This is a genomic window from Mesorhizobium sp. BR1-1-15, from assembly GCF_020165475.1.
In the GTDB taxonomy this organism is placed as follows: Bacteria; Pseudomonadota; Alphaproteobacteria; order Rhizobiales; family Rhizobiaceae; genus Mesorhizobium.
The window spans coordinates 1-81,775 of sequence record NZ_JAIUIF010000021.1; the positions used below are offsets into that span (position 1 = coordinate 1).

Here is an 81,775-nt window from a genome sequence, read left to right on the forward strand (position 1 = left end):
CCCCCCCCCCCCCCCCCCCCCACGCCGAAACGCTGATGACCGCCTTGCCTTCGCCATGGGCCTACATCGCCACGGCGCAACCTTATGACGACGAGATGCGGCAGCGCATCGCGTTGCACCGGTCGCGGCGCGGCGAGGGCTGGACGACCATCGATGCACCGCTAGACCTTGTCGGTGCACTCGAGGCCCTACCGGAGGACCAGCCGGTGCTTGTCGACTGCCTGACGCTGTGGCTGACCAACCACATGCTGGCCGAACATGATGTAGAGGGCGTATGCCGGCGGCTGGCTGACATGCTGTCGCGGCCGCGCGGACCCTGGTTCGTGGTATCCAACGAGGTCGGGCAAGGCATCGTGCCCGACAATGCGCTGGGGCGCCGGTTCCGCGACGCCGCCGGCCGGCTCAACCAGCAGGTCGCGGCGATTGCCGAGACCGTGCTTTTGATGGTGGCGGGGCTGCCGCTCAAGGTGAAGTGACATGACCGACATCGACGAAAAGGACGAAGAGCGCCACCGCGCCAAGATGGCCAAGCGCAAGGCGGTCCAAGACGCCGAGGTGGCGAGCAAGACGGTCGAAAAGGGGCTGCTGATCGTCAACACCGGTCCCGGCAAAGGCAAGACCACGGCTGCCTTTGGCCTGGCGTTGCGCATGCTCGGCTATGGCAAGCGCGTCGGCGTCGTCCAGTTCATCAAGGGCAAATGGCATACGGGTGAGAAGGAGGCCTTCGCCGCCTTCGGCGACCGCGTCGTCTGGCACGCGATGGGCGAGGGGTTCACCTGGGAGACACAGGATCTGAAGCGCGACATCGCGGCGGCCGAGGCCGCCTGGGCCAAGGCGCTGGAGCTGATGGCCGATCCGTCGATCAGTCTCGTCGTGCTCGACGAACTCAACATCGCGCTGCGCTACGAGTATCTCGATCTGGACAAGGTGGTTGCCGCGCTGAAAGCGCGCCGCGAGGGCCTGCATGTCGTCGTCACCGGTCGCAACGCCAAGCCGGCGCTGGTCGAGGCGGCCGATCTGGTGACCGAGATGGGGCTGACCAAGCACCACTTCGCGGCGGGCGTGAAGGCGCAACAAGGGATCGAGTTTTGAGAGCTGTTGTCCCCTTTTGTGGATGAGCATTCAAGTCTGGTCGCCAAACGCTTCCAGCAGGGCTCACTTCCTTTCCCTCCGGAGGGGGGAAAGGTGGCGCTGCGAAGCAGCGACGGATTGGGGGAAGGCGGTTATCGAACGCGCGGTCCGCAGACAGGCAGGCGCAACCCGGCGGGTGCGAGAAACGCGACTGCCGAACTCGTCGACCCCCACTCCGTCTCGGCTTCGCCGAGCCACCTCTCCCCGATCGACGGGGGAGAGGAAAGGCGCGAACCTGTTGCAGCCCGGCTCCCTTCCTCCCCTTCGGGAGAGAACTCACGGGGGGGTGAGATCATGCCAGAATGACGATCGCCGAAACCACGCCGAACAGCGCGATCAACAGGCAGTCGGCGACGCGGTAGAGTTTCAGCGCCCGCCTTATGTCGATGCTATCGGCTTCGCGCCGGCCGCCTTCGCCCATGAACGCGTCGTCGACCGTTACGCCGCCATAGCTGCGCGGCCCGGCGAGCGCCAGGCCAAGTGCGCCGGCCATCGCCGCCTCCGGCCAGCCGGCATTGGGCGAGCGGTGCTTTTTCGCGTCGCGCCGCACCGCCTGCCATGCGGCTTTCGCGTCGGCGCCTTTCACCAGGAAAGCCGCCAAGGTGATGAGCAACGCCGTCAGCCGCGACGCCGGCAGGTTGATCCAATCGTCGAAGCGTGCGGCTGCCCTGCCGAATGCTTCGTGGCGCGGCGTGCGATGGCCGATCATCGAATCGGCGGTGTTGGCGGCCTTGTAGGCGGCGCCGCCGGCGAGGCCGCCGACGCCCGTCCAGAAGGCGGGGGCAACGATGCCGTCGGAAAAATTCTCGGCCAGGCTCTCGATCGCCGCGCGGCAGACGCCGGCCCTGTCGAGGGTTTCGGGATCGCGGCCGACGATGCGCGAGACGGCGGCGCGGCCCATGTCGAGGCCGCCCGAGTCGAGCGCATCGGCGACGGCCTCGACATGCTCATAAAGGCTCCGCTGCGACAGGAACGATGTTGCCAGAAGGGCGGTGATGAACAGTCCCAGGGGAATGAACCAGAGCAGGATCTGCACGCACAGGCCAATTAGCGCCGGCACCAGCACGATGACCAGAAGCGCCTGGACACCACGTTGGCGACGCAGTGCGTCGGGATCAGTGGCGCGGTTGAGCCTGCGATCGAGAAAGGATATCAGCCTGCCAAACCACGTCACGGGATGGCCGATGGCGCGAAACAGCCAGTCGGGGTAGCCCAGCGCGGATTCGATGGCCAATGACAGGAAAGCGATCAGGACTGACATGAAGCTTCTTGAAGGAGCGGTGGACCATGGTGGAAGTCTCGGCCGGGCAAGGGCGCTTTTCCCCAACGCCCCCCAGCCTTTCGTCGACCTCTCGACCGGAATCAATCCGCACTCCTACCCGCTTTTCGAGCTGCCCGCCACCTCGCTGTCGCGATTGCCGGAAGCGGGGCGGGCGCGTGAGCTGACGGCGATCGCGGCCATTAGCTATGGTGCGCCCTCGCCAGCCAATGTCGTCGCTGCGCCCGGTACGCAGATCCTGCTGCCACGCGTGGCTTCGCTCATCGCACCGGGCAGGGCGCTCGTGCTGGGGCCGACTTATGCCGAACATGCCCGCGCGGCGGCAATCACGGGGCACGAGGTGACCGAAGTCAGCGATTTCGCTGATCTGGCGGATGCCGACCTGGCCATCGTGGTCAATCCGAACAACCCGGATGGGCGCATCGTCGAGCGCGACCGGCTGCTGGCGCTGGCCGCCGGTTTGCGCGCCAAGGGCGGGCTGCTGGTCGTCGACGAGGCGTTCATGGATGTCGGCCCGCGCGAACACAGCCTTGCCGGCTATGTCGGCCAGGGCGGCATCGTCGTGCTGCGCTCTTTCGGCAAGTTTTTCGGGCTGGCCGGCCTGCGGCTTGGATTTGCGCTTGCCGATGCGCCGACGGCCCAGCGGCTGGAAACGCAATTCGGACCTTGGACTGTCGCCGGCCCGGCGCTGGAATATGGCATTCGCGCACTTGCCGATATCGGCTGGCAGGACGCGATGCGCGCGTCGCTGACGGAGGTATCGGCTCGGCTCGACGGGCTGTTCGGTCGTTTCGGCGTGCCTGCCGCGGGCGGCACCACATTGTTCCGCTATCTCAGCCTGCCGGATGCCGCCGGCTTGTTTGCAGCGCTTGGCGAGCGCGGCATCCTGCTTCGCCATTTCACCGACCGCCCGCACGTCCTGCGGGCAGGCATGCCGGGGAACGAGGAGGAGTGGCTGCGGCTTGAATCCGCCCTTGCCGAATGGGCGGCGCGGCGCGAGGATCGAGCGGAAGGTATCAAACCATGATCCATGTCTGCTCGCTGGCAAAGGTCGAGGAAACGGTGGCGAGGACCGGCGCCGAGCGGCTGCTGTCGCTGTTGGCCGCCGGCACCGATGTGCTCCGCCCGGCCTCGATCATGAGGGAAAACCATCTGCACCTGGTCATGCACGACATCGCGGCGGCGCAGGATGGCATGACCATGCCGGGCGAGGAGCATGTGCGCAATCTGCTCGATTTCGCGCGCCGCTGGGACCGCGCAAGGCCGATGGTCGTTCACTGTTATGCCGGCATCAGCCGCTCGACAGCCTCCGCCTATATCATCGCTGCCGCGCTGGCGCCGAAACGCGACGAGGCCGAGCTGGCCCGGACGTTGCGGAGGTTGTCGCCTTCGGCGACGCCCAATCCGCGGCTGATCGCGGTGGCCGACGCGCTGCTTGGTCGAGGCGGCCGCATGATCGCGGCAATCGAAGCGATCGGGCGCGGCGCCGATGCCCTTGAAGGCACACCGTTCGAACTGAAGATCGATATGTAGGGCTACTTCAGCCAATCGGCGAGCTTCGCCTTGCGTACATCCCTAAGCAGGCTGACAAAACCATCAGCCTGATGTTCCGCTGTCAGCCGACCTTTTTCAGCCGTGGCAATGCTGGCGTCGCCGACCACGCCGTTCGGGTTGAGATCGCTGGCGATCCAGGCGAAGGCGTGGGTGCCGGTGTGGCGCAGGAGCGAAAATTCCTGCTCCGCGTTGGCGACGTTGGAGACGAAATTGTCGGCCTTGGTCATGTCGACGAGATCCGGCCGGAAATGCAGCATCAGCGAGGTCTCGACGTCGCCGCCATGGATGCCGTGGCGGTCCTCGAGTTCGGTGTACATGCCGGCCGGGCGGCCGAAGCGTTGCCAACTGGTCTTCACCGCCAGCATCTTTTCGCGCACCCGCAATTCGCGCGTGACGATGCCCATGATCTCCTCGTTGCCGCCATGCGAGTTGACGACGACCAGCTTGCGCACGCCTGCCCGCGCAATCGACACGCCAAGCTCGGTCCAGGCGTCCGCCAGCGTCGTTGCCGGCAAAGTAAGCGTGCCCGGCGCGTGAAGATGCTCGTTCGATTTGCCCACCGCCTGGACCGGAAGGATGCGGATGTCGAGATCGTCGGGCAGGCGGGCGATCACCGTGTCGAGCATGCCGTTCATGATCGAGGTGTCGGTCGAGACAGGCAGATGCGGTCCATGCTGCTCGATCGCCGCCACCGGCAGTACGGCGATCGTCGCTTCGGGATCGATCGAGGCATATTCGGTGGTCCGATAGTCACCCCACCACACGCGTCTTTTTGCTACGGTCATGTCATGCCTCTTCGATGAACGGTGAGACCTACCGCGAGATAGGCGGTGTGTCGATCACCCGGCCGCGATGGCCTCGACCTCCACCTTGAATTCAGGCCGGGCAAACCCGCTGACGATCATCAGGGTCGAGGCCGGCGCTGGGTTCGAAAAAAGCCGGTCGCGGACATCCATATAGGGTCGCAGATGCGCGCGGTCGGTGACATAGGCGTTGATGCGAACGATATCGCCGAGCCCCAGCCCCGCCTCGCCGAGGATCGCGGCGATGTTCTTGAAGCAAAGCTCGGCCTGGGCGCCGGCGTCTTCGGGAACCTGGTCGTCCGCCGTGATCGCGACCTGGCCTGAACACAACACCAGCCGCTTGCCCGGGGGCACTTCGACGCCGTGACTGTAGCGAGCAAAAGGCGGCTTGATCGACTTCGGGGTGAGAAACTTGAACATGGCAATCTCCTGGATACCGCCAGCCTAAGACTGGATTCGTCACAGCTTCAAGATGGCGGTGCATGTCGCCGGTGCGATTGTGGACAGGCGTTTAAAAAATAGGCACGATGCCTCCGGTGCAGCACGACCTTTCCGGCGTTCGCAGATGGCTGTGGTGCAGGCGGGCGGGTCCCGGCGCGAGATGCCGGTGGCATGTGTCTTGCTTCTTGAATCTCTGGTGTCGAGCCTGGCGCGTGGCGCGCCGGAGCAAACAAAGGGTGGTGGTGTCGATGTACGGAAAACTGAAGATGTCGGTAGCGGCGGTGGCCGTGCTTGCAGCGAGCACGCTTGGTGCCGCGGCAAATGAAAAAGTCACCTTCGGCACCAACTGGCTGGCCGAGCCGGAACATGGCGGCTACTACCAGGCCGTGGCCGACGGCACCTATGCCGCCTGCGGCCTCGACGTCACCATCATGCAGGGTGGCCCGCAGGTCAGCGGCCGGCCGATGCTCCTGGCCGGCAAGATCGATTTCTACATGGGCGGCAACCTGCTGTCGGCCTTCGACGCCGTCCAGCAAGGCATTCCGATGCGCGTGGTGGCGGCGGACTTCCAGAAGGATCCGCAGGTCATCATGTCCCATCCCGGCGAGGGGCTGGACAAATGGGAGGACCTGAAGAACGCCGAGCAGTACATTCTGGGCGACGAGGGCGCGCAGACCTTCTTCCAGTGGATGATTATCGAACTCGGCTTCGACGCGGCCAAGCGCGTGCCCTACACCTACAACACTGCTCCCTTCCTCGCCAACAAGAAGTCGATCCAGCAAGGCTATGTTACCTCCGAGCCGTTTGCGGTCAAAAAGGAAGGCGGCTTCGTGCCCAACCAGTTCCTGCTCGCCGACTATGGCTGGGACACCTATTCGACGACGATCGAGGTGATGCAGGACACGATCGACAAGAAGCCGGAGGTGGTCCAGTGCTTCGTCGATGGCTCGGCCAAGGGCTGGTACAAATATCTCTACGGCGACAACAAGGCCGCCAACGACATGATCAAGAAAGACAATCCTGACATGACGGATGAGCAGATCGCTTTCTCGATCGAGCAGATGAAGAAGTTCGGCCTGGCCGATTCCGGCGACACCGAGAAGCTCGGCATCGGCGCCATGAACGAGGCGCGGATCAAGAGTTTTTACGACAAGATGGTCAAGGCCAAGGTCACGCCCGCCGGCATCGACATCACGAAAGCCTACACGCTGGCCTTCGTCAACAAGGGCGTCGGGCTCGAGCTGAAGAAATAGGCCGTCCCAGCATGATGCGGGAACAGGTAGCGCAGGCGCCGGCGAACGGGTCCGACACGGCTCCGGCATTGTTGGCGCTGCGGGGCGTCGGCAAGGTCTTTTCCAATGGCGTGACGGCGCTCGCCGACGTCGACCTGACGATCCGGGAAGGGGATTTCCTCAGCCTGCTCGGGCCGTCCGGCTGCGGCAAGTCGACGGCGCTCCGGCTGATCGCCGGCCTGTCGACGCCGACCTCCGGCATGCTCGACTGGCGTGCGGGCGGTTCGCTCGACCGCTCGAACATCGGCTTCGTGTTCCAGGAGCCGACATTGCTGCCCTGGGCCAGCGTCTTCGACAATGTCTGGCTGCCGCTCAGGCTGAAGGGCGTCAGCCGCGCCAAGGCGGCACCGGTGGTGACCGAGATGCTGGCAAGGGTTCATCTCACCGGCTTCGAGAACGCCGTGCCGCGCGAATTGTCGGGCGGCATGAAGATGCGCGTCTCGATCGCACGGGCCCTGGTGACCAAACCGCGCGTGCTTTTGATGGATGAGCCGTTCGCGGCCCTCGACGAAATCACCCGCTTCAAGCTCAACAACGATCTGCTGGAGTTGTGGCAGGACGAGCGCTTCACCGTCGTCTTCGTCACGCATAGCGTCTTCGAAAGCGTGTTTTTGTCCAACAGGGTTGTCGTGATGGCGGCGCGGCCAGGCAGGATCTTCGACGAGCTTGCCATTGATGCGGCCTATCCGCGCGACGAGGCCTTTCGCACCTCACCCGATTATGCGGCGCTGTGCCGGCAGACGTCCGACGTGCTGGTCAAGGCCATCAACTCAATTGCAGGCTCGCATCATGACGGCCATTGACGGTGCATTGAAACTCGACCCCGAGGAAGCACGCCGCGCGCGCCAGGAGCGGCTCGAGCGGATCGGCCGCTGGGTTCTGCCGCTGGCGATCATGATCCTGGCGATTTGGCTGTGGGACCGCATCTGTGTGTGGAATGAAATTCCGCAATACATCCTGCCGCGTCCCGGTGTGGTGCTGGCAACGCTCTACAACGACGCCGGCCTGCTGTTCTCCGCACTGCTGGTCACCTTGCGCATCACCTTCCTCAGTCTGCTCCTTGCCGTCATCGGCGGCGTCGGGCTGGCGGTGCTGTTCGCGCAGTCGAAATGGGTGGAGATGTCGTTCTTTCCCTTCGCCATCGTGCTGCAGGTGACGCCGATCGTGGCCATCTTCCCGCTGATCAACATCTATGTCGACAACCAGACGACCAAGCTTCTGCTCTGCGCCTGGATCGTCGCCTTCTTTCCGATCCTCTCCAACTCCACCCTCGGCCTGAACTCGGTCGACCGCAATCTGCGCGACCTGTTCAAGCTCAACGGCGCAACGCGCTGGCAGCAATTGCGCTATCTCAGGCTGCCGGCGGCGATGCCGTATTTCCTCGGCGGGCTGAAGATCGCCGGCGGCCTGTCGCTGATCGGCGCGGTGGTGGCCGAGTTCGTCGCCGGCGCCACCGGCCAGTCTTCGGGCCTCGCCTCGCGCATCATCGAGGCCGGCTACCGGCTGAACGCGCCCAGGCTCTTCGCGGCGCTGTTCCTGATCTCGCTGACCGGCATCCTGATCTTCCTCGTGCTGTCGTTGATTTCGCATCTCATCTTACGGCGCTGGCACGAGAGCGCGCTGAAGCAGGAGCGGTAGCGCCTTGATTCCAAACACAGGTTCATACCGGCTCGCCAACGCACGCGTTCATCGGTCCGTCACGCCTGGCCTTGCCGCGCCCGTCGACGGCGACGGTTTCGCACTTGCCGACATCGCGGTGGGCGACGGCAAGATTTCCAGCATTGCTGTTCCTGGCAGATCGAACGCACCTGCCGATGCGATCGACCTCGGCGGGCGGATTCTGCTGCCGTGCTTCATCGATTGCCACACCCATATCGACAAGGGCCATATTTGGCCGCGAAAACCCAATCCTGACGGCACTTTCATCGGGGCGCTGAATGCCACAGGTGCCGACCGCACTGACCGCTGGAGTGCCGAGGACGTGGCGCGGCGCATGGATTTCTCGCTGCGCTGCGCCTACGCGCATGGCACCAAAGCACTGCGCACGCATCTGGACAGTGTCCCGCCGCAGGAGGAAATCTCCTGGCCGGTGTTCGAGACGATGCGCGAGAGGTGGCGCGGCCGCATCGAGTTGCAGGGCGCCTGCCTGATTGGCGTCGAGGGCGTGCGCGACAAGAATTGGTTCGACAGGCTGGCCAAAAGGGTGGCCGCCGCCAAGGGCGTGCTTGGCGTCGTCACCTACATGGTGCCGGATCTGGAAGAACTGCTCGACCATGTCTTCTCCCAAGCCGTCAAGCATGGCCTCGACCTCGATTTCCATGCCGACGAGACCGACGACGTCGCGGCGATCTCGCTGAAGAAGATCGCCGAGGCGTCGCTGTGGAACGGCTTCGAGGGCAAGATCCTCGTCGGCCACTGCTGTTCGCTGGCGCGCCAGCCGGACCTCGAGGTGCTGGACACTCTGGATAAGGTGGCGAAAGCTGGGCTGGCGATCGTCTCGCTGCCGATGTGCAATCTCTATCTGCAGGACCGGCGGCGCGATCAAACCACGCCGCGCTGGCGCGGGGTAACGCTGCTGCACGAGATGAAGGCGAGGGGCATTCCGATCGCGGTCGCTTCCGACAACACGCGCGATCCCTTCTATGCCTATGGCGACCTCGACATGCTGGAGGTCTACCGCATGGCGACGCGCATCCTGCATTTCGATCATCCGGTCGCCGATTGGCCGCAGGCCGTCACGGCAACGCCGGCTGATGTGATGCGGCTCGATGGTTTCGGCACGCTTGCCGCCGGCGGCGATGCCGATTTCATTGTCTTCAAGGGCCGCAGCTGGACGGAATTGCTGTCGCGGCCCGAATCGGATCGCATCGTCGTGCGCGCCGGGCGCGCGATCGACCGCCAATTGCCCGACTATGCCGAACTCGACGAGCTGATGGTGGACTGATGGATATCGCCGCGCTGAAACGCGATCTCGACGGGATAAAGCTCGACGACAATCCGGCCATCGTCCAGCAGAAGAGCCGCGATTTCTACTGGTACAGCCCGGTGCTGAAGCAGCAGCTCGATCACGTCACCGGCGACCTGGTCGTGACGCCCAAGAACGAGGCCGAGCTGATCCGCGTGCTCGCCGCCTGCCACCGGCATGGCGTGCCAGTGACGCCGCGCGGCAGCGGCACAGGCAATTACGGCCAGGCGATGCCGCTCTCGGGCGGCGTCGTGCTCAATCTCGCCGAGATGAACGAGATCAAGTCGATCGCGCCGGGGCGTGTGGTGACCGGGCCGGGCGCTGTGCTGGCCGACATCGACAAGGCAACGCGGGCGCATTCCGGCCAGGAACTGCGGCTCTCACCCTCCACCTACAACACCGCCTCGATCGGCGGCTTCATCGCCGGCGGTTCGGGCGGCGTCGGTTCGATCAATTTCGGCGGCTTGCGTGATTTCGGCAATGTGCTGCGCCTGCGCGTGGTAACCATGGAGGCCGAGCCGAGGGCGCTCGAACTCACCGGCGAGGATCTGCACAAGGTGACGCATGCATACGGCACAAACGGTATCATCACCGAAGTCGAGATGCCGCTGACCGCGGCCTATGAGTGGATCGACATCATTGTCGGCTTCGACGCCTTCATGAATGCGGCGCGCTACGGCAACGCGCTGGCCTGCCAGGACGGCATCCTGACCAAGCTGATCACGCCGATCGCGGCACCGGTGCCGCAGCTCTATTTCAAACGGCACCAGAAATTCCTGAAGGATGGGCAGAGCATCTGCGTCGTCATGGTGGCGCGGCATGGGCTGGACGCCTTTCTCGCTTTCACGCGGCGGGCTGGAGGCGAGGTGGTCTTCAATGCCGCGACGGCGACGCCGGAGGAGAAAAAGGGTCTGCCGCCGGCCTATGAGCTGGCCTGGAACCACACAACGCTCAGAGCGCTGCGGGTCGACCCCGACATCACCTATCTGCAGTCGCTCTATCCCTTTCCCAACCAGCTGGCGCTGGTCGAGAAAATGGACGCGATGTTTCCGGGCGAAGTGTTCTCGCATCTGGAGTTCGTGCGGCTGGATGGCAACGTCACCTGCTTCGGCCTGCCGCTGATCAAATTCACCACCGAGGCGCGGCTCGACGAGATCATCCGCTTGCATGAGGAGAATGGCTGCCCGATCTTCAACCCGCATCGTTACACGCTGGAAGAGGGCGGCATGAAGCAGACCGATGCGGTGCAACTCGCCTTCAAGCGCGAGACCGATCCGCAAGGACTGCTCAATCCCGGCAAGATGATCGCCTGGGAAAATCCGGATTATGACTACCGTTCGGGACGAACTTTTCTGTTCAAGGGGCTGCAGAGGACGGGATGAGGAGAGGTTCGCGCTTGAACACCCCCCTCTGGCCTGCCGGCCCGGGCCCTTCGCTGTCGCTTCGGGCGTTCGTCGCTCGGAAAGCCAAGAAATTGGCTTCCCGTCCGCTGCGCGGACCACTCCTCACCCCCCGCATGGGGGGAGATCGGCAGCTTAAGCGCTGCCGCCAACCTGCCGCGCTGACAATTGGCGAAAGCAAGGAGATAGTCCGATCTCCCCCCTTGCGGGGGAGATGCCCGGCAGGGCAGAGGGGGGTGCCTCGCGCTGACCCAGGCAATGCCTCGCCATGAACATCCTCGTCCTCCACGCCCATCCGGTCGAAACCAGCTTCAATGCCGGCCTGCACCGGACGATCGTCGAGCGACTGACGGCTGCCGGTCATGCGATTGACGACTGCGACCTCTATGCCGAGGACTTCGACCCGCGGCTCTCTCGCCAGGAACGGCTGGACTATCACAATCCGCGCGGCTCCGCCGACCCTGCGGCGCCGTATGTCGAACGCCTGCTGCGCGCCGATGCGCTGGTGCTTTCCTATCCAGTGTGGAATTACGGCTTTCCGGCAATTCTGAAAGGGTTCTTCGACCGCGTCTTCCTGCCCGGCGTGTCGTTCAAGCTGGTCGACGGCAAGGCGCAGCCGTCGCTGCACAACATCAGGAAGATCGCGGCGGTCACCACCTATGGCGGCAGCCGGTTCCGCGCCATGCTGATGGGTGACCCGCCGCGCAAACTGGTCAAGCGCGTACTGCGCGCCACGGTAAAGCCGGGCGCTTCGGTTTCCTATCTGGCGCATTATTCGATGAACATTTCGAGCGACGAGACGCGCAAGGCGTTCTTGGCCAAGGTCACGGCCAGCATGGACAGATTCTGATGCGCGCGCTGGTGGTTTATTGCCATCCGGTGCCGGAGAGTTTTTGCGCCGCTATCCGCGACACCGCCGTGGAGGTGCTGACGCGAAAGGGCTGGGAGGTGCGGCTGCTCGACCTCTACGCCGAGAAGTTCGATCCGGTGATGAGCTGCGAGGAACGGCGTTTCTACAACAACCAGGCGCCGCAGGACCTTGCGCTGAAGCCGCATTTCGAGCTGCTCAACTGGGCCGAGGCGATCCTCTTCGTCTATCCGACCTGGTGGTACGGGCTGCCGGCGATGCTGAAGGGTTGGCTCGACCGGGTGTGGGCGACGGACGTCGCCTTCAAGCTGCCGGCCGGCAAGGGGCGGATCAAGTCGCTGATGCGGCATGTGACCAAAGTCGGCGTCATCACCACCTGCGGCGCGCCGACATGGTGGAGCGTCGTCGTCGGCCAGCCCGGGCGCAAGACCTTGCTGCGCGGCATGCGCGCGCTGTGCGCCACGCGCTGCCGGACCTTCTTCCTGGCGCACTATCTGATGGACGCCTCGACGCCGAAGACGAGAGCAGCGTTTCTGGCGAAGGTGCGGGCGAAGCTGGAGCGGTTTTGAGGGGGCGAACTGCCCTTCTCCCCTTGTGGGAGAAGGGAAAACCGCGCTACGTCTTCACCCGTTCCGATTTCGGATCATACATCGGCTTCAGCGATGCCTCTGCCGCAAACCGCTCGCCGGCGATCTCGATCTCATAGGACGAGGCCAGCACATCCGCCTCGGTCTCGCCCTGGCAGGGCACATAGCCCAGCCCGATCGCGCCGCCGAGATGGTGGCCGTAATTGCCTGAGGTGATCGGACCGACGATCTTGCCGTCGCGCAGGATCGCCTCGTTGTGGAAGAGCAGCGGTTGCGGGTCCTTCAGCCGGAACTGGACCAGCCGGCGGCTCAATCCGGCTTCCTTCTTCTTCAACACCGCGTCGCGGCCGATGAAATCGCCCTTGGCCGTCTTCACCGCGAAGCCGAGGCCGGCTTCCAGCACATTGTCTTCGTCGGTGATGTCGTGACCGAAATGGCGGAAAGCCTTTTCGATACGGCAGGAGTCGAGCGCATGCAGCCCGCACAGCTTGAGGCCGACATCGGCGCCGGCCGCTTCGATGGCTTCAAAGACGTGGGCCGCCTGGTCGGTCGAGACATAGAGCTCCCAGCCGAGTTCGCCGACATAGGTGACACGGTGGGCGCGGGCGAGGCCCATGCCGATCTCGATCTCCTGGAACGTGCCGAATGGGTTGTTCTCGTTGGAGAAGTCGTTGGGGCTGACCTTCTGGATCAGTTTTCGCGCATCCGGGCCCATCAGGCAGAGTACGCTTTCGGCAGCGGTTACATCGGTGATGACGACGAACTCATCTGTCAGGTGCTTGCGCAGCCAGGCGAGGTCGCGCTGCAGCGCGGCGCCGGGCACGACGAGGAAATAGGCGGTGTCCGACAGGCGCGACACTGTGAGATCGCTCTCGATGCCGCCGCGCCGGTTGAGCATCTGCGTGTAGACGATCTTGCCCGGCGCTACGTCCATGTCATTGGCGCAGAGTTTTTGCAGGAAGGCGCAGGCGTCGCGGCCTTCGACGCGGATCTTGCCGAACGAGGTCATGTCGAACAGGCCGACCTTGTTGCGGACGGCGAGGTGCTCCTCGCGCTGGTTGTCGAACCAGTTCTGCCGCTTCCAGGAATAGCGGTACTCGCGCTCCTGTCCCTCGCGCGCGAACCAGTTGGCGCGCTCCCAGCCGGCGACCTCGCCGAACACGGCGCCGCGCGCCTTCAGATGCTCATGCAGGGGTGAACGGCGCACGCCGCGCGATGTCGCCATCTGGCGATAGGGGAAATGGTCGGCATAGAGCAGGCCGAGCGTTTCGGAGACGCGCTCCTTGAGGTAACGGCGGTTCTTCTGGAAAGGCTGGGCGCGGCGGATGTCGACTTCCCACAGGTCGAACGGTGCCTCGCCGTCGTTGATCCACTGTGCCAGCGCCATGCCGGCGCCGCCTGACGAGACGATGCCGATCGAATTGTAGCCAGTCGCCATCCAGTAGCCACGCAGTTCCGGCGCCTCGCCGAGATAGTAGCGGTCGTCGGGCGTAAAACTTTCGGGGCCGTTGAAGAAAGTATGGATGCCGGCGGTGGCCAGCATCGGCATGCGGTTGACGCCCATTTCGAGGATGGGCTCGAAATGGTCCATGTCCTCGGGCAACTGGTCGAAGCAGAAATCCTCACGGATGCCATCCATGCCCCACGGCTTGGCCACTGGCTCGAAGGCGCCGAGCATCATCTTGCCGGCATCTTCCTTGTAATAGGCGCACTCGTCGGGCACGCGCAGCACCGGCAGGCGGCTCAGCCCCGGGATCGGCTCGGTAACGAGGTAAAAATGCTCGCAGGCGTGCAGCGGGATGGTGACGCCGTTCTGGGCGCCCAGTTCGCGCGCCCACATGCCGGCGCAGTTGACGACGATGTCGGCCTCGATCGTGCCTTGCTCCTCGCCCTGCGCCCAGGACACGCCGGTGACGCGGCCGTCCCTGGTGTGGACCTTGGTGACCTTCACATTCTCCACGATGGTGGCGCCGCGTTGGCGCGCGCCCTTCGCCAGCGCCATGGCGATGTTGGCGGGGTCGCACTGGCCATCAAGCGGCAAATGCACGGCGCCGACGACGTCGGACACGTTGAGATGCGGGTACATCTCCTTGACTTCCCTGGGCGAAATCTCGCGCACGTCGACATCGAAGGCGCGGGCGAGTGACGCCTGACGGTAGATCTCGTGCTTGCGCTCCTCGGTCAGCGCGACGGTGATCGAGCCGACTTGGCGCATGCCGGTGCCGACCTCGGTCTCGGCTTCCAGCTTGACGTAGAGGTCGGCCGAATATTTCGCCAGCCGCGTCATGTTCTGCGAGCCGCGCAACTGGCCGATCAGGCCGGCGGCATGCCATGTCGTGCCCGAGGTCAGCTGCTTGCGCTCCAGAAGGACGATGTCGGTCCAGCCGAGCTTGGCCAGGTGATAGGCGACCGAGCAGCCCGAAACGCCGCCGCCGATGATGACGGCCCTTGCCTTGGCGGGAATGGTTCTGGGGGAAGGGATGTTCATGCGGCCTCGCGGCGGTAGCTGGAGACAAAGCGGCGCAGCCGGAGTGCTGCTTCCCGCAAGACGGGTTCCGGCTGGCACAGGCTGACGCGGATATGGCCTGCCGCGGCCTCGCCGAAGCTGGAGCCGGGCATGACGCCGACCTTCTCCTTGTCGAGGAAGGCGAAAGCGAATTTCTCGTCGTCGGATTCGACGGCCGATATGTCGAGCATGACATACATGCCGCCTTCGGAGCCGCGCACGCCGACATCGTTCATGCCGCGCACGGCGTCGAGCAGGACGGCGCGTCGCGCCGCATAGCGTTCGGCGATTTCCTTCACGCCATAACCCTTCTCCAGCGCCTCGGTGCAGGCGATCGAGATGAAGGCCGGCAGGCCGTAGGTCGTCACCAGATTGAGGTTGGTCAGCAGCGAGATCATCTCGCTCGGGCCGGTCAGCCAGCCCATGCGCCAGCCGGTCATGCCGTGGCTCTTGGACATGGAATTGATGACCAGCGTGCGCTCGGCCATGCCGGGCAGGGAACGCGGCGAGATGTGCTCGCCACCGCCGAGCGTCCAATAGACTTCGTCGGACAGCAGCCACAAATCGTGCTCGCGGCAGACCTCGGCCAGCTGTTCCAGCCGTTCGCGCGAATAGACGGCTCCGGTCGGGTTGTTCGGCGTGTTGATCAGGATGGCGCGCGTGTTCGGCCGAAGTGCCGCGCGGATCATGTCGGCGCGGGGCTGGAAACCGTCCTCGGCCGGCGTCTCGACAACCGTGAAGGTCGCGCCCGCGGCGCTGAAGGTGTTGGGGTAGGTCGCGTAGTATGGCGCGACCACGATGGCGTGGTCGCCCGGGTCGAGCACGGCCTGCACGGCGGCGTAGAGCGCCGCCTGGCCGCCCGGCGTGGCGATGACCTGGTCCGGCGTCGTCCCGACGCCCGTGCAGGCGACCGAGGCCGCCGCCATCGCCTTGCGCAGGCGCGGCAGGCCGGGCAAAGGGGTATAGTGGTGATTGCTGCCGCGAACCGCGGTCACGCAAGCCTCGATCGTTTCGGAAGGTGTGTCGAAATCGTGATCGCCGACCGACAGCATGATGATGTCCTCGCCGGCTTCCTTGCGGGCCCATGCGGCGAAGTGGACTTCCCAGCCATCCTTGCCCGACGGCACGATGCCTGAAATGCGCGATGATGGTTTTGGCATCAGGCTCTCAACCTTTCGTTCTTCGGATCCCACAAGGGCTCATCGTTCTGCACGACCGCCTTGAAACGGTCGCCGAAGATCTCGATCTCCACGGCGGTGCCGGGCTCCGCCAGATCGGCACGCAGCATGCCGAGCGCGATCGACTTGCCGACGCGATGGCCCCAGCCGCCCGACGTCGTCTCGCCGACGATCTGGCCGTCATGCCACAGCGTCGACATGTAGGGGGCGTCGCAATCGCCGGGGTTTTCGACCACCAGCGTGACGAAGCGCTTCTTGACGCCCTGCTGCTTCTCGTTCTGGAGCGCCGCCTTGCCGCGGAACTCGGGCTTGTCCCATTTGACGAACCGCTCGAGCCCGCCTTGCAGGATCGAGTAGTCGGTCGAGAGGTCGCCTTTCCAGGTGCGATAGCCCTTTTCAAGCCGCAACGAATCCAGCGCGTACATGCCGAATGGTTTCAGGCCGTGCGGCTGTCCCGCCGCGCAGATGGTGTCGAAAACGGCGGCGGTGTCGTCGACCCTGGTGTGGATTTCCCAGCCGAGTTCGCCGGCGAAGGAGACGCGGACCAGCTTCGCCCAGCGCCCGGCGATCTTGGTTTCCTGATGCGTGAGCCAGGGCAAGGTCAGGTCGGCCTCACAGACGGCGGCGAGGATTTCCCGCGACTTGGGTCCGGCCAGGATTTGGGTGGAGAATTCCTCGGTCCGGTCGATCAGCTTGAAAGTCGCATCGACGGGCATGTGCGATTTCAGCCATTCGAAATCATGCCATTGCGCCACCGCCGCGGTGATCAGCGTCATGGATTCCTCGCCGTGGCGCACCACCGACATTTCGGTGACGATGCGGCCCTTGTCGTCGGAGAAATAGACGAGACCGATGCGGCCGGGCTTCGGCACGAGGCCGGTCACTTGCCGGCTAAGCCATTCGGCGGCGCCCGGACCTTCGAGGTTGAAGCGCGAAAAACCCGGCAGGTCGAGGATGCCGGCGGCGTCGCGGACGGCCAGGCATTCCTCGCGCACGCGGTGCTGCCACGGCCCGTCGCGACGGAAGGTGAGCGTTGCTTCCTCCGAGACGTCGTCGCCATCCTGCGCATACCAGGTGGCGCGCTCCCAGCCATTATAGGCGTCGAAGCGCGCGCCGAACGCCTTCATGCGATCATGGATCGGCGACAATTTCCTGTCGCGTCCCGCCGGCCAGGCATGGCGCGGAAACTGGATGGCGTATTCGTTGCCGTAGATCTCCATGCCTTTGGCAACGCAGTAATCCGGAGCCGAAGCGAAGGACGTGAAGCGGCGCGGGTCGCAAGACCACATGTCCCATTCGGTCTGGCCTTGCGTGACCCATTCGGCCAACACCTTGCCTGCACCGCCGCCTTGCGCGATGCCGAAGGTGAAGACGCAGGCCTCGAACGCATTGGGGACGCCCGGCATCGGCCCGATCAGCGGATTGCCGTCCGGCGCATAGGGGATCGGGCCGTTGATGACCTTGGACAGGCCGGCGGTACCCAGGATCGGCACGCGGGCGACGGCGTCTGCCAGATAGTGTTCCAGCCGGTCGAGATCGTCGGGGAAAAGCTGGAAGGAAAAATGCTCCGGCATCGGGTCGTTGTGACCAGCCCAATGCGCGCGGCAATTGCGCTCATAGGGACCGAGATTCATGCCGTTCTTTTCCTGGCGCAGATAATAGGAGGTATCGACGTCGCGCAGCAGCGGCAACTTTCTGTCCTGTTCCTTCGACCATGCCGCGAGTTCGGGGATCTCCTCGAACAGGATATACTGATGGCTCATCACCATCATCGGCACCTCGCGGCCGAACATTTTTCCGACTTCGGCGGCACGGTAGCCGGCGGCGTTGACGACGATCTCGCAGCGGATCTCGCCTTGCGGCGTCACGACCACCCATTCGTCCCTTTCGCGGCGCACGCCTGTCACCGGGCAGAAGCGTATGATCCGGGCACCCATGTCGCGCGCGCCCTTGGCCAGCGCCTGGGTCAGCTGCGCCGGATCTATGTCGCCGTCGCTCGGGTCGTAGAGGGCGCCTTCCAGCTCATGCGTCTCGATGAAGGGATAGCGGCGCTTGATCTCGTCCGTGCCGACGATATCGATGTCCATGCCCTGGTAGCGGCCCATGCCCTTGGCGCGCTGGAACTCCTGCATGCGCTCTTGCGTGTGGGCAAGCCGCAGGGAGCCGGTGACATGGTAGTTCATGGGATAGTCGACGGCCTCGGCCAGCCCGCGATAGAGCTCGGTCGAATAGCGCTGCATGTTCATCAGCGACCAGGACGAGGAGAAGGTCGGCACGTTACCGGCGGCATGCCAGGTCGAGCCGGAGGTGAGTTCATTCTTTTCCAGGAGAACGCAGTCGGTCCAGCCCGCCTTGGCGAGATGGTAGAGCGAGGAGGCGCCGACGACACCGCCTCCGATGATCACCACGCGTGCCGTGCTCGGCAAACCGGCCATGTTCTTCTCCAACCCTTGGTCCAATTTCATTCAATAAACTGGCGGCGAAACCACCCAGATGACGACCGCCGGCTCCATTCCCGGATTGCGCCAGCGGAATGGCTTGCCCTCGAAGCGAAAGGAATCGCCTTCGCCGAGCCGATGCCATGTCCCCGATATTTCGATGTCGAACGTCCCCGACACGACATATCCAGCCTCTTCGGTCGGCCGGCGCGCCTCGCTCTTGAGCTCGGCGCCCGGCGCGAAGACGGAACGCAGCATCTCGAAGCTACCGCCGAGATCGGGCGACAGAAGCTCCTCCATGAGGCCGGATTCGCTTGTGCCAAGGGTGCGGCGGCTGCCGGCCCGCACGACCGCGCCGCGCTCGCTTTCGACAGGCACGTCGTGGCCGAAGAACAGGCTGACCGGCACGCCGAACAGTTCGCCGAAAGCCCGGAGATCACTGAGCGACGGTGTCGACAGGCCGCGTTCGACCTGGCTGACCCAGCCGACCGACCGGCCGAGTTTCAGGGCGATCTCGGCGAGCGTCAACCCTCGCGCCTTGCGCAGCGCCCTGATGTCGCTGGCCAGCAATCGCTCGTAATTTCCCTGCAATGCTTTCGCTGTAGTTGGAGGCAAATCGCGCTCTCGTGAAAAAATCCCATCAAATTTCATGAGATGCCGGAGCGGTGAAAAAATCAAGCGGATTTTCACGGGTGCACAAGATTTGCTTGCGCGATTTTGGCGGTTCATGCAAAGGCTCGGCCGCGAGCGGCGAGTGGGGACGTCCGATCGGGACACAGGGTAAGGACGGCCCATGCTTGGAAAGAAGGCTCGAATCACGGTTGATGCCGAGATCGTCGACGACGCGATCGTATCGCGCCGGTCGGTGCGCGCTTTTCTGCCCGACATGGTCGACGACAACACGATCCGCGACATACTGGCGGTCGCGGCACGCGCCCCTTCCGGCACCAATATGCAGCCATGGCGGGTCTATGTCACCAAGGGTGACACCAAGCAGCGGATATCGGATGCCATCCTGAATTCCGGCATCCGTGCTGAAAAGGCCGATTGGGACGAATATCGCTATTATCCCACGCAGTTCTTCGAACCCTACCTGACCCGCCGCCGCGCCAACGGTTTCGGGCTCTACGGCGCGCTCGGCATCGGTCGCCGCGAGGTCGACAAGATGCGTGCCCAGCACGACCGCAACTTCGTCTTCTTCGACGCGCCGGTCGGCATGATCTTCACCATCGACCGCCGGCTTAACCAGGGTTCCTGGATCGACTACGGCATGTTCCTGCAGAACATCATGGTTGCCGCGCGGGGCAGGGGCTTGCACACCTGTCCGCAGGCGGCGTTCGCGCCCTATCACCGGCAGATCAGGCCGGTGCTCGGCATTCCCGACGAGGAGATCGTCGTCTGCGGCATGGCGCTCGGTTATGAAGATACGTCGAAGCCCGAAAACGCCTTCCGAACCGACCGCGTGCCGCTGGAGGAATGGGTGACGTTCAGCGAGTAGGCCGCTGCTGCGCTGCGACATCCGCTATTCCGTGTTCATCTGGGCGCCATGGCCGCTGACATGGGCGCCATCCTGCGGCGTCAGCTTGAGATAGGCTGATAGCGCGCACAGCGTGATGACACCCTCGATCACGAACAGTATCCGGAAGTCATTGGCGACGGCCGGGCCGCCGCCGGCCAGAAACGATAGTGCCGCGGCGGCCAGGCCGACGCTGATCGCCACCGCCAGTTGCCACAATATGTAATAGAGCGCGCTGAAGCGGGCGAGCTGATCGGGCGCGATGTCGGAATAGGCAAGGTTGCCGGTCGACGCCCATTGCGCGGAACGGAAGACGCCGAAGATGAAGATGTAGGCAAGCACGATCCACACCGGTGTGGTCGCCTGCATCAGGGCAAAGCCCGCAACCATGGCCGCGACGACGGGCGTGTTGAAAACCAGCACGCGGCGGAAACCGAAGCGGTTGAGCAGGCGAGGCATGAAGACACGCATGACCACCGACCCGACCGCGGCGACGAAGGTCAGCGATCCCGCCTGTACCGCGCTCATGCCGAAGCCGAGCTGGAACATCAGCGGCAGCAGGAAGACGACGGAGCTGAGGCCGATCGTGTCCAGACCGCCGCCGGTGAGGAAGGAGATGCGGAAGGTGCGGATGCGCAGGAGCTTGAGGTCGAGCAAGGGATTGCGCACGCGCAGGCAATAGAACGAGGCGACCGTCAGGATGACCAGCGCCAGGGCAAGCTCGGCCGCGATCACGCCGGCGGCCGCATCTTTCGCCGCCAGCGAATCCATGCCGAAGACAAGCAGGACCATGCCGCTGCCGACCAGCAGGAAGCCCGGGAAATCGAACGGTGTGCGCACGGGTTTGGTCACCGTCGGAAACAGCGAGGCGGCAAGGACAGCCGCGGCCAGCGCGAAGGGCACGTTGATGAAGAAGATCCAGCGCCAGGAAATGTAAGTGGTCAGCGCGCCGCCGACGAGCGGACCGACGAGCGGGCCGGACTGGCCGGCCAGCGAGATATACATGTTGATCTTCAGCGTCCGGCTTCTAGGGAAGGTCGACAGGATGACGACCTGACCGAGCGTGCCCATCAGCGCGCCGCCGAAGCCCTGCAGCGCGCGGGCGCCGACCAGCGTCCAGATGTTGTCGGACAGGCCGCACAGCGCCGACGAGGCGGCGAATACCAGCAGCGCAAAGCAGTAGACGTTGCGCAGGCCGAAGCGGTCGGCAGCCCAACCGCCGAGCGGCATCGAGATGATCAGGCTGGCGACGTAGACCGTGATCAGCAGGCCAAGCTGGCTCGGTGGACGGCCAAGGCTTTCGCTGATGCCGGGCAGTGCCGTCACCACGACATTCTGGTCGAGACTGGTCATGAACACGCCGCAGGCGACCGTCAGCGGCAGCAGGAGCAGGGCTCTGGCTGGCACATCGGCGCGATCGGTGACGCCGGCGGATATTTCTGCGGTCATGGAGATATTCGAACCAAACGGATGCGCGGATTCTGGACGGGTTTTGTTACCCTTCGGACCGGCTTGACGGCCATATCACGCCATTATGGCGGCCGCCGGCGCATTGCTGTAGCGTCAGAGCCGGCCGGCCTTGATGCCAGAATTCGTCGACCCCGAGCCTACTGTACCTCGTAGCCGACTTCCTCGCTGGCGTGACACAGCGCCTTCCAGAAGGAGCGCGCGAAAGAACGGAAGACGTAGATGTCGAACTGGTCGCCGCCGGTGCGTTGGATCTGGGCGAAGACATCGTGATGGGTGGTCGAGCGGCCGGCGCCGAGCGGGAAGGCCGGCAGCGCGAAATCGATGGCGAAGAACTTCGCCAGCACCCATTCGGCCTTCGGTCCGGCGATGCGGATCACGCTGCGGCCATGCGAAAGATCGGTCACCGTGCCGATGGCGGGGGTCACCACGCCCGCGAAAGCCGCGGCCAGCCCCTCGGCTTCGTCGGCTACGGTGAACTTTCCCGGTGCGAAACCGAATGCCGATTTGGCGCCATTGGTGGCGCCACCGCCGGCACCGTCGGGCAACGTAAGCCCGGTGACGGCGCGGATGCCTGATATCAGTTTCTTCTCTTCGCCCGGCCAGGCGGCGAGCTGCACGATCGAACCCGGTCTCGTCTCGGTCAGGATGACCTCGACACCATGTTCGAAATTGCCGTGCGAGCCGACATGGAATTCCGGTTCCAGCGGTGAAAGGCGCTCAACCATGCATGCGGCTCCCGTCCGGATCGTAGAAGTGGTTGGAAACGATCTCGACCGGTCCGAACCGGTTGCGCAGCGGATCGGAGACATGGGCGCGCGAGCCGTGCCTGGCCTTGCCGCCTTTGATCAGCGCCAGCGCGATGTGCTTGCCGAGCGCCGGCGAATAGCAGCAGGCCGTGATGTGGCCGATGGAGCCGTGCGGGTTGGACTCGTCAAGCTCCTCGACGAGATGCGCGCCGCCGTTGAGCGGCCTGTTGTCGAGCGAGACCAGGCCGACAAGTTCCAGCCGGTCGGGCGAGATGAGGCCCTCGCGGTCCATCATCGCCGAGCCGATAAACGGCTTCTTCTTCGACAGCATCCAGTCGAGATGCAGGTCGCGCGCCGTGGTGCGGCCGTCGATCTCGGCGCCCGTCACATGGCCTTTCTCGATGCGCATGGTGCCCAGCGCTTCCAGTCCGTAGGTTACCAGTCCGAACGGCTTGCCGGCCTCGATAAGCGCTTCCCAGACATGCGTGCCATGGTCGGCGCCGCAATAGACCTCGAACGCCATTTCGCCGGAAAAGGACAGCCGGCAGATCATCACCGGCACGCCAGCGATCTGGCCATGCACGATGCCCATGAACGGCAGCGCCGCATTGTCGACAGCGGTGCCGGCGACGCAGCCGGCCAGGATCTGCCTGGCTTTCGGCCCGCCGATCGCGGCACCCGCCCACTGGTCGGTCACGGAGGTGACATGAACCTTGAGCTCCGGCCAGACCACATCGAGGAAATATTCCAGATGCTGCATAACCTTGCCGGCATTGGCCGTGGTGGTGGTCATCAGGAAATCCTGTTCGCCGAGCCGCCATGTGGTACCGTCGTCGAAGGCCAGTCCGTCCTCGCGCAGCATCAGCCCGTAGCGCGCCTTGCCAACGGCCAGCGTGGAAAACATGTTGGTGTAGACACGGTCGAGGAATTCGGCCGCGTCCGGACCTTGCACCGCGATCTTGCCCAGCGTCGAAACATCGACGATGCCGGCGCTTTCGCGCGTCGCCCTGGCCTCGCGCACATAGGCCTGCTCGACCGTTTCGCCGGCAAGGCCGTAGATCATCGGCCGGTACCACAGGCCGGCGGAATACATGGTTGCGCCATTGGCGACATGCCAGTCATGCATCGGCGTCAGCCGTTCGGGCTTGAGGTCGCCGAAGCGCTCCGCCGCCAGTGATCCGATCGAAACCGGTGCAAAAGGCGCCCGGAAGCGTGTCGTGCCGACTTCCGGGATCGGCTTGCCCAGCGCCTCGGCCATGATGGCCAGGCCGGGGACGTTGGAATTCTTGCCCTGGTCGGTCGCCATGCCGAGCGTGGTGTAGCGTTTCAGATGCTCGACCGAGACGAAGCCTTCGCGGTGCGCCAGCCGCACGTCCTCCGACGTCACGTCGTGCTGGAAGTCGACGAAGCTCTTGCCGCTGGCCCTGATCTCGAACACCGGCGCCGGATCGGGATCGCAAGCTACGGATTTGACCGAGGGCAGTGCGGCCGGCGTGGCTTGCGCGCCTGCCGCGGCAAGGCCCGCGGCGCGGCCCTCGGTCATCGCTTCGGGGGTGGAAAAGCTGCCGGTGAAGGCGCCTGCGCCAATCCAGTTCTGCGTCGGCTTCGGCGGCAGGAAGGCTTGTCGGGCGGCATTCCACTCCGCCTTGGCGCCGGCCTGGCTGGCCAGATGAATAGTTGGCGACCAGCCCCCCGACATCAAGAGGCAGTCGGCATGGATGCTGCGGGCGTCGCCAGTGAGCGTGCCGTTGGCCATGTCGAAGCGCTGCAGCTTGACGCCGGAGAGCGCCTTGCCGCCCTCAGTGGCGATCACGGCATGGCCGGGAAAGATCTCGGCTCCGGTTTCCTCGGCCAGTTTGCGCATTTCTCCCGAAAGCTCGGGGCGGACGTCGATAATCGCGGCAATCCTTGCGCCGGCCTTCTTCAGCGCCAGGGCGCAGCGATAGGCGCTGTCATTGTTGGTGAACAGCGCGACCGTCTGCCCCGCCAGCACGCCGAATTCGTTGGCGTAGCGCTCCGCGGCATGCGCCAGCATCACGCCCGGGCGGTCATTGCCCGGGAATACAAGCGGCCGTTCGAAAGCGCCGGTGGCCAGCACTACCGATCGGGCGCGGATCGCCCAATAGCGATGGCGCGGTTCGCCCTTGCCGGGTGTCTCCTTGTGATCGGTGACGCGCTCAAGGGCGGCAAGCGTATTGCTGTCGTAGTAGCCCCAGACCGTCGTGCGCGGCAGAAGCCGGACGTTGTCGTAACCCTCGAGCTGGGCCACGGTTCGCCTGGCCCAGTCGGCCGCCGGCAAGTCATCAATCGTCTCGTTCGACCAGTTGGCCGAGCCGCCGAAACGCGGATCGAGTTCGGCAAGAATGACGCGCGCGCCCTGGTCAGCAGCAGCCTTGGCGGCCGTCAGCCCGGCAGGGCCGGAGCCGACCACCAGCACGTCGCAAAAGGCGTTCATGCGCTCATAGCGCGCCGGGTCGGCCGCGGAACCGGCACGGCCGAGGCCGGCGGCGCGGCGGATGAAATGCTCGCAAAACATCCAGAAGCGCGTGCCCTTCAGCGGCCCGATCACCGGACCCATGAAGGTCTTGTAGTAGAAGCCGGCCGACAGGAGCTTGCCGCCGAGCTGGTTGACGGCGCTGACGTCCCAGGCCAGCGACGGAAAACGGTTCTGGCTGACGGCGACCAGCCCGTCATGAATCTCGACCATGGTCGCCGCGATGTTGGGCTCGCGGACCTCGCCCTTCAGCACCGTCACCAGCGCGTTCGGCTCTTCCACGCCTGCTGTCAGGAGGCCGCGCGGGCGGTGGTATTTGAACGAGCGCCCGTAAAGCGTGACGCCGTTGGCCAGCAGCGCCGAAGCCAGCGTATCGCCGGCATGGCCGGTGTAGGGCGTGCCATCAAAGGTGAAGCGGATGGTCTTCAGCCGGTCGATGCGGCCGCCGGTCTCGGTCCGGCGCGGGCTCACGATCTGCCCTCCGCCTTGCGCCGCGCGACCGGACCGTGATCGCCGCGTGCGAAGGCGACGCTGGAAATCTCATGCGTCAGCGTGTTGCGCACGACCCTGAGATGCGCGCGACAGCCGCCGGAATGCTGCCAGATCTCGTTGTGGTCTCCGGCCGGGTTCAGCCGGTCATAGACATAGGCGTTCCAGGCTTCGAAGTTCTGCGAGGCGGGGTCGGGACGCTCGCGGTTGCCGTCACCCTGGTAGGTGAACTCGATGACGTCGCGCGGGCCGCAATAGGGACAAGTGATCAACATCGGATATTCCTGGTGCAGCCTTGCTTGGTGAAGCCTTGCTTGGAGAGATATTGTTCAGTGCAGTCTGGGATTGGCGCCCTGGCCTTTGTCGTCGATCACCAGGCCGCGATGGAAGCGGTCGAGCGTGAAGGGGGCGTTGAGGTCATGCGGCTCGTCCTTGGCGATGGTCCAGGCAAAGCACCAGCCGGAGGCGGGCGTCGCCTTGAAGCCGCCATAGCACCAGCCGCAGTTGAGATACATGCCGGGCAGGGGCCCGGTGGTGATGATGGGCGAGCCGTCCATCGACATGTCGCAGACGCCGCCCCAGGAGCGCAGCATGCGCACGCGGGCAAGCCCCGGGAACAGCGCCAGCATCTCGCTCATCACCTCGTCGACGATGGGCAGGTTGCCGCGCTGGGCGTAGCTGTTGTAGCCGTCGATGTCGCCGCCGTAGACGAGGCCGCCCTTGTCCGATTGCGACATGTAGAAATGGCCCATGCCGAACGTGACGACCGTATCGATGAAGGGCTTCAGCGATTCGGTGACGAAGGCCTGCAGCACATGGCTCTCGATCGGCATCGTCTCGATGCCGGCAAGCTGCATCACCCGGCCGGTGCTGCCGGCCACCGCGACCGCCACCTTCTTGGCGCGGATGTCGCCGCGTGATGTGGTGACGCCGGTGATGCGGTCGCCGTCGCGCAGGAAGCCGGTGACCTCGCAATTCTCGATGATGTCGACGCCGCGCCGGTCGGCGCCGCGCGCATAGCCCCAGGCCACGGCGTCGTGGCGGGCGGTGCCGGCGCGCCGCTGCATCAGGCCGCCGACCACGGGGAAGCGTGCATCACTGGAAATATCGAGCGCGGGGATCAGGCGCTTGATTTGCGCCGGCGTCATCAGTTCGGCGTCGACACCGAGATGGCGCATGGCGTTGCCGCGCCGTGCATAGTCGTCGAACTGGGCCGGCGTGTGCGCCAGGTTCAGGCAGCCGCGCTGCGAGAACATGACGTTGTAGTTGAGATCGTGCGACAGGTTCTCCCACAGCTTCATCGAATGCTCGTAGAAGCGGGTGTTGGCGGGCAGCAGATAGTTGGAGCGCACGGCGGTGGTGTTGCGGCCGACATTGCCGGAGCCGAGCCAGCCTTTTTCCAGCACCGCGACATTGGTGATGCCGTGTTCCTTGGCGAGATAATAGGCGGTCGACAACCCGTGCCCGCCGCCCCCGATGATGATGACGTCGTAGGATGCCTTCGGGTCCGGCTTGCGCCAGGCCGGCTTCCAGTCCTTGTTTCCCTTGAGCGCGTTCGCGAGCAGCGAAAGGGCCGAGTACTCTGCCATGGATATGATGTCCGTTTCGGGCGATGCGGCAGACTATAGAGCAGGCCGCACGCGCAAAGCCAATATTGCGCCATCGCCTTTCGACTGGCCGACGCTCCGGCCACCGCCAGATCAGCGCAGGTGCGGTCGGATCAGGGCAAACGAATCCGGGTTAACGGGTTCCTTCGACGGTACGCTGTTGATGGAGCATTGAACGGAAAACCCGCCTGTGCGGCGGGTCGTTGGCGCAACTCAGCACCATGACCGAATATCTACCATAGCTGCCTTCACCCAGTCAAGAAAAAATTCCTATCATAAAAAGTGCCGGCGCGCGGGATTGGCCGCCATCGGGCCCCTTGTTGCCCCGAGTTCGGAGCCCTGGCGGTCGGATGCGACGGCTTGCCCCATGATATGGCCGTCTTTATCAAGGACAGGCAAATTCAATTGCCATTGCCGCCTTGAGTCGCCAACAAATCATGTTTTTCAAATTGCTTCGTCTCGTCTTGATGTTCGCGCTTGTCGTTTCGGCGCCGCTTTCGTTCGATGCGTCGGCGCAAGGGCTTGGCCAGGCGCCTGCCGGACTGGTCGCCGACCAGCAGAAAATCCTTCAGGACCTGACGACCAAGACCGATAATTTCGACAAGAAGATCCAGCAGGACGGCGACGACGACGCCACTCTCGTCGATATCCGCCTGCAACTCGAGGAACTGTCGCGGCAATCGCTGAACAGCGCGCTGGCCTTCCGCACCCGCCTTAGCGAGATCAACAGCCGGCTCGAGCAGCTTGGCCCGGCACCCGCCGCAGGCCAGCCGCCGGAACCCGACATCGTCAGCACCGAGCGCCAGGCGCTGGTCTCCGAAAAGGCCGAGATCAACGCGGTCATCGCGCAGGCGCAGACGCTGTCGATCCGCATCAGCGGGATGATCGACAAGATCGGCAACATGCGCAGCGCGCTTTTCCGCAATCTCCTGACCAAGCGCTATGTGCTGTCGGATGCGCTGAGCCCACAGGTCTTTTCCGACGCCCGCGACGAGTTCGGCAATTTCTACAAGGCGGTCTCGTCCTGGCTGAGCTTCGCCTTCAGGTTCAAGTTCCAGGCCATTCTGGCGGCAACCTTCGTGGCGCTCGGGCTGGCCTTGGTGCTTCTGGTCGGCGGCAGGCGGTTGTTTGGACGGGTGTTCGAAGCCGATCCGTCCAATGAGGATCCGTCCTATCTCAGCCGCCTGTCGGTGGCTTTCTGGTCGACATTGCTGCCGACGCTGGCGGTCGGCGCCTTCCTGGGCTCGACGATTTTCTTTTTCAATTATTACAACGTTTTGCGCGGCGACATTGGCCTCTTCCTCAACGCGCTGGCGACCGTCATCGGGGTGGTGTTCTGCGTCAATCGGCTGGCCAATGCGGCGCTCGAGCCACGGCTGCCGAACTGGCGCCTGATCCCGGTCGAATCCGGCCCGGCGCGTTGGCTGGTGCGCCTGACCACCGCCATGGCCGTGGTCATCAGCGTCAACACCTTCCTGTCCGTCATCAACGACAAGATGGGATCGCCGCTGTCGCTGACGATCGCGCGCAGTTTCGTGGCCACCATCGTCGTCGGCATCATCCTGATCCTGATGGCGATGCTGCGGCCGTTCAAGGCCCGTGACGGCAGCTGGCGACCTTGGCCGGCATGGCTGCGCTACCTGGCGCTGGCTCTGGGGCTCTTCACCATCATAGCCGCCTTGCTTGGCTATATCGGCCTTGCGCTGTTCGTGTCGCTGCAGGTGGTGGTCACCGGCACGGCGCTCGTCACCGCTTATATCGGCTTCCTGTCGGCACAGGCGATCGGCGACGAGGGCGCCTTCGCCAATACGTCGGTCGGGCGCTGGCTGTCGGCCAATTCCAGCTACGAGGACACCGCGCTCGACCAGCTCGGCCTTGTCGTCAGCGTCGCCATCAATGTGATGATCGTGCTGGTCTTCCTGCCGCTGATCCTGTTGATGTGGGGCTTCCAACCGGGCGACATCCAGGCCTGGGCTTACAAACTGGCGACTGGGATTAATATCGGTTCGGTGACGATTTCGGTCACCGGCATCCTTTCGGGCATCGTCGTCTTCATCATCGGCTATTTCCTGACGCGCTGGTTCCAGGGCTGGCTCGACGGTTCGGTGATGGCGCGCGGCAAGGTCGACACGGGCGTGCGCAACTCGATCCGGCTGGCCGTCGGCTATGCCGGCGTGGCACTCGCGGCACTGATCGGCATCTCGGCGGCGGGCATCGATCTGTCCAGCCTGGCGCTGGTCGCCGGCGCGCTGTCCCTCGGCATCGGCTTTGGCCTGCAGAACGTGGTGTCGAACTTCGTCTCGGGCCTGATCCTGCTGGCCGAGCGGCCGTTCAAGGTCGGCGACTGGATCGTCGCCGGCGACATCAGCGGCACCGTCAAGAAGATCAGCGTGCGCGCCACCGAGATCGAGACCTTCCAGCGGCAGTCGGTGATCCTGCCCAATTCGAACCTGATCAACAACGCCGTCGGCAACTGGACGCACCGCAACAAGCTCGGCCGCATCGACATCAAGGTCGGCGTCGCCTATGGCAGCGACGTCAAGCAGGTGCACGCCGTCCTGCTCGAGATCGCCCGCGGTCATCCGCTGGTGCTGAAGAACCCCGAACCCTTCGTGCTGTTTTCCAATTTCGGGCCTGCCGCGCTGGAATTCGAGATCCGCGTGTTCCTGGCCGATGTGATGAACGGCAATATCGTGCAGAACGACATCCGCTTCACCGTGCTGGAAACATTCAGCGACCAGCATATCGAGATACCCTCGACGCCACGCGCCGTCGTCGAGCCCAAGCATGCCAAGGCCTGGCCGACCGACGACGACAAGATCGAGGCCGATTTCGCCGAGCAGGAACGAGCAAAGGCGGAGGCCGCGGCCGAGGCCAAACGTCTAGCCAGATCGGGACGCAAGGCGAAGAAGCCTGATCCGGATTAGATCGGCGATCGGAAGGTTTCAGGCCGTCGAAACCAATTGCGGCATGAATGCGGCATTCAGTTGCGGTTCAGCTTCCATCTCATATAAGCTCCCATGCAAAGGCGAGAATGCCTTGCGAAATGCAACAGAGGCGGTGGGAACACCGATATTGCACATGTGGAAGTCTCTCGTCGCTGCCGTCGCCTTGCTCGCCGTGAGCGGCTCGGCCCATTCCGCCAGCGCGGTCAACAAGGACGCCGAGACCCGCACGCTGATCGTGACGGAAGGTGGCAGCAAGACCGACCTGGCGTTGGCCGCCGGCGAAACCGTGGAATTTTGCCCGAATGGCTGTTTCGTCACCTTGCCCAATGGCGACCTCGAAGCCCTGACCGGCTCGGAAACGGTCGAGATCTCGGGCGGCGTCGCCCGCATCAAGTAATTTCGACGGCATGCCTTGAAAGGCCGGACATTTGTCCGGCCTTTTATTGTTTTCGGTAGCGGTTGTTTAACAATGACGCCGGAAATACCGCGGCGACAGCCGCCCACAACCGGGCGTTTTAACGTTCGTTACGCCATCTCCCCGCTATACGTCTTGCGAAGACGCCGACAAACGGCGCGGCGGGTTCGAGGCAGGGCAGGACGACATGGACGCGCGGTCCGACGGAAACGCAATACCGCTTGCGGTCGATCTCGACGGAACGCTGATCGCGACCGACCTGCTATGGGAAGGACTGTTCATCCTTCTCAAGAAGAACCCGCTCTACATTTTCCTCGTGCCTTTCTGGGCCGCCGCCGGGCCGGCCCGGCTGAAGCAAGCCATCGCCCAGCGCGTCGATATCGATCCCGCGTCGCTGCCTTACCGCGCGCCATTGCTCGACCGCATACGGGCCGAGCATGCCGAAGGCCGCAAGATCGTGCTGGCGACAGGCACGCCGCGCAAATTCGCCGACGCCATCGCTCGCCACCTCGGTGTCTTCGACAGGGTGCTGGCGACGGACGGGGTCGACAATCTGACTTCCGGCAAGAAGCGTGCCTCGCTTATTGCGGCCTATGGCGATGGCGGCTTCGATTATGCCGGCAACAGCCGCCATGATCTCAAGGTTTTCGATGCGGCACGCAGCGCGATCGTGGTGGCGCCGGATCGCCACGCCGCGCGCTGGCAGGCTGCGCATGGCGCCGAAACCATGTCGGCGCCGAAACCGACACTGCGTACCATCGTCAAAATGCTGCGCGTGCATCAGTGGCTGAAGAATTCGCTGATCGCGGTGCCGATGGTGCTGTCGCACGAATATTTCAACGCCGGCATGATCTGGGAGTGCGTGCTGGCGTTCATCTCGTTCAGCGCGGTGGCGTCGGCCATCTACATCCTCAACGACTTCTTCGACCTGGCGCTTGACCGCAAGCATGCCACCAAGCGTAACAGGCCATTCGCCAGCGGCGCGCTCTCTATCCCGTTCGGGATCGGCGCGATCGCGGTGCTGCTGGCGATCGGCATCGGCACAGGGCTGTTTCTGTCGCCCGAATTCCTCGCCGTGCTCGGCGGCTACATGGCTGTCACCATGGCTTATTCGCTGTCATTCAAGCGCATGCTGCTGGTCGACGTGCTGACGCTGGCCGGCCTCTACACGATCCGCGTTCTGGCGGGCGCGGCCGCGACCGGCGTCGAGGTCTCGTTCTGGCTGCTCGCCTTCTCGATCTTCTTCTTCCTGTCGCTGGCGCTGGTGAAGCGCTTCGTCGAATTGCGCACCACGGCCATTCCACCCGGCGAGCGCATTGCCGGGCGCGGATATCGCACCGAGGACCAGGAGATCGTCGCCCAGGCCGGCATGGCTTCGGCCTTCTCCTCGGCACTGGTGCTGGCGCTCTACATGGACAGTGTCGCGGTGCGTGAGCTCTACCCGCATCCCTGGCTGATCTGGCCGCTGCCGCCGATCGTGCTTTATCTCACCATGCGGGTCTGGATCCTGGCGCGTCGCGATGAGATGCATGACGATCCGGTCGTGTTCATCATCCGCGACTGGCGCAGCCAGATCGTGGTGCTGATCGGCGCCGTGCTGCTGGTGATTGGGGGCTGGTAGACATGGCCGGCGAGCGCTTCGACAGCTTCGGGCGCGCGACGTTGCCCACGCCCCGCGTCATCGGCATCGATGACGCGATCGTGTTGCTGAAGGGCGGCCAGGCCAGGCAAGCCTCGCTGCTTGCCTATGGCAATGGCAGATCCTACGGCGATTCCTGCCAGAACGAGGCCGGCGCGGTCGTCGACATGCGGCCGCTGAACCGCATCCGCGCCTTCAATGCCGAGACCGGCCTTCTCGAAGCGGATGCGGGCGTGCTTTTGTCCGACATCATTGCCCACGCCGCGCCCTACGGCTTCTTCCCGGCAGTCGTTCCGGGCACGCAGTTCGTCACGCTCGGCGGTGCCATTGCCAACGATGTCCACGGCAAGAACCATCACCGGCGCGGCACGTTCGGCTGCCATGTCGAAAGCTTCACGCTGCTGCGGTCCGATGGACGGACCTACCGCTGTTCCGCCACGGACAATCCGCGGTTGTTCCGGGCGACGATCGGCGGCATGGGGCTGACAGGCCTGATCCTGTCGGCCTCGATTCGGTTGATGCGGGTGCATTCCCTCGACATCATCGAGAAGGTGACGCCGTTTCGCGACCTGGGCGAGTTCTTCGACCTGGCCGAGGCGGCGGACCAGGCCAATGAATATGCCGTCGCCTGGATCGATCAGCTCGCCGGCGGCCGGGGCAGCGGGCGCGGCCTGCTGTTCACGGGCAATCACGCCGAGCATGGCTCGCATACCGCCGCGCGCGCCGGCGGCAATTTCGCGGTGCCGTTCCAGCCGCCGTTCAATGTGCTCAGCCGACCGTTCCTGAGCGCCTTCAATGCGGCCTACCGATGGAGGAAGGGCCGCTCTGCCGCGCCGCGCCAGGTCGGTTACCAGGGCTTCTTCTTCCCGCTGGACGGCGTGCGCGATTGGAACAGGCTTTACGGTCCGAACGGGCTGTTCCAGCACCAGAGCGTTGTGCCGGAAGAAGCCGCGCGTGAAGCGGTGCCGGCGCTGCTCGCGGCTGCCAGGCGGGCGGGGCAGGGCTCGTTCCTCACTGTTCTGAAACGCTTCGGCGGCGTCCGATCCCCGGCGCTGCTCTCCTTCCCGCGGCCTGGCTACACGCTGACGCTGGATTTCCCCAACAGGGGAGCCGCGACCCTGGCATTGCTGGATGAACTCGACCGCATCGCCATCGGAGCCGGCGGAGCGGTCAACCCCTACAAGGATGCGCGCATGAGTGCCGCAACCTTCGCCGCGTCCTTTCCGGAGTGGTCGCGGCTGGAGGCGCAGCGCGATCCGGCCTTCATGTCCGGCTTCTGGGCGCGCACCGCGAAAAACATCGACCTGGGAAGGCGGGGCGCCGAGGCCGCCGAATAGATAAAATTGAAATGGATCTTGGTTAGCGACTGGTTAACGAGGAGATTTACTCAAAATATCCTTGTGAGTTCACGAAATCTTTTCGGGTTTGTAATAGAAGGCGTCACGGGTGGGTGAGCAGCTATGAAATATATCGTCTTCATTCTCTTTACGGTCATGACCAATGCGGCCGCGCAGCTGATGCTGAAGCAAGGCATGATGTCGCTTGGACCGATCTCGTTCGAAGGCGCCAACCCGCTTATCAGGCTTTTGCAGATCGTCTTCAGCCCCTGGGTGTTCCTCGGCCTGTGCACCTTCGTCATTTCCATGGCCTCGCATCTCTACGTGCTGTCCAAGGTCGAGCTTTCCTTTGCCTACCCGTTCCTTAGCCTCGCCTATGTCGCCGTCGCGGTCTTCGCCTATTTCGTCTTTCGCGAGGACCTCAATGGCTGGCGCATCGCGGGTATCGGCTGCATCTGCGTGGGCACGGTGCTGATCGCCCAAAGCGGCCGAGACCTGGGTGACCACGGGCATGACGAGCAGACCGTTTCCATCACCTCCGACAAGATCGGCACCAGCGAGATCGTTCGATGAGACATGTGATTTTCGGCGGCGACGGCTTTGTCGGTCGCCACCTTGCCCCGAAGCTCGTGGCGGATGGCGAGGAGGTTGTCGTCGCCGACATCGTCAAGAGCGATCTTGCGCATTATCGCAACGCCGGCTTCATCCATTGCGACGTGACCGATCCCGCATCGGTGGCGGCGGTCGGGCTGAAGGCCGATGACATGATCTACAATCTGTCGGCAAAGATGCTGTCGCCGATCCAGGTGCGCGCCAAGCGGCACGATTTCTTCTTTCCGGTCAATTTCCATGGCACCGAGCATATCATGCAGGCGATGGACAAGGCCGGCGCACCCAGGCTTGTCCACTACACGACCGACATGATCTACGGCCATACGGTCACCTTCCCGATGACCGAGGAGCATCCGGTCGCGCCGCTCGGCGAATATGGCTGGTCGAAGCAGAAGACGGAGGAACTGGCCGCCGAATGGCGCAAGCGCGGCATGTCGATCTCGCTGTTTCGTCCGCGCCTGATCATCGGTCCCGGCCGCCTCGGCATCCTTGAAAAGCTGTTCAAGCTGATCGACTGGAACCTTCCGGTGCCGCTGATCGGCTCGGGCCGGAATCCATACCAGTTCATTTCTGTTTTCGATTGTGCGGAAGCGGCCCGCGCGGCCTGGAAAGCCGGCGTACCGAACGAGGCCTATAATCTGGGTTCGCTCAACCCGCCGCCGGTCAGGAAATTGCTCGGCGACCTGATCAGGCATGCCGGTTCGAAATCGATCCTGATCCCGACACCGGGCTGGGCGGTGAAGCGCACGCTGGACCTGCTCGACCTGATGAACCTGCCGATCATGGATCCGGAGCAATATCTGATCGCCGACGAGGAGTGCGTGCTCGACGTCTCCAAAGCGGGACGCCAGCTCGGCTGGGTGCCGCAACATCGCGACGAGGACATGCTGATCGCCGCCTACAGCGAATACCGCGCCAGGAAGGCCGGCCACGCCGTCGCCACCAAACATGTGCCCGCCGAATAGCAGCCCGCCAACAGTTTCATTTGCGCACGATCCCCGATCCTGCGCGCGGACAGGAGATTGAAATGACCGTCATGGCCAAGCCCGATCAGGCGAGCGCACGCACCATGGTCAGCGCGCCGGCGCTGTCGCCAGCCACCATCGCCAAGCCTGACCTGATCAGCGTCGAGCAGGCCAAGGCGATGGACGTCGCTGCGATGACGGACCTGTTCAAGGCGCATCTCAACCCGGGCCAGCTGCATTTCATGAAGCTGCTCGGCTTCCACAAGGTCAAGATCGAGCGCGCCGAGGGCATGTTCTACATCGACCAGAACGGCCGCAAGATCCTGGATTTCTTCGGCGGCTTCGGTTCGCTGGCCTTCGGCCACAACCATCCGCGCATCCTCGAAGCGCGGAAAAAATTCCAGGAGGAGAAGCGCCAGGAGATCGCCATCGCCTTCATGTCGCAATATGCGGCCGCGTTGGCCCACAACATCGCCAAATGTTCGCCCGGCGATCTCGACATGGTGTTTCTGGGCTCGTCCGGCTCGGAAGCGATGGAAGCGGCGGTAAAACTCGCCGAGCGTGCCGCCGGTCCGAAGCGGCCCAAAATCGTCTATGCCGAGAATTCCTTCCACGGCAAGACCAAGGGTGTGCTGGCGATCACCGACGGCCAGCTCTACCGCGCCGATTTCAAGGTGGCCGACAATGCGGTCCGGATTCCGTTCGCCGACATCGAAGCGGTCGAGCGCGCATTCCGCTCCGATCCCGAGATCGGCGTCATCGTGCTGGAAACCATCCAGGGCGGCGGCGGCATCATCCAGGCGCCCGCGGAATATTGGCAGAAGCTGCGCGCATTGTGCGATCAATACGGTGTGCTGTGGGTGGCCGACGAAGTGCAGTGCGGCTATGGCCGCGCCGGCCGCTTCTATGCCTTCGAACATTATGGCGTCGTTCCCGACGTGACGGCGCTCGCCAAGTCGCTCGGCGGCGGCAAGGCGGCGGTCGGCGCGATGGTCGCCAGGCGCGAGATCTATATGAAAGCCTATGGCACGCCGAAGACGGCGATGATCCATGCCATGGCGACTTTCGGCGGCATGGGCGAGGCCTGCGTCACCTCGATCGAAGCGCTCAACGTTCTCTATGACGAGGGCCTGATCGACAATGCCGCCGCTACCGGCGAGTACCTTTTGCAGCGCCTCCAGGCACTGAAGGACAAATACCCCAAGATCATCAAGGACGTCCGCGGCAAGGGGCTCATGATCGGGCTCGAGTTCCATGATTTCTCGCAGACCTTGCCCACGGTGTTGCGGCCGGTGGTCAGCGTGCTTGACGACAAGCTGAAGGGCTCGCTGTCGGGCTTCGTCGGCGCGCTGCTGCTGCGTGACTATGACGTGCTCGTCGCCTTCACCGAGTACAACCGCAACGTCATCCGGCTCGAGCCGCCGCTGATCTGCCAGCGCGAGCATGTCGACCGGTTTGTCGATGCTTTCGACAGCCTTTTGTCGCGCGGCATTGTGGGAATCGTGAAGGATTTCGTCAAAAGCCAGGTTCGTTGAGCCCCACGACGATGCTGACCAAGTCGCCCACTCCGCAAAACCCGCTCGACCGGCTCACAGCGGCCGGCCTGGCGTGGGGTGAGGGGACCTATGCGCGGCTGGCGGCACCCATCGGCGCGGCGGCTTTCGCGCTCTACATCCTTTTGACGGCGCTGACGGCCTGGTTGATGCCCGATTCTAATTGGGACATGCTTCCCTATCTCGCCATATCAGAGGAAGGCACATACCCCGATGCGCAGGCGCTGCATGATTATGCCTACAACACCGTCAAGGCCGGGGTCTCGGCAGGTGACTACAAGACGCTGACCGATGATGGCGGCGGCTTCCGCAGCCACATGGCGGAGAATGCCGCCGACTTCCATTCGCTGCTCGGCATGTACCGGATCAAGTTCCTCTACGCCGAGATCCTGTCGACGCTGAGCGCGGCGATGTCGCCGGTCGAGGCGATGCGGCTGGTGCAGGTAGCCTCGGTGCTGCTGTTCGGCGCGATCACGCTGCTCTGGCTGCGCTCGGAAAAGGCCCTGGCGCTGGCGCCGGTGATCGGCGCGGTGTTGATCATGGCCGATTTCGGCGATGCGGCGCGCGCCTCGACGCCGGATCTGCTGACTTCGGCACTGCTGCTCGGCGGGCTTTACGCCTATGTCAGGGGCCGCGAGGCGGCGACGGCGATCCTGCTCTTCCTCGCCTTCATGGTGCGGCCGGACAATATTGTCTTTCTTGCCGTTTTCGCCGTTCTGCTCATCGCCTTCCGGCAGAAGGCATGGGGTGCGCTGGCCGGTTTTGCGGCGTCTTTCGTCGCCTATTTCGCTATCTCGCACTGGGCACATCATCCTGGCTGGTGGCCGCATCTGTGGTTCTCCAGCGTCGCGCAGCACTACAACATGGACGGATTCGAGCCGCCGTTCTCGGTCGTTGCCTATCTCAAGGCATTTGCCGCATCGCTGCTGCGCGCCGTCAACCTGAACAGCTGGGTTGGCGTCTCGGTGCTGGCGCTGGCCGGCTGGTACGCGGCCGGCCGGACCGGCTTCCGGCTCGACCGACGCGCCGGCATTCTGTTTGCCGCGCTCGTGCTCGGCGCGCTGGCGAAATTCACCGTCTTCCCGATCCACGACACGCGCATCTATTTCCCGCATCTGGTCCCGCCATTCCTGCTGCTGGCCACCCCTTTCATGGCGCTGTGGGTGACAGTCGCCCGCGGCCAGCACCGCGCCGCCTTGCATCCAATTCCCGGAGACACGCCATGAGTTCGCTGTCCAGCCTGACGCGCATAGCGCTGTCGCTTGGCCTTCCGGCTGGTTTGCTCGACCGCGGTCCGTCGCTGCGCGGCACGAAATTCCTGGCCGGGGCGGCACTGAAAGCGCGTTTCGGCGGGACAAGGCGGCCCTTCCAGATGGTCAATGTCGGCGCCTGCGACGGCGCCCTGTTCGACGATGTCACACCCTGGCTGCATCGCATACCGGGCGCCCGTGCCCTGCTGGTCGAGCCGATCCCCTATAACCAGAAGCGCCTGCGCGCCAATTATCCCGATACCAGCCGCTTCATCATCGAGCCGGTTGCCGTCACGAAAATAAGGGGGACGATCACCGTCCACACCTTCGATGCCGCCGCGCTCGAGGCCGGCACGCTGCCGATCGAGTTCATCGGCTGCTCCTCGGTCACCGACACCAACCTGATGTCGGGCAAGAATGCCTGGGGCGAGGATGACGTGAATTTCAACAAGTTCGCGCCGTATCTCAGGGACATCGAAGTGCCATCCGAGACGTTGCAGACATTGCTCGACCGCAACGGCATAACCCATATCGACGCCTTCCTCGTCGATTGCGAGGGCGCAGACTGGATGGTCTTCGAGCAACTCGATCTCCAACGCTACCGTCCGGGCATGATCAAGGTCGAGGTCGGCGCACTGCCCGCTCAGGAGATCGGCCAGGTCGTGGTCAAGCTCAAGACCGCCGGCTACCAGGTCGGTTTCCAGGCCGAGGACATCTGGGCCTTCGCCTGACGGCAGCGATTTTCCTGATCCAAGTCGGGTCGCGACGCATCCGCGGCGTGTCGCAAACAGGCGGTAGCGCGCTCATCGTCGTCTGCATATTGTGCGCCGATCAGACGGGCGCCGACGCCGCCCGCAACAGCACTTGGAGTCGCGGGCAATGGCAGAGTTTCCGAACAAGGCGAAGGTCGTCATCATCGGCCTGGGTGGCATTGTCGGCGCGTCGATCGCCCATCACCTGATCGAACGCGGCTGGGACGACATTGTCGGTATCGACAAATCAGGCATCCCGACCGACATCGGCTCGACGGCGCACGCTTCCGACTTCTGCTACACCACCAGCCACGATTTCCTGTCCTGCTGGACGACGCTCTACTCCATCGATTTCTACGAGAAGATGGGCCATTACGCGCGCATCGGCGGCCTCGAAGTCGCGCGCGTCGGCGATGACAGCCGCATGGACGAAATCAAGCGCAAGATCGCTTCGGCCAAGGCTTTTGGCACGCGCGCCCGGCTGATCGAACCCGCCGAGATCAAGGAGAAATTTCCGCTCATCGAAGAGGCAATGGTGCAGGGCGGCCTGTGGGATCCCGACGCCGGCCTGGTCATCCCGCGCTCGCAGACGGTCGCCGGCAAGCTCGTCGACCAGGCGGAAGCCTCGGGCAAGCTCAAATCCTTCGCCAACACGCCGGCCCGGTCGCTCGTCGTCAAGGACGGCCGCATCAGCGCCGTGGTGACCGACCGCGGCACCATCGAGGCCGACTACGTCATCGTCTGCGCCGGCATCTGGGGCCGGCTGATCGCCGAGATGGTGGGCGAGGACCTGCCCGTCATGCCGATCGACCATCCGCTCACCTTCTTCGGGCCCTACAACGAGTTCGCCGGCACGGGCAAGGAGATCGGCTGGCCGCTGCTGCGCGACCAGGGCAATTCGGCCTATATGCGCGACACCGGCGACCCCAAGACCGCCGAGGGCGGGCAGATCGAATGGGGTTATTACGAAGAGACCAATCCGCGCCTTTGCCATCCGCGCGACCTGCTCGAGAAGGACCAGGCCCGGCTTTCGCCTTCGCAGCGCGATCTCGACATGGAGCAGATCCTGGCGCCGCTGGAGCGCGCCATGGAACTGACGCCGATCCTGGGCGAACTCGGCTACAACGAAAGCCATTCCTTCAACGGCCTGCTGCAGGTGACGGCGGATGGCGGCCCGTCGATGGGCGAGAGCCAGAAGGTGAGGGGGCTGTGGTATGCCGTTGCCATCTGGGTCAAGGACGGCCCGGGCATGGGCAAGCTCATCGCCGACTGGATGACGGACGGCCGCACCTCGATCGACCATCACGCCATCGACTATGCGCGCTTCTATCCGCACCAGACCAAGGAGCAGTTCATTTGGGATCGCTGCACCGAGACGGCGATGAAGGTCTACAATCCCGCCGTGCACCCGCGCGAGCCCTTCTCCAAGGGCCGCAACATAAGGCGCTCGCCCTTCTGGGAGCGCGAGAAGGAACTCGGTGGCTATTTCATGGAGCTGGGCGGCTGGGAGCGCGCGCACGGCTATGCCGCCAACGAGCATCTTCTGGAGAAATACGCCAACCGGGTGCCGGTGCGCGAGAACGAATGGGACAATCGCCATTTCTGGCGCGTGTCCAATGCCGAGCATCTGGCGATGAGCGAAGACTGCGGCATCGTCAACCTGTCGCACTTTTCGATGTATGACATCGAGGGACCTGACCACGTCGCGCTGCTGGAGTGGCTGTGCGCGGCCAAGATCGGCGGCGACAACAATATCGGCAAGGGCATCTACACCCACTTCCTAGACGAGGAAGGCATGGTGCGCGCCGACTTCACGGTCATCCGCATGGCCGACCGCTGCCGTTTGATCGATGGCGCGGACGCCGGCCCGCGCGACTTCCAGTACATGCGCCGCACCGCGCAGGATAAAGGTTTCGATGTCACCATCACCGATGTGACGGAAAAATACGTCACCATCGGCATCTGGGGCCCGAACGCGCGAGCAACCCTGCAAAAGGTGGTCGAGAATCCCGAGGGCCTTGCGCTGGAGAATTTCCCGTTCGCCGCGATCAAGCCGATCCGGATCGCCGGCAAGGACGTCACCGCCTTCCGCATCTCCTATGTCGGCGAACAGGGATGGGAACTGCACATGCGCTACGAGGACGGCCTGGCCGTCTGGGATGCGCTGCGCTCGACCGGCGTCATGCCGTTCGGCGTCGAGACCTATGCCAATACGCGGCGCATGGAAAAGAGCCTGCGTTTGCAGAATGCCGATCTGCTCACCGAGTACAACCTGCTCGAGGCCGATCTTGCCCGCCCGAAAGTCAAGGAGAACGACTTCTGCGGCAAGGCCAAGCACCTGGAATACCGCGCCCGCGAGCACCAGCCGGCGATGCTGTGCACGCTGGTGATGACCGAAAACACCGATTCCAAGGGTGTGGCGCGTTATCCGGTGGGCACGATGCCGGTGCTGGACCCCGAGACCGGCGAGACGCTGGTCGACGAACTCGGCCGCCGTTCCTTCACCACGTCGGTCGCTTACGGCCCGACCATCGGCAAGAACATCGCGCTCGCCTATCTGCCATGGGCCTATGCCCAAGAGGGCCGCAAGCTGAAGGTGGAGTATTTCGGCGAGACCTATCCGGTCGAGGTCGCCGGGGTCGGCTACAAGCCGCTCTACGATCCGGAGAATCTGAAGCCGAGAAGCTAGGCAACCTCCCAGCAGGGCTCGTGAGCAAATTTTGATAAGCCCGGCGGCTATGGTCGGGCTTTTCTCTTTTTCGGCTGGCGATTCTGGCTTACCCTGCGGCATGTCTGCTTTTGCTCGCGCAAGACATCTGCTTTCAGGCGCCGCCGCCCTGGCGCTGATGCTGTGGCTGGCCCCTGTGTCGCTCGCGGACGAACCCGTCGACGTCGAACTGGTGCTGGCGGTCGACGTCTCGCTGTCCATGTCGGCGGACGAGCTCGAGATCCAGCGTCGCGGCTACGCGGCTGCATTGACGCACGATCATGTGCTGCAAGCCATCGCCGCCGGCGCTTATGGCAGGATCGCCGTTACTTATGTCGAATGGGCTGGCACCAACTCGCAGCACGTCATCGTGCCGTGGACGGTGATCTCCACTCGCGCCGACGCCGAGCAGGTGGTGGCGCGGCTGTCCGCCCAGCCTCCCAACAGCGCGCGGCGCACGTCTATCTCCGGCGCGCTGGAATTCGGCGCGGACCTTTTCGCCGAAAGTGGCTTTCAAGGGACGAAGCGGGTCATCGATATTTCCGGCGACGGCCCCAACAACCAGGGCGCGCCGGTCGATATCATCCGCGACGAGGTGGTCAAGCAAGGCATCGTCATAAACGGCTTGCCGCTGATGACCCGCGGCGGTTTCACCAGCGCCTACGATGTCAACGATCTCGACCGCTATTACAGCGACTGCGTCATCGGCGGTCCCGGAGCCTTCATGGTTCCGGTCAACGACTGGACGCAGTTTCCCGAAGCTATCCGCCGCAAGCTTGTGCTTGAGCTCGCCGGCCCGGCCTCGCCGCGGTCGGTTGACCAGGCCAATCGTCCGCCGGTGGTGCTGGCGCAGGCCGAACAAACCAGCGATTGCCTGGTCGGCGAAAAGATGTGGCGCAACCGCAATTGGATGCTCGATAGCCGCTGAGAAATTCCAGAAAAAGCGCATAGCGCTTTGCCGGTACGCGCGTAACGCTTTCCCTTTGGAATTGATTGAAAAAAATAGTTAAAGCGGTTCGGCGTTTCCGTGAAATGCCGAACTGTTCCAGGCTTGCCAGTCCGGCAGAAGCAGTGGCAAACTGATCTTGCCGCGCCATCCGGCGGGCGGGGTGACGCGGTCAAACCGAGGAAACACCAGATGAGACGTCTAGCTATCCTGACTGCGGTCGCGTCCATGCTTTACGCCGACGGCGCCATCGCCCAATACGACGATCAGGCCGCCTGCATCATGTTCGAAAATGGCAATTTTCGCGGACGGTCGATCGCGCTCGGGGCCGACGATTCGGTCAATTTTCGCGGCCACGAGTTCTGGAACGACCGCGTGTCGTCGGTGATCGTTCGCCGAGGCTGCACTCTCGTTGCCTATGAGGATTCGCGCAGGGGAGGCCGATCGATCGAGATCAGGCGCAGGGTCCGCGATTTCGGCGGTAGCGACTGGAACGACCGAATCTCGTCCGCGGAGTGCTACTGCGACCAGTATTGACGACAAGGTCCTCGGCCTTGCCGTTTTGTGGCGGCAAGGCGAACCTTCGTCGCCGACGATGTGGGCAAACACGGCCCTGTTCATTGACAGCCGGGCGGCGTCCGTGAACATTCCCCCAGAGAAAACAAAGGGGAACTGACATGAACAGGACCATTATCCTTACGCTGGCGCTTGCCGCCGGCTTGTCCGCGCCGGCGACGGCCGCCACATCGGTCACTATCGGGATCAGCGGCTGGACCGGCTTCGCGCCGCTAACGCTCGCCAAACAGGCGGGACTCTTCGAGAAGCACGGCCTCGACGTGACCTTGAAGAAAGTGCCGCAGGCCAGCCGCCCGCTCGCCATCGCCAGCGGCGACCTGCAATGCGCCGCCACCACGGTCGAGACGTGGCAGGTGTGGAACGCCAGCGGCGTGACCACCAAGCAGATCTTCCAGCTCGACAAATCCTACGGCGCCGACGGCATCGTGGTGCGCAACGACATCAAGACCGTCGCCGACCTCAAGGGCAAGACTGTCGCGTCCTCGGCGCCGGGCACCTCGCCCTATTTCCTGCTGGCCTGGGTGCTGAACAAGAACGGCATGTCGACAAAGGATGTCACGGTCGTCAATCTCGAGCCGGACGCGGCGGCGCAGGCCTTCCTTGCCGGCCAGAACGACGCGGCCGTCACCTATGAGCCGTTCATCTCGGCGGTGCGCGACAAGGCCGACCAGGGCCACATATTGGCGACCACGCTCGATTACCCGATGGTGCTCGACACGGTCGGCTGCACGCCCGAATTCCTCAAAGCCAATCCGGACGCCGCCAAGGCGCTTGCCGACAGCTATTTCGACGCGCTCGACCTGATCAAGAAGGACCCGCAGAAATCCTACGGCATCATGGGCGCGGACGTGAAACAGTCGGCCAAGGAGTTCGAGGATTCGGCGAAGTACCTGAAATGGGCCGACCGGGCGGAGAACAAGCAGTTCTTCACCAAGGAGTTCCAGGATTTCTCCAAGACCGCCGGCGAGCTTCTGCTGCAGATGGGGCTGATCAAGGAAGCGCCTGACGTCTCCACGCTGGCCGATACCAGCGCCGTGGCGAACTGAGCGGCCGCTGTCTTGCGGCGGCGCCCCGCGCCGCCGTTTCGCTTCCACAAGGACCGTTGTAAATGCCGCGCCCCCTGCATCCGATCTCGCCGGGCACGCGAACCGTGCTCGGCATTTCCTTCTTCGTGCTGTTCGTCGTTTTCTGGGCGTGGATCACGCTTGGCGGCCACGTCAACCGCATCTTTCTCGCCGATCCGCTGTCGATGCTGCGGGATGGCTGGCGGCTGCTGGTCGAGGACCGGTTCTGGCTCGACATACTGATCACCATCTGGCGCGTCTTCGGCGGCTTTGTGCTGGCATCGGCCGTCGCCGTGCCGCTGGGCATAGCGATGGGCGCGTGGAAACCTGTCGAGGCGTTCCTGGAGCCGTTCGTCTCCTTCGCCCGCTACCTGCCGGCCTCGGCCTTCATTCCGCTGCTCATCCTTTGGGCCGGCATAGGCGAACTGGAGAAGCTGCTGGTCATCTTCGTCGGCTCCGTGTTCCAGATCATCCTGATCATCGCGGTAAAGGTCGGCTCCACGCGCCGCGATCTCGTCGAGGCGGCCTACACGCTCGGCTCCACGGACAACGGCATCGTCAAGCGTGTGATCATGCCCGCCAATGCGCCCGAGATCGCCGAGACGCTGCGGCTGGTGCTCGGCTGGGCTTGGACCTATGTCATCGTCGCTGAACTGATCGGCTCGTCGTCGGGCATCGGCTACATGATCATCAACAGCCAGTCGCGACTGGCAACCGGCCAGATTATCTTCGGCATCATCGTCATCGGGCTGATCGGGCTGTTGTCCGATCTTGCCTTCAAGGCGCTTAATCGCTGGCTCTTCCCATGGAGCCTGGCATGAGCAAGCTTCTCATCGAGGGCGTCTCGCGCACGTTCGCCGGCGTGCGCGGCGGCTCACCGGTCCAGGCGCTGATGCCTGTCGACCTGGCGGTCGCGGCCAATGATTTCATCACCATCCTGGGACCTTCGGGATGCGGGAAGTCGACGCTCTTGCGCATCGTCGCCGGGCTGGAGGCGCCGAGCGAAGGGCGCGTGCTGCTCGACGGCAAAGCGGTGATCCGGCCGGGGCCGGATCGCGGCATGGTCTTCCAGTCCTATACGCTGTTCCCATGGCTGACGGTCGCCGAAAACATCGCCTTCGGCCTGCGCGAACGCGGCATGGCCGAGCGGGAGAGGGGCGAAATCGTCGCCTCCTATATCGACCTCGTCGGGCTGGAGGGCTTCGAGAACCACTGGCCGAAGCAACTTTCCGGCGGCATGCAGCAGCGCACGGCGATCGCCAGGGCGTTGGCCAACGACCCCGCGATTCTTTTGCTGGACGAGCCGTTCGGCGCGCTCGACAACCAGACGCGCGGGCTGATGCAGGAACTGCTGCTCGGCATCTGGGAACGGCGCAAGAAAACGGTTCTGTTCGTCACCCACGACATCGAGGAGGCGATCTTCATGGCGTCGCGCGTGGTGGTGATGACGGCCAGGCCCGGCCGGATCAAGTCGGACGTCGCCATCGACCTGCCGCACCCGCGCCACTACACGCTGAAGACCAGTCCGGAATTCTCCGTGTTGAAGGCGCGGCTGACCGAGGACATCCGCGTCGAGGCGATGCGGTCGGCAGAGGTGCTCTGAGGCGCGCCTCTATGCCGCCAGCAGCTGCTTGCGGTCGACGCGCTCCTGCTGCGGCGAGCGGGCGTAGAGCTCGCGGTAGCATTTCGAGAAATGCGAGGCCGAGACGAAGCCGCAGGCGACCGCCACCTCGACCACCGGCATCGAGGACTGGATCAAGAGATGCCTTGCACGGTCGAGGCGGATTTCGAGGTAGTAACGGGCCGGCGAGCGTCCCATCTCGGTGCGGAACAGCCGCTCGATCTGCCGGCGCGACAGGTCGACATGGTCGGCGATCTCGATCAGCGACAGCGGCTCCGACAGATTGCCTTCCATCAGTTCGATGATGGTCAGCACTTTCGAGTTCTGTACGCCGAGCCGGGCACGCAGCGGCAGGCGCTGGCGGTCGGTCGGGCTGCGCACACGGTCGGTCAGCACCTGTTCGCAGACGCGGTTGACGAGATTCTCGTCGAAATCGTCGCCGATCAGCTTCAGCATCATGTCGAGCGCGGCGGTGCCGCCGGCGCAAGTGTAGATGTTTTGGTCGATCTCGAACAGGTCGGCAAAGACATTGGCTTTCGGGAATGCCTCGGAGAAGCCGGGCAGGTTCTCCCAATGGATGGCGCAGCGCTTGTTGGACAACAGGCCGGCAGCGGCCAGAACATGCGCTCCGGTGCACAGGCCGCCGACGGAGACGCCGCGATTGTATTCCTCGCGCAGCCAGGCAAAGGCGGACTTGTTCTGGTAGCGCTCGACATTGGTGCCGCTACAGACGATGGCCATGTTGGGGCGATCCGGCCCTCCCATCTTCCTGCGCTCCTCCTCCAGCGAGGTGTTGACCGCGCATTCGACACCGTTCGAAGCGCGCACCGGCTTACCGTCGATGCTGGCGAGGCGCCATCGATAGGCCTCGTAGCCGAGCATGCGATTGGCCGAGCGCAGCGGGTCGAGCGCCGTCGCAAAGGCGATCATGGTGAAGTCGGGAATGAGAAAAAATACAAACGATCGCTTGATCGGATGCTTAACGGCGTTCACGGGAACCTCACGCAGCCATGGCGCGAACAGAATGTCGCGAATAGCATAGCGACAACAGGAAAAACCATCCTTGTCAATCGGCTAAGGAGCTTTAGCAAGATTTAATTTGCGACATGGGTCGCAAATGAGCAATCGTGTTGCGATGCCGCGCAGCCGCGGCGCCGTCCATGATGGAAGCGCCGTCAGGGGTGTGCAAACAAACGCCGCCTCGGCGGAACCGGGCGGCGTCATCTATTCAGGCAGCGCGAGGGAGCGCTGCCTGCGGGATCGGTTCAGGCGACAAAACCGAGGCGTGCGGCAGCCATGGCGCCGGTCTGGCCGGGCATGGTGTTGGCAAGGCGCTGGCGCTCGAGGGCCGTGGTCAGGTTCATTTCGCGGCGAGGGAAAAGGCGGGCAAAAAGCTTCATGTTCATCTCCAATCGGTTGCTCAGACGGGTCGCCTTCGCTTGATGGAGTGGGGCAGCTCGTTTGCTGGCGTGGATATAGGCTTGTGTAAGTAAAAACTAAATCGCAAAAGCGAAGCACTTGATATGAAAAGCGACACGCAAGGCGGAGGGCTTTGTGGGCACTCCCGGATTTTTCGTTAACTTACAAATAGTTAGCTCAAAACCCAGCCGCTATGCGGCTTGTTCATATGCGCCATGCAGCGGCGGCATGGCTCCGAAATTCATGTGAACGCAAATGAAACGGCAAAACAGGTCGGTAAAACAAGAAGACCTGCCCGGCGGTTTGCGCGGCAGGCCTTCAATGCATGGTACACACCGTTTACTTTGCTCCAGCCCAGGATCCGACGCCGGCGCGTATGCCGGCCTTGGTGTCGGCCGCTTCAGGCCAGCCAATATCCTTCTGCAGCTCGATCGGCAGGGAGCGGATGGCGCGTTCGGTCTGGTAGCGGGCGCGGGCCGCGCTGAATTCGGTCGCAAGCCGACCGATGGATGACAGGATAGACATTTCGATCTCCTCATGTCGGGGCGGAAGTGCCCGGCAATGCCTTACGTCAGGTCTGTATCAGCTTCATTGCATGTCGAAGGCAGGTCTGTGTCGTGATCGTTTCGCGGCTGCCTTGGCAGCATCCTGCTTCGATGGAGTTGACTATGCGCTCGAACTGATGTTCAATCAAACGAAATGGAATGATAGTTTGCATCAGAAAAATTGAAGGTCGATCGTCATGAACGCCCCACTCAATCATCCGCTGCCGCTGCTGGACCTCGACGTGCTGCGCACTTTCGTGGCGATCGCCGAAACCGGCAGCTTCACCACCGCGGCCAATGCGGTCTTCCGTACGCCCTCGGCGGTCTCCATGCAGATCAAGAAGCTGGAAGATATTCTGGGCCGCTCGGTGTTCGCGCGCGATGCGCGCTCGGTGACGCTGACCACCGACGGGGAAATGCTGCTGGGCTATGCCCGTCGTCTGCTGTCGATCAATCGCGAGGCGGTGTCCAAGTTCATCATTCCCGATATTGTCGGCGTGGTGCGGCTGGGTTCGCCGGACGATTATGGCGAGCGCGTGCTGCCGCATGTGCTGAAGCGTTTTGCGCAGTCGCATCCATCGATCGCCGTCGACGTCACCATCGACCAGAGCAGCAATCTGCGCCGGCGCATGGATGACCGGGCGCTCGACATCACGCTGCTCACCAATTCCTACAAGACCAGCGCGCTCGGCGCCGAGGTGCTGTTGACGGAGCCGATCGTCTGGGCCGGCGCCAAGGGCGGCTGCGCGCATCTGCGCGAACCCTTGCCGGTGTCGCTGTGGGAAGAGGGCTGCGCCTGGCGGGCAGGGGCGCTCGAAGCGCTGAGCCGCGAGGGCCGCAACTACCGCATCGCGTATATGAGCGCGCATACGGCCGGCCAGCGCGCCGCCATCATGTCAGATCTCGCCGTGGCGCCGCTGCCGAAGTCTTTCCTCGGCAACGACATGGTCGAGCTCTGCCCCAAGGACGGCATGCCCGATATCGGCACCTATAACCTCGCCATGGTGGTAGCGCCGGACGCCAGCGCGCCGGTCAAGGCGGTGGCCGACCACATCCGGGCGACGTTCGAAGTCTTCCGGGAAACCGGCAAGTTCTGATCAACCGGGGTGCTCTGACTGGAGGCTCTGCCCCGAAGCCTCGGTGGACGGCGCTTCGAAGCTTGCGCCGGCGCCTTCAACAAGGGGCGAGGGGTTCTCGGTCAGAAACGCCACGATCCGTTCGCGCGCGCGGCGCGATTCCGGCATGTCGATCAGCGGCCAGACGTGGAACATGCCTTCCTCGTGCACGAGGTCTACCTCGACGCCAGCGGCCCGTGCTTTTTGTGCGAAGATCAGATTGTCGGGCGTGAGAAGATCGCGAGAGCCCGCCAGGAGCAATGTCCTGGGCAGCACCGAGAGGTCGCCATAGACGGGGCTGATATGCCAGTCCGTCGGGTCTATTCCGGCACTGTAGAGCCGGATAGCCTCCCGTCCGCCCGCGATGCCCAGCCAGGGATCGTTCCGCTCCGCCTCGAACACCTCGGGGTTTGCAAGCGAGACGTCGAGCCCGGGTGAGATCAGCACATGGCGCGACGGCAAGGGCAGGCCTTCTTCGGCAGCCATCATGGTGAGCACCACGGCCATGTTGCCGCCGGCGGAATCGCCCATGAAGATGATGTCTTCCGCCTCCGTCTCGCCGAGCATCCGGCGATAGACGTCGCCGACCATGCCGAACATGGCGTGGAAGTCATGCTCGGGCGCGATGGGATAGATGGGCACCGTAAAGGCATAGCCCAGCCGGTCGGCCATGTCGGCGATCAGGTGCCAATGATAGGGCGTGATTTCAAAGACATAGGCGCCGCCGTGCAGATAGAGAACCCGCTTGCGCTCGCCGGCCCTGGGGGCGATCTCGTAGACAGGAAAGCCGTCGACGGTGCGCGTCTCGATGTTGAAGCGCTGCTGCACTGACACCGGAGGGTGATGGTCCTCTGTCCGGCGCGCCGCAGCGATCCAGCGCTGCAGGTTTTCCGGGCTGGAAAACGCCTTCTTGCGACTGTGCCTGAGCACGAAGGACACGACGTGGCTTTTCAAACTTGGCATGCGGATACACGAACTTCGGCGGCAGCCGACTAAGAGAAGTCCCCTTCATATTTGAAGATCGTGCCCTGGTCGAAGATGTCAAGATTTACGCTGTGTGCACACGTCGCTGTGATCGGCGCCGCATTTCTCGCGGGAGGGATCAGCGCTGCGGCAGAAGGGCTGCGCGCAGGCGGTTGCTGGTGACGGCCGGAGCCCCTCGCGGGCTCCGGCGCGTGCCGAGCAGTTTGCACTTTTCGGCAAAGGTCATCAGCGCGTAAAGCCCAAAAGCAAGGCGGAAAGCGCCGCCTGCGGGTCGCTGGGCGGCGAGGCCGGCCAGCCGATGTCCTTCTGGACATGCGCCGGCAGGCTGTTCAGGGCGCGGACGGCCTTGTTCCTGGCACGGGCCTGCCTGATGGTCGCACCGTAGCGGCCGAGATTTTCGAAGATCGACATTTTCATCTCCCTTGAAGAACGGCGGCGGCCGAGGATTATCTTCGACCGCCGTTCGATGCCGGGTAAATGCGCCTGCCATGTATCGGTCGGATTTCGCGAAAACGGTGATTTGGTTTCCGGATCAGTCATTCCGGAAACATTTGCATACAAATGAAATTGCAGGGCGATTGACACCCCCGAGCGATCGCTTCTTGGCCGCGTCCAAGAGGGCGTGCCGCGATCCTACCTAGCTTGCCCGTTGACAGCAGATGGCGGATGTCTGCTATTGTGCATTGCAGCATCGGGGGTGCGGGTAAGGAGTATGGCGTGAATGACATTCACAGTATCCAATACCTTCGAGGACTCGCCGCTTCCGCGGTAGTTTGCTTTCACATCAACGAACAGTTCGGCGGTCCGTTCGCGGTCGGTGCTGCTGGCGTCGACCTGTTTTTTGTCATCAGCGGTTTCATCATGTGGGTGACCACGGCCGATCGCCCTGCCAATCCACGGCGTTTCATATGGCGTCGGATTGTTCGCATCGTGCCGCTCTATTGGATCGTCACGGTGCTGACCGCGCTGGCAATTTTCCTCAAGCCGCAATTTCTCTACGGACATGTGCTGAGCCCGGAAAATTTTTTCGGCTCGCTGGTGTTTCTTCCGATCGTGCAGGATGGGGTACTTCATCCCGTGGTGATCCAGGGCTGGACGCTGTGCTATGAAATGATGTTTTACGTCATTTTCGCCTTGGCGCTCTTTTTAGGCGAGAAGCAGCGTTTTGCCGCGCTGATCGGCGTGCTGACGGTGATGGTCGCATCGAACTTGCTGCTCAAAGGCTACCGCTTTACCTCTCCCCTCATGCTCGAGTTCGCGGCCGGCATTGTTATCGGGCGGCTGTGGATGGAGGATATTCGGCTCCGGCTTGTGCCGGCGCTGGCGCTGGTTGTTGGCGGATTTCTCCTGTTGATGACGATCCAGATGCTTGACCCCGAGCTGCCTCGTGTTCTGCGTTGGGGTATTCCGGCGACCCTGATCGTTGCCGGAGCGGTTTTTGCCGAGCGTGCCAGACCGTTCAACCCCGTGGCCCTGCTTACATTTTTTGGTAGTGCCTCGTATTCGATCTACTTGTGGCATGTGCTGGTGGTTGTCGTGGTAACTGGCATCATGCTGCGGCTTGGGGTTCCGCCAAATTGGCAGCCGGCGCCGATTGCCTTGATCAGCATCGCGCTTTCCGCGATGCTTTACCTGTCGATTGAAAAGCCGCTGACGGGCTTTCTCAACCGGTCGCGCGTCAAAAGCATGCCGTTGCTGGCTCAGCGGCCCAGCTTGCGCTTGCCATCGAATGAGGCAAACGACTGACAAGCGGCCAAGGCGCCTCGGCGTTGCATTGTGCCCTAATTTTATTCCCGGCCACGTCGCGCGGCGTGGCCTTCGCGCGAACGCCGGCGCGGGGTGGCGTCGCCGGCGATGCCGTCCTCGCTCACTGTCTTGCGCGGCGGCAGCTTCACCGCCGCCGACAGTTTCGGGAACGGATCGACCTTGTTCGGCAACGCCATCGCATAGACGAAGTGCTCCTGGAATTTGGGCTCCAGTGCGGTCTCGATCTTCTCGATCTGGCTCACCGTCTCCTCGATCTCGCGACGATAGCCGCGATTGAGCAGCGCCATGCGCGCGCCCGCGCCGGCGGCGTTGCCGACGGCCGAGACCTTGTCGAGGTCGCAATCGGGGATCAGGCCCAGCACCATGGCGTATTTTGGATCGATGAAGGAGCCGAAGGCGCCGGCGAAGTGGATGCGGTCGACATGCTCGGTGGTCTGCTTTTCCATCAACAGCTTGGTGCCGGCATAGAGCGCCGCCTTGGCGAGCTGGATGGCGCGCACATCGGTCTGGGTGATGGTGATCTTCGGCTCGCCTTCCTTTAGCACGTAGGAGAAGGTGCGGCCGTTGGCGACGATACGCGGCGAGCGCATGCTGAGCGATCCGTCGACGACGCCGTCTTCCGAAATGATGCCGGCCAGATACATCTCCGCAACGATCTCGATGATGCCGGAGCCGCAAATGCCGGTGACGCCGGTCGCCTGCACGCTGTCGAGGAAACCCGGCTCGTCGGACCACAGTTCAGAGCCGATGACGCGGTATTTCGGCTCGAGCGTGTCGGGATCGATGCGCACGCGCTCGATGGCGCCGGGCGCGGCGCGCTGGCCGCCGGAGATTTCGGCGCCTTCGAAGGCCGGACCGGTGGGCGAGGAAGCAGCCACGACCCGGGCACGATTGCCGAGCACGATCTCGGCGTTGGTGCCGACGTCGACGATCAGCATCATCTCGTCCTGGCGATGCGGGCCCTCCGACAGCGTCACCGCCGCCGCGTCGGCGCCGACATGGCCGGCGATGCAGGGCAGCATGTAGAGGCGTGCGCCCGGGTTGAGCTTGAGGCCGATATCCGAGGCCTTGATGCGCACCGCGCCCGAGACGGCGAGCGCGAAGGGGGCGCCGCCGAGCTCGGTCGGATCGATGCCGAGGAACAGATGGTGCATGATCGGATTGCCGACGAAGACGGAATCCAGGATGTCGTTGCGCTGGACACTGCCTTCCGCGCAGACCTTGTCGACGAGGCCCGAGATCGCCTCGCGCACCGCGACCGTCATGCCTTCGCGGCCATCCGGGTTCATCATCACATAGGAGACGCGGCTCATCAGATCCTCGCCGAAGCGGATCTGCGGGTTCGACGTGCCTGACGAAGCGGCGACGCGGCCCGACAGCAGCGACACCAGATGCATGGCGATGGTGGTCGAGCCGATATCGCAGGCCAGCCCATAGGCCTCGTTCTTGAGGCCGGGCCACAAAGCGATGACGCGCGCGATATCGCTGTCGGCATCCTTGTGGATGGCGGCGGTCGCGGTCCAGTTGCCCTTGCGCAAGATGCCCTGCACCTGCGGCAGCAAATAGAAATCGAATTCGAGGTTCTTGAAGTTCCAGTCCTTCATCAGCGCGATCTTGAGCCGGTCGAGATCGCCTGAAGGATTGTGCATGTCGGGTTCTTCGATTTCGACATAGCACATGCGGATTGCCGTATCGCGCGCGATCACCCTGGTGTCGGCATCCTTGCGGATGGTCTGTGCGTTGATGACCGTGTCCTGCGGCACGTCGATGACAAGGTCGCCGAGGATCTGCGCCGAGCAGGAGAGGCGGCGCCGTTCCGGCAGGCCGCGCACGCGCTCATAGCGCTCTTCCTTGGGCCCCTTGGGCGAGATGTGGTCGTTGGAGGAGACGATCTTGTGCTTGGCGAAATTGCCTTCCTGCACCTCGATCTGGCAGCGCCCGCAAGTGGCGCGCCCGCCGCACACGCTCTCGACATAGACGCCGAGCTGGCGCGCGGCGTCGAGCACCGGCGTGCCGACCGGAAACCGCCCGCGTTTGCCCGACGGCATGAACAGCACGAGCGGATCGGTGATGTTGGTATGCGAATTCACGATTGCGCGCTTATCCCCTTGCCATGCGGGCTTCACGACCGCCACGACGGCGACCGCCATTGCCGCCGCCTTCGCCTGGTGCATTGACCGCCGTCGGAGCGGCGACCGCTTGGCCGCCTTCGGCCGGCTTGTAATCCTTATAGGTGCGAATCCAGTTGGTGCAATTCTCGTCGGTGCCGTTCAGAACGTTGGCGCCGCGCACGGCTTCCATTTCCTGCGGACGCACCGGGTTCATGATGGCCGATGTCATGCCGGCGCCGATCACCATCGGGATGAAGGCGGCGTTGATGCCGTGGCGGTGCGGCAGGCCGAAGGAGATGTTGGACAGGCCGCAGGTGGTGTTGACCTTCAGTTCCTCGCGCAGGCGCCGCAGCAGGGCGAACACCTGGCGGCCGGCGTCGCCGAGCGCGCCGATCGGCATGACCAGCGGGTCGACGACGACGTCATGCGCCGGAATGCCGAAATCGGCGCAGCGCTGCACGATCTTCTTGGCGACGGCGAAGCGCACATCCGGATCCATCGAAATGCCGGTCTCGTCATTGGAGATGGCGACGACCGGCACGTTGTATTTCTTGATCAGCGGCAGGATGGCTTCGAGTTTTTCCTCCTCGCCGGTGACGGAGTTGACCAGCGGACGGCCCTTGGCGACCTTGAGCGCCGCCTCGATCGCGGCGGTGACCGAGGAGTCGATCGACAGCGGCAGGTCGACCAGGCCCTGGACGATCTCCAGCGTCTGTACCAGCAATGCCGGCTCGGTCGCGTTGGGGTCGACGGCGGTGACGCCGGCATTGACGTCGAGCATGGTGGCGCCGCAAGCGGCCTGTTCCAGCGCGTCCTTGATGACGGTTTCGAAATTGCCGGCGATCATCTCGGCGGCGAGCTTCTTGCGGCCGGTCGGGTTGATGCGCTCGCCAATCACGCAGAAGGGCTGGTCGAAGCCGATGATGATTTCTCGTGTCGCCGAGGCAACGATGGTCCGGGTCATGAAATCTCTCCGTCGTGATATAAAGAGTTCTTTATATCGTTATCTCTTGTCGATCAAGCGAATGGTGGTTCTCCGCGCAAGTCAATGCGCGGTCTTCACCATGTCCACCTGGGTTTCGGTAACATCGTCGTGCAGGATATGGTCGAGCCGGTCGGCGACCATCTGGTCGTCGCGGCGGATTTCGCGCTTCCACGGCTGGCGGCCCTTCAGCACGCCCGATTCATCGACGATCTCGGCGACATACTCCTCCTGGCGGTAGGCCATCACATGGACGCCTGAAACGCCTGGGATTTCCTTCACCTCGTTGATGATGTCGATGCAGAGCTGCTTGCCTTCCTTCTTCTGGTCCTGGGCGCCTTCCAGCCGCTTGATGACGGTATCGGGAATATGGATTCCCGGCACGTTGGAGCGGATCCATTTGGCGGTCTTGGCCGAGGCGAGCGGTCCGACACCGCACAGGACGAACACTTTCTCCGTGTGGCCGAGATCGCGTGCCTTTTGCATGAAGGTCTTGAACATCGGTACGTCGAAACAATACTGCGTTTGGACGAACTGAGCGCCGGCGGCGATCTTCTTGCCGAGATGGATCGGGCGGAAGTCGAAGGGTGGTGCGAACGGATTGACGGCCGCGCCGAGGAACAACTGCGGCGGCGTGGTGAGCTTGCGGCCGGACAGGAACTTGCCGTTGTCGCGCATGATGCGGATGGTTTCGAGCAGCGACATGGAATCGAGGTCGAACACCGGCTTGGCGCCGGGCTGGTCGCCGGCCTGCACGCCGTCGCCTGTCAGGCACAGCATGTTGGCGACGCCCATGGCAGCCCCGCCCAGCACGTCGCCCTGGATGGCAATGCGGTTCTTGTCCCGGCAGGCGATCTGCATGATCGGTGCGTAGCCCATGCGGGTCAGGAGCGCGCAGATGCCGACCGACGACATATGACAGTTGGCGCCCGACGCATCGACCGCATTGATGGCATCGACCCAGCCGTCGAAGATCTTCGCCCTGTTGTAGACGTCTTCGGGATCGGCGCTGTCGGGCGGGTTGAGCTCGGTGGTGACCGCGAATTCACCGCGTCGCAGGACGCGTTCGAGCCGGCCGCGCGAGGTGTGGCCGGGCAAGGGGTCGAGCGGCAGATGGATGCCGGCCGGGTTCTCGTCACGCTGGCGGGCGATCATGCGGCCGCTCCGGTCTTCGCATCGGCCGCGGCTTCACGGGCGGCTGCCGCCTGCGCGGTGACGCGCAGCCAGGCGGACGTTTCGCGCAGCGACTGGTCGACCGGCTTCTGCACTGCAAGAATCCTGTCGCCGTGCTCCATGTTGCGCGCCCCTTCCCAGGCCTTGACCCAGACGCAAGGCATATCGGGCTCGACCTCGCAATTGCCGTTGGCGCGCACGCCGCCACAAGGGCCGTTGCGCAGCTGCTTGGGGCAGTTCATCGGGCACGACATGCCGGTCGAGGACAGGATGCACTGGCCGCACATGCGGCAGTCGAACATGAAGCCCTTGACGCGCTTTTCGACAAACTTCACCGGGGCCTCGACACGGCTGTAGCCGATGCCTTTCCACAAAGGATGCAGCAGGAGGAACGTGTCGGCGAAGCGGGCATAGAACCATTCGAGCAGGCGCGAGTGCCGGACTGACCATAATCTCACCGCGAAAGAACGCTGCACGCGGCGCTGTGGCGACACGTCGGCCGGCTTGTAATCGGATTTCGGTGCCGCCTTCTTGACCAGGGTGGCCTGGGTGACCGGCTGGAGGGCCGCCGGGCTCTCCTTGGCGGGAATGGTTTCAGACATTTTCTTTGCCGCCCGCCTTCACCAGAGCGACCAGCCGCTCGCGGTCATATTTCGCGTCGATGTCCTGGAATGCCTTCTCGACCTCGGCTTCGAGGTCGTCGCCGACCGGAACCGGATCGGCCTTGCGCCATTCGGCTAGATAGTCGTCCGTGCCGCCGGCGCCGGTGCGCATGGCGCACATGTCGATCGCCTCGGTGAAGCGCAGCGGCAGTTCGCGCTTGGCGTTCTGGCGGCCTTTCCTGACGATGACCTGGGCAGGGATGTCGCGCCAGTAGACGACGATCAGATCGGCCATGAATTCTCACTCCTCGATCTGCGAGCATTGCCGCATGCGCAATTGGGCCGCTTGTTATGGGACGACGCGCGCGCATTCAAAAGCGACGCATTTGGATGTCGTAAAATGAAAGGCAATCTTCAATGTCGGCCTGAGGTAGAAATCAGCAGGAATGATCGATGCTGCCATCGAAGCCATTGTGCCTCAGATCGGCAATGCGGACGATCATGCTCCGTTTGGGATCGAATGGAAGATCCTGAAAAGCGAAGTCGCGATAGAAGTCTCTTACGCCTTCGTCCAGCGGGTGTGTGATAACGCCGAAGCAGCCGATATTGCTGGAAAACCGCACCGCCGTCCTGAGCGCAAACAGGAGAAGGGAGCGCCCGCAGCCGCGTCCCTGATATTTGCGATCGACGGCCAACTGGCCGAGCAGGATTACCGGAATAGGATCAGGCCGATTACGCTGCGCCGATTTGGGCAGGTATGCGCGTTCGATCTGGCCAGCGCTCAGCGCAACGTAAGCCGCTATCCCACCGGTTTCGGAATCACAGACGAGGCTCGTCCGCGACAATCCATCCTGCTGGTTGCGCCATGCATGACGGCGAAGCCAGTTGTTCAACGACTCGCGACCGCAATCGAAAGCGTCCCAGTCGTCATCCCCGGCGAGCGGACGGGGTGGCGTCAGTCCCGCCATACTGGCCTGGACGCAGCAAGCCTTTGCAGTCTGGGCTCGGTCTTTGGTGTCGATTTCGCCCAGGCCTCGAATTGTTCCCAATCGACGACGGGAATAACGACGACACGACCGCCCAAAACCTCCATCTCGGCGGCCTCAACAGCCTTGCGCCGAATGAAGTCGCTCAGATTTGTATGAGCCTGCTTGGCGGCGGCCTCGAGAATGTCACGCTCGTCCGGGGTGACGCGAACGCTGACAGGCGCCATGCTGGACATCGATAGGGCTCCATATTTTGTATGACAATAGCATACGATCGCCCGTATCGCCAGCGCTACCAGATGCCGGTTCTGAGCCCGGTCCGGAGATAGAACCAGATCGTCGGGTGGTACCACTGTTTAGATGGCAGGCTTGGATCGAACGTCACGAGTTTTCCGGCCAGAGCATCGCTGACCGCCTCGACGCAGATGTCGCGCGAAAACGCCGTTTGGCGCAGCGCATAGCTTGAGATCGTGTCGCCTGGTTTCGGCTGGCCGTATGCCTGTTTCAGCACGCCGCCCGTGTCCACGCCGGCATCGACCAGATGCACAGTGGTGCCGAAATTCGCGGAATCGCCTGATGCCAAAGCCCAGTAGCCTCCATTCATGCCGCGATATTTCGGCGTGATGCCTGCGTGATAGTTGAGCACCGGGCAAGGCATCCTGGCCAAGAGGTCCCTCGACAGGAGTCGGCAGCCGTTAAGCAGGACAACGCCTGGCTGGATTCTCTGGATCGCCGCGAGACATTCCGGCCCGTTGGCCGAGGCAACATGGATGATCTCCTGACTCGGCCGCGGCTCGGTCTCGAGCTTCTCCTGCGCAATCAACCGGGCGGCATGGCTGGCGTAGAGCCGCTTGCCCAGCCTGCTCAGCACCATCGTGCCGAGCTGGCCGGTGGCCTGCAGCCAGCCCTGGCGCCGGGCACGGCCAAGCAGCAATCGCTTTTTGGATTCAGGGACTTCCAGGATCACGATGACTGGGCCGACACGGTCGGCGATGGCGTTGACCATTGCCCATACGTGCTGGCCTCCTCCGGTAACGACCACGATCGGTCTCGGATCGGTTTCCGGTATTGCCATTGATCTTGCCACCCCTGGGACCAACTGCCACGGCCGGAGCTTAGACGAGGCGGGTTAATCCTTGGTATGCCGGAGCCGTCAGGAAGGCTCCGCTCAGCGCTTGAACTCCATGATGTCGAGCTTCGATTCGTAATAGGGAGCGGGGAACTCGATGCGCCATTCCCCGGCGCTATTGCGGAAGGCGTAGCCGACCTGGTCTGTTTGAGAGCCGCTGCCATAGGGTTTTGCTTGGTCGTTGTTGACGGAACCGGAACCGAGATAGATCGCGCGCTTTTCGCCGTCCTCGAAGAAGCGGCCCTTGGTGCGCTGCGAGCCGGTGAGCTTTTCCAGCCGCCAGCCGGAGCCATCGTCGGTCACCCGGCATTTGAACCAGCCATAGATAACGAGCGGGCTCAGCCCGCCCACCTTGATAGTGCGGCATTGCCATTTGCCGGTGAGGTCCTTCTCGGAGAAAGCAACCAGCGGCTTGGCAAGCAAGGCGTCGAGCTGCCTGACCTCGCCAGGATTGCCCGCCTTCGCCTCGGCAAGAGCCGCCTTGCGCGTCTCGCCATATTTGTCCAGCCGCGCCTTGTCGGCGGCGGTGATCAGCTTCTGCACCTCGCCGTCAGCAAGCGCGGGCAAGGTGCAGCAGAGAAGGCCGGCAACGGCAAGCATCGGGCGAAGGGTCATCGGCATTCCTCGTCGGTGTCCGGCAGCCGACCACTGGACGGCGCCTTTGCATGGCTTGCGCGCAATTTACCCATTCGCGGCAGGCTGTCATCCGTGCTTAACAACGAAACCACGCCGCGATCCAAATTAAGGCAATTGGCCTGGGAACAGATCAAGGCCATTCTCCAGTAGAAGGCGGCGATCCGTCCTGTCTTCGCCTTCGGAAAGGGCGATAATCGCCAATCGCCGCGCAAGAGGGCCGCAGCCCGGCCAGCGTCAGACGTCAGCCGCGGCCTTGGCCAGCCCGGCCGTCAGATCGCCATAGCCTGTCGCGCGCCGCTCATAGACGAGGCCAAGCAGTTTCGCGGCCTTTTCCGCGACCTTGTCGAGCTCCGGATCGTCGGTCTGGGCCAGGTAGATCAGCTTCTCGTAATTGCCGAAATAGTCCTTGATCAGCTCCGGATGCCTGTCGAGACCGAGCGGCTTCATGAAGAAGGCATCGAATTGGCGGCAGAGGAAATCGGTCATGTAGAAGGACATCATGTCGTTGTCGGCGACCTTCGCATAGGCATCCATGCCCTGGTAGAAGGCGAAGCAATGCGGACCGGCCATGCGTTCGACGCCATGCTTCTCGCAGACCCGATCGAGCAGGCCGCCGGTGCCGCAATCGGCGTAACCGACGAAGATGTTGCTGTAGCCTTCCGCCTTGGCCTTTTCGATGGCCTTGTCCATCGCCGGCGCGATGCGGTCCGGATAAAAATGAAACTCGGCCGGAAGGCATGTCAATTCGAGGTGATGGAGCCCGAGCTGTTCCTTGACGGCCAACACCTCGCGCGCAATCATCCCGCAGGCGATGATGAGCAGCTTGTCCGCTTGATTCTGCTTGGGTCTGGGCATCTTCATGAAACCAGCCGAGCCGGCTTTCGTTGCTGTGGGGCGATCTACCGAGAGAGGGATAAACCGTCGATGAAACTGTTACGCATTGCGCCAATCGCAATCCTGGCTTGTGCCCTGGCCCTTTCGGCCTGTGCCAACACCGTTCGCGGCGTCGGCAGGGATATCAAGTCTACCGCGAAAGCCGTTGACGATACCGTAAAGAAACCCTGACCGCCGCTCCCGACATCTGGGAACAAAAAAGCCGCGCTGCAAGGCGCGGCTTCGTCTGTTGAGCGTCCGCCTTGCCTTGTATCAGGCGGAAGCGCGCACATTGTGTTTACGCTTCATGTAGTCCTTGGCCGTCTCGACCGCCACAGCGGCGTCGCGGCAATAGGCGTCGGCGCCGACCGCCTTGCCGAATTCCTCGTTCAGCGGCGCGCCTCCGACCAGGACGACGTAGTCGTCGCGGATGCCCTTTTCCTTCATCGTGTCGATGACGACCTTCATGTAGGGCATGGTCGTGGTCAGCAGCGCCGACATGCCGATAATGTCCGGCTGGTGCTGCTCGATGGCATCAAGATATTTCTCGACCGCATTGTTGATGCCAAGGTCGATGACGTCGAAGCCGGCGCCTTCCATCATCATGCCGACGAGGTTCTTGCCGATGTCGTGGATGTCGCCCTTGACGGTGCCGATCACCATCTTGCCCTGCTTGGGCGCGCCGGTGGCGGCGAGCAGCGGGCGCAGGATGAACATGCCGGCCTTCATCGCATTGGCCGACAGCAACACTTCGGGAACGAACAGGATGCCGTCGCGAAAATCCTCGCCGACGATGCGCATGCCTTCGACCAGCGCTTCCGTGAGCACCTTGTAGGGTGCCCAGCCGCGCTCGAGCAGGATGCGCGTGCCTTCCTCGATCTCTTCCTTCAGACCGTCGTAGAGATCGTCGTGCATCTGCTGCACCAACTCGTCGTCGGAAAGCTCGGAGAGGATAATCTCGTCGTCGGACATTGTTTCTCAGGCTCCTTGCTGCCGGGAACGACCATGGCAGCTTAAAATCAACGCGCCAATACCTAACCCGCAAGGGGCGGGTATCCATAGCTGATTTGCGACTTCCCGCAAAAGGAAAGCGACTGAAAAATCTATCGGTTTTCTTGTCGATTTTGCGACAGGCGTTGGCGCGGACGGGCCGTTTCGAATAGGGTGCATGGCTACGATCCGCCGGAAGCCGCGTTCGGCGGCCACAACGGTTCCGGGCCGGGCGCTAGTCAAGCCGGTCCAAATTCAGGGAAGAACGATCATGAGCGAACACGCGGCAGTGGACCAGGAAGCGTCAAACGCGCGACGTGGACGCGGCGCCAGCGGCGGGGCGGCGGCAAGGCGGGCGGCGCGGTCGGGCGGCGGTCCCGGCACCCAGCTCACCTACATCAAGCGCAAGATCAACGTCTATGAAGTGCTCGACGAGGAAGGCCTGGCGCTGATCGAGAAGAACACCGACACGGTGCTCGAAGAAATCGGCATCATCTTCCGCGACGATGCGGAGGCGTTGCAGCTGTGGAAAGAGGCGGGCGCCGACGTCAAGGGCGAGCGCGTGCATTTCCCGAAGGGGCTCTGCCGTTCGCTCTTGAAGACCGCGCCCTCCATCTACACCCAGCATGCCCGCAATTCCGAACGCTCGGTGCAGATCGGCGGCAATGCTACCGTCTTCGCCCCGGTCTACGGACCGCCCTTCGTGCGCGACCTCGACGGCGTCCGCCGTTACGCGACGATCGAGGATTTCCAGAATTTCGTGAAGCTCGCCTACATGGCGCCTTCGATCCACCATTCGGGCGGCACCGTGTGCGAGCCGGTCGACGTACCGGTCAACAAGCGCCATCTCGACATGATCTACGCGCACATCAAATATTCCGACAAGCCGTTCATGGGTTCGGTCACCGCGCCGGAACGTGCTGAGGACACGGTCGCCATGGCCAAGCTGGTGTTCGGCGACGACTTCGTCGAAAACAACACGGTCCTGACCAGCCTGATCAACGCCAACTCGCCGATGGTGTTCGACGAGACCATGCTAGGCGCGCTGAAGGTCTATGCGCGCCACAACCAGGCCTGCATCGTCACGCCGTTCATCCTCGCCGGCGCGATGAGCCCGGTGACGGTGGCCGGCACGCTGACCCAGGTGCTTGCCGAGGTGCTTGCCGGCGCTTCGTTCACGCAGCTGATCCGGCCGGGCGCGCCGGTGCTGTTCGGCACTTTCGCCTCGTCGATCTCGATGCAGTCGGGCGCGCCGACCTTCGGCACGCCGGAGCCGTCGCTGGTATCCTACGGCGCCGCACAGCTCGCACGGCGCCTCGGCCTGCCGTTCCGCACCGGCGGTTCGCTCTGCGCTTCCAAAATCCCCGACGCGCAGGCAGCTTATGAAAGCGCCAACACGCTGAACTCGACCATTCTGGCCGGCACCAATTTCGTCCTCCATTCGGCCGGCTGGCTCGAGGGCGGGCTGGCGTCCTGCTACGAAAAATTCATGATGGACATCGACCAGCTCGGCATGACGCAAAAATTCTCCGAAGGCGTCGACCTGTCGGAAAACGGCCAGGCGATGGACGCCATCCGCCAGGTCGGGCCGGGCAGCCACTATCTCGGCTGCGACCACACGCAGGCGAATTTCCAGACTGCCTTCTATCGCTCCAACATCGCCGACAACAATTCCTACGAGCAGTGGCTGGCCGAAGGCGAGAAGACCGCGCCGCAACGCGCCAACGAACTCGCCCGCCGCTGGCTGGAATCTTATGAGGCGCCGCATCTCGATCCGGCGATCGACGAAGCGCTGAAGGACTTCATCGCCAAGAGGAAGGGGTCGATGCCCGACGCCTTCACGTGAAAGGAGCCCGAGTCAGGCGGGGCTAAAGTCGCCAACATCATCCACAAGGAAGTCTGGCGGAGCGCTTTCTCCGATCCGGTCAAGGAGGGATGATTCTTTCGCGCGGCAGGATGGAGGAAATTGCGGCCGCGCTTGGGGCCAACGGTCTCATCCTACGTGGCGGCTTCACCTTTGAGGATGGCGAGGCGGCGCCTTGTGGCCGCTCCGGTGCACCGGCCAGGTCGGCGCTTCTGGTGGGGCAGGCGGGGGCGGCACCCTGGCCGCATTTCCTGCGCTGGCGCGACAGTCAATCACAGGCCATCGCCAATCCGCTCGACACCTGGTCCCGGCAGGTCATTGGCGCGGTCGCGGGAGAATTCGGCGCACGCGCCGTGTCGCCCTCCGACAAGCCTTATCTGCCGTTCCAGCAATGGGCGATGCGGGCGGAAGGGCTGAAGCCGTCGCCGCTTGGTATCCTCATGCATCCGCGGTACGGGCTTTGGCATGCCTATCGCGGCGCGCTGCTGTTCGAGCATGAGATCGCGCTTCCGGAGGCGAGCGAGGCGATCCATCTCTGCGACGCCTGTGTCGGGAAACCGTGCCTGAAATCCTGCCCGGTCGATGCCTATTCCATCCAAGGCTTCGCCTACCAGGCCTGCCTGGCGCATGTGCGCGGGCCGAGTGGCGGGCCCTGTTGTGACGGCGGCTGCCTTGACCGCAACGCCTGTCCCTATGGCACAGCCTATCGCTACCCCTCAGAGGTGCAGGCCTTCCACATGGCAGCGTTCGCGGGCCGGTAAGCTCGTCGCGCTGGCGCACGAAATGTTGACTGCCAAAATCAGGTAACAGCTTGCCCTGTCGGCGTGCCCGGATATGTATCACCCAGCAACCGAACGGAGCTGGCGATGCCGAAACAGGACCTTCAGATCAAGACCAGGGACGGCACGGCGAGGGCGGGGCTGTTCCGCCCGGCCAACGCTTCCCCGCCCAAGGCCGGCATCATCCTCTATATGGATGCCTTCGGCCCGCGCCCTGCGCTCGACGGCATGGCCGAGCGGCTGGCGGAGGAGGGCTACGCGGTTCTGGTGCCCGATCTCTTCTATCGCAACGCGCCCTACGGTCCGTTCGATGCCAAAACCGCGTTCGTCGAGGAAAGAACCAAGGTGCCGCTGATGGCGCTGATCAGCGCCACGACGCAGGAGATGACGATTGCCGACAGCGGCGCCTTCCTCGACGCACTCGCTGCCGAAGGCGTCACCGGGCCGATCGGCGTTGTCGGCTATTGCATGGGCGGCGCGCGGGCGCTGAACGCAGCCGCCTCCTATCCGGATCGCATCAGGGCGGCGGCCAGTTTCCACGGCGGCAATCTCGCCAGCGACGCGGCCGACAGTCCGCACCGCAAGGCGGGGTCGGTCAAGGCACGCGTCCATGTCGGCATGGCCGGCGTCGACAGGAGTTTTCCGCCCGAACAATCAGCGCGGCTGGCCGAGGCGTTCAGGGCGGCGGAAGTCGATTACGTGCTGGAGAATTATGTCGGCATGGCGCATGGCTGGTGCGTGCCGGACCACAGCGTCTACAACGAAGATGGCGCCGAGCGGCATTGGAACCGGTTGATCACCCTGTTTTCCGAGACGCTCGGGTAAAGCCAATCTTCGAGAGGTCGGCGCCGCCCCTCATCCGCCCTTCGGGCACCTTCTCCCCGTAGAACGGGGAGAAGGAAGAGGTACCAGTAAAAAAATCTTTCCCTCACCCCAAGGATTGGCCATTAGCCTTCGTCCAACAGGCAAATGATGGCGATGATGCTGGATGAGAGCGAAGCCTCCGACGCCGAACTGATCGGGCGGGCGAAGGGCGGGGACAGGGGGGCTTTCGGCACCTTGCTCGAAAGGCACTATGACTTCGTCTATCGCGCCGCCTATCGCTGGTGCGGCCGGAAGGCGGATGCCGAAGACATCGCCCAGGAAGTCTGCGTCCGGCTCGGCAAGGCGATCCGCGGCTATCGCGGCGGCAGCGCCTTCACCACCTGGCTCTACGCCATGACGCTGAACGCCGCGCGCGACATGATGCGCAAGAGCGCCCGCGAGACGGTCAAGACCGAAGCCTATGGCGTCCACGCGCTGATTTCGGGCGAGGATCCTGCCGAGAACGAGGATCCTGCCGAGGCGATGTGGGTCGCGGTCCGGCAACTGCCCGACAAGCAGCGCCACGCCGTGCTGCTGGTCTATGGCGAGGGCTTGAGCCACGCGGCCGCCGCCGAGGCGATGGCGATCTCGGAGACGACGGTTTCCTGGCACATCCATGAAGCGAAGAAACGGCTGAAGACGCTCATGCGTTCAGCCGGGGAAGTGTGACCATGGTCGACGAGAACGAACTCAAGAGGCTGCGCGACATAGTGATCCCGGCTCCCGGCGAGAGCGCGAAGGCGCGCGCCTTCGAGGCCGCCTTGCGCGCCTATGATGAGGAAAATATTTCCGCCGTCAGCCAAGGATCGGTCGGCGGTCTTCGTCTCACAGAGCGAGCACGAAAGCTCTGGAGCGAAATCATGCAAAAGAAACTCATTGCCACGCCGGCTATTGCTGGGCTCGTCGCGCTGCCGATCGCCGGATACGCCACTTTCCATATGCTGAGGGAACAGCCGTCCACTTTCGGCGGCGGCGAAAAGATCACCGAGACGCTGGCCGACAAGCCCGCCACGGTGAAGCCGCTGGCCAAACAAGCGACGGGCGATCAGGCGATCAACGAACCGCTCGCAACGAGCGCGCCTGAGAAAGACAAGAAGGCCGACGCGGATGTCGAAAGCCGCGATGCAACGGAGGCCCTGGTGGCGCCGGCTTCGCCGAAATCCGAATCAGCCGTTGCTGGAGGCTTGGCGCAGCAGAATGCGCAGGAACAGGTTGTGCCGGCGGAACCTGCGCCACCTGCGCCAACGGGCGAGTTCGCCCTGGATAGCACTGCCGCGCCCAGCACGTCGCGAGCCGCACGCATGTCCAAAATGATAGCACCGCAGCAGCCGGCCATGGCGCCGGCGGACCAGATCGCACCACCGGAGGAAAATCGCGACCGCGTCCAGGATTTCAAGACCAATCCGGTGCATTCGGCACTCGAGGACCAGGTCTCGACCTTTTCGATCGATGTCGACACCGCTTCCTATTCCTTCGTGCGCCGTTCGCTTAAGGAGGGTTTCCTGCCGCAGGCCGACACGGTGCGCGTCGAAGAGATGATCAACTATTTCCCCTATGACTGGAAGGGGCCGGATGCGGCGTCGACGCCGTTCAGTTCGACCGTCAGCGTCATGCCGACGCCGTGGAACGCGCACACCAAGCTGATGCATGTCGCCATCAAGGGTTTCGACGTCAAGCCGGCCGAACAGCCCAAGGCCAATCTGGTGTTCCTGATCGACGTCTCGGGCTCGATGGACGAGCCGGACAAGCTGCCGCTGCTCAAATCGGCATTCCGGCTTCTGGTCAGCAAGCTGAAGACCGACGATACCATCTCGATCGTCACCTATGCAGGCGATGCCGGCACGGTGCTGATGCCGACAAAGGTTGCCGAGAAGGACAAGATTCTCAACGCCATCGACAATTTGCAGCCGGGTGGCTCGACGGCCGGCGAGGCCGGCATCAAGGAGGCCTACAAACTGGCCGAGCAATCCTTCATCAAGGACGGCATCAACCGCGTGATGCTCGCCACCGACGGCGACTTCAATGTCGGCCAGAGCGACGACGACGATCTCAAGCGCCTGATCGAACAAGAGCGCAAGAGCGGCGTCTTCTTGTCGGTGTTCGGCTTCGGCCGCGGCAATCTCAACGACGAGATGATGCAGACCATCGCCCAGAACGGCAATGGCACCGCCGCCTATATCGACACGCTGGCCGAGGCGGAAAAGGTGCTGGTCGAGGATGCCTCCTCGACGCTGTTCCCCATCGCCAAGGACGTGAAGATCCAGGTCGAGTTCAATCCGCAGAAGGTCTCGGAGTACAGGCTGATCGGCTATGAGACCCGCGCCTTGAACCGCGAGGATTTCAACAATGACCGCGTCGATGCCGGCGAGATCGGTTCGGGCCATTCGGTCACCGCGATCTACGAGATCACGCCCAAGGGCAGCGGCGGCGAACAGATCGAACCGCTTCGCTATGGCCAGGCCGCGGTGAACAATGGTGGCGTCGCCAATGCGGACGAATACGCCTTCGTCAAGATACGCTACAAGCTGCCCAACGAGGACCTCTCGAAGCTGATCACCACGCCGGTGACGTCGGCCAACGAGGTTGCGTCTTTCGACCAGGCCACCACCGACCAGCGTTTCTCCGTCGCGGTCGCGGCCTTCGGCCAGAAACTGCGCGACGAGGATGCGACGGCGAAGTTCGGCTATGACAGGATCATGGAGATCGCCACTGCCGCCCGGGGAGCCGACCCGTTTGGGTACAGGTCCGAGTTCCTCTCGCTTGTGCGCCTTGCCTCGGCGCTGGGCGGCAACCGCTGATGTTGATGACGGTCGGTTTCTTCCAGATGGGGTCGTTCTGATGGGAAAACCGGCCACGGGCGGGTGAGGCGAGGCCGGCGAGGGGGCATTCCCTGCCGGCCCGTTTTTTGCGGGAATTTGCGATCGTTAAATTGCGCGGCATTTCCGGTACCGGATCGCAATTTCCTCTTGTTACGCCGGATAGGTGTGTGGGGCTGAGGGAGCCGGAATTGCAGATCAGGACTACCGCCAACTCGACACCGCCGGCACGGGACGCTTCGGCGGCCGCCCAATCAGCCGAATCCAGGCGCATCGGCGACGATGTCGCGCAGGCGCGCCACACCGCCATGTCGGCTCTGACCAACGACCGTTTCCGCATTATGCTGGAGCAGATCACCGATCCGGTTTCATCCGGAGCGCTGATGACGATGCGCGGCGCCAATGTCGTCGATCTTAAATCGGCGCAGTCGAGCTACGCCGACAACAGCGAATAATTAGAAAGCGGTGGCTTCAGGCCCGGCTGCGACGACGCTCGCGTCGGGCCTCACTGGTCTCGGCGGTGTTCGCCGTGGCCACCTTGTTGCGCATCGGACCGATGCGCTCGACGATCGTCTCGACGGTCGGACGATCCGCCTTGGTGTGGGCGTCGAGCGCCTTGCGCATGGCGGCCAGGTGCTGGAACGAGGTACCGCAGCAGCCGCCGATGATTTTCGCGCCGCCGTCGACGGCAAGGCGCACATAGTCGGCCATCAATTCGGGCGTGCCCGAATAGTGGATTTCGGTGCCGCGGAATTCGGGGATGCCGCAATTGCCCTTGACGATCACGGTTGCCTCCGGCTTCGCCTGCGTCATGTCGAGCAGCGAAGCGAGGATGTCGGAAGCGCCAACCCCGCAATTGGCGCCGACGCCGAGCGGGGCTTGCGACAAGCCGTCGGCCACGCCGTGTATGTCCTTCGGCAGCAGGCCCATCATGGTGCGGCCGGCTGTGTCGAAGGACCCGGTATAGGTATAGGGCAGGCCGACGCGGATCGCCGCTTGGGCGGCGGCACGGATCTCGTCGGGCGCCGACATGGTCTCGATCCAGGCGACCTCGGCGCCGCCCTCCTTGAGGCCTTCGATCTGCTCGGCGAAGGCGTCGACTGCCTCGTCATAGGTCATGGCGCCGAGCGGCACCAGCAACTCACCGGTCGGGCCAACGGAGCCGGCGACGATCACCTTGCGCCCGGCCTTGTCGGCAACGGCGCGGGCGATCTCGGCGGCGCGCTTGTTCAGGGCGTGCACGCGGTCCTGGGCATGATGCAGCTTCAGCCGGTGACGGGTGCCGCCGAAGGAATTGGTCAGGATGATGTCGGCGCCGGCGTCGACGAAATTCTGGTGCAGGCTGGTGATGGTGTCGGGCGCGGTCTCGTTCAGCAACTCCGGCGCCTCGCCAGCCTCCAGACCCATTGCGAACAAATTGGTGCCGGTGGCGCCGTCAGCCAAAAGCACGCCTTTTTGCGCCAGCAGCGCGTCGATCGGGTTGGTCGTCGTCATCGGATTGGCTTTCACATTCTGAATTCGAATAAGGATATAAAGAAATCTTTATGTCCGGTCAATAAAATAGCGACGGCGGAGTCGCAGTTAAAGGGCGCGGTTACGGGTGCGCGCTGTCATGCGGAACCTGATGGGAACGACATGCCGGCCAGATTGCGCGCGAAGCTTGCTGCCTCATGCGGGTTGACGTCGGCGGCCCGGATCAGATTGTCGAAATGCCGGGTCAATGCCTGGACCGGCTGGGTGGCGTTCAGCACGACATACATGTCGCCGACATAAATAGCGGCGCGGTATGGTCCGAAGATGGTGAGCGGGATCGAATAGCGCATGCGGCCGTCGTAGAGAAACAGGCGGAAAGTCGGGTAGAGATCATCAAGCAGCGTCGCCATATGGGCGAGTTGCTGCTGACGGTCGGCCTCCGGAAAGCGATCCCAGACGCCGAGGCCGCGTGCAAAAATCTCCAGCGTGTGACGCGGCATGCAGACTTCCATGTCGGTCTCCGGGCGCCGGTTGTATTCGATGCGGTATTGGGTCTCGCTGGCCTGTGCGAGCCTGCTCCTGTTGGTGATGTTTGCCTCATAGTCGACCAGCGCGTGCGTCCGCAGAAGATCGGGAATGCCGGCCGGCACATAGCGGATCTTGGTGCCCGCGGCCTCGGCGAACCATCTGGCCAGAAGCGTGCGGTCAAAACCGTCGGGGGCTTCCTCGATCTCCAGGCTTTCGCGGATTTCGCCGGTGACGCCCTCGTCCTGGCTGAGGCCGAGCAGCCAATCCAGCGACACCTTGAACTCGGCCGCGATATTGAGGAGCGTTTCGGCCCGCGGCAGGCGCGTCGACGCGCCCGACATCAGCTGCGACAGCGCCGACCGATCGATGCCGACGGCGGTGGCGAAGGCGGACTGGTTGAGGTCGGACCTTGTCAGGAGCAACTTGAGACGCTCCCGAAAGATTGCTGACAGATCTCGTTTGTCCATCTTCCAAGTCTCCGAATCATGAGGAAAAATTTTCGCCGAGACGTCCTGACGAGGCGCTCCAGGCGTAAATGAATCCCTAGGTCTGTTTACGATCTGTAACATGTGCGGTTGAAAATGCGCAATCGCAACATTTTGTACACTTTGTCTCGTTGAGTGGAATCGTTTCTCCTGACACTATGCTGTCAGGAGCCACTGGGGTTCCGGCGACTGAGGGGCAGTGGTCGATAGCATGACTGGCAAGAGCATCAGGCGACGCAATACACCGGCCATCGAGTGGCCAACCGTAGCCCTCGCTTTCTTCTGTTACGGAGCATGGCTCGCCACCGGCCTTCTGCTCTGGCCGTCCTATCCGATCTTCGCGCTCACTCTCCTCGGTTTCATCCTGGCACTTCAGTCGTCGATCATGCACGAAGTGCTGCACGGCCATCCGACGCGCAATGCCCTGATCAACGAGGCTTTCGTCTTCCTGCCGATCGGTCTGGTCTGGCCGTTCCGCCGCTTCAAGACGCTTCATCTGCGCCATCATGCCGACGAGCGCCTGACCGATCCGCTCGACGATCCGGAAAGCTACTACCAGGCGCTTTGGCAGCATGACGACCTGCCGCGAGCAATGAAATTCCTGCTCAGGATCAACAACACCATGGCCGGCCGGTTCTTTCTCGGTCCCTGGCTGTCCTGCATCGGCTTCTTCATCGACGACGCCAAACATATGATGGCCGGCGACAAGGCCATCCGCAAAGCCTGGCTGCTGCATGCGATCGGCCTCGCCGTCGTGGCGCCGATCGTGCAGTTCGGCTTTGGCATTCCGCTTTGGCTCTATATTCTCCCGGTGTGGCTCGGCCAGTCGCTGATCGCGATCCGCACCTTTGCCGAGCATCAATGGTCCGAGCATCCCGAAGGCCGCACGGTGATCATCGAGCGCTCGCCGCTGTCGTTCCTGTTCCTCAACAACAATTTGCACTTCGTCCACCACAAGACACCAACGGTGGCTTGGTACAGACTGCCCCAGCTGTTTCGTGAACGTCGCGAGGAATGGCTGCGGATGAACAATGGCTATGCCTATCCCAACTATTTCGCGCTGATCAGGTCCTATGCTTTCAAGGCCAAGGAGCCGATCGTGCATCCGGTGTTGCGGCGCCAGCCGGAGCCGGGCAGGGCGTTCAAGCCGCGCGTCAGGGCGCGCAGCATCAGCGGGCTCGGCACCGCGCCAGTCCCGGCCGAGCCGCCCAAGGAATGAAGCCCGCGACACGACGGACGGTGTCGGCTAACTCAAATCCGACGCCGCGTTTTTGCGAACCTCTCTCCAGATTTAATGGTCAGATCCCGGCATGAGCGAATTCGTTGCAGCGCTGCCGATGTATGACTGGCCGCAAGTGCGCCGCGAGGTCGACGACCAATGGGCACTGCTGCGCGATGCCTTCCGTCAAGGGGGGATAATCGATGCGCCGGAGACCGTCATTCGCCGCAACGGCGATCTGCCGCCAGTGCCGGGCGGCATTCATAGTGCCACCGGCGTTCTGATCGCGCCCGACCCCGCGACATTGCCGCCGGACGCGCTCGATTTTCACCAGCTCTGGCTGCATCCCGCACTGCTGTTCGCGCAGACTTGCTGGGGGCCAATGGAGCTTGGCCTGGCCAGCCATGTGCAGGTTGTCGGCCAGCCGAGCTATGACGTCTACGAAGGCGGCCAGGGCGAGCTTTATTCGAGCGCGCTTGTCATGCGGGCGGACGGCAAGGCGTCCGTGCCTGCGCCTGGCAATGGCAGGCCCGTCATCCCGCTCGATCTGATCCGCGGCAAACGCTTCACCTTCAACAGCCTCGATTCCATGTCCGGTATCATCGCGCCGACGCGCGACCTGGAGGCGCTGGGCGAAAGCCTTGATGTGTTTTCCTCGCGCAGCGAAAGCGGCGGACATCGCGCTTCGATCGTCGCCGTGGCCGAGGGCAGGGCCGATGTCGCGGCGATCGACTGCGAGAGCTGGGCGCTGGCGCAGCGCTTCGAGGAGGCCGCCCGGCAAGTGAAGGTCGTCGGCTGGACGGGCCTGCGCAAGGGCCTGCCCTTCATCACCGCGAAAACGACGCCGGAAAAAACGGTTGCCGCGATGCGCGAGGCCCTTGCCGGCTTAGCCGAGCAGCCTCGCATCCAGCGGATAGGTTGAAAGCTTTTCGTTGCCGGTGCCGGTGACCACGATCTGTTCCTCGATCTTGACACCCTCGCGCCCGCCGAGCCTGCCGATATAGCTCTCCACGCACAGCACCATGCCAGGCTCGATCACGCCGTCGGGCGTATCCGATGTCCAGTCGTCGGCATGCGGCAAGGTCGGGTATTCGTCCGCCAGCCCGACGCCATGGTAAAGCACCCCATAGCGGATCGGGAAACAGTCGCCGGGCGGCACCGCCGAGCGGTCGACAAGGTCGCGGAAGGAGGTGCCCGGCTGTATCAATTCGGTATTGTGCGCGATCTGGTCGGCGGCGATGCGGAAAAGATCGCGTTGTTCGTCGGTTGGCTTCACATCCCCGCACAGCCAAGTGCGCGACAGGTCGGCGCAGAAGCCGTAGGGGCCGATCAGGTCGGTGTCGAAGGCGACGAGATCGCCCGCCTCGATGAGGCGCGAGGAGCATTCCTGGAACCAGGGATTGGTGCGCGGGCCGGATGCCAACAGCCGCGTCTCGATCCATTCGCCGCCGCGGGCAATGTTGCCGCGGTGCAGTTCGGCCCATAATTCATTCTCAGAGGTGCCGGGCTTCAGCGCCTGTTCCATCTCGCCCATTGCCGCCTCGCAGGCGACGATGGCGCGGCGCATGGCAAGGATCTCGTCCGGGGATTTGACCAGCCGCGCATTCTCCATCACCGCTTCGCCATTGCCGATGGAAATACCGAGGCGCGCAAGTTCCTCGACGCCTTCCGGGTTGATGTGGTCGACCGCGATGCGGCTGTTGCCGCCGCCATGTTCCCGCACCAGATCGGCGATTCCGGCCGCCCAGCGGCGGACTTTCTGCTCGGTGAGCTCGCCGCTGTAGAGATACATCCACGAGACGGCGGGGCGAACCTCGTCGACGACGCCGGAATGGTCCGACAGATGTTCGCAGGAGAAATAGTCGAACAGCACCACCGGCCCTTCGGTGGCGACGAAACAATGCCGTGTCGGGTTGTGCGCCACCCAAAGCTGCATGTTCGTGGAATCGGCCGCATAGCGGATGTTGACGGGATCGTAGAGCAGCGCGCCGGCGTAGCCCCGGCGCCTCAGCTCCGTGCGGATGCGCTCCAGCCGATATTTGCGCATTTCGGCCAGGTCGGGGGCGGCAATGCCTGCCGCCGCCCATTCCGCTTCGGCTGTCGCGCCGTAGCCCAGCACATGCTGGTTGAGATCAGCCGCCTTCCGGCGGGACGCCTCGCGCAGCGCCTCGATCGAGCCCGGCACAAACGGCATGATCTTGCGGTGGCGGCCGAAGCTCCCCTTTGGCGCCGCGCTGTCCATGGCGAAACCTCAGCTCCGCATCTTCTCGCCGCTCGGGTCGAACGGCGCCTCGACATTGATGCGGGCCGGACGGCGATGGCCGAGAATCTCGATCTCGAACAGGCCGGCGCTTTCATCCTGGGCCAGCGCCGCCGGCACGTAGCCCTGCGCCATCGACTTCTGGACGTAGTGGGCATAGCCGCCGGAGGTGACCCAACCGACCACGCGCCAGTCGCCGTCGACGATGCCGCGCACGGCGGACGCGCCTTGCGCCGCCTTGGAGCCCCGCACTTCCTTGCCGGCCGCATCGAAGCGCGGCGCGCCAAAGCCATGCGGCTTTTCCACCGTACCGTAGTCCTTGCCGACCTTGGCCCAGATCGGCTCGTCACCCATCACGTCGGCGTCGGCCGCCTCGACGATAAAGGACACGCGGCGCAGCTTCGGTCCTTCGGCCCGTTCCCTGGCGGCCGCGTCGCGGCCGATAAAGTCGTTCTTCTCCAGCTTGATGAAGCGGTCCATCGAGCCTTCGAACGGTCCGTAGATCGGGCGCAATTCGCGGAACCAGGTCGGGAAGTTCTTTTCCAGGCGCATGGAGAGCAGGGCGCGCATGCCGAAATCGACCAGGCCGAATTCTTCGCCTGCGTCCCTGATCGCCTTGTAAACCAAGCGCTGATAGGCCGGCGCCATCCAGATCTCGTAGCCGAGGTCGCCGGTATAGGTGATGCGGTTGACCATGCAGGGCGCGCCGCCGACCGCCATTTCGCGGAAATCCATGAAGCGGAAGGCCTTGGTCGAGATGTCGACATCGACCAGCTTCTGCAGGAGATCCCGCGACTTCGGTCCGGCAATCGACAGGCCGACAAGCGTCTGGTCGAAGCGGTGGATGCGCACCTCTGACGCCCTTGGACCATCTTTCGGCAGGTGCTTTTCGAACCAGCGCATGTGATATTTCTGCGCGGCCGACGAGCCCCAGATCATGAAGCGGTCTTCCGCGGCCTTGGCGATGGTGAAGTCGCCGATCAGCTTGCCGAATTCGTTGATCATCGGGGTCAGCACGATGCGGCCCGCCTTCGGCATGCGGTTGGTCATCAGCCGGTTGAGGAAATCCTCCGCCCCTGGTCCGGAGACTTCGTATTTGGCGAAGTTGGCGATTTCGGTGACGCCGACGCGCTCGCGCGTGGCGCGCACTTCCTCGCCGATCGGCCCAAAATCGTTGGAGCGGTGGAAGGACACGATATCCTTGGGCTCCTTGCCCTTCGGCGCGAACCATAGCGGGGTCTCAAGGCCCCAGGAGTCGCCCATGACGGCGTTGTTGGCGAGCATGGTGTCGTAGAGCGGCGTCGTCTGCGCCGGGCGTGCTGCCGGCAGTTCCTCATTGGGGAAGCGGATCGAGAAGCGGCGCGAATAGTTCTCGCGCACCTTGGCGTTGGTGTAGCGCAGGCTCGCCCATTCGCCGAAGCGGGCGACGTCCATGCCCCAGACGTCGAAGCCGGGATCGCCATGCACCATCCAGTTGGACAGCGCCAGGCCGACACCGCCGCCCTGGCTGAAGCCGGCCATGACGGCGCAGGCGCACCAGAAGTTGGTCAGGCCCTGCACCGGGCCGACCAGGGGATTGCCATCCAATGCGAAAGTGAAGGGACCGTTGATGATCTGCTTGATGCCGGCCTTCTCGATGCCGGGGAAATGCTTGAAGCCGACCTCCAGCGACGGCGCGATGCGGTCGAGGTCGGGCTGCAACAGCTCGTGGCCGAAATCCCAGGGCGTGTTGACCGGCGACCACGGCTTGCACGCCTTTTCGTAAGTGCCGAGCAGGATGCCGTTGCGCTCCTGGCGGGTGTAGATCTCGCCCTTGAAATCCATCACGCCGATCATCTCGCGGCCGGTCGATTTGTTGAATTCCTCGACCTCCGGCATGGGCTCGGTCAGGAGATACATATGCTCCATGGCGAGCACCGGCAGCTCGAGGCCGACCATGCGGCCGATCTCGCGCGCCCACAGGCCGCCGCAGTTGACGACATGCTCGGCGTGAACCGTGCCTTGTTCGGTGATGACGTTCCAGGTGCCGTCGACCTGCTGCGTCAGTTCGACGACGCGGTTGCGCAGCACGATCTCGGCGCCGAGTTTCTTCGCCGCTTTCGAGTACGCAATCGTGGTGCCGGACGGATCCAGATGGCCTTCGACCGGATCCCACATGGCGCCGACGAAATTCGTCTCGTCCATCAGCGGGAACATCGCCTTGGCCTCGGATGGCGTGATCAGCTCGGTATCCATGCCGAGGTAGCGACCCTTGGCGTGGGCAAGCCGCAGGAAGTCCATGCGCTCGGGCGAATCGGCCATCATCACGCCGCCGGTCAGGTGCAGCGAACAGGACTGGCCGGAAAGCTCCTCGATCTCCTTATAGAGCTGCACGGTGTAGGCCTGCAGCTTGGCGACGTTGGGATCGCCGTTGAGCGTATGGAAGCCGCCCGCCGCGTGCCAGGACGAGCCGGAGGTGAGCTCCGAGCGCTCGATCAGCATGATGTCTGTCCAGCCGGCCTTTGCCAGGTGATAGAGCACCGAGCAGCCGACGACGCCGCCGCCGATGACAACCGCTTTTACATGGGATTTCATGAAGATAGGTCCGTTTTTGAAGAGATTGAATCGGGTGAGTGCGGTGTGAAAACAAAGCGGAGGTCGGATGCAGCGATGTTTTCGGTCAGCCTGCCGTCGAGCGCGGCAAGGACGGTTTCACAAACGGGAGTACAATGTTTCAGGACGTCATAGCTCCAGAGGCGCAGGATCGAATAGCCTTGGGCGCGCATGAAATCGTCGCGGCGGCGGTCATAGGGACTGTCGGCGTGCTGTGAGTCGTCGAGCTCGACGACCAGCCATTTTTCGCGGCAACAGAAGTCGGCGTAGTATGGTCCGATAGAGAACTGGCGTGTGAACTTGTAGCGACCAAGTCTGCGGGCTTTTGGTTCGAGCCAAAGCAGTGCTTCGGCTTGATTGTTGCCTTGCCTCAGCTTTCGCGCGCGTTGAGTGGTGCCCATCTTGCGGCGACTGCGGGTTTCACGAGCGGCTTCCCCCACTCCGTCTCGGCTTCGCCGAGCCACCTCTCCCCCCTCCGGAGGGAGAGGAAGGGAGCCAGCCTGGCCAAGCCCGCGCCCTTCCTCTTCCCCGTCGATCGGGGGAGAGGTGTCGAGCGCAGCTCGACGGAGTGGGGGTCGACCGTTCATCGAATCCATACGCGTGATCAGTTCATCGACAACGCAGACGATCAAAAATCGGTCGGGGCGCCGCCTTCGGCGCGGCGCTTCTGGACGAAGGCGTTGAGTTCTTCGCGGATCGCCGGGTCCATGTAGGGCTCGTCATAGGAGGCCAGCCGCTCCTTCCACACCTTGTTGGCCTTTTCGAGCGCCGTCGGCGAGCCGGCTTCGGCCCAGGTCTCGAAATTGCGCCAGTCGGACAGGATCGGCGAGTAGAAGGCCGTCTTGTAGCGATCCTGCGTGTGCTGTGTGCCGAAGAAGTGGCCGCCGGGGCCGACCGACTGGATGGCGTCGAAGCCAAGCGCCTGTTCGGACAGGTCGAGCGGGGTCAAGAATTCCGCCACCATCTGCAACAGGTCGATGTCGAGGATGGTCTTCTCGTAGGAGCAGCGCAGGCCGCCTTCGAGCCAGCCGGCGGCGTGCATCATCAGATTGCCGCCGCCCTGGATGGCGCCCCACAGCGAGAACACGCTTTCATAGGCGGCCTGTGCGTCGACCGTGTTGGCCGCGCAGGTGTTGGAGGTGCGGTAGGGGATGTTGTAGCGGCGGGCGAGCTGGCCGCCGACGAGCTGCGCCTTCATGTATTCGGGCGTGCCGAAGGCGGGCGCACCGGACTTCATGTCGACGTTGGAGGTGAAGCCGCCATAACCGACCGGCGCGCCCTTCCTGACCATCTGGGCAAACGCGATGCCGGACAACGCCTCGGCGTTCTGCTGCACCAGCGCGCCGGCAATGGTCACCGGCGCCATGGCGCCCGACAGGGTGAACGGCGTGACGATGACGACCTGGCCCTTGCTCGACATCTGGATGATGCCTTCCATCATCGGCACGTCGAGTTTCAGCGGCGAATTGGTGTTGATGATGGTGAAGACGGACGGTTCTTCGAGCAACTGCTCGTGGCTGATGCCGCGCGCGATACGGGTGATCTCGATGCCGTCGACATTTCGTTCCTTGCCGAGCGAATAGATGTGGAACACCTTGTCGGTCAGCGTGGCGAGGTCGCGGATGCATTCGAGGTGCCGGACGGAGGGGTGGATGTCGATCGGCTCGACCGGATAGCCGCCCGTGCAGTTCAGTATGTTGTGCATCTGCGCCAGGCGCAGGAAATTGCGATAGTCCTGCTGGTTGCCGGGCCGGCGGCCACGATCGATGTCCGAGCAATTGGGCGCCGAGGCCATCATCGAGATGATCAGGTTGTCGCCGCCGAAGCGCACATTGTGCGCGGGGTTGCGGGCATGGATGGTGAATTCAGGTGGGCAGTGCGACACCAGATCGAGGATCATGTCGCTGTCGAAGCGCACGCGCTCGCTGCCTTCGCGCACGTCGGCGCCATGTTCCTTCATGATGCGGCGGGCTTCGTCATGCAGGACGTCGACACCGATCTCCTTCAGCACCCGCAGCGAGGCCAGGTGGATCGATTCCAGCTCGTCGTCGGAAACCAGCTTGGTCGGCTGGAGCGGGATTTTCAGCTGGCGGAACGGCGGCTGCTCGAACGCGGCCGAGCCGCCTGCGCGTTTTCCGGCGCGGCCGCCGCGGCGGGCACGATCGGTTGCCAATGCCGGTTCGGCGGGTTGAAGGGCGGCGGTCATGAGGGGCCTCGTACGATGCGAAAGTGGGCGGCATAATGGACCGGCGGCTGTCCGGCCATTGCGGAGGCGGCGACCACTAGAGCGAGGGAAGCGACATGCCGGAACGGCAGCTGCGTGGTCCCGAGGCGGGCCCGCGGATAAGGGGGCGCCATTCGTTGCAGTATCGTCTTTTGCTTCTGATAAACTTGTGCGTCGAATATCTCCGGAGGGAGAGCCATGCCTGACGTCGTCAAAGTGCGTGCCGCCACCAACAACGAAGTCGCGTTCCTCTCCTGGGACCTCGACGGGATGATCCCGGGCTGCCTGGGCTTCGAGATCGTTCGCCTCTATCCCGACACCGGCGAGGAGCGTTGCCTGGCTTCCTGGGTGCCCTTCAAGGGACAGCGCAACAAGGACTGGATCCCCCAGGATACCGGCGTCTGGCCGGTGCAGAAGACATTCTGGCGCGATCTCACTGTCCGGCGGCGCCGCGACAGCCTGGATGTCAGGCCAGACGGCGAAATGATCGCCTACCGGGTGCGTCCGGTCGGCGATATGAAGGCCGGGCTCGATCCCGTGCCGGTGCGCCCGGAAAAGACCTATACCGGCCCAGCGCGGCCGCTGGGCTATCTCGGCCGGGGCGCGGTCAGTCCGCCGATCTTCCTCGGCCAGATGTTCGGCAAGGCGCGCGTCGCCTTCACGAATGGCGTGCTGTCGACGCAATGGATGTCGCGCGCGCTGGCCGAGGCCGGCATCAAGCTCGGGCAGCGCGACAAGATCAGGGCTGTGCTGCAGGACCCGACCAGCAAGATACGCGCCTACCTGCACGGCGACGTGCCTGATGTGCTGACCAGCCTGCTGAAGCGGGCCAAAGCCGAAGGCGGCACGGTCAGGCTTGCGCTCTACGAGCTTGGCGACGACGAACTGTGCGACGCAATCATTGCCGCCAGGGATGTCGTGGAGGTCATTCTTTCCAACTCGGGCAGGGATGACCAGACGAAGGCCTGGGACGCTGGCAACGCGCCTTACAGGAAGCGGCTGCACGACGCAGGCGTCGCGATGACGGATCGCCTGTTCAACAACAACCATATCGGCCACAACAAGTTCGCCGTCTATCGCGATGCCCAGGGCAAGCCGCAATCGGTGATGACGGGCAGCACCAACTGGACCTCGACGGGCATTTGCGGGCAATCCAACAACGCCTTCATCCGCGACGACCCGGCGATGGCCGAGATATTCGACGCCTACTGGCAGCGCATGAAGGCCGACCTGTTCCCGCCGCCGGCCACGGAAAGCGCCGCCGGCCATGTCGCGCAGACGCAAGGCGTGCCATTTCGCAGGGAGAACCACAGGCCAAACCCGCTCAACGGCGCTACGGCGGCGCTGGACGGCATGACGGTGTGGTTCTCGCCCAATGATCCCGAGCGCAACAGGAAGGACATCTCGGTGCGGCCGGTCGATCTCGAGGACCTCTTCGCCCGCATCAAGGCAGCCAAGCGTGCCGTGCTGTTCCTGGTGTTCAATCCTTCGCGGCTCGGCGACAATTCGATCGTCGACCAGGCGGTGGCGGCGGCAAGGGCCGATCCGAAGCTGATCGTGCAAGGGGCGATCAGCGATGAGACCGCCATGCCCAACTATGTCGCGCCGACCAAGGATCCGGTCACCCATAAGTCGAACAGGGACGGCAAGTCGCCCTTCGTCTATCCGGAGAAGGTCTGGGAGGCGCCGAACGTTTCCATCGTGCGGGCGGCGAACCTGACCGGCGCCACGATCGCCCGCGATTTCCAGGCGGAGGTGCTGACCGTCGGCCATGCCATCGTGCACGACAAGATCGTCATCATCGATCCGATGGAGGACAACGCAACGGTCGTCACCGGCAGCCACAATCTCGGCTACAAGGCTTCCTACGAGAACGACGAGAACATGGTGATCGTCGAAGGCGACAAGACCTTCGCCGCGGCCTATGCCGTGCATATGCTCGACGTGTTCGACCACTACAAGTTCCGCGCCTGGCGCAGGACCATCGGCAAGGGACCTTCGGATGACGATGGGCTGTCCATCGACGACAAGTGGCTGAAGCCTTACGCGCAAGGCAGGAAAGGCGCGATCGCACGGTATTTTCCATAGCGCTGCCGGCGGGTGCTGACGGCTTTTGACGCGAGCCTTCCGGTGCACGGCGCCGGCCGTTGGCGCAAGCGGATTTCGCTGTCCGGCCCTTCCTTTCCCGTGATCGAACCGGTAGCTGATGGCTTGCCGATCCGCAGGTCGGCGATTCACTCATGGAACGGCAGCATGGTCGCGACCGGCTCGAGCCAAGGCGAAGCGGCAACGCAGTGGGCAGCGCTCGCCGGCGTCACCGCAGCGCTGGCGATGTTCGGCGCCGCGCAAGGGCTGAGCTCGCCGCTGTTCACGCTGCTGATGCAGAAGCAAGGCATGTCGCCGGGCCTGATCGGCCTGTCGGCGGCGATGATGCCGGTTGGCTTGATCTTGTCTGCCTCGTTCGTGCCGGCTGCCGTGCGGCTGGTCGGCGCCCGCACGCTCGCCGTCGGCTGCTCGCTGATCGGTGCGCTGTGCTTCCTGGGCATCGGCTATCTGCAGGATTGGGTGGCGTGGTTCGTCCTCCGTTTCATCATCGGCGTCGTCATCAACCCGCTCTATATCCTCGGCGAGGTGTGGGCGCTGTCGCTGGCGCCGCCGGCGCGACGCGGCCGGGTGATGGGCGTGTTCAACACGCTGATGGGGGCCGGCTACTCGGCCGGGCCTTTCACACTGACCCTGCTCGGCACGTCGGGCTGGGCTCCCTTCAGCGTCGGCATTGGTGGTTTCGTGCTCTGCGCCGTTATTCTGCGCCTTGTCTCCTCAAAGCTCACCGGTTTCGAGGATGACGGCCAGCCAGCCGGCAGCTTTATCGGTTTTGCCCGGCTGGCGCCGGCGCTGCTGCTGGCGGTGCTGGTCTCGGCAGCGGTCCAGCAAAGCACCTATGCGCTGGTTCCGGTCTTCGGCGCCGGCTATGGCTTGCCGGAAGCCGTGCTCGCCGCTCTGGTGATGGCGTTATCCCTGGGCAATATCCTGCTGCAGATCCCGCTCGGCCTGCTCGCCGAACGCTTCGGCGGCCGCCCCATGATCCTGGCCTGTGCGGTGGCGACCACCGTTTGCGCGCTTCTGCTGCCGCTGCTGATCACGACGCCGCTGATCTGGGCGGTGCTGCTGGTGATGGGAGCGGTCGGCTATGGCGTCTACACGATGGCGTTGGTGGAACTCGGCAGCCGGTTCAAGGGCTCGCTGCTGGTCACCGGCAACGCCGCTTTCGCCTTGTTGTGGGGCGTTGGCGGCATTGTCGGTCCGCCCAGCGCCGGTCTGCTGATGCAGGCGATCGGACCTTTGGGATTGCCGGCGGTGATCGTCGGCCTGGACGCGCTGCTGGTCGCCTTCGTGCTCTACAGATCGGCCAGCCGCAGAGGCTCCTGACAGGGTTTGGCCGGAACAAGCGTGGGTTCGGGCTTTGGGGCTTACGGCTATCGGGTCGAAACGCTAAGCCTGCAGCCGAGAGGCGATGTGGATCATGGACCGGGTGGAACCGAAGCGCGACGAGACGATGCAGTGGGCAGCGATCACCGGTGTGATCGCGACCGTGTCGGTGTTCGCCATCGCGCAGGGACTGTCCTATCCGCTCTTGAGCTTCATCCTGCAGCGGCAGGGCGTTTCGCCTGTCATGATCGGCCTGTCGGCGGCGATGACGCCGATTGGCTTCATCGTCTCGTCGCCGCTCATACCGTCACTGGCGCGGCGGTTCGGGGCAGGGCGCACGGCGCTGACCTGCGCGGCGCTTTCGGCGGTCGTGCTGGCGCTGATCGGCTGGACACAGAACGTCTATCTCTGGTTTCCGCTGCGGTTCCTGATCGGCGCGGTGACCAATCCGCTCTATGTCTTAAGCGAAATCTGGGTGATCGCGCTGGCGCCGCCGGCCCGGCGCGGCCGCATCATGGGCGTCTATTCCACGATCATCTCGGCCGGCTTCGCCGCCGGGCCGCTTTGCCTGCTGGCCGTCGGTACGGAGGGCTGGCCGCCATTCCTGGTCGGCATTTCCGCTTTCATCTTCTGCGGCGGGTGCCTCGCCCTGGTGGTCGGGCGCCTGCCTAAGGTCGACGAAGCCGGGCATCGGCTTTCGGTGATGGGCTTCATGCCGCTCGCCTGGCTGCTTTTGTCGGCAGTAATCGTGGCTGCCGGCTTCGAGCAGGCGGTGTTGGCG

General features: G+C 63.6%; 74 protein-coding genes. 40 read left to right on the plus strand and 34 right to left on the minus strand.

Translation table 11 applies throughout. The features are described from left to right. The first annotated feature begins 35 nt into the window (after nt 1–35). Entirely contained in the window at nt 36–476 is a 441-nt protein-coding gene (locus LB541_RS25710; protein ID WP_224619907.1) for a bifunctional adenosylcobinamide kinase/adenosylcobinamide-phosphate guanylyltransferase, read from the plus strand. 1 nt (nt 477) lies between these two features. Further along, complete coding sequence (gene cobO / locus LB541_RS25715) at nt 478–1,092, plus strand: cob(I)yrinic acid a,c-diamide adenosyltransferase (RefSeq protein WP_140648779.1); 615 nt, start codon at nt 478–480, stop codon at nt 1,090–1,092. A 331-nt stretch (nt 1,093–1,423) separates the two neighbouring features. Here cobO and cbiB read toward each other — a convergent pair whose 3' ends face one another. Further along, complete coding sequence (gene cbiB, locus LB541_RS25720; RefSeq protein WP_140555013.1) at nt 1,424–2,392, minus strand: adenosylcobinamide-phosphate synthase CbiB; 969 nt, start codon at nt 2,390–2,392, stop codon at nt 1,424–1,426. Between cbiB and cobD the strand changes: the two genes are divergently transcribed. After that, nucleotides 2,391–3,437 carry a threonine-phosphate decarboxylase CobD gene (gene cobD / locus LB541_RS25725; RefSeq protein ID WP_224619871.1) on the plus strand — a complete coding sequence of 349 codons (1,047 nt, stop codon included), beginning with the start codon at nt 2,391–2,393 and terminating at the stop codon, nt 3,435–3,437. The genes cbiB and cobD overlap by 2 nt on opposite strands. After that, a complete protein-coding gene (locus LB541_RS25730) occupies nt 3,434–3,943 on the plus strand; it encodes a tyrosine phosphatase family protein (protein WP_224619874.1) in 510 nt (169 codons plus the stop codon). Before cobD ends, LB541_RS25730 begins: the two co-directional genes overlap by 4 nt. Nucleotides 3,944–3,945: 2 nt before the next feature. On the opposite strand, the gene LB541_RS25735 is transcribed toward LB541_RS25730, so the two are convergent. Together LB541_RS25735 and LB541_RS25740 are read right to left on the minus strand one after the other, a co-directional pair. Beyond that, nucleotides 3,946–4,749: a creatininase family protein gene (locus LB541_RS25735; protein WP_140547725.1), complete on the minus strand. Its 804-nt coding sequence runs from the start codon at nt 4,747–4,749 to the stop codon at nt 3,946–3,948. Nucleotides 4,750–4,803: 54 nt separating this feature from the next. Next, nucleotides 4,804–5,187, minus strand: a complete 384-nt coding sequence (locus LB541_RS25740) for a RidA family protein (RefSeq protein ID WP_140559592.1) — start codon at nt 5,185–5,187, stop codon at nt 4,804–4,806. A gap of 269 nt (nt 5,188–5,456) precedes the next feature. On the opposite strand from LB541_RS25740, the gene LB541_RS25745 reads away from it, so the two are divergent. The 7 genes from LB541_RS25745 (at nt 5,457) to LB541_RS25775 (ending at nt 12,302) form a co-directional block, all read left to right on the plus strand. After that, entirely contained in the window at nt 5,457–6,461 is a 1,005-nt protein-coding gene (locus LB541_RS25745) for an ABC transporter substrate-binding protein (protein WP_140495611.1), read from the plus strand. Between the two features lie 11 nt (nt 6,462–6,472). Further along, nucleotides 6,473–7,303 carry an ABC transporter ATP-binding protein gene (locus LB541_RS25750; protein WP_140495612.1) on the plus strand — a complete coding sequence of 277 codons (831 nt, stop codon included), beginning with the start codon at nt 6,473–6,475 and terminating at the stop codon, nt 7,301–7,303. Further along, nucleotides 7,290–8,138, plus strand: coding sequence for an ABC transporter permease (locus LB541_RS25755; protein ID WP_224619875.1), 849 nt, complete (start codon nt 7,290–7,292; stop codon nt 8,136–8,138). The genes LB541_RS25750 and LB541_RS25755 overlap by 14 nt, the downstream gene beginning before the upstream one ends. A 4-nt stretch (nt 8,139–8,142) precedes the next feature. Continuing rightward, nucleotides 8,143–9,444, plus strand: a complete 1,302-nt coding sequence (locus LB541_RS25760; protein ID WP_224619877.1) for a cytosine deaminase — start codon at nt 8,143–8,145, stop codon at nt 9,442–9,444. After that, nucleotides 9,444–10,847: an FAD-binding oxidoreductase gene (locus tag LB541_RS25765; protein ID WP_224619878.1), complete on the plus strand. Its 1,404-nt coding sequence runs from the start codon at nt 9,444–9,446 to the stop codon at nt 10,845–10,847. The genes LB541_RS25760 and LB541_RS25765 overlap by 1 nt, the downstream gene beginning before the upstream one ends. Nucleotides 10,848–11,133: 286 nt before the next feature. After that, entirely contained in the window at nt 11,134–11,715 is a 582-nt protein-coding gene (locus LB541_RS25770; RefSeq protein ID WP_224619879.1) for an NAD(P)H-dependent oxidoreductase, read from the plus strand. Further along, nucleotides 11,715–12,302, plus strand: coding sequence for an NAD(P)H-dependent oxidoreductase (locus tag LB541_RS25775; protein WP_140521127.1), 588 nt, complete (start codon nt 11,715–11,717; stop codon nt 12,300–12,302). Before LB541_RS25770 ends, LB541_RS25775 begins: the two co-directional genes overlap by 1 nt. Nucleotides 12,303–12,348: 46 nt before the next feature. On the opposite strand, the gene LB541_RS25780 is transcribed toward LB541_RS25775, so the two are convergent. The 4 genes from LB541_RS25780 to LB541_RS25795 are packed head-to-tail and all read right to left on the minus strand — an operon-like array spanning nt 12,349 to nt 19,012. Then, nucleotides 12,349–14,808, minus strand: a complete 2,460-nt coding sequence (locus tag LB541_RS25780) for an FAD-dependent oxidoreductase (RefSeq protein ID WP_224619880.1) — start codon at nt 14,806–14,808, stop codon at nt 12,349–12,351. Continuing rightward, the gene (locus LB541_RS25785; protein WP_140495619.1) at nt 14,805–15,986 is read right to left on the minus strand and encodes a pyridoxal phosphate-dependent aminotransferase; all 1,182 of its coding nucleotides are present in this window, start codon (nt 15,984–15,986) and stop codon (nt 14,805–14,807) included. The genes LB541_RS25780 and LB541_RS25785 overlap by 4 nt, the downstream gene beginning before the upstream one ends. After that, nucleotides 15,986–18,439 carry an FAD-dependent oxidoreductase gene (locus tag LB541_RS25790; protein WP_224619881.1) on the minus strand — a complete coding sequence of 818 codons (2,454 nt, stop codon included), beginning with the start codon at nt 18,437–18,439 and terminating at the stop codon, nt 15,986–15,988. The genes LB541_RS25785 and LB541_RS25790 overlap by 1 nt, the downstream gene beginning before the upstream one ends. A 30-nt stretch (nt 18,440–18,469) precedes the next feature. Next, nucleotides 18,470–19,012 carry a helix-turn-helix domain-containing protein gene (locus LB541_RS25795; protein WP_181167629.1) on the minus strand — a complete coding sequence of 181 codons (543 nt, stop codon included), beginning with the start codon at nt 19,010–19,012 and terminating at the stop codon, nt 18,470–18,472. Between the two features lie 223 nt (nt 19,013–19,235). On the opposite strand from LB541_RS25795, the gene LB541_RS25800 reads away from it, so the two are divergent. Continuing rightward, entirely contained in the window at nt 19,236–19,940 is a 705-nt protein-coding gene (locus LB541_RS25800; RefSeq protein ID WP_140516370.1) for a nitroreductase, read from the plus strand. Nucleotides 19,941–19,964: 24 nt separating this feature from the next. Here LB541_RS25800 and LB541_RS25805 read toward each other — a convergent pair whose 3' ends face one another. From LB541_RS25805 to LB541_RS25825, 5 genes are all read right to left on the minus strand, one after another. Further along, entirely contained in the window at nt 19,965–21,407 is a 1,443-nt protein-coding gene (locus LB541_RS25805; protein ID WP_140516369.1) for an MFS transporter, read from the minus strand. Between the two features lie 158 nt (nt 21,408–21,565). Continuing rightward, nucleotides 21,566–22,153: a sarcosine oxidase subunit gamma family protein gene (gene soxG / locus LB541_RS25810; protein ID WP_224619882.1), complete on the minus strand. Its 588-nt coding sequence runs from the start codon at nt 22,151–22,153 to the stop codon at nt 21,566–21,568. After that, nucleotides 22,146–25,139 carry a sarcosine oxidase subunit alpha gene (locus tag LB541_RS25815; protein WP_224619883.1) on the minus strand — a complete coding sequence of 998 codons (2,994 nt, stop codon included), beginning with the start codon at nt 25,137–25,139 and terminating at the stop codon, nt 22,146–22,148. The genes soxG and LB541_RS25815 overlap by 8 nt, the downstream gene beginning before the upstream one ends. Further along, nucleotides 25,136–25,432 (minus strand): sarcosine oxidase subunit delta, encoded by a 297-nt coding sequence (locus tag LB541_RS25820; protein WP_140516363.1) that lies wholly within the window; start codon nt 25,430–25,432, stop codon nt 25,136–25,138. Before LB541_RS25820 ends, LB541_RS25815 begins: the two co-directional genes overlap by 4 nt. Before the next feature lie 54 nt (nt 25,433–25,486). Further along, a complete protein-coding gene (locus LB541_RS25825; protein WP_140495627.1) occupies nt 25,487–26,746 on the minus strand; it encodes a sarcosine oxidase subunit beta in 1,260 nt (419 codons plus the stop codon). Between the two features lie 455 nt (nt 26,747–27,201). Between LB541_RS25825 and LB541_RS25830 the strand changes: the two genes are divergently transcribed. The 15 genes from LB541_RS25830 (at nt 27,202) to LB541_RS25900 (ending at nt 45,131) form a co-directional block, all read left to right on the plus strand. Beyond that, nucleotides 27,202–29,691 carry a mechanosensitive ion channel family protein gene (locus LB541_RS25830; RefSeq protein WP_140670260.1) on the plus strand — a complete coding sequence of 830 codons (2,490 nt, stop codon included), beginning with the start codon at nt 27,202–27,204 and terminating at the stop codon, nt 29,689–29,691. Nucleotides 29,692–29,845: 154 nt separating this feature from the next. Then, on the plus strand, nt 29,846–30,109 hold the full coding sequence (locus LB541_RS25835) for a hypothetical protein (protein ID WP_140521120.1): 264 nt from the start codon (nt 29,846–29,848) through the stop codon (nt 30,107–30,109). Between the two features lie 205 nt (nt 30,110–30,314). After that, a complete protein-coding gene (locus LB541_RS25840) occupies nt 30,315–31,748 on the plus strand; it encodes a UbiA family prenyltransferase (protein ID WP_224619884.1) in 1,434 nt (477 codons plus the stop codon). Nucleotides 31,749–31,750: 2 nt separating this feature from the next. Continuing rightward, the gene (locus LB541_RS25845; protein ID WP_224619885.1) at nt 31,751–33,103 is read left to right on the plus strand and encodes an FAD-dependent oxidoreductase; all 1,353 of its coding nucleotides are present in this window, start codon (nt 31,751–31,753) and stop codon (nt 33,101–33,103) included. 123 nt (nt 33,104–33,226) lie between these two features. Then, nucleotides 33,227–33,676, plus strand: a complete 450-nt coding sequence (locus tag LB541_RS25850; protein ID WP_140521117.1) for an EamA family transporter — start codon at nt 33,227–33,229, stop codon at nt 33,674–33,676. After that, nucleotides 33,673–34,680: an NAD-dependent epimerase/dehydratase family protein gene (locus LB541_RS25855; protein ID WP_140623252.1), complete on the plus strand. Its 1,008-nt coding sequence runs from the start codon at nt 33,673–33,675 to the stop codon at nt 34,678–34,680. The genes LB541_RS25850 and LB541_RS25855 overlap by 4 nt, the downstream gene beginning before the upstream one ends. A 104-nt stretch (nt 34,681–34,784) precedes the next feature. After that, nucleotides 34,785–36,215, plus strand: coding sequence for an aspartate aminotransferase family protein (locus LB541_RS25860; protein ID WP_181171562.1), 1,431 nt, complete (start codon nt 34,785–34,787; stop codon nt 36,213–36,215). Between the two features lie 11 nt (nt 36,216–36,226). Next, nucleotides 36,227–37,459, plus strand: a complete 1,233-nt coding sequence (locus tag LB541_RS25865; RefSeq protein ID WP_140623489.1) for a DUF2029 domain-containing protein — start codon at nt 36,227–36,229, stop codon at nt 37,457–37,459. Further along, nucleotides 37,456–38,214, plus strand: coding sequence for an FkbM family methyltransferase (locus tag LB541_RS25870; protein ID WP_140579823.1), 759 nt, complete (start codon nt 37,456–37,458; stop codon nt 38,212–38,214). Before LB541_RS25865 ends, LB541_RS25870 begins: the two co-directional genes overlap by 4 nt. 148 nt (nt 38,215–38,362) lie before the next feature. After that, nucleotides 38,363–40,924 carry an FAD-dependent oxidoreductase gene (locus LB541_RS25875; RefSeq protein ID WP_140521113.1) on the plus strand — a complete coding sequence of 854 codons (2,562 nt, stop codon included), beginning with the start codon at nt 38,363–38,365 and terminating at the stop codon, nt 40,922–40,924. A gap of 100 nt (nt 40,925–41,024) precedes the next feature. After that, nucleotides 41,025–41,870, plus strand: a complete 846-nt coding sequence (locus tag LB541_RS25880; protein ID WP_140564158.1) for a DUF1194 domain-containing protein — start codon at nt 41,025–41,027, stop codon at nt 41,868–41,870. A 210-nt stretch (nt 41,871–42,080) separates the two neighbouring features. Continuing rightward, nucleotides 42,081–42,425 carry a peptidase inhibitor family I36 protein gene (locus tag LB541_RS25885; RefSeq protein ID WP_224619886.1) on the plus strand — a complete coding sequence of 115 codons (345 nt, stop codon included), beginning with the start codon at nt 42,081–42,083 and terminating at the stop codon, nt 42,423–42,425. Between the two features lie 140 nt (nt 42,426–42,565). Then, nucleotides 42,566–43,510 (plus strand): ABC transporter substrate-binding protein, encoded by a 945-nt coding sequence (locus LB541_RS25890; protein WP_140555034.1) that lies wholly within the window; start codon nt 42,566–42,568, stop codon nt 43,508–43,510. 62 nt (nt 43,511–43,572) lie between these two features. Next, nucleotides 43,573–44,349, plus strand: coding sequence for an ABC transporter permease (locus LB541_RS25895; protein ID WP_140495640.1), 777 nt, complete (start codon nt 43,573–43,575; stop codon nt 44,347–44,349). Further along, on the plus strand, nt 44,346–45,131 hold the full coding sequence (locus LB541_RS25900; RefSeq protein WP_140579821.1) for an ABC transporter ATP-binding protein: 786 nt from the start codon (nt 44,346–44,348) through the stop codon (nt 45,129–45,131). The genes LB541_RS25895 and LB541_RS25900 overlap by 4 nt, the downstream gene beginning before the upstream one ends. 9 nt (nt 45,132–45,140) lie before the next feature. Here the strand turns inward: LB541_RS25900 and LB541_RS25905 are convergent, their stop codons facing one another. The 3 genes from LB541_RS25905 to LB541_RS25910 form a co-directional block, all read right to left on the minus strand. After that, nucleotides 45,141–46,079 carry a GlxA family transcriptional regulator gene (locus tag LB541_RS25905; protein WP_263482988.1) on the minus strand — a complete coding sequence of 313 codons (939 nt, stop codon included), beginning with the start codon at nt 46,077–46,079 and terminating at the stop codon, nt 45,141–45,143. Nucleotides 46,080–46,414: 335 nt separating this feature from the next. Further along, entirely contained in the window at nt 46,415–46,549 is a 135-nt protein-coding gene (locus tag LB541_RS28580; RefSeq protein WP_127853696.1) for a hypothetical protein, read from the minus strand. Nucleotides 46,550–46,907: 358 nt separating this feature from the next. Next, nucleotides 46,908–47,093, minus strand: a complete 186-nt coding sequence (locus LB541_RS25910) for a hypothetical protein (protein WP_140495643.1) — start codon at nt 47,091–47,093, stop codon at nt 46,908–46,910. A 217-nt stretch (nt 47,094–47,310) separates the two neighbouring features. On the opposite strand from LB541_RS25910, the gene LB541_RS25915 reads away from it, so the two are divergent. Continuing rightward, nucleotides 47,311–48,210 carry a LysR substrate-binding domain-containing protein gene (locus LB541_RS25915; protein ID WP_140495644.1) on the plus strand — a complete coding sequence of 300 codons (900 nt, stop codon included), beginning with the start codon at nt 47,311–47,313 and terminating at the stop codon, nt 48,208–48,210. Here the strand turns inward: LB541_RS25915 and LB541_RS25920 are convergent, their stop codons facing one another. Further along, nucleotides 48,211–49,191 (minus strand): alpha/beta hydrolase, encoded by a 981-nt coding sequence (locus LB541_RS25920; RefSeq protein WP_224619887.1) that lies wholly within the window; start codon nt 49,189–49,191, stop codon nt 48,211–48,213. It abuts the gene before it with no gap. 246 nt (nt 49,192–49,437) lie between these two features. Beyond that, complete coding sequence (locus LB541_RS28660) at nt 49,438–49,797, minus strand: hypothetical protein (protein ID WP_318012636.1); 360 nt, start codon at nt 49,795–49,797, stop codon at nt 49,438–49,440. A gap of 132 nt (nt 49,798–49,929) precedes the next feature. Between LB541_RS28660 and LB541_RS25930 the strand changes: the two genes are divergently transcribed. After that, nucleotides 49,930–50,958, plus strand: coding sequence for an acyltransferase family protein (locus tag LB541_RS25930; protein WP_224619890.1), 1,029 nt, complete (start codon nt 49,930–49,932; stop codon nt 50,956–50,958). A 41-nt stretch (nt 50,959–50,999) separates the two neighbouring features. On the opposite strand, the gene LB541_RS25935 is transcribed toward LB541_RS25930, so the two are convergent. The 11 genes from LB541_RS25935 to LB541_RS25985 all read right to left on the minus strand — a co-directional run bounded on the left by LB541_RS25935 (nt 51,000) and on the right by LB541_RS25985 (nt 60,443). Beyond that, the gene (locus tag LB541_RS25935) at nt 51,000–53,129 is read right to left on the minus strand and encodes an ASKHA domain-containing protein (RefSeq protein WP_224619892.1); all 2,130 of its coding nucleotides are present in this window, start codon (nt 53,127–53,129) and stop codon (nt 51,000–51,002) included. After that, entirely contained in the window at nt 53,080–54,054 is a 975-nt protein-coding gene (locus tag LB541_RS25940; RefSeq protein WP_140495648.1) for a methyltetrahydrofolate cobalamin methyltransferase, read from the minus strand. The genes LB541_RS25935 and LB541_RS25940 overlap by 50 nt, the downstream gene beginning before the upstream one ends. 81 nt (nt 54,055–54,135) lie before the next feature. Next, a complete protein-coding gene (locus LB541_RS25945) occupies nt 54,136–55,227 on the minus strand; it encodes a methylenetetrahydrofolate reductase (RefSeq protein WP_140516341.1) in 1,092 nt (363 codons plus the stop codon). Then, entirely contained in the window at nt 55,224–55,847 is a 624-nt protein-coding gene (locus LB541_RS25950) for a methylenetetrahydrofolate reductase C-terminal domain-containing protein (protein ID WP_140555039.1), read from the minus strand. The genes LB541_RS25945 and LB541_RS25950 overlap by 4 nt, the downstream gene beginning before the upstream one ends. Further along, nucleotides 55,840–56,142 (minus strand): virulence factor, encoded by a 303-nt coding sequence (locus LB541_RS25955; protein WP_140516337.1) that lies wholly within the window; start codon nt 56,140–56,142, stop codon nt 55,840–55,842. The genes LB541_RS25950 and LB541_RS25955 overlap by 8 nt, the downstream gene beginning before the upstream one ends. A 142-nt stretch (nt 56,143–56,284) precedes the next feature. Beyond that, nucleotides 56,285–56,815: a GNAT family N-acetyltransferase gene (locus LB541_RS25960; protein WP_140495652.1), complete on the minus strand. Its 531-nt coding sequence runs from the start codon at nt 56,813–56,815 to the stop codon at nt 56,285–56,287. Further along, entirely contained in the window at nt 56,803–57,060 is a 258-nt protein-coding gene (locus tag LB541_RS25965) for a DUF1778 domain-containing protein (protein WP_224619893.1), read from the minus strand. The genes LB541_RS25960 and LB541_RS25965 overlap by 13 nt, the downstream gene beginning before the upstream one ends. Before the next feature lie 65 nt (nt 57,061–57,125). After that, nucleotides 57,126–57,908, minus strand: a complete 783-nt coding sequence (locus tag LB541_RS25970) for a formyl transferase (protein ID WP_140495654.1) — start codon at nt 57,906–57,908, stop codon at nt 57,126–57,128. 93 nt (nt 57,909–58,001) lie between these two features. Next, nucleotides 58,002–58,577 carry a DUF4893 domain-containing protein gene (locus LB541_RS25975; RefSeq protein ID WP_140495655.1) on the minus strand — a complete coding sequence of 192 codons (576 nt, stop codon included), beginning with the start codon at nt 58,575–58,577 and terminating at the stop codon, nt 58,002–58,004. A gap of 255 nt (nt 58,578–58,832) precedes the next feature. Further along, the gene (locus LB541_RS25980) at nt 58,833–59,459 is read right to left on the minus strand and encodes a DUF1638 domain-containing protein (protein ID WP_140495656.1); all 627 of its coding nucleotides are present in this window, start codon (nt 59,457–59,459) and stop codon (nt 58,833–58,835) included. Nucleotides 59,460–59,744: 285 nt separating this feature from the next. After that, nucleotides 59,745–60,443 carry a corrinoid protein gene (locus tag LB541_RS25985; RefSeq protein WP_140495658.1) on the minus strand — a complete coding sequence of 233 codons (699 nt, stop codon included), beginning with the start codon at nt 60,441–60,443 and terminating at the stop codon, nt 59,745–59,747. A 289-nt stretch (nt 60,444–60,732) separates the two neighbouring features. Here LB541_RS25985 and LB541_RS25990 point away from each other — a divergent pair, with 289 nt between their 5' ends. The 6 genes from LB541_RS25990 (at nt 60,733) to LB541_RS26015 (ending at nt 67,239) form a co-directional block, all read left to right on the plus strand. Next, nucleotides 60,733–62,307, plus strand: a complete 1,575-nt coding sequence (locus LB541_RS25990; protein ID WP_140685534.1) for a trimethylamine methyltransferase family protein — start codon at nt 60,733–60,735, stop codon at nt 62,305–62,307. Between the two features lie 89 nt (nt 62,308–62,396). After that, on the plus strand, nt 62,397–63,086 hold the full coding sequence (locus tag LB541_RS25995; RefSeq protein ID WP_224619895.1) for a 4Fe-4S dicluster domain-containing protein: 690 nt from the start codon (nt 62,397–62,399) through the stop codon (nt 63,084–63,086). 105 nt (nt 63,087–63,191) lie between these two features. Further along, nucleotides 63,192–63,929: a dienelactone hydrolase family protein gene (locus LB541_RS26000; protein WP_224619897.1), complete on the plus strand. Its 738-nt coding sequence runs from the start codon at nt 63,192–63,194 to the stop codon at nt 63,927–63,929. 147 nt (nt 63,930–64,076) lie between these two features. After that, nucleotides 64,077–64,637 (plus strand): RNA polymerase sigma factor, encoded by a 561-nt coding sequence (locus LB541_RS26005; RefSeq protein WP_140879907.1) that lies wholly within the window; start codon nt 64,077–64,079, stop codon nt 64,635–64,637. Between the two features lie 2 nt (nt 64,638–64,639). Next, nucleotides 64,640–66,766, plus strand: coding sequence for a vWA domain-containing protein (locus LB541_RS26010; protein ID WP_224619899.1), 2,127 nt, complete (start codon nt 64,640–64,642; stop codon nt 66,764–66,766). A 209-nt stretch (nt 66,767–66,975) separates the two neighbouring features. Then, nucleotides 66,976–67,239, plus strand: a complete 264-nt coding sequence (locus LB541_RS26015; RefSeq protein WP_181165302.1) for a hypothetical protein — start codon at nt 66,976–66,978, stop codon at nt 67,237–67,239. Between the two features lie 16 nt (nt 67,240–67,255). On the opposite strand, the gene bmt is transcribed toward LB541_RS26015, so the two are convergent. After that, nucleotides 67,256–68,278, minus strand: coding sequence for a betaine--homocysteine S-methyltransferase (gene bmt / locus LB541_RS26020; protein ID WP_181169322.1), 1,023 nt, complete (start codon nt 68,276–68,278; stop codon nt 67,256–67,258). A 116-nt stretch (nt 68,279–68,394) separates the two neighbouring features. Further along, on the minus strand, nt 68,395–69,252 hold the full coding sequence (locus tag LB541_RS26025; RefSeq protein WP_140555050.1) for a helix-turn-helix domain-containing protein: 858 nt from the start codon (nt 69,250–69,252) through the stop codon (nt 68,395–68,397). Between the two features lie 229 nt (nt 69,253–69,481). On the opposite strand from LB541_RS26025, the gene LB541_RS26030 reads away from it, so the two are divergent. Further along, nucleotides 69,482–70,489: a fatty acid desaturase gene (locus tag LB541_RS26030; protein WP_140657006.1), complete on the plus strand. Its 1,008-nt coding sequence runs from the start codon at nt 69,482–69,484 to the stop codon at nt 70,487–70,489. A gap of 91 nt (nt 70,490–70,580) precedes the next feature. Next, entirely contained in the window at nt 70,581–71,411 is an 831-nt protein-coding gene (locus LB541_RS26035) for a phosphate/phosphite/phosphonate ABC transporter substrate-binding protein (RefSeq protein ID WP_224619901.1), read from the plus strand. Here the strand turns inward: LB541_RS26035 and LB541_RS26040 are convergent. The 4 genes from LB541_RS26040 to LB541_RS26055 all read right to left on the minus strand — a co-directional run bounded on the left by LB541_RS26040 (nt 71,376) and on the right by LB541_RS26055 (nt 77,547). Next, entirely contained in the window at nt 71,376–72,731 is a 1,356-nt protein-coding gene (locus tag LB541_RS26040) for a M24 family metallopeptidase (protein ID WP_140670289.1), read from the minus strand. The two genes, LB541_RS26035 and LB541_RS26040, sit on opposite strands and share 36 nt — an antisense overlap. Nucleotides 72,732–72,740: 9 nt before the next feature. Next, nucleotides 72,741–75,323 (minus strand): FAD-dependent oxidoreductase, encoded by a 2,583-nt coding sequence (locus LB541_RS26045; protein ID WP_140521095.1) that lies wholly within the window; start codon nt 75,321–75,323, stop codon nt 72,741–72,743. Beyond that, entirely contained in the window at nt 75,320–75,805 is a 486-nt protein-coding gene (locus tag LB541_RS26050) for an endonuclease domain-containing protein (protein WP_140817456.1), read from the minus strand. Before LB541_RS26050 ends, LB541_RS26045 begins: the two co-directional genes overlap by 4 nt. Before the next feature lie 164 nt (nt 75,806–75,969). Then, entirely contained in the window at nt 75,970–77,547 is a 1,578-nt protein-coding gene (locus LB541_RS26055; protein WP_140521093.1) for a trimethylamine methyltransferase family protein, read from the minus strand. Between the two features lie 216 nt (nt 77,548–77,763). On the opposite strand from LB541_RS26055, the gene LB541_RS26060 reads away from it, so the two are divergent. The 3 genes from LB541_RS26060 to LB541_RS26070 all read left to right on the plus strand — a co-directional run. Beyond that, nucleotides 77,764–79,653, plus strand: a complete 1,890-nt coding sequence (locus LB541_RS26060; protein ID WP_224619903.1) for a phospholipase D-like domain-containing protein — start codon at nt 77,764–77,766, stop codon at nt 79,651–79,653. 165 nt (nt 79,654–79,818) lie between these two features. Further along, the gene (locus LB541_RS26065; RefSeq protein ID WP_140670297.1) at nt 79,819–80,994 is read left to right on the plus strand and encodes an MFS transporter; all 1,176 of its coding nucleotides are present in this window, start codon (nt 79,819–79,821) and stop codon (nt 80,992–80,994) included. Between the two features lie 94 nt (nt 80,995–81,088). Further along, nucleotides 81,089–81,775: MFS transporter (locus LB541_RS26070; RefSeq protein ID WP_224619905.1), on the plus strand; the 687-nt coding region annotated here is incomplete at its 3' end.

What these genes read in the sequence shown, in the direction of transcription:
- LB541_RS25710 (WP_224619907.1), top strand. Translation starts at nt 36, where the DNA reads ATGACCGCCTTGCCTTCGCCATGGGCCTACATCGCCACGGCGCAACCT.
- cobO (WP_140648779.1), top strand. Translation starts at nt 478, where the DNA reads ATGACCGACATCGACGAAAAGGACGAAGAGCGCCACCGCGCCAAGATG.
- cobD (WP_224619871.1), top strand. Translation starts at nt 2,391, where the DNA reads ATGAAGCTTCTTGAAGGAGCGGTGGACCATGGTGGAAGTCTCGGCCGG.
- cbiB (WP_140555013.1), bottom strand. Translation starts at nt 2,392, where the DNA reads ATGTCAGTCCTGATCGCTTTCCTGTCATTGGCCATCGAATCCGCGCTG.
- LB541_RS25730 (WP_224619874.1), top strand. Translation starts at nt 3,434, where the DNA reads ATGATCCATGTCTGCTCGCTGGCAAAGGTCGAGGAAACGGTGGCGAGG.
- LB541_RS25735 (WP_140547725.1), bottom strand. Translation starts at nt 4,749, where the DNA reads ATGACCGTAGCAAAAAGACGCGTGTGGTGGGGTGACTATCGGACCACC.
- LB541_RS25740 (WP_140559592.1), bottom strand. Translation starts at nt 5,187, where the DNA reads ATGTTCAAGTTTCTCACCCCGAAGTCGATCAAGCCGCCTTTTGCTCGC.
- LB541_RS25745 (WP_140495611.1), top strand. Translation starts at nt 5,457, where the DNA reads ATGTACGGAAAACTGAAGATGTCGGTAGCGGCGGTGGCCGTGCTTGCA.
- LB541_RS25750 (WP_140495612.1), top strand. Translation starts at nt 6,473, where the DNA reads ATGATGCGGGAACAGGTAGCGCAGGCGCCGGCGAACGGGTCCGACACG.
- LB541_RS25755 (WP_224619875.1), top strand. Translation starts at nt 7,290, where the DNA reads ATGACGGCCATTGACGGTGCATTGAAACTCGACCCCGAGGAAGCACGC.
- LB541_RS25765 (WP_224619878.1), top strand. Translation starts at nt 9,444, where the DNA reads ATGGATATCGCCGCGCTGAAACGCGATCTCGACGGGATAAAGCTCGAC.
- LB541_RS25770 (WP_224619879.1), top strand. Translation starts at nt 11,134, where the DNA reads ATGAACATCCTCGTCCTCCACGCCCATCCGGTCGAAACCAGCTTCAAT.
- LB541_RS25775 (WP_140521127.1), top strand. Translation starts at nt 11,715, where the DNA reads ATGCGCGCGCTGGTGGTTTATTGCCATCCGGTGCCGGAGAGTTTTTGC.
- LB541_RS25780 (WP_224619880.1), bottom strand. Translation starts at nt 14,808, where the DNA reads ATGAACATCCCTTCCCCCAGAACCATTCCCGCCAAGGCAAGGGCCGTC.
- LB541_RS25785 (WP_140495619.1), bottom strand. Translation starts at nt 15,986, where the DNA reads ATGCCAAAACCATCATCGCGCATTTCAGGCATCGTGCCGTCGGGCAAG.
- LB541_RS25790 (WP_224619881.1), bottom strand. Translation starts at nt 18,439, where the DNA reads ATGGCCGGTTTGCCGAGCACGGCACGCGTGGTGATCATCGGAGGCGGT.
- LB541_RS25800 (WP_140516370.1), top strand. Translation starts at nt 19,236, where the DNA reads ATGCTTGGAAAGAAGGCTCGAATCACGGTTGATGCCGAGATCGTCGAC.
- LB541_RS25805 (WP_140516369.1), bottom strand. Translation starts at nt 21,407, where the DNA reads ATGACCGCAGAAATATCCGCCGGCGTCACCGATCGCGCCGATGTGCCA.
- soxG (WP_224619882.1), bottom strand. Translation starts at nt 22,153, where the DNA reads ATGGTTGAGCGCCTTTCACCGCTGGAACCGGAATTCCATGTCGGCTCG.
- LB541_RS25820 (WP_140516363.1), bottom strand. Translation starts at nt 25,432, where the DNA reads ATGTTGATCACTTGTCCCTATTGCGGCCCGCGCGACGTCATCGAGTTC.
- LB541_RS25825 (WP_140495627.1), bottom strand. Translation starts at nt 26,746, where the DNA reads ATGGCAGAGTACTCGGCCCTTTCGCTGCTCGCGAACGCGCTCAAGGGA.
- LB541_RS25830 (WP_140670260.1), top strand. Translation starts at nt 27,202, where the DNA reads ATGTTTTTCAAATTGCTTCGTCTCGTCTTGATGTTCGCGCTTGTCGTT.
- LB541_RS25835 (WP_140521120.1), top strand. Translation starts at nt 29,846, where the DNA reads ATGTGGAAGTCTCTCGTCGCTGCCGTCGCCTTGCTCGCCGTGAGCGGC.
- LB541_RS25840 (WP_224619884.1), top strand. Translation starts at nt 30,315, where the DNA reads ATGGACGCGCGGTCCGACGGAAACGCAATACCGCTTGCGGTCGATCTC.
- LB541_RS25845 (WP_224619885.1), top strand. Translation starts at nt 31,751, where the DNA reads ATGGCCGGCGAGCGCTTCGACAGCTTCGGGCGCGCGACGTTGCCCACG.
- LB541_RS25850 (WP_140521117.1), top strand. Translation starts at nt 33,227, where the DNA reads ATGAAATATATCGTCTTCATTCTCTTTACGGTCATGACCAATGCGGCC.
- LB541_RS25855 (WP_140623252.1), top strand. Translation starts at nt 33,673, where the DNA reads ATGAGACATGTGATTTTCGGCGGCGACGGCTTTGTCGGTCGCCACCTT.
- LB541_RS25860 (WP_181171562.1), top strand. Translation starts at nt 34,785, where the DNA reads ATGGTCAGCGCGCCGGCGCTGTCGCCAGCCACCATCGCCAAGCCTGAC.
- LB541_RS25865 (WP_140623489.1), top strand. Translation starts at nt 36,227, where the DNA reads ATGCTGACCAAGTCGCCCACTCCGCAAAACCCGCTCGACCGGCTCACA.
- LB541_RS25870 (WP_140579823.1), top strand. Translation starts at nt 37,456, where the DNA reads ATGAGTTCGCTGTCCAGCCTGACGCGCATAGCGCTGTCGCTTGGCCTT.
- LB541_RS25875 (WP_140521113.1), top strand. Translation starts at nt 38,363, where the DNA reads ATGGCAGAGTTTCCGAACAAGGCGAAGGTCGTCATCATCGGCCTGGGT.
- LB541_RS25880 (WP_140564158.1), top strand. Translation starts at nt 41,025, where the DNA reads ATGTCTGCTTTTGCTCGCGCAAGACATCTGCTTTCAGGCGCCGCCGCC.
- LB541_RS25885 (WP_224619886.1), top strand. Translation starts at nt 42,081, where the DNA reads ATGAGACGTCTAGCTATCCTGACTGCGGTCGCGTCCATGCTTTACGCC.
- LB541_RS25890 (WP_140555034.1), top strand. Translation starts at nt 42,566, where the DNA reads ATGAACAGGACCATTATCCTTACGCTGGCGCTTGCCGCCGGCTTGTCC.
- LB541_RS25895 (WP_140495640.1), top strand. Translation starts at nt 43,573, where the DNA reads ATGCCGCGCCCCCTGCATCCGATCTCGCCGGGCACGCGAACCGTGCTC.
- LB541_RS25900 (WP_140579821.1), top strand. Translation starts at nt 44,346, where the DNA reads ATGAGCAAGCTTCTCATCGAGGGCGTCTCGCGCACGTTCGCCGGCGTG.
- LB541_RS25905 (WP_263482988.1), bottom strand. Translation starts at nt 46,079, where the DNA reads ATGATCGCCTTTGCGACGGCGCTCGACCCGCTGCGCTCGGCCAATCGC.
- LB541_RS28580 (WP_127853696.1), bottom strand. Translation starts at nt 46,549, where the DNA reads ATGAAGCTTTTTGCCCGCCTTTTCCCTCGCCGCGAAATGAACCTGACC.
- LB541_RS25910 (WP_140495643.1), bottom strand. Translation starts at nt 47,093, where the DNA reads ATGTCTATCCTGTCATCCATCGGTCGGCTTGCGACCGAATTCAGCGCG.
- LB541_RS25915 (WP_140495644.1), top strand. Translation starts at nt 47,311, where the DNA reads ATGAACGCCCCACTCAATCATCCGCTGCCGCTGCTGGACCTCGACGTG.
- LB541_RS25920 (WP_224619887.1), bottom strand. Translation starts at nt 49,191, where the DNA reads ATGCCAAGTTTGAAAAGCCACGTCGTGTCCTTCGTGCTCAGGCACAGT.
- LB541_RS25935 (WP_224619892.1), bottom strand. Translation starts at nt 53,129, where the DNA reads ATGGCGGTCGCCGTCGTGGCGGTCGTGAAGCCCGCATGGCAAGGGGAT.
- LB541_RS25940 (WP_140495648.1), bottom strand. Translation starts at nt 54,054, where the DNA reads ATGACCCGGACCATCGTTGCCTCGGCGACACGAGAAATCATCATCGGC.
- LB541_RS25945 (WP_140516341.1), bottom strand. Translation starts at nt 55,227, where the DNA reads ATGATCGCCCGCCAGCGTGACGAGAACCCGGCCGGCATCCATCTGCCG.
- LB541_RS25950 (WP_140555039.1), bottom strand. Translation starts at nt 55,847, where the DNA reads ATGTCTGAAACCATTCCCGCCAAGGAGAGCCCGGCGGCCCTCCAGCCG.
- LB541_RS25955 (WP_140516337.1), bottom strand. Translation starts at nt 56,142, where the DNA reads ATGGCCGATCTGATCGTCGTCTACTGGCGCGACATCCCTGCCCAGGTC.
- LB541_RS25960 (WP_140495652.1), bottom strand. Translation starts at nt 56,815, where the DNA reads ATGGCGGGACTGACGCCACCCCGTCCGCTCGCCGGGGATGACGACTGG.
- LB541_RS25965 (WP_224619893.1), bottom strand. Translation starts at nt 57,060, where the DNA reads ATGGCGCCTGTCAGCGTTCGCGTCACCCCGGACGAGCGTGACATTCTC.
- LB541_RS25970 (WP_140495654.1), bottom strand. Translation starts at nt 57,908, where the DNA reads ATGGCAATACCGGAAACCGATCCGAGACCGATCGTGGTCGTTACCGGA.
- LB541_RS25975 (WP_140495655.1), bottom strand. Translation starts at nt 58,577, where the DNA reads ATGACCCTTCGCCCGATGCTTGCCGTTGCCGGCCTTCTCTGCTGCACC.
- LB541_RS25980 (WP_140495656.1), bottom strand. Translation starts at nt 59,459, where the DNA reads ATGAAGATGCCCAGACCCAAGCAGAATCAAGCGGACAAGCTGCTCATC.
- LB541_RS25985 (WP_140495658.1), bottom strand. Translation starts at nt 60,443, where the DNA reads ATGTCCGACGACGAGATTATCCTCTCCGAGCTTTCCGACGACGAGTTG.
- LB541_RS25990 (WP_140685534.1), top strand. Translation starts at nt 60,733, where the DNA reads ATGAGCGAACACGCGGCAGTGGACCAGGAAGCGTCAAACGCGCGACGT.
- LB541_RS25995 (WP_224619895.1), top strand. Translation starts at nt 62,397, where the DNA reads ATGATTCTTTCGCGCGGCAGGATGGAGGAAATTGCGGCCGCGCTTGGG.
- LB541_RS26000 (WP_224619897.1), top strand. Translation starts at nt 63,192, where the DNA reads ATGCCGAAACAGGACCTTCAGATCAAGACCAGGGACGGCACGGCGAGG.
- LB541_RS26005 (WP_140879907.1), top strand. Translation starts at nt 64,077, where the DNA reads ATGGCGATGATGCTGGATGAGAGCGAAGCCTCCGACGCCGAACTGATC.
- LB541_RS26010 (WP_224619899.1), top strand. Translation starts at nt 64,640, where the DNA reads ATGGTCGACGAGAACGAACTCAAGAGGCTGCGCGACATAGTGATCCCG.
- bmt (WP_181169322.1), bottom strand. Translation starts at nt 68,278, where the DNA reads ATGACGACGACCAACCCGATCGACGCGCTGCTGGCGCAAAAAGGCGTG.
- LB541_RS26025 (WP_140555050.1), bottom strand. Translation starts at nt 69,252, where the DNA reads ATGGACAAACGAGATCTGTCAGCAATCTTTCGGGAGCGTCTCAAGTTG.
- LB541_RS26030 (WP_140657006.1), top strand. Translation starts at nt 69,482, where the DNA reads ATGACTGGCAAGAGCATCAGGCGACGCAATACACCGGCCATCGAGTGG.
- LB541_RS26035 (WP_224619901.1), top strand. Translation starts at nt 70,581, where the DNA reads ATGAGCGAATTCGTTGCAGCGCTGCCGATGTATGACTGGCCGCAAGTG.
- LB541_RS26040 (WP_140670289.1), bottom strand. Translation starts at nt 72,731, where the DNA reads ATGGACAGCGCGGCGCCAAAGGGGAGCTTCGGCCGCCACCGCAAGATC.
- LB541_RS26045 (WP_140521095.1), bottom strand. Translation starts at nt 75,323, where the DNA reads ATGAAATCCCATGTAAAAGCGGTTGTCATCGGCGGCGGCGTCGTCGGC.
- LB541_RS26055 (WP_140521093.1), bottom strand. Translation starts at nt 77,547, where the DNA reads ATGACCGCCGCCCTTCAACCCGCCGAACCGGCATTGGCAACCGATCGT.
- LB541_RS26060 (WP_224619903.1), top strand. Translation starts at nt 77,764, where the DNA reads ATGCCTGACGTCGTCAAAGTGCGTGCCGCCACCAACAACGAAGTCGCG.
- LB541_RS26065 (WP_140670297.1), top strand. Translation starts at nt 79,819, where the DNA reads ATGGTCGCGACCGGCTCGAGCCAAGGCGAAGCGGCAACGCAGTGGGCA.